Origin of the sequence: Rhizobium sp. 25PS6 (genome assembly GCF_032464655.1) — a bacterium.
GTDB classification, from domain to species: domain Bacteria; phylum Pseudomonadota; class Alphaproteobacteria; order Rhizobiales; family Rhizobiaceae; genus Rhizobium; species Rhizobium laguerreae.
The window spans coordinates 114,827-229,306 of sequence record NZ_JAWDIV010000011.1 but is presented as its reverse complement, the minus strand read 5'-3'; the positions used below and the strand labels follow the sequence as shown (position 1 = coordinate 229,306).

The following is a 114,480-nucleotide window of genomic DNA, read 5'->3' as shown; positions in this document are numbered from 1 at the left end:
CGACCCGCGAACGCCTGACGTCAGGCGGCTGGAAGGAGCTGGAATTCGGCCCTTTCCGCGATGCTGTCACCATTCACTGGATCCGCCCCTTCGAAGGCGATCAGCCAGGCGTGGCGCTGTTGAAATATGAGCCCGGCGCCTCTGTTCCCCGCCATCGCCACGAGGGGCTCGAGACCATCCTGGTGCTCGATGGCGTTCAATCCGACGAGACGGGCGATTATGCCAGCGGCAGTTACATCGTCAACGCGCCGGGCAGCGAACACTCGGTCTGGAGCGAGACCGGCTGTATCGTGCTCATCCAGTGGGACCGGCCCGTGAAAATACTCGAAGAGGAGATTGCCTGAACCCGGCACCCGCCTTGGAGATCGGCCCGACGATCCATAAGGACATGAACGTCACAGCAGCATCGAGGCTCCGCGATCGATATAGGTATCCAGGAATTGCTCGAGCCGGGGGTTTCTCGGTCGCTTGAAGACGTCCTGCGGCGGACCGGTGAACAGCACCTTGCCGTGATCGAGAAAGACGATCTGCTGGCCGACCGTTGCGGCAAATCCGATCTCGTGGGAGACGACGACCATCGTCATGCCCTCGGCGGCGAGATCGCGCATGACGTTCAGCACTTCGCCGGTCAGCTCTGGATCGAGTGACGAGGTCGGCTCGTCAAAGAGCATGATCTTTGGGTTGAGGGCAAGCGCCCGGGCGATGGCAACGCGCTGCTGTTGCCCTCCCGAAAGCTGCGACGGATAGTGCCCTGCCCTGCCCTCAAGGCCGACCTTGACGAGCTGGGCCATTGCCCGCTCTTCCGCATCCTTGCGGCTCATCTTGTGAACCGTCTTCAGCGCCTCGCTGACATTGCCGAGCGCCGTCATATGCGGCCAGAGATTGAACTGCTGAAAAACCATGCCGATCTGTGATCGGATCCGCCGGTTCACCGCCGCCGGCACCCGCTCACGGACGCCCTTGGCGTTTTCCGCAAAGCCAAGCACCTCGCCATTGACTGTAATCGTCCCCTTGGTCGATTCCCCGAGAAAGGCCATACAGCGCAGCAGCGTACTCTTGCCGGAACCCGACGGGCCAATGACGCAGGAAACCTGCCCCTGAACGATATCGAGGTCGATGCCGTGCAGCACGGTGGAGCCGCCGAACGTCTTGACGAGATTTTTGACTGCGATCGCAGGAACGCTCATATGTTGAAAAACCTGAATCTGGTGAGTTTCGTTTCGGCGAGATGACCGAGCCAACCGGTGATTTCGACCAAGGCCCAATAGAACAGCGCGAGCACAAAGAGCGCCTCGACGAAAGCATATTGCTGCGAGCCGATGGCGCTCAGTGTCGCCGTCAACTCCGGCACGGTAATGATGGACAGCACGGCCGTCTCCTTCATCAGGATGATCGTCATGTTGATCGACGGCGGCAACACCAGCATGGTCATCTCCGGCAGCAATATGCGTCGGATGATCTGTCCTTGTGTCAGGCCAACGCATATCCCGGCTTCGATATGTCCCTTCGGGACCGCAGCAAAGCCCGAGCGGAATATCTCACTGAAATAAGCCGCGCCGTAGATGGAAAGGCCGATGACGCCTGCCGGGATCGGATCGAGCGATAATCCGACGAATGGCCCGCCGTAGTAGACGAGGAATATCTGAATCAGGAACGGCGTGCCGCGGAGCACCGCGATGACAATGCCGAACGCCTTGTCCAGGATCACCCCGCCAAAACGTCTGGCAACGGCGACAAGGAAGCCGAGCACGGCAGCGGCCGGGGTGGTGATGATCCAGATGACGATGGTGACCCATGCACCGCTGAGGATTTCCGGCAAGTTGCTGAAGATCACATTGATGTCGAAGGTCATCGCGGCACTCCTGGCAGGGAGCGTTCGATCAGGCCGCCCGCAAGGGCAACGATCCAATTGATGACGAGATAGATCAGCCCGGCGGAAGCGAAAATCTCGAGCGGCAGGAAGGTGCTGCCGGCAAGGTCCTGGGCCATGCGCGTCAACTCGATGACCCCGACGACCGAGACCAGCGAAGACGCCTTCAGGATAAGGATCGCTTCGTTGACGAGCGCCGGAAAGGTCAGGCGCAGGGCGATCGGCGCCTTGATGCGGCGGAAGATCTGAACGGGTGTCATGCCGACCATTTCGGCAGATTCGACAAGGCCCGTCGGAACACTGGAAAATCCGCCGCGCAGATTTTCAGCCTGATAGGCCGCAGTACACAGCGAAAGACCAATGATGGCCGCAACGATGCTCGGCACGTTGATGCCGATCGCCGGCAGCAGGTTATAGATCAGCAGCAGTTGCACCAGCAGCGGCACGCCACGAAAGAAACTGATGAAAATCCGCGCCTGCAGCGCGAAGAGCCGTTGCCGCGAAAGCAGCATGGCGGAAACAATGATGGCGATCGCAAAGCCGATCAGGATAGAAACCACGCTGATCGTCACCGTGTAGATCGCGGCTTGCAGAAGCAGTTCGAAAAGCTTGATGGGCATGGGCGGTGTTTGCCTGGGCGCTGCGGCCGTGAACTCTGATGCCACGGCAGATTGCGCCCCGACCACTGGCGGGGCGCGTTCGTTTCACCGGCAGCTAATCAGAATGCCGGGTCCTTGACAGCATCAGGCGTATCAAAAGATGCACCGAACCACTTCTTCTGCAGCTCAGCCATGCGTCCATCTGCCTTGATCTTGAGCATTGCGGCATCAATCGCATCCATCAGTGGGGCGTGATCGGCATTCTTGAGACCGATGAAGCCGAAATAGGACTTCTTGCCGAATGGCGGCTGGACGACTTCGAATGTGCCCTTTCGCTGGCTGGCGACGAAGGCGATATTCGGCAGCGAGTTGGCAACGCCGGCAATGCGCCCGGCTGCGAGATCGGCATAGGATTCGGTAAAGGCCGGATATTCGCGCACATCGACCTTGGTCGGCAGCGTGTCGGAGAATTCCTTCAACTGGTCGAGCTGAGCAGTTGCCTTGCCGACGCCGATCTTCTTGCCGGCAATATCTTCCGGCTTGCTGATGGTCGTATCGCCGGCCTTCTTCAGAATGGCAATCGTCGCTTCGGCGATCGGCGGCGTGAAGCGATAGCGCTCCAAGCGCTTCTTGGTGATCGTCGCAGGGCCTGCGACGACATCGAACTTGCCGGCCTCGAGCGCCGGGAAGACACCGTCCCAGGGAAGCGCCACCCACTCGATCTTGACGCCGAGTTCCTTGCCGATCTCGGCAAAGAGGTCGACGTTCAGGCCTGTGTGTTCACCGGCGTCGATATAGTCGAACGGTGCGAAAGCCGTTTCGGTGCCAACCTTGAGGGTGCCGGCTGCCTTGACGGCTGCCAGCGTGTCGGCTGCATGGGCGGAAACGGCTGCTCCGAGCAGGAACGCAGCGCCGACCAGACCCTTCAGCAGTGAATGTGCCTTCATGATCATCTCTCCAATTTTTATTCCCCCGGCGGGGGAGTTTTGTTCCCGACTTCGATTTTCCTCGGCACGGATTTCTATGCTCCGCTTTTGACTATACAAATAGATATAGGCTGGCCTAGAGTGTCAATGTAAAAGACGAGGAACGCAAAATTTGTGCCGGATGGCGTCGATCTCGCTGGCGTGCTGTTCCGCATTTGTGATCGCTGACGCCGGATGAGGTGCGGACTTGGTGTCGATTTACCAGCGTATTTTCACGGATATCGAGACGAAGATCATCAGCGGTGATTGGCGGCCCGGCGACCGCATTCCCGTCGAGCACGAGCTGGTGGCCGAATATCGGTGTTCGCGCATGACGGTCAGCAAGGCGCTGTCGGCGCTGGCCGAACGCGGCATGATCGTGAGGCGGCGCAAGACCGGTTCGTTTGTCGCATCGCCCCAGATCGACCGCACCGTGATGGATATTCAGGATATCAGCACCGAAGCAGAACTGGCCGGGCACGAACACCGCTTCGAAATCCTCGCCCGCACGGTCGAGCGCCTTGGAGAGGCGGAGGCGCAGCAGCTGTCGGAGCCTGCCGATGCAGAAGTCCTTAGACTTCAATGCCTGCATATCGTCGACGGCAGACCGAATGCCATCGAGCGGCGAATCATCATGCTCGATGCCGTGCCACGGGCGAGAGAAGAGAGCTTCGCCTCGATCCCGCCCGGCAAATGGCTGCTTGAGCAGGTGCCCTGGTCCAAGGCCAAACATGTCATTCGTGCCGTCTCGGCCGATACCGTGACGGCCCGGATCCTGCAGACGGAGAGGGGCGAGGCTTGCCTTAGCCTGATCCGCCAGACCTGGCAGAACGGGCGCACGGTGACATATGTCGAGATTACCCATCCAGGCGATCGCTTCCAGTTCGCAGGGACGTTTCACCCGACGGCAAATTGAGTTGGCGCAAATCACGAGAGGCTCCGCAAGTGACCCATGAGCGCTTCAAGACGATCCCGCTGAAGGGCTTGCAGGCCTTCGAGGCGGTGGGGCGCTGCGGCGGCGTGACGGCCGCGGCACTGGAACTCAACGTATCGCCGGGAGCAATCAGCCAGCAGGTTCACAAAATCGAAAGCTTCCTTGGCGTTTCGCTTCTGGAACGTAGCGGACGAACCGTCGAGCTGACTGCCTGGGGCCGGCTCTACCACCAGGAGATATCGAAGGGATTTGAGCAATTCGCCCTCGCCGGGCAACTGCTGGAAAAGGCCCGCAATGAGACAGCATTGGTTCTCAGTGCGCTTTCCTCCGTCGTCAACAAATGGATCGGCAGGCGCATCTTCGACTGGCAAGCGCTTCATCCCGACGTGCAGGTGAGGATCATCGGACGCGACAGAGAGCCCCGCATCGGCTTCGACGATATCGATTTCCGCGTGAGCTACGGGTCGGACGTGCTGCAGCACGAACATTATACCGAACTGTTTCGCGATTGGGTGGTGCCTGCCTGTTCGCCGGCGCTGATGCAGGATCGCGCGCATGCGGCTTGCGATCTCTTCAAACAGCCCCTCCTCCATGTCGAGTGGGAACGGCACTTCACGCCTTACCCGAGCTGGGCGGAGTTTGCCGCCAAGGCCGGTGTCTCCTTCGACGCGTCAACGCCAGGCCTTTCCTTCACCCTGTCGAGCAGCGCTATTGACGCGGCTGTCAACAAGCGCGGCGTCGTTCTCGCGCAGATGTCGATGATATCAGATGAGCTCGATGCGCAAACGCTCGTCATTCCCGTCGACCTGCGCATCGCACTGCGCGAAAGCTATTTTCTCGCCTGGGATCGGGCGGCCTTGCAGAAGCCCCACGGGCGCGAATTCCGCGATTGGCTCATTGCTGTTTCCCGTCAGCAGGCCCTGGCGTCCGCGCCGATACTTTAGAAAAACTAAAACGGAACCCAGCTGAGCGATATTGATGAAAATTTGCGCCTGGCGATAATTTGCGCAGTCGCCCTCCACCGTTGGCGGCGTGGCCGACATAGCAGGAGAGCTCGATGGCGCGAACTGACAAGATGAAACTCGGGACTTTCGTCTATACGTTCGGCTTTCATCCTGCGTCCTGGCTGCATCCGGCAAGCGACGTCAATGGCGCCAACGACTTCGCTCATCTGCTCGATGTCGCCAAACGATCCGAAGCGGCCAAGTTCGATTTCATGTTCATGGCGGATTCTCCTGCCGCCGCCGTCGGCGATCCGAAGGCGCTTGCCCGCATTCCGACCAAGATGAACCGTTTCGAACCGCTCTCGCTGCTTTCGGCTCTGGCAGTCACCACCAACGATGTCGGCCTCGTGGCGACGGTGTCGACGAGTTACTACGAGCCATACAATGTCGCGCGCCTGTTCGCTTCGATCGACCATTTGAGCAAGGGGCGCGTCTGCTGGAACGTCGTCACCTCCGATCACGACGAAACCGGCTACAACTTCAATCGCGAGGGGCTCGACCCGCATGCACTGCGTTACGAGCGCGGCAACGAATTCGTCGATGTCGTGTTCGGCCTCTGGGACAGCTTCGAGGAAGGCGCACTGCTTCTCGACCGTGAAAACGGTGTCTACTATGACAAGGACAAGCACCACACGCTCAATCACAAGGGCAAGCACTTCCAGGTTCGCGGGCCGCTCAACATCGCGCGGACGCCCCAGGGCCGCCCGGTCATTGCCCAGGCGGGCGGTTCGGAACCCGGAATGGACATGGCGGCGCGCACGGCCGAGATCGTCTTCAGCCTCGCATCGAATATCGACCGGAACCGGGCCTTTTACGAAAACGTCAAACGCCGGATGCCCGCCCATGGGCGCGATCCCGACGACCTGAAAATCATGCCGGGCATCGTCATCAACGTCGGTGAAACCGAAGCCGAGGCAAAGGCGAAGGTGGACTATCTGATCGACAAGATGCATCCGGATGTCGGCCGGCTGATGCTCTCCGAATTTCTGGAAGCGGACCTGCGCGATGTCGCTCTCGACAAGCCCTTCCCCATGGATCGGCTGCCGGCGGCGCCGAAGGGATCACGCGCCTTGTTCGACGAGCTGGTCGATTTCGTCAGAAGCGGCCGCACCGTCGGCGAACTTATCCGGCACTATGCCGAGAAGCATACCGGAAATGGCATGACGGGGACGCCGGCCCAGATTGCCGACTTCATGGAGGAATGGTTCGAGACACGCGCCGCCGACGGCTTCATCCTGATGTTCCCGACCTTGCCCTCCAGCCTCGACGACTTCGTGCGGCTGGTCCTGCCCGAGCTTCGACGTCGCGGGCTGTTCCGCGAGGAATATGAGGGCAAGACCTTGCGCGAAAACCTGGGTCTTTCAATGCCGGCAAACCCTTTTGCCAAAACGAAAGAGTCAGCCCGATGAGTGCCGAGGCTTTGATCAGCGAAGCGGACTTCAAGCTTTCGATGCGTCATCTGGCGGGTGCCGTCAGCGTGATCACGGTCGGCGACGGGCAACACCGCACCGGCTTCACGGCAACGTCGGTCTCCTCGCTTTCGGCGGAGTTGCCGTCCGTCATCGTCAGCGTCAACCGAGCATCTTCCTCATGGCCGGCGTTGCAGCGGTACGGCTGCTTCTGCGTTAACGTGCTCGCCGCCGACCAGCAGCAGGTGGCGCAATCCTTTGCCGGCCTTGATGGGCGAAAGGGCGCCGAACGCTACGGCAATGCGGGATGGTATCGCCTCAAGACCGGCGCGGCCGCCCTTGAAAACGCCCTGACGGTGCTGGACTGCAAACTCGAAACCGCATTCCACTATCATTCCCACGCCATTTTGGTCGGACATGTCTGCGCGATCGAAATCCGGCAGGACATAGGGCCGCTGCTTTACTGGCGCGGCGGCTTTCATGAAATTCCGGCGGAGGTTGATCGCAGCGACCTAACGAAGGCGCTCGGACAATAGCCCTATCGAGGCGACATCCGCATTGGCAAAGGCAAGTCTGAGGTAACGCTCCTGGCCTTCGCCGAAATAAGCGCCGGGCAAACAGACGACGCCGGATTCCTTGGCGAGTTTTTCGGCAACCTCTGAAGCCGATCGATCGGCGTAGGGATGGCGGACAAACGCAAAATAGGCGCCGATCGCTCCGATCTCCCAATCCGGCAGCCCGGAAAAGACCAACTTCAACGCATCCGCCCGGCGGGCGATCTCGAGCCGGTTGCCAGCCCGCCAATCGGCGAGCGCCGGGATCGCCGATGCAACGGCGATCTGAGGCGAACGCGGTGCGCAGATCTGCATATTGTCCATCACCTTGGCGATCTCGGCGACGAGTTTGGGCCCTGCCGTGATTGCACCCAGTCGATGACCGGGAATGCAGAAGGATTTCGAGAAGCTGTAGAGAAGGACGAGCGTCTCCTCCCAATCCGCCTCGGACAGAAGAGAGTGCGGCCGCCCATATCCTTCGCCAAGGAAATCGCGATAGGTTTCATCGATAACCAGCCAGGCGCCATATTTCCTGCAGAGAACAAAAAACTCATGAAGCAGGCTCGGCGGATACACGGCTCCGGTGGGATTATTGGGTGTCACGACGGCAAGCATCTTCGCGCCCGCTGCAAGGGCTGCCTCGGCCGAAGCCGGACCGGGAAGAAATCCTGCGGCCGGGTCACAATCGACCAATCGGCGCCCGATCCCAAGCATCGACAGCGTCGTGTCGTAATTGAAATAGAAGGGATTGGTCAGCGCCACCGTATCGCCCGCGCCCGCAAGCGCGATCGCCGTACACATGAACGCCTGATTGCAGCCGGCGGTAATGTGGATATTGCCGGCGGAAAGGTCGGCGCCGTAAAGCTCGGCAAGATGAGCCGCGTAGGCCTTGCGCAAGAAAGATTCGCCCTCGATCGGCCCGTATCCCGTCATGGCCTGCTGCCCGGCCGCCTCGGCAAGAAGCCGCAGCATCTCCGGATGCGCGGGATAACCAGGCACAGCTTGCGACAGATCGATGAGCGGCCCTTTTTCTCCTTTGTATTCGCGGCTCCAGGCGACGACGGAAGGAATGGGCGGGGCGGAAAGGCGGGCAACAAGCGAATTGGGTTTTGCAGCGATCATATCGATTTCTCTTTGACACCGATTGCTACAACGATACCAATTGCTTTCTCAACCTCTTTGTCGAGTGATATAGAGCTGAAGCGGAGACGCATGCGCATGGTGTGGGACAAAACGCGGCTCGAACAGCTGCGCACAGAATTTGCAGACGCCAATGGCGGCGAGATATTCGACGAAAAGTTTCGCAAAGTGGCGGAGAAGATTATCTCCAAGAACGGTACGAGACTGGCGCCCTATGCCGGAATACCGACCTTCCTCAGCGCCCCTTACATGCAGGTCGCTGCCGATGATCCTGACTTCGGCAATCTCCAGGTTGCAATCACCGGGGTCCCCATGGATCTTGGCGTCACCAATCGTCCGGGCTCGCGTTTCGGACCGAGAGCGCTTCGCGCCATCGAAAGGATCGGCCCTTATAATCACGTCCTCGCCACGGCGCCGGTCTTCGATCTTCGGGTCGCCGATATCGGTGACGTAGCGTTCCAAAGCCGTTACCGGCTGGAGCTCAGCCACGACGACATCGAAAAACGCATCGGCCAGATCGTCGATGCCGGCGTTGCCCCGCTTTCCGTCGGCGGCGATCATTCCATCAGCCATCCGATTTTGAAGGCCATCGGTCGGCAGCAGCCGGTCGGCCTCATTCATATCGATGCCCATTGCGATACAAGCGGCGCCTTCGATCAGACGAAGTTTCATCATGGCGGGCCGTTCCGCAATGCGGTGCTGGACGGCGTGCTCGATCCGACAAGGACGATCCAGATTGGCATCCGTGGTTCGGCGGAATATTTGTGGGAATTCTCCTATGCGTCGGGAATGACCGTGATCCACGCAGAGGATATCAACGGAATGGGGATTGCGGCCGTCATTGCCAAAGCAAAATCCGTCGTCGGCGACGGCCCGACCTATCTTTCCTTCGACGTCGACAGCCTCGATCCGAGCTTTGCGCCCGGCACGGGCACGCCCGAGGTCGGTGGATTGACTACACGTGAAGTCCTTGAGCTGATACGCGGGCTGAAAGGGATCAACTTAGTGGGCGGTGACGTCGTCGAAGTTGCCCCGCAATATGACGCAACGACCAACACGGCGCACGCCGCAGCACAGGTGCTCTTTGAGATCCTGAGCCTCATGGTGTTCAGTCCGTCGATCGGCAAACGCTGAGACCGACCTCTCGGTCATCTCTGGCAATTGGCCGGATGGGCCAAGACCATGTCGTTCGCGCAAAACCGCCGCACAGTTTTGCGCGACATGCTTTAACCAACGCCCCTCAAAAATTCTTCGGTCTCGATGAGTTCGAGCTGCACGGAAAACCGATCGTGCAGAAGTTCCAGTGACGCGTCATGCGTATCGTCGGCGCCGCTGCAGACGGCATCCTTCAGCACGATGACACGATAGCCGAGATCGATCGCGCCGAGCGTCGTGGCAAGCACGCAAACATCCGTTTCACCGCCTGAGATAACCAGCGTATCGACCCGTTCCGACTGAAGGAGCGTATGAAGGCGACCATCGATCCAAGGGGAGTAGGTGCGTTTGTCGAAATACCTTGCCGGCGGAACCAACGCCGCCAGCGATGAAGCCAGATCGATCAAGTCGCGCGGAAGATGCTCGCCCGTCATCATCCACCATTTCCGGTAATAGTCCCGCCATTTCCCCGGCATGTCGTCCGCACGCTCGGGTGGCAGGAAGCGAGTAAATATCGTTCGCGACGGGTGCCGCCCCGCCAACTCTTCGATCTGGGGGGAGACCCGCGCCATCCAGGGGACGTGCCACGGTGTGTCTTCGGCAAACATCCGCTGCACGTCGACGCAAAGGTGCCGCCACTCGCCGACCTCGCCCATCAGATCCTCCATCCGCTCTTCGGGGCGTCAACTGTCGCACGGGGCGAAAGTTCCCCTGACCAGCGGAAGATCAGAAGTCCCTTACGCGACGGCGCCTGGAGCAATCGTCAACAATCCGGCGGTGCTCCCAGCTTTCCGGAAGCAGTCAAGTTCGTGCAGAGGAACCGGTTTGGAGAAGAAGTAGCCTTGGAGGTCGGTGCAGCCAAGGGCGGCCAGAAAGTCGCGTTGATATTCGGTTTCGACCCCTTCAGCCGTCGTCGAGATACCGAGATTGCGGCTGAGCGCGACGATGGCGCCGATGATTGCCGCCCCGTTTGCTTTCGTGCCGAGCTGCGAGACGAATGAACGATCGATCTTGATGCGGTCGATATCGAAACGCACCAGGTGGCTGAGGCATGAATAGCCGGTTCCGAAATCATCCAGCGAAACCTGAACACCCCGACTGCGCAGTGACTTCAGCACCGTATAAACGTCCGAATTATCCTCGATGAGCGAGGATTCGGTAAGCTCGAGCTCGAGCCGGGACGGCTGCAGGCCGCTCTCCTCAAGAACGGCGAAGACTTCCTCGGCGAAATGTGGCCTTCTCAGCTGGGCAGGAGACACGTTGACCGCAACGAACGTGTCTTCCGGCCATTCGCAGGCGGCTCTGCAGGCTTCGCGCAGGACCCAGAAACCGAGAGCGTCGATGAGCCCGCCCTCCTCGGCGACAGGGATGAAGCTGGCAGGCGTCAACAGTCCGCGCTGACTGTGACGCCAGCGCACGAGTGCCTCCGCGCCCGACGCCGCGTATCCTGCCTCAGCGCGATGGACCGTTTGGTAATAGACCTCGAGCGATCCGAAGCCCGGCCCGTTTACAATCGGATCGGATTGCGGACCGTCAGCGTCTGAGGCGGTGCCTTTGGCCAGAACTTCGCGCAATTCGTTCTTGAGAATGTCGCGCGCATTCCTGCCGCCGTCCATGGACGGTGAATAAAGACGCCACTGGCCTCTGCCGCCCATCTTTGCCTCGTACAGCGCGACGTCGGCGTAGCGCATGATGTCATCGGCATTCCGCCCGGCGTCCGGCACGACGGTCACGCCGATGGAGCCGCCGACGCGCGCGACCGCCTCGCCCCTTAAAAGCGGGAAGGGCTTGCCAAGTTCGGCAACGATCGCTTCGCATATTGCCGGCAACACGTGGTCATGATCTTTGATGTCCCGGAGAAGCAGGGCGAATTCGTCGCCTCCAAGCCGGGCCAGCGTGTCGCCCGGACGAAGCAAGGAGCGGATCCGCTCCGCGGCCATCCTGATGAGTTCATCGCCGGCGGCGTGGCCGAATGTGTCGTTCACGGCTTTGAAGCGGTCGAGGTCGAGAAGTGCCACTGCCGAGCGCTCGGTCGAATTCTGCGTCTCGGCCAGGCACTCGTCGAACCTCATCGCAAACAAAGCGCGGTTGGGAAGATCGGTCAGCACATCATGCAGGGCAAGCTGCCGTGCATGCAGCTCGCTTTTCCTCAACTCGCCGAGACTGCTTCGCAGGCGCACCAGCAAGACCGAGAACAGGATCGCGATCACCAAGGCGGCAACTGAAAGCGCCGGCATCAATCGGCCGATCACCCTCGAACCTGGAAGATCGGGCCGCCATACGATGAAGCCGATCGGTTCGCCGTTTGCCGTGGCGTCGATCTGGAACGCAACCTCGTTTTCGTCTGCATCGGCCGTGCGCGCGAAGCGGGCGCCGTTAAGGCCCTGTTCCCGGCTCAATTCATCCAACGCCGCACCATCGATAAATCGCACGACGATCAGGAATTGCCGCATCGGCTGCTGCTGTCCCCCGGCAACCTCGTTAATGGCGACGGCGCCCACGATCGTCGGCCGGCCCTCCAGCCGCATCAGGTTGGCCAAAGCACGGTTGGAACGGGCGGCGCTTGCAAGGCGGGCTTCCATTGAGGACGGCGTTCGTTCGTTCAAAGCCGTGCTTCGCCTGACCCCAAGACGGGCATCCTTAAGGAGAGGCAAAAAGAGAGGCTTCATCCAGCGGTATCGCTTCTCCGTTTGAGCGTCCGCCAGCATGAGCAGTTGAGCCTTGCCATCGACGACAAAGGCCTGATCGTAGCCGAAGGCAGACATCGCCGTCTGGCTGATCGCACTCCCGGCTGCCGCCGTCAAAACGGCATCGAGGCTGGAGGAGCCTTCGGTCGCCAGGGCGGCAGGATAAACACGTGCGAGGTAACCATTGCCGAACTGCCCGATAACATGTGCGACTTGATCGACCTGTTCCCGCAGGCGGGCATTCACAAGCTGGCGCTGTCGATCAAGGGCGGCAGCGTCGCTCTCGGTTCCTGCCCAGAGCGCCGATAGCACGACGAGTCCGATCGCTCCAAGCCCGCTGACGGCAATCAGAAACAGAATTCTTCCCGAAGCGATCCAGGATTGCTGAAACGTGTTGGAGCTGGAAGGAAGAACGATGTGCAAGCGTAGACCCCTGAACACCACGACATGGGCGCATTCGTCGACGCTAACAAAGAAGCGTTCACGTAGAATTAAAGGCTGCGGCGCACTATGGGCGAGATTGAATACGCCCAAGGAGTTCCCGACGATGTTGCGCATATCCATTCAGACTATACTGCGCGGAGCGCTGATGGCGGGCGGGATGGGTATCCTACTGGCTGCGACCTCGCCGCTCGAGGTGGCCGCGCAAGATCGCACTCCCATGAGAGTTGCCGTCGAAGGTGCGTTTCCACCCTTCAACTATCTCGATGCAAATAACAAGCTTCAGGGATTCGATATCGATATCGCTAACGCCCTCTGCGAGGTCGGCAAGTTCGAATGCCAATTCATCATCGAGAAGTGGGACGACATAATTCCCAATCTCGTTGCGGAAAAATACGACGCGATCATCTCATCCATGTCGATGAGCCTTGAGCGGCGTCAAAAGGTTGCCTTCTCGGAGAAATACTACAACAGCCCTTCCGTGTTCATCGCTCGGAAGGATTCGCCGATCAGCGATGTCAGCCCCGCTGGCCTCAGCGGCAAGATCCTCGGGGTGACGTCGTCGACGGCGCAGGAATCCTACGCCAACCATGTCTATCCGAAGATGAAAAAGAAGGTCTTCCGGTCTTCGCCTGAATTGTACAAGGGCTTATCGGACGGCAGCGTCGATATCATCCTGGAGGACAAACTTGCCATCTACGACTGGATCGCCAACACGAAGGCGGGAACCTGCTGCGAGTTCAAAGGGCCGGATCTGGTCGACGTCATATACTTCGGCGAAGGTGCCGGGATCGCGCTCCGCCTGGATGACAAGGAGCGTCTGACGCGCCTGAACGAAGCGCTGAAGAGCATCAAGGCGGACGGGACCTACGATATGATCAATGCAAAATATTTCCCGTTCAGCATCCAGTAGTTCGCCGGCCAATTTTCGACAACGCGGGATGGCCGGGTTTTCGCCCGGCCATCCCTATCAAGTCCTGTGTTACGCAACCCCGGACGCAAAACCGCTGCGCACTTTTGCTGGAATTGCTCTAGGTCGCATCGCTATGCGGCTTTCGCCACCTCGCCGTGCGGATCGAGGACATATTTCGTCGCCGCTCCCTGGTCGAAGCTCTCATATCCATTGGCGGCATCGTCGAGCGGGATGACCTTGGCGTTGACGATATCGGCAATTGGCAGTCGGTCGTGGAGGATCGCCTGCATGAGCTGACGATTATATTTGATCACCGGAGTCTGGCCGGTGTGGAAGGACTGTGCCTTGGCCCATCCGAGGCCGAAACGAAGCGAAAGATTGCCATGTTTGGCGGCGTTATCGACGGCGCCCGGATCCTCGGTAACGTAGAGGCCGGGAATACCGATCGAACCTGCGGCACGGGTAATCTCCATCATCTGATTGAGCACGATCGCCGGCTGTTCCCCGCCCGAGTGGCCGCGTGCCTCGAAGCCGACCGCATCGATGGCGCTGTCCACTTCGTTGCTGCCGACGACCTGCGCGATCATATCGCCAAGACGGTCGCTCTTCGACAGGTCGATCGGTTCGAAACCAACCTTCGCCGCATGCGCCAGGCGGTCCTTGTTGAAATCACCGATCATCACGACTGCAGCGCCGAGAATGCGAGCTGAAGCCGCAGCCGCAAGGCCGACCGGGCCGGCGCCGGCGACATAGACGGTCGAGCCGACCCCAACGCCTGCACGCACTGCGCCATGGAAGCCGGTGGGCAGAATGTCGGAGAGCATGGTGAGATCGCGGATCTTCGCCATCGCCTTGTCCCGATCAGGGATTTTCAGCAGGTTGAAATCTGCGTAGGGAATGGTGACGTAGCGTGCCTGTCCGCCGATCCAGCCGCCCATGTCGACATAACCGTAAGCGCCGCCGGCGCGGGCCGGGTTTACCGTCAGGCAGACACCGGTATCCTGAGACTTGCAGCAGCGGCAACGGCCGCAGGCGACATTGAAGGGCACCGAGACGATATCGCCGATGTCGAGCATCTCGACGTCGATGCCTTTCTCGATGATCTCGCCAGTGATTTCATGACCGAGGACCAGGCCCGGCATCGCTGTCGTGCGGCCGCGGACCATGTGCTGATCGGAGCCGCAGATATTGGTCGAGATCACCTTCAGGATGACGCCGTGTTCGATGCGGCGGCCGTCGGGCGCTTCCAGCTTCGGATCGTCGATGTCGCGGACTTCGACCTTGCCCGGCCGGAGATAGACGACGCCTCTATTTTTGCTCATGGATTCCTCCCACTTTGTTTGAATGCCTCGATCTGCAACCGATGCAGTCGATGGCAACCTTCCCTCCGGCCTGCCTCCTCTGCAGCCCGGTGTTCACAATACGAGGATACCGCCGCACCGGGCGATATTTGGATTTGGCAAAAGGGACAGATTGAATGGAGAAGAGGAGCAAACGCCATGGCTTTCGCCCTTCGTTCCGCTCGTGATCGTCTGCCTGCAATCCGTCGATTTGTTGTGACAAGAGCTGGTTTCCGGCTCCAGAATCTCCTTTCGATCCATCTCGATATCTTTCCGGATGTCTGTCCGGCGATTTCCTTGAGGATGTCAGTTCTTCTACCGCTGCGGGGAGGCCGGCGCGTCAGGCCGGCTTCCCAATGGTCCATTTCGCCAGTTTGCGAGGTAGCGCCTTGAACACCCCAAACAAACCACGCTTGACGCAAAACAGCGATCAAAAAAACGACATGGGCGCGACCCAAAGACGACAGTCGGCAAAGTCGCAATAGCTCGCTGCGCAGGGGAAATAATTGATCCCGCGAATGCGGCGGTTTTCCAGATCGCCCGGGAAGATTTGATTGCGGCCTGCGTTGAGGATGAGAGGTTTACGCGCGATGCGGCCGGCGGCTGCGGTTGACGTCGATGGCTGTGTGCCAGAGCACGGCGCCAAGGATGATCGCACCGCCGAAAAAGGTCGCAACGGGCGGCTGCTCGGAAAACAACAACCAGACCCAGAAGGGTGTGAGCACGATTTCCATCGTGCCGATCAGCGCCGCCTCCGCCGGCGGCATTCGCTTCGCTCCGGCAAGGAAGAGCACCAGCGCGAGAGAGAAATTGGTCGCGCCGAAAGCAGCAAGGACGATCCAGTTGTGGAGGTCGAGCGAGCCGACCGAACCGAACGGAGCAAAGATAGCCAGCGTCAGGAAGGCGCTGACCACGGTCGGCGGCAGGCTCGGCACATCAGGACTGACGCGCGGAATGATGATGACGAGCGCGAAGGACGCCGTCATGCCGAGCGCCAGCAGGTCGCCCCAACCGGTACCGCCGCCGATCGACGAGGCGACGATGACCGCAACGCCGAGGAGCGAGATGCCGCCTGCAATCAGCGTCCGCCTGGAGACCCTCTCCCGGAGGATGACCCAGCCGAGCAACGCTGCGATGAAAGGCGCGGTCGCATAGATCATCGTCACATTGGCGACGGTGGTCATGTAGAGCGCCCCGATGAAGCATACCTGACTGAAGGTCTGGCATGCGATCATAGCAAGACCGGACGGATGGAAGACGGATCGCCATTGCTGCCGTGACATGCCCCCTTCGAGGAAAAAGCAGGGGATCAGCAGAAACAGGCCGCCGAACAACGACCGCCACGCGATCGCCGTCCATACGTCGGTCGTCAGGAGCCGCGAATAGACGCCGCTCGCGCTCCAGGCAAGCGTCGCGGCAATGATGAGAAGCACACCCTTCTCGTGCTCGCTGCCTGCGAGGCGTCTGGCCGGATTTTCAATGGTCACGCAGATATTCTCAAAGAAGGAAGTCGAACGCGGCTCCTTTTTGCACCAGGAATTGACATCGGACAAACGAATAGTAGAGATGACTACCATCGATTTTTTCTATGGCTATTCCGATGCACGAGCCGATTGAGAGCGACCTGCTGAGAACCTTCCTGGTCGTTGCCGAGACATCCAATTTCTCCGCCGCCGCGCAGCGCATCGGGCGGACGCAGTCGGCCGTCAGCACCCAGATTAAGAGGCTCGAGCAGACGATCGGCGAAACGCTTTTCGATCGCGGCGCCCGCGGCGTGCTGCTCACGCGCCCGGGCATCCAACTCGTGCCCTACGCCCGCAGGATCATCGACCTCTTGAACGAGGCGGCTGCGACGATTCGCAGCAAGCCGCTGGATGGACCGGTACGCATCGGAATTCCCGAGGAATACAGCCAGACGGTGCTGCCGGCGGCCCTTGCGGCTTTCGCCGTCCGCCACCCGGCCGTCGAGGTCACTGTGTCCTGCGACTACACGGTCCGCAACCTGGCCGCCCTCGAGCGGGACGAGCTCGATCTGGCCGTCGTTTTTGACTGGAGCGACGAGACCAAAGGCGAGGTCATCTGCATTGATCCCACGGTCTGGGTCACATCGATGGTCCATCGGCTGCACGATATCGATCCCCTGCCGATTGCGATCTATCGCAATTCCACCTGGTGCCGCGATTTTGCGCTCCGGTCGCTGGAGCAGACCGGCCGCAACTACCGGATCGCCTTTATCGCCGATACGGGCTCGGGGTTGAAGAATGCCGTCATCGCCGGTCTTGCCGTCACCACGCTTTCCCGCAGCAACATCCCGCCCGGCTGCCGGGAACTCACCGCCGAAGATGGTTTCCCGCCGGTCGATTCCTCCAAGGTCGTGCTGCGCCGAAGCACCTATCGTTCCAGCGAAGCCGTCCGGGAACTAGCTGAAATGATACGGGACGCGTTCCAGCCTATCCCAGCACCTGCGATGACGTGATGCGGCGGCGCAAGCGGCGGCGGGTCTCGGACGGGCTCTCCGAAAAATTCGCCCTATAGCTTCTCGCAAAGGCTGAGGCCGAGTTGAAGCCGGTCGCCGCCGCGATGTCGGCGAAGGAGGCCGTCGTCTCGATCACCTTGCGGCGGGCCGCATTCAAGCGCAGCGCGAGATAATGCACATGCGGCGGCGCGCCGATACTCTGCTGGAAGAGATCCTGCAGATGCCGGGCGCTGATGCCCACCCTGCGGGCGAGCCGCGTGAGAATCAGAGGCTGCTCGATATGCTCCTCCATTAGTCGCACCGCTTGCGCAACACGGGGATCGTGCATGCGCAGTCCGGCCGAGGCTGCGGAAAGAGGCTCATCGGTATGGAAGGACGGCTGCTCGTAACGGAATAGCCGGCTGACCTCGAGCGCCAGCGAATAGCCTTGCCGTTGCCGGATCACCTCCAGCATCAGGTCGACGGTCGGAAGCGAACCCGAGGTCGTCAGGCGCTTGCCGTCGATGACGAAGCGATCCTTGACGGCCTGTACCTCAGGATAGGTCAGCGCAAAATCCTCATAGTCTTCCCAGTGGACGGTGGCCTGCAACCCGTCGAGCAGGCTGGCTTCGGCCAGCAGCCATGTGCCGGACTCGATGCCGGCAATCACCGTGCGATAGCGGGCAGCCTGGGAGAGCTGCATCTTCAGCGCCGGGGTCGCGCTGCGCCGCCAGTTGTAACTGGCCAGCACAAACAGCGGCGCATCCTCGGTCGTCGCCTTGAAAGCGCCTCGCGCGGGCACGGCGATATTGCTGGTGGTCAGGACCGGCGCTCCGTCCGGCGTCAGCAGCCGCCAGCGATAGAGCTCGCTGCCGGAAATGCGGTTGGCGCCGCGCAACGGCTCGATGACCGAGGCGATCAGGATCAGGTTCGCATCCGGCAGGACGAGAAGGTCGATATCGAGCCGTTCCGTCGATCGCTGCAGCAAGATCACCTCCCTTGAGTTCCGATAATGTATCAATTACTTCCGAGATTGCAACGCATCGCCGTCCATCCTGTCGCGTAATGCGGACAAGACGAGGGAGAACAAAAACATGCCTCTTGCGATGAACCGCGATGTTTTCATCACCTGTGCCGTCACCGGCGCCGGGGATACGGTTTCCAGATCCACCCACGTGCCGATCACTCCCAAGCAGATCGCCGATTCCGCCATTGACGCGGCAAAGGCCGGTGCTGCGGTCGTTCACTGCCATGTCCGCGACCCGGAAACGGGTGCTGCCAGCCGCCGCAACGATCTCTACAGGGAGGTCACCGACCGTATCCGCTCGGCCGATGTCGACGTCGTCCTCAATCTCACCGCCGGCATGGGCGGGGACCTGATCTTCGGGGATGTCGAAACCCCTCTTCCCCTCAATCCCAAGGGCACGGATATGGCGGGCGCCACCGAGCGCGTCAGCCATGTCGCCGAATGCCTGCCTGAGATCTGCACGCTCGACTGCGGCACGATGAACTTCAACCTCGGCGACTATGTCATGACCAACACGCCGGCCATGCTGCGGGCCATGGCGAAGAAGATGACCGATCTTGGCGTGCGCCCGGAGATCGAGGCCTTCGATACCGGCCACCTCTGGTTTGCCAAGCAGCTTGCCGAGGAAGGCCTGATCGAAGACCCGGTGCTGATCCAGCTCTGCATGGGCATTCCATGGGGTGCGCCCGACGATCTCAACACTTTCATGGCGATGGTCAACAACGTGCCCGCGAGTTGGACCTTCTCGGCCTTTTCGATCGGCCGCAACGCCATGGCCTATCCGGCGGCAGCCGTTCTCGCCGGCGGCAACGTGCGCGTCGGCCTGGAGGACAATCTCTTTGTCGGCAAGGGCCAGCTCGCCACCAATGCTGAGCTCGTCGAAAAGGCCGTGCAGGTGGTCGAGGGCATGGGTGCCCGGATCATCGGTCCGGAAGACGTTCGCAAGAAACTCAAACTGACGAAGCGCTGAGGACGGCATGACTGGGATCAACAAGGCGGCTTGTATCGGCGGCGGCGTCATTGGCGGCGGATGGATCGCGCGTTTTCTGCTGGCCGGCATCGACGTCAACGTATTCGATCCGCATCCGGAAGCGAGCCGCATTGTCGGCGAAGTGCTCGCCAACGCCGAAAAAGCCTATGCCATGCTGACCGGAACACCCCTGCCGCCGCGCGGTAGGCTGACCTTCTGCACGACGCTCGAGGAAGCCGTCGCCGGCGCCGACTGGATTCAGGAAAGCGTGCCGGAAAGGCTCGACCTCAAGCGCGGCGTCCTGACTGAGATCGATGCTGTGGCGCGCCCGGACGCCCTGATCGGCTCTTCCACGTCAGGCCTGCTGCCGACCGATCTGCAGCGCGACATGAAGCATCCCCAGCGCCTCTTCGTCGCTCACCCCTATAATCCCGTCTATCTGCTGCCGCTCGTCGAAATCGTCGGTGGCGAAAAAACCTCGGCGGCGACCATCCAGGCGGCGATGGAAAGACTGGCGCCGATCGGCATGAAGGGCGTCCACATCGCCAAGGAGATCGAGGCCTTCGTCGGCGACCGGCTGCTCGAAGCGCTCTGGCGCGAGGCCTTGTGGCTCATCCACGACGATATCTGCACCGTCGAGACGCTTGATGACGTCATCCGCTACTCTTTCGGTCTGCGCTGGGCGCAGATGGGCCTGTTCCAGACCTACCGCATTGCCGGCGGCGAGGCCGGCATGCGCCACTTCCTCGCCCAGTTCGGTCCATGCCTCGCCTGGCCCTGGACCAAGCTCACCGATGTCGTCGATCTCGATGATGCGCTGATCGAAAAGATCGGCCGGCAATCCGATGAACAGGCGGCCGGCCTGTCAATCCGCGAGCTCGAACGTATCCGCGACGAAAACCTCGTCGGCATCCTGCAGGCCCTCAAGGGCGGCGATGGCGGCAAGGGCTGGGGCGCCGGCAAGCTGTTGAAGGACTTCGAGCAATCGCTCTGGGCGCAAGGCGGCGGCGCGACCACATCTTTCGACCCGTCGAAGCCGCTGAGGCTCGTCGAGACGAAGGTCGGTCCCGCCTGGGTCGACTATAACGGCCATATGACCGAGCACCGCTACCTGCAGGTTTTCGGGGATACCTCAGATGCATTGCTGCGCCTCATCGGCGTTGATCTTGCGTATGTCGAGACAGGGCGGAGCTATTACACAGTGGAAACCCACATCCGCCATCTCGGCGAGGCGAAGCTTGGCCAGACTATCCATTCGACCTGCCAGATCCTTGGTGTCGACGAGAAGCGGCTGCATGTCTTCCACACCCTGTATGACACGGGGGCGGGCGAGGTTCTCGCAACCGCCGAGCACATGTTGCTGCATGTCGACAGCAAGGCCGGCAAGGCCACGCCGGCGCCGGCCGTCATTCTCGACAAGGTCAAGGCGATTGTCGAAGCGCATGCGAATTTGGTCGCGCCTGAAGGCGTCGGTCGTCACGTCGGCCAGAAGCGGTAGGAGGATCGGCATGGATTTCGGACTGAGCGAAGAACAGGAAATGATCGTCGAGACGGTCCGCGCCTTCGTGGAAACCGAGATCTATCCACATGAGAACGAGGTCGAGCGCAGCGGTATCGTCCCGCCGGAGCTTGGAGACGAGATCCGGCGCAAATGCATCGATCTCGGCTTCTATGCCTGCAATTTTCCGGAAGAGGTCGGCGGCGCCGGCCTCGACCATGTCACCTTCACGCTGGTCGAGCGGGAGCTCGGACGCGGCTCCCTGGGACTGACCGTTTTCTTCGGTCGGCCCTCCGGCATCCTCATGGCATGCGAGGGTGAGCAGCGCGAGCGCTATCTCCTGCCTGCGGTGCGGGGTGAGAAGATCGATGCGCTTGCGATTACCGAGCCGGACGCCGGTTCGGATATGCGCGGCATGAAATGCGCCGCCCGCCGCGACGGCAGCGCCGGCAGCGACTTCGTGCTGAACGGCACGAAACATTTCATTTCGCATGCCGATGTCGCCGATTTCGTCATCGTCTTTGCCGCGACGGGCGAGGAGGAGACACCGAAGGGCATCAAGAAGAAGATCACCGCCTTCTTCGTGGATCGCGGCACGCCGGGCTTCGAAATCCTCAAAGGCTACGATTCCGTTTCGCATCGCGGCTACCATAACTGCACCCTCAGCTTCGAAGATTGCCGCATTCCCGCAAGCCAGGTGCTGGGCGAAGTGCACCGCGGCTTCGATATCGCCAACCAATGGCTCTACGGCACGCGGTTGACAGTTGCCGCTACCTGCGTCGGCCGGGCGCGGCGCGTCTTCGACCTGGCTCTGCCCTATGCCGCCGAGCGCAAGCAGTTCGGCAAGCCGATCGGCGCCAATCAGGGCGTGTCGTTCAAGCTCGCCGACATGATCACCGAGATCGACGCGGCCGACTGGCTGACCCTTGCCGCCGCCTGGCAGGTCGATGCCGGCCGCCCCGCAGACCGGCAGATCGCCTCGGCTAAGCTCTACGCGTCGGAAATGCTGGCCCGCGTGACTGACGAAGCGATCCAGATCTTTGGCGGCATGGGACTGATGGACGACCTGCCGCTCGCCCGCTTCTGGCGCGACGCGCGCGTCGAGCGCATCTGGGACGGCACCTCTGAAATCCAGCGGCATATCATCAGCCGCGACCTGCTTAGACCCTTGGGAGCATGAGCCGATGACGCCTCGCTCGCTCGACCGCCTGCTCAGACCGCAAACGATCGCCGTCTTCGGCGGCCGCGAGGCGCGTAGGGTGATTGAGCAGTGCGACCGTATGGGTTTTGCCGGCGAGATCTGGCCAGTCCATCCGAAGCTTGACGAGGTTCTCGGGCGGCCTTGCTATCGCTCCGTCTCCGACCTGCCTTCGGCGCCGGACGCCGCCTTCGTCGGCGTCAACAGGACGCTGACCGTCGAAATCATCCGCAGCCTCGCTGAGGCCGGTGCCAGCGGGGCGGTCTGTTATGCATCGGGCTTCAGCGAGGCGACGAGTGAACTCGGCGACGGCGCCGAACTGCAGCAGGCCCTTTTGGCGGCTGCCGGCGACATGCCGATCCTCGGGCCGAATTGCTACGGCTTCATCAACGGTCTCGACGGCGCGCTGCTGTGGCCTGATCAGCATGGGATGCAGCGTATCGAACGTGGCGTCGCGATCCTCACGCAGTCCTCCAATATCGCCATCAACCTGACCATGCAGACCCGCGGCCTGCCGATCGCCTATGTGGTCACCGCAGGCAATCAGGCGCAGACATCGCTTGCCGATGTCGCCTGCGCATTGATCGACGATCCGCGCGTCACGGCGCTCGGCCTTCATGTCGAGGGCTTCGGGGATCTCTCGGCGCTCGAACGCCTGGCCGCCCTTGCCCGGCGGTCGAGGAAGCCAGTGGTCGTGCTGAAGGTCGGCAGGTCCGAACAGGCAAAACGCGCGGCGGTGTCGCATACCGCCTCGCTTGCCGGCAGCGATGCCGTCGCCGATGCCGTGCTCACCCGCCTCGGCATCGGCCGTGTCCAGAACTTGCCGGGGCTCTTGGAAACCCTGAAGCTGCTGCATGTCGCCGGACCGCTCGCCAGCCATGCGATCTCGTCGATGAGCTGTTCCGGGGGCGAGGCATCGCTGATGGCGGATGCCGCCGTCGGTCGCAATGTGGAATTCCCGGCGCTGCAGCCGCAACAATTGCCCCAGCTGCGGCGGCTCCTCGGCGAGATGGTGACGCTTTCCAATCCGCTCGATTACCACACCTTCGTCTGGGGTGATCTCGCACGCCAGACCGAAGCCTTCAGCGCCATGTTCGACGGCGGCTATGCCCTCAATCTCGTTGTCCTCGACTTCCCCCGCAGTGACCGCTGCGATGCGTCCGAATGGGCGATGACGGCAGACGCGGTGATTGCGGCTGCTGTCGCAACCGGTGCGCTGGCCGGCCTTCTGGCAACCCTTCCGGAAAACATGCCGGAGCCGATCGCCGATCGGCTGATGGCAAATGGCATCATTGCCTTCTGCGGCATCGACGAAACCATCACGGCTGCGGAAGTCGCCGCCGGTATCGGCCAGGCGTGGGATCGCCCGCCTCCCCTGCCGCTGCTCGATGTGTCCTCTATCGATGGCGAGATCGAGACGCTGACGGAGGCCGATGCCAAGGCTGAGCTTGCCGCCTTCGGCCTTCCGGTTCCAAAGGGGCTGTTGGCCTCCTCTCCCGGGCAAGCGGCTGAGCAGGCCGAGCGGCTCGGTTTTCCCGTCGTGCTGAAAGCGCTCGGCATTGCCCACAAGACCGAGGCCGGGGCCGTCGCGCTCAACCTGGAGGATGTTGAAGCTGTGTCTAATGCGGCGGCGGCCATGCCGCCGAATGCCGGTTTTCTGGTCGAGAGGATGATCGATCCGCCGGTCGCCGAGCTCATTGTCGGCGCCATCCGCGACCCTGTCTTCGGATTGTCGCTCACGCTTGGAGCGGGCGGAATCTTCGTTGAATTGCTTGACGATTCCATCATCTTGCCCCTTCCGGCGACGAAAACCGACATCCACGCAGCGATTTCACGTCTCAAGCTGGCGAAATTGATCTATGGCTATCGTGGTCGGCCGAGAGGCGATCTCGAGGCCGCTGTCGGCGCTGTCTCAGCAGCGGCAGATTATGTCGTAAAGAACGCGGCATGCCTGGAGGAACTGGACATTAATCCATTGATGGTTCTTCCCGAAGGGCATGGCGTTATTGCAGTCGATGCTCTGATACGGCGGAGGAGGTAGCATAGGTTGAGCGATCCCATTCGCACACGACTTGACGACGGAGTGCTCGAAGTCGTCATCGACCGGCCGAAGGCGAATGCCATCGACCTTGCGACCAGCCGTGCCCTGGGCTTGATCTTCCAAGATTTCCGCGACGATCCGGCGCTGCGCGTCGCCATCGTTACAGGCGCCGGCGAGAAGTTTTTCTGTGCCGGATGGGATCTCAAGGCGGCGGCATCAGGCGATGCGGTCGACGGAGATTACGGTGTGGGCGGCTTCGGCGGGCTGCAGGAACTGCGCGACCTCAACAAGCCGGTCATTTGTGCGGTGAACGGTATCTGTTGCGGCGGTGGACTGGAGATCGCGCTGTCGACCGACCTGATCATCGCCGCCGAGCATGCGAGTTTCGCCCTGCCGGAAATCCGCTCGGGCACGGTTGCCGATGCGGCCTCGATCAAGCTGCCGAAACGCATACCCTATCACATCGCCATGGACATGCTTTTGACGGGACGCTGGCTCGACGTTCAGGAGGCGCATCGCTGGGGTTTCGTCAACGAGATCCTATCGGCCGATCGGCTGATGGAAAGAGCCTGGGAGCTTGCCCGGCTGCTCGCGAGCGGTCCGACGCTCGTTTATGCGGCCATCAAGGAAATCGTCCGCGAGGCGGAGGGTTCGACGTTCCAGACTGCCATGAACAAGATCACCAAGCGGCAGTTTGCGACGGTCGACAGGCTCTATTCGAGCGAGGACCAATTGGAAGGCGCACGGGCTTTCGCCGAGAAGCGAAGCCCTATTTGGAAAGGAAAATAACCAGGCGGCAGCAACCGCACTGTTTTCCCGCATGATGCGGGCACCGGAGGGGGAGAGGAAACCGCCTGCGGACCAGCCCGGAAGTTCTGTCAACGCACCATAAAGAAGGAACTGGGGAATGAACGACTACACCAAATATCTCGCAAGCCGTGTCACCGCCGGCGGGCTCAGCCGCCGCGAATTCATGGGACGCGCCATGGCGGCCGGCATCACACTTGCCGTCGCCGACAAGCTCTTCACCGAAAGTGCCGAAGCCGCCGAACCGAAGCGCGGCGGCCACCTGAAGCTCGGCCTTGAAGGCGGTGCAGCCACCGATTCGAAGGACCCGGCGAAGTTCTTGTCGCAGGTCATGTTCTGCATCGGCCGCTGCTGGGGCGACATGCTGGTCGAATCCGATCCGCTGACGGGTGCCGCCGTGCCCTCACTCGCCGAATCCTGGGAGCCCTCGAAGGATGCTGTCACCTGGACCTTCAAGATCCGCAAGGGGGTCAAGTTCCACGATGGCAAGGAACTGACGATCGACGACGTCGTTGCGACGCTGAAACGTCACACCGATGCGAAGTCGGAATCCGGCGCGCTCGGTGTTCTCGGCTCGATCAAGGAGATCAAGGCCGACGGCGGCAATCTCGTGCTGACGCTCAGCGAAGGCAATGCCGACATGCCGCTGCTGCTGTCCGACTACCATCTGGTCATCCAGCCGAACGGCGGCGCCGACGATCCTCTCGCCTCGATCGGCACCGGCCCCTATAAGATGACGAGCTTCGAGCCCGGCGTCCGCGCCACCTTCGAAAAGAACAAGGACGACTGGCGCACCGACCGCGGTTATGTCGATTCGATCGAGATCATCGGCATGAATGATGCCACCGCCCGCATCGCGGCCCTGTCGTCCGGCCAGGTGCACTACATCAACCGCGTCGACCCGAAGACCGTCAATCTGCTGAAGCGCGCCCCGAACGTCGAGATTCTCTCGACCGCCGGCCGCGGCCACTACGTCTTCATCATGCATTGCGACAAGGCGCCGTTCGACAACAACGACCTGCGCCTCGCCCTCAAATACGCCATGGACCGCGAGACCATGGTGGAGAAGATCCTCGGCGGTTACGGCAAGGTCGGCAACGACTTCCCGATCAATAGCACCTATGCACTGTTTCCGGAGGGCATCGAGCAGCGCGTTTACGATCCTGACAAGGCTGCCTTCCACTACAAGAAATCGGGCCATAGCGGCTCGGTGCTCCTGCGTACCTCCGAAGTCGCCTTCCCCGGTGGTGTCGATGCGGCCGTCCTCTATCAGGAAAGCTGCAAGAAGGCCGGCATCGAGATCGAGGTCAAGCGCGAACCGGGCGACGGCTACTGGACCAATGTCTGGAACGTCCAGCCCTTCTCGACCTCCTACTGGGGTGGCCGTCCGACCCAGGACCAGATGTATTCCACCGCCTATCTCTCGACGGCGGACTGGAACGACACCAAGTTCAAGCGTCCTGACTTCGACAAGCTGCTGCTGGAGGCCCGCTCCGAACTTGATGAAGCCAAGCGCAAGGACATGTATCGCACCATGGCGATGACGGTGCGCGACGAGGGCGGGGTGATCCTGCCGATGTTCAACGACTTCGTGAACGCCTCCACCAAGCAGGTGAAGGGTTATGTCCACGACATCGGCAACGACATGTCGAACGGCTACGTCGCGACCCGCGTCTGGCTGGACGCCTGAGGGCATGGGGGCGTTTGCCCCTCCGATCTCCAACGAAGCCTGGACCGTGGGACGAAAACCCGCGGTCCTCCCGACGTTTTAGCGCGAGGTCCTCGCCATGACCAATCCTGCCCCAAGCATCTTGCCCGGCCTCGGGTTCCGGCAGCGTTTTCCGCTGCTTGCCCTTATCCTCGAGCGCTTCGTGCTCAGCATCGTCCTGCTCTTTGCCGTTTCCATCGTGATCTTCGGCGGTCTGGAAGCCCTTCCCGGCGATTTTGCCACCACCTATCTCGGCCAGTCGGCGACACCGCAGGCTGTTGCCAATATTCGCCAGGATCTCGGGCTGAACCGCCCGATAACCACGCGCTACGTCGAGTGGCTCGGCAACGCCGTCCAGGGTGACTTCGGCACCTCCTGGGCCAGCAAGAATTCGGTGAGCGAACAGATCGGCAAGCGCCTTGGCAATTCGCTCTTCCTGGCGGGTTTCGCAGCCGTGATATCGGTGCCGCTCGCCGTTGGCCTCGGCATGCTGTCGGTGCATTTCCGCAACCGCCTGCCGGATAAGATCATCAACGTCATCTCACTTGCGGCGATCTCGCTGCCGGAATTCTTTGTCGGCTACCTGCTGATCCTGTTCTTCGCGGTGAAATTCGGCGTGGCCACCTTTCCAGCGACGGTCTATGACAGCATGGGTTTCGTCGAGCGGTTGAAGGCAATCGCGCTGCCGACGGCGACCCTCGTGCTCGTCGTGCTCGCGCATATGATGCGGATGACGCGGGCCGCAATCCTTTCCGTCATGTCGTCGGCCTATATGGAGACCGCGGAGCTGAAAGGCCTTAGCGCCTTCCGCTCGATCGTCAAGCATGCCGCCCCCAATGCGCTCGCGCCGATCATCAACGTCATCGCATTGACGCTTGCCTATCTCGTGGTCGGCGTCGTCGTCGTCGAAGTGGTCTTCGTCTATCCCGGCATGGGGCAGTACATGGTCGATGCGGTCACCGTGCGCGACATGCCGGTCGTGCAGGCCTGCGGCCTGATCTTCGCGGCCGTCTATATCTTCCTGAACATGACGGCCGATATTCTCGCGATTATCGCCAATCCTAGGCTGAGGCATCCGCGATGAGATTAAGAGATATTCCCATCACCGCCTGGGTCGGCATGGCCGGTATCGTCATCGCCTTCATCTTCGCAATCTTCGCACCATGGATCGCTCCTTATGGCGAGACCCAGGTCGTCGGCGACGTCTGGCAGATGCCGGATGATCAATATATCTTCGGCCTCGACAATCTCGGCCGCGACATCTTCTCGCGGCTGATCTACGGCGCACGCACGACGCTGGTGGTCGCGTCCGCCGCCACCGTCATCTCCTTCTCGCTCGGCATCATCCTGAGCTTCACCGCCGCCGTCTCGCGCGGCGTGGTCGACACCGTCCTCTCACGCTTCAACGATTTGATGATGTCGATCCCGACGCTGATCTTCGCACTGGTGGTACTGGCGGTGCTGCCGCAAAACATGGTCGTGCTGATCCTTGTCATGGCGATCCTCGATTCCACCCGCGTCTATCGTCTCGGTCGTGCCGTGGCGCTTGATGTCGCGGTGATGGAGTTCGTCGAGGCTGCGACGCTGCGCGGCGAAGGCAAGCTCTGGATCATCTTCCGCGAAATCCTGCCGAACACGCTGTCGCCGCTGCTTGCCGAATTCGGCCTGCGCTTCGCCTTCTCGATCCTGTTCCTCTCGACGCTTTCCTTCCTCGGCCTTGGCATTCAGCCGCCCGCGGCCGATTGGGGGGGCATGGTCAAGGACAACAAGGACGGCATCATCTTCGGTATCTCGGCAGCGCTGGTGCCGGGTACCGCGATCGCGACACTTGCCGTCTGCGTCAACCTCGTCGTCGACTGGCTCCTGAAACGCACATCCAGCCTCAAGGGAGGGCGCGGCGATGCCTGAGCTTCTTTCCGTTCGCAATCTGAAGATCGAAGCAACCAGCTATCCGCCGGGTGAACCGCCGAAGCGAGTGACGATCGTCGACGGCGTTTCCTTCGACCTGCAGAAGGGCAAGGTTCTCGGCTTGATCGGGGAATCGGGCGCCGGCAAGTCGACGATCGGCCTTTCCGCGCTGGCCTATGGCCGGGGCGGCGCCGAAATCACCGGCGGCGAGGTGCGGCTCGACGGCACCGATATCCTGGCGCTCGGCAAGAACGGCATCCGTAAAATTCGCGGCGCCCGGGTCTGCTATGTCGCGCAGTCGGCGGCGGCCGCCTTCAATCCGGCGCACAGGCTCGGCGATCAAGTGATCGAAGCGTCGGTCAAGCATGGCTTGATGAGCAAGGAGGAGGCGCGCAAACGGGCGCTTTATCTGTTCGGGGTTCTCGGCCTGCCCAATCCCGAAACCTTCGGCGAGCGCTTTCCCCACCAGGTCTCCGGCGGCCAGCTGCAGCGGGCGATGACCGCGATGGCGCTCTGCTCCAATCCCGAACTCATCGTCTTCGACGAGCCGACGACGGCGCTCGACGTCACCACGCAGATCGACGTGCTGGCGGCGATCAAGCATGCCATTGAGGAAACGCACACCGCCGCTCTCTACATCACTCATGACCTGGCCGTCGTCGCCCAGATTTCGGACGACATCATGGTCCTGCGTTATGGTAAGCAGGTAGAATATGGCAGTGTCCAGCAGATCATCGAGGCGCCGCGGGAGGATTATACCCGCGCTCTCGTCAATGTCAGGCAGGCCTATCGCGAGGAAGCGGCCGACCAGTCTGCAGCACTTCTCAGTGTGGAAAATATCAGTGCCGAATATTCCAACGGTTTCAGAGTGCTGCATGATATCACGCTGCACGTGCCGAAGGGGCAGACGCTCGCGGTCGTCGGCGAATCCGGTTCCGGAAAATCCACCTTGGCACGCGTCATCACCGGCATGTTGCCGCCGAGCAGCGGGCGTATCGTCTTTGATGGCAAGCCGCTGATGCCGGATCTCAAGAGCCGGCCGAACGACGACCTGAGGCGCATCCAGTTGATTTACCAGATGGCCGATACGGCGATGAACCCGCGCCAGACGGTCCGCGACATCATCGGCCGCCCGCTGACCTTCTATTATGGCCTGAGAGGTGCTGAGAAGACCGCCCGGGTGAAGGAACTGCTCGATCAGATCGAGATGGGTAAGGGCTTCGTCGATCGCTACCCGGCCGAACTATCCGGCGGCCAGAAGCAACGCGTGGCGATCGCGAGAGCGCTTGCTGCCAAGCCCGAGCTCATCCTCTGCGACGAGCCGACCTCGGCGCTCGATCCACTGGTGGCGGAAGGTATCCTCAAACTGCTGCTGCGCCTGCAAGAAGAAGAGCAGCTGTCCTACGTCTTCATTACCCACGACATCGCAATCGTCCGGGCAATCGCCGACAGCGTGGCGGTGATGCATCGCGGCAAGTTGGTGCGGTTCGGTCCGAAATCGACGGCGCTGTCGCCGCCCTTTGACGATTACACCGATCTGCTGTTGAAATCCGTGCCGGAAATGGAAATCGGCTGGCTGGAACGGGTGCTTGCCACGCGTCGCATGGAGAGCGCCGGTAACTGACCTGACGAGGCAGACCCCTCGTCTCATGCAATGTGCATCAAGGAATGAGCATGACCTCGCGCGGCTTCATCACCATCGAGAATGAATGGATTACGCTGAAGGATGGGACGCGGCTTGCCGCGCGCATCTGGATGCCGGATGGCGCGAGCGAAGATCCCGTTCCCGCCGTTTTCGAATTCCTGCCCTATCGCAAGCGGGACGGAACCAGTCTCCGGGACGAGTCGACCTATCCGGTATTCGCGGCATCAGGCATTGCCGGCGTGCGTGTCGATATCCGCGGATCCGGAGAATCCGACGGGGTCATCGACGGCGAATATACCGAAAGCGAGCTTGCCAATGCCTGCGAGTTGATCGCCTGGATTGCCGCGCAGCCATGGTCGAATGGCGCGGTCGGCATGATGGGCATCTCCTGGGGCGGCTTCAACAGCCTGCAGGTCGCAGCATTGCGCCCGCCGGCGCTGAAGGCGGTCATCTCGATCGCCTCGACCGTCGACCGCTACAATGACGACATCCACTACAAGAACGGCTGCCATCTCTCCGCCCAGCTCTCATGGGCGGCGACGATGCTCGGCTACCAGTCGCGGCCGCCCGACCCTTCACTCGTTGGCGAACGCTGGAAGGAAATGTGGCTGGAACGCCTGGCAGGCGAACCCTTCTTCATGGAGGAGTGGCTGGCCCACCAGCGGCGCGACGATTTCTGGCGTCACGGATCGATCTCAGAGGATTTTTCGAGCGTGGAAATCCCGACGCTGGTCATCGCCGGCTGGGCTGACGGCTACCGCAATACTCCTCTGATGGCGGTCGAAGGACTGGGCGACAAGGCGAAGGCGCTGATCGGCCCCTGGGTCCACAAATATCCGCATTTCGCCTGGCCGAAGCCGCGCACCGATTTTCATGGCGAGGCAATTGCCTGGTGGAACAGATGGCTGCGGGGCGAGGACAATGGGATCGACAAGCTGCCGCAGGTCCGCGCCTATATTCTCGATGCCATCCGCCCTGCCCCGCGACGCGACAGCGATCCGGGTTTCTGGGTCGCCAAGGACGTCTGGTCGCCGCCGCGGATGCAGTGCTTCTATGTCGAGCAGTTCGGCAAGCTGACGGAAGGCATGCCGATTCCGCACGCGCCCGAACATCCCGTCTATCTCCGCTCTCCGCTCGACACCGGGACCGCATCGGGTGAATATTTCACGCTGAAACCCGATGCGGAAATGGCGATCGATCAACGCTCGGACGATGCCGGCTCGCTGGTCTTCGATACGATGCCGCTTGCGAGGGATCACGACTATCTCGGCCGGCCGGTGCTCACGCTTGCGCTGCGGTCTCGGGCGGCGGGCGGAAATCTCTGCGCCCGGCTCGTCGATGTCCATCCCGATGGCACGGCAACGCGTGTCGCCTTCGGCGTTATCAATCTTACCCACCGCGACGGCAATGCCGATCCCAAGCCGCTGACACCGGGCGAGACGGTGCCGATCCGGCTCGTGCTCGATGCCTGCGGTTATCGCTTCCGCAAGGGCCATCGCATCCGCCTTTCGTTGTCCACCGCATATTGGCCGATGATCCTGCCGCCGCCTGATGACGACGGCATCGACATCGATATCGCCGCACTCGGCCTGGGGCTGCCGATGCTCGGCGAGCACCGGCGGATCGAAATCAAGGAGCCGGCCAATCCCGATCCCTTGCCGAAATACATCGAGCATGCGGGCGCCGTAACGAAGCGGCAGGTCGCCCGCGATCTCTCAGCCGCCCGAACGGACTATCACATCCACGAGGATACCGGGCTCACCGAACACCCTGAGACAGGTCTCTCGACCCGGCAATTGCGCGAAGAAGTCTGGTCGATTTCACCCGATAATCCCCAGTCGATGACCGGGACCTCGACCTGGACCTGCGACATGCGCCGCCCCGGCTGGTTCGTGCGGACTGTCGCGACCGCGCGTATTGCCTGCACCGGCACCGATTGGGTCATCAGCGCTGTCGTCACCGCCTTCGAGGATGACGTGCAGATCTTCGAAAAGGTCTTTGCGGAAAAGCGGATTGCGCGCGACCTGATGTGACCATCAGGCCGCAGCAAAACGCCTTATGGCCTCGCAGACGGCGCGGAAGCCGTCGCGGGCGCCTTCGCTCATGTGGCGAGCGCGCAGCCAGGCATGCACCATCTGCGGCTCCTCCCTGAACCAGACTTCGACGCCCTCCGCGGTGAGCCGGGCGGCATATTGCCGGCCGTCGTCCCGGAGCGGATCGAAATGCGCGACCGTGATGAAGGCCGGCGGCAGCCCGGCAAGCGAAGCTGCCTGCAGCGGCTCGGCGATCTCATTGCCTGCCGGCGCCTGCAGGATTTCGCGATAATAGGCGACATCCGCCGTCGTCAGGCCCGGCGCCGCGGCCATTTCGACGTAAGAGCCTGCGGCAAGGTCACCGCCAAGCGCCGGATAGATCAGAACTTGGCCGACGACTCCGGACAGGCCCTCGTCGCGCGCGCGCAATGCAAGGCCCGCCGCCAGATTGGCCCCGGCGCTGTCGCCGATCAGCACGACCTTGCTGTTGGCGGAAAGCAGATGTTTCGACACGGTAAAGCCGTCATCCGTCTGGGCCGGCCAGCGATATTCAGGGGCCAGCCGGTAATCGACCGAAACAAGTTCCGCGCCGGCAAAATCGGCGATCTCGGCGCAGATGGCATGATGGCTCTCGAGCGAACCGACAACAAAGCCGCCGCCATGAAGATAGAGCAGAATGGTGCGTGTGCTGATTTTCCGTGGACGGTAGCGGCGGATCGGTATGCGCTGGAGCATGCCGTCCGCAAAGATCATCTCCGGGGGCAGCGGGCGGTCGAAACGCGCGCAGAGAGCGTCGTACCAATGTCGCTGCTGTTCGATCGATGCTTGAACGGCGTCTGGCGGATAGAAGGAATCGCAAATCGCCAGAAACTGCAGGATGCCCCTTTCGGTGGGGACAGGCGGTTGAGCGGACATGGAGGTCCTTTCGCGATTTGGGACATGACAGATCATGTCCCTGGCCGACTCTGTCCTCATCATGCGCCTCTGTGACGCGGACGATCTGTCTGGCCGCGACCCATGGATGTCGCGGCTTTCAAAATTCGCAATAATTTTTTCATCGACGACCCAAGGAAAGTCATCCGAGAAACGTCTCAATCTCGAAATAGCATCTTGCTGGATAGCATGGGGTAGGTGCGGAATTGGACGCAGAGCTCATAGAACGAGCGCAGGGCGGCGACCGGGAGGCCTTCGGGCAACTGGTCTCGCGCCATTATGAATTCGTCCATGCAACGGCGTGGCGGTGGTCGGGCAGTTCCACCGACGCCGACGACATCGCCCAGGAGGTCTGCGTCAAGCTCGGCGCGGCGATCCGCAGCTTTCGCGGCGCCAGCCGCTTCAGGACATGGCTCTATACACTGACGCTGAACGCTGCCCGCGACCATAGACGCAAGCTTGCACGAGAGGAGCAGACATTCCGCGCTTACGCCGCCGAACCGCAGCAGGATGCGCCTGATGGAAATGACGACGAGCTATCGAGCGAATTATGGGCCGCCGTGCGCGCCTTGCCGGAAAGACAATGCGACGCCGTGTTGCTCGTTTACGGCGAAGGTCTCAGCCATTCGGGTGCTGCCGATGTCATGGGCTGCTCGGAAGCGACTGTGTCCTGGCAGGTTCATGAGGCGCGCAAGAGGCTGAAGGCCGTGCTCGGCAAGGAAGAGGTATGACCGTGGACAAGGAACTCGAAAAGCTCTCCCGCCTGACACCGCCGGCCGCGACGCCGGAGGCGCGCGCGCGTGCGCTTGCTGCCGCGATGCAGGCCTTCGACACCGCAGAAAATAATGCGCCGGCTGCCCAAGGAAATGCGAAAGGCTGGCGTCAAAGCTCCATCATCAACTGGATATGGAGCCCTGCCATGAACAAGAAATTCCTCGCCGGTTCAGCCCTTGCGACACTGCTCGTCATCCCCGCCGCCGGTTATCTCGCGATCGAACTGACCCGCAACGGATTGCCGATCACCGACCAGACCGAGATCGCCGGCAACCTTTCGAAGAATAATGCGCCGAAACCGATCGGCGAAGCGGCGCGCCAGTCTGCGAAACCCATTACGGTTGTGCCTCAGCTTCGGCCGGCACCCCCCGAAACGAGCGGACTTGCCGAACAACCCGCTGCTGACAGCGCGCCAGCTTTGCGGGACAAGGAACAGCAAGCCGCCGCGAAATCGGCTGCGTCGCAGCTCCCTGATTTCAGCGCCGACGAGATATCCACTCTCCTGAATAAATCGGAAGGTTCTGCCGCTGCACTCGGAGGGGCCAAACGCTCCGTGCCTGCCGCTCCCGGCATCGTTCCCCAGCAGCAGTTGGCCGAACCGATGGCCGCCGTTGCTCCCTCGCCTGTGCCGCCTGCGGATGGGCGTGTGCAGATTCAGCTCGATCCCAACCGCGAGCGGTTTGCCAATGCTGCGGCCAATCCGATCAAGAGCGTCGCGACGGATCCGGTCTCGACCTTCGCCGCCGATGTCGACAGCGCGTCCTATGCCTTCGTCCGCCGGTCATTGACGGGCGGGGCGATGCCCGATCCGCAATCGGTTCGGGTCGAGGAGATGATCAATTATTTCCCCTATGACTGGCCAGGCCCTGACAATGCCGACCAGGCGTTCAAGGCGACGGTGACTGTCATGCCGACCCCGTGGAACCACGACACGGAATTGATGCATGTGGCGATCAAGGGCTATGACATCGCGCCGGCGACCACGCCGCACGCCAATCTGATCTTCCTGATCGACGTGTCGGGCTCGATGGACGAGCCGGACAAGCTGCCGCTGCTGAAGAGCGCCTTCCGGCTGCTGGTCAACAGGCTAAAACCCGACGATACCGTCTCGATCGTCACCTATGCCGGCAATGCCGGCACGGTGCTCCAGCCGACACGCGTGGCGGAGAAATCGAAGATCCTGTCGGCGATCGACAGGCTGGAGCCCGGAGGTTCGACCGGCGGCGCAGAAGGCATCGAGGCGGCCTATGACCTTGCCAAACAGGCCTTTGTCAAGGACGGCGTCAACCGGGTGATGCTGGCGACCGATGGCGACTTCAATGTCGGCCCGTCGAGCGATGAGGATTTGAAGCGCATCATCGAGGAAAGACGCAAGGACGGCATCTTCCTCACTGTTCTCGGTTTCGGGCGGGGCAATCTCAACGATTCTCTGATGCAGACGCTGGCGCAGAACGGCAACGGCAGCGCCGCCTATATCGACACCTTGGCCGAGGCGCAAAAGACGCTGGTCGAAGAGGCCGGATCGACGCTGTTTCCGATCGCCAGCGACGTCAAGTTCCAGGTTGAGTTCAACCCGGAACGGATCGCCGAGTACCGCTTGATCGGCTACGAGACCAGGGCGCTGAACCGCGAGGATTTCAACAATGACCGCGTCGATGCCGGCGATATCGGCTCCGGCCACAGCGTCACGGCGATTTACGAGATTACGCCCAAGGGAAGCCCCGCGGTGATGAATGACGACCTGCGTTATGGCGCCGCCGATCAGGTGCCGCCCAAGACCTCCGACAGCGCCCATCAAGGCGAGCTTGCCTTCGTCAAGATGCGCTACAAGCGGCCGGGCGAGGACAAAAGCGCCCTCATCACCACGCCTGTCAACGATGGCAACGCGGTCGCCACCGTCGATGCCGCGCCGCAGGATGTCCGCTTCTCGGTGGCCGTCGCTGCCTTTGGTCAGAAACTCAGCCATGTCGCGGCCGTCGACACCTATTCCTACCAGGCGATTGCCGATCTCGCCGCGGCATCGCGAGGCACTGACGCCTTCGGCTACAGGTCGGATTTTCTTGGCCTCGTTCGGCTGGCGGACGGCCTCAGTCAACGATGAGACAAGAGGCACAAAACTGACCAAACAAGAGGCCGTCCCAAAAGGGCGGCCTCTTGTTTGGTGATCATCCCGGTCTCGCCCCGTTGGCGGTGAGATAAACAGCGTAGAGAGACGTGCTCGCGGTGATGAAGAGACGGTTTAATTTCTCGCCGCCGAAAGTGACGTTGGAGACGCCCTCGGGAATATGGATCTTGCCGATCAAAGTGCCATCCGGATCATAGGCGTGCACACCATCGCCGGCGCTCGTCCATATCTGGCCTTTCCGATCGACGCGAAAACCATCGAACAGGCCTGAGGCACATTCTGCGAAAACGCCGAGATCGCTCAACCTTCCCTCATTCGAGACCGCGAGCTTTCTGATATGACGCGGACCGCCGGGCAGGTGCGTTGCCCCGGTATCGGCAACATAGAGCACCGTCTCGTCCGGGGAAAAGGCCAGTCCGTTTGGCTTGACGAAATCGGAGGTCACCTGATCGGTTGTGCCTGTTGCCGGATCATGCCGGTATACATGGCATCCGCCGATTTCCGCGTCGCCATAATCGCCCTCGTAGTCATGGAGGATGCCGTAGCTCGGGTCGGTGAACCAGATGGTCCCATCGGACTTGACGGTGACGTCGTTTGGGGAATTGAGCCGTTTGCCTGCAATTCGATCGGCCAGAACGGTGATCCTGCCGTCGAATTCCGTGCGCGTTACACGGCGCGTCAGATGCTCGCAGGTGATCAGCCGGCCCTGATTGTCGACAGTGTTGCCATTCGAGTTGTTGCTGGGCGAGCGGAATACCGATGTGTGCCCGCTGGTATCGTCATAACGCATCATGCGGTCGTTGGGGATATCCGAGAAAACCAGATACCGCCCGGCGGCAAACCAGGCCGGCCCCTCCAGCCAGCGCCCGCCCGTCCAAAGACGCTCGACGCGAGCGTGACCGACGAAGCAGCTTTCAAAGCGAGGGTCGAGAACCTCAAACCCCGTCCCGTCAATTTGCCCGAACAAGATGCTCCTCCACTTCACAAAAATTGTTATCGATATCATATTGCCGCGTTTTAACGACTTCGTACAGATGCCGATCTGCCAGCCTCTGCGAAAATTCCCAGGTAATCGTGGTTTCTCGACGTTGGAATGGTGTATTCTTGTAATAATATCGATTGTAGGATGATAGCGATAACTTTATCGTGTCTTGAATTATCCAATCAGGAAGCCTTGTGAAAGCGGAGACCAGTGAAAAACGAGGATGAGCCGAAAGACAAACGTCTCAAGCCGGGAGATGCTCAAAAGCTGACGATGGCGGAGGTCGCCAAATATGTCGGCGTTTCCGCCATGACCGTTTCGCGTGCCTTTCGCCAGGATGCGAGCGTTTCCGAGGAGACTCGGAAGCGCATCATGGAGGCCGTCGACGCACTCGGCTATGTGCTCGACCTGTCTGCCGGCAGTCTTTCGTCAAGGCGAAGCGGCTTCATCGCCGCCCTGGTGCCCTCGATCAACAATTCGAATTTTTCCGACACTGCGCGGGGCATGACTGATGCACTTGAAAAGACCGGGCTTCAGCTCCTCCTCGGCTATACCGACTATTCGACGGAGAAAGAAGAAGAACTGATCGAGGCGATGCTGCGCCGCCGCCCGGAAGGCATCATCCTGACCGGTGGTTCGCACACGCCGCGCGCACGGCGCATGCTCGCGCAAGCCGACATTCCTGTTGTCGAGACGTGGGAGCTTCCGGAGGATCCGATCAATCAGGTTGTCGGTTTTTCCAACAGCGAGGCGATGGCCCTGCTGGTGCGGACACTTGCCAGTCAGGGATATCGGAAGTTCGGCTATATCGGCGGAACGACGGCGCGCGATACGCGCGGCAGCCAGCGGCGAAGCGGTTTCCAGAGAACAGTCGAAGAACTGGGCCTCGGACCAGGACGGATGATTTCCTTCGGCGTGCCGCCCATCACCATGGAACAGGGCGGCCAGGCGATCGTCAGCCTGCTGGAGCGCTGGCCGGACACGGAAGTGGTTCTTTGCGTCTCCGATCTTTCCGCCTTTGGCGCCATCATGGAATGCACGCGCCGGGGAATGAAGGTTCCAAGGGACATCGCCATTGCCGGTTTCGGCGATTATGAGATCTCGTCCATCTGTCATCCGCGCATCACCACCATCAACGTGGACTGTTATGGCATCGGCCGCCAGGCGGCCGCCCGCCTGCTGGATGCCCTCCATACCGGCGAGGCGACCGGCGATGAGATCACATTAACAGGCTACAAGGTTGTCTTGCGCGAAAGCACGGATCGCAACGGCGCGCCGACCGCTTAAGTACTGCAGCGCCGCGCGTCTTTTTCATATGCGCGGCGCTTTAACATTTGAATTGTTGTATAATTTTATCCCTAAGCCAATTCCGATTTAAGGGATTATGCAGGAGATCAAAAGGCGATCTGGACTTTCATCGACTTGCTGCGATCACCCGCCAGTTCGAAGGCGGCGACGGCCTCTTCAATCCCAAACACACCCGTCAGCAGTGGCTTCAGATCGACGCGACGCGCGTTGATCAGTTCGACCGCGAGCGCAAATTCCTCGTGAAAACGGAATGTCCCGCGCATCTCGATTTCCTTCGCAACGATCATGTTCTGCGGAATGGAAACATCGCCGCCGAGGCCGAGCTGCACGAGAACGGCGCGCGGCTTAAGCGTCTCCAGGCCGGCGCGTACCGCCCGCTCATTGCCCGACGCTTCGAACATGACGTCGAAATATCCCTTGTCGGCGCTGTAAGCTGCAAGGTCGGAAGCATGCATGGCAACATTGATCGTTCGGTCGGCGCCGCTGGTGCGGGCAATGGCCAGGACGCTGTCGGTTACGTCGGTCGCGACGATCTCACGGGCGCCGAGAACGCGCGCCGCAACGATCGCCAACATCCCAATGGGGCCGCAGCCGGTGACCAGCACCCGTTTGCCCAGCAGCGACCCGGCGCGGTTTGCCGCATGCAGCGTCACCGCAAAGGGTTCGGCAAAGGCTGCCTCATGGATGGAAATGCCGTCTGTAACCTTGTGGCACTGCCAACGCTCCGCCACCAGCCGCTGGCGAAAACCGCCCTGAATATGCGGCATCGGCATGGCGCTGCCGTAAAACCGCATGTTGAGGCAGTGGTTTTGCTGTCCTTTCAGGCAATATTGGCAATGGTTGCACGGCCGGCTCGGGGAAACCGCAACCCGGTCTCCGACGGCAAGATCGGCGACGCCGGAGCCCAGCGCCTTGACCGTGCCGGCGATCTCATGGCCGAGGATCATCGGCTCGCGCAGGCGAACGGTGCCGAAACCGCCATGATTGTAATAATGCAAGTCTGAACCGCAGATGCCGCCGGCTTCGATGGCAATCTCCACCTGCCCGGCGCCCGCAACCTCCGGCTCGCGCTCTTCGATCCTGAGATCCTTGGCGGCATGAATGACGATGGCTTTCATATCGGGACCCTCACACGACGGGAGTTGGAAGCGGGCTACCTGCAAAATGTGCAGCGAGATTGTCTCTGACCAGTTGGCCCATGGCCTTGCGGGTCTCGACAGTGCCAGAGCCGTGATGGGGCTGCAACACGACGTTTTGGAGGGTCAGGAAACGTGCATCGATCTTGGGTTCGTTCAGGAAGACATCAAGGCCGGCCGCCTGGATGGTGCGGTCTCGAAGGGCTGCGATCAGCGCCTCTTCGTCGACGGTCGTCCCGCGCGACACGTTGATCAAGATGCCGTTCGGACCGAGCGCTTCAAGCACCTCCGCATTGATGATCTTTATGGTCGCCTCCCCGCCGGGGACGATGACGATCAGAAAATCGGCCCAAGCGGCAAGCGCGACCAGATCGGGCTCGTAGGTGTAGGCAACATCCTGGTGATCATGGCGGGCGAAATAGGAGATGTCGCAGCCGAATGCGGCCGCCCTTCTGCCGATTGCCTTGCCGATCCGCCCCATGCCGGCGATCCCCACCTTCTTGCCCGAGACGCGCGTCACCAGCGGCATGGCGGCATTGCCCCACTGGCCGGAGCGGACGAAAACATCGGCTTGAGGGACCTGCCTCGCCGTGGCAAGCAGCAGTCCAATGGCGATATCGGCGACATCTTCGGTCAGCACATCGGGGGTATTCGTGACGCGAATGTCGTTGGCGCGCGCATAGGACAAGTCGATGGCGTCGGTGCCGACGCCATAACAGGAGACGATTTCCAGATTCGGCAATTGCGCCATCAACTCTGCGGACGCTCCGAGTTCGCCGCGGGTGGCTATGGCGCGGATATCCTTGCCGATCCTGGAAATCAGCTCCTGCCGGTCTGCCGCTTCCCAGAGGCGATGGACGCGGTAGGTCGCCTCCAAATCCACCATGTCCCATTCCGGATAAGCTCCGGCCATCAAGATTTCTACCTCAGGCATTCCGTTTCCATCCCGCATTTTGACAGTTGATTATGTTATCGATAACATATAATTCGGAAAAGGGATGTCAAGCGAGTTTCACCGTCAGCGGCAGTTGAAGCCGTCACCCGCGGCGAAACCGGAGGAGCTATTTGCATGAAGAACTTGTTCGATCTTACCGGACGGCGTGCCCTGATCACCGGCTCGAGCCAGGGGATCGGCTATGCGCTGGCCGAAGGCCTGGCGAAGTATGGCGCCGAAGTCATCATCAACGGCCGCACGCCCGAAAGCGTCAACCGCGCGGTCGAGAGCCTCAAGGACCAAGGCCTGTCTGCCCATGCGGCGATCTTCGACGTGACCAGCAAGGACGCTGCCAAAGCGGGTATCGACGCAATCGAAGCCGATATCGGGCCGCTCGACATCCTGATCAACAATGCCGGCATGCAGTTTCGCACGCCGCTGGAAGATTTCCCGGCGGACAAGTGGGAGCTGCTGCTGACCACCAATATTTCGAGCGTGTTCTACGTCGGCCAGGCAGCGGCCAAACCCATGATCGCCCGGGGACAGGGCAAGATCATCAACATCGCCTCCGTGCAAAGCGAACTGGCGCGCCCCGGCATTGCTCCCTACACCGCGACCAAGGGCGCGGTGCGCAATCTGACCCGCGGCATGTGCGCCGACTGGGCCAAGTACGGCCTGCAGATCAACGCGATTGCGCCGGGCTATTTCAAGACGCCGCTCAACCAGGCGCTCGTCGACAATCCCGAGTTCTCGTCCTGGCTCGAGAAGCGGACGCCGGCCGGGCGCTGGGGCAATATCGACGAACTGGTGGGGGCCGCCGTTTTCCTGTCAGGTCGCGGCTCATCCTTCATCAACGGGCATACACTTTATGTCGACGGCGGCATCACGACCTGCCTCTGATAGAGACGAAGCGATGGAATTCGGGAGAAAGGCACCGCCTCTAACGGTCGTCGTCATGGGGGTCAGCGGCTGCGGAAAATCTTCGGTTGGAGAGCATCTCGCCGCTCGAAACGGAGTGCCGTTTATGGAAGGTGACCAACTCCATCCTGCCGGAAATGTTGAGAAGATGGCGCAGGGCATACCGCTTGCTGACGACGACCGCCTGCCCTGGCTCGACCGGATCGGCGAGGAAATAAGGACCGCGCAACAAGTATCGCAAGGGCTGGTGATTTCCTGTTCGGCGCTGAAGAGAAGCTATCGGGACAGGTTGAGGCAAGCGGCCGACGGGCATCTCGCCTTTGTTTTCCTGGAAGGATCCCGCGACCTGTTGCTGTCGCGGATGCAGGCCCGTCAGGGCCATTTCATGCCCGCGACTTTGCTCGACAGCCAGTTGCAGGCGCTGGAGCCGCCGATCGGTGAAGCTAATGTCGTGACGGTGGCGATCGATAATGCGTTGGATGATATCGTGGCACTGGCTTGCAAGGGACTGAGCGGCATGGCCGTCAAGGGAGGAGATTATCATGCAGGATGACTACAGAGCAGATGTTGCCGTCATCGGTGCCGGCATCATGGGAACGGCGATCGTCACCCGATTGATCGAAACCGGGCATAAGGTATCGGTCTTCGACCTGGATACCGAAAAAGTTGCGGCTTTGCAGGCTAAGGGCGCGCGCGCGGCCGCCTCCGTGGAGGAAGCGGTCTCATGGTCGGCGTTTTGCGTGCTCAGCCTCAATCACGCAAACATCGTCCGCGCTGTCGTCTTCGGCGAAAAGGGCGTTGCGGCGGCGGCGAATGCCGACAAGGTGCTGATCGATATGTCCTCGATCGACCCGGCCGACACGGCCGACATGGCGACGCGGCTGCGTCGAGAAACCGGCATGGCATGGGTGGATTGCCCGCTTTCCGGCGGCGTGCCAGGTGCGCTGAGCGGACGCCTGACGATTATGGCCGGCGGCAGCCCTGAGGATTTCGAACGGGCACGCGTGGTGATGCGGCATCTTGCCGCCAATTACACGCTGATGGGTGTATCCGGCGCGGGGCAGACCACGAAGCTGATCAATCAATTGTTTTGCGCCGTGCTGTTTCAGGCCGTCGCGGAGGCGGTCAAGCTCGCTGAAGCCGGCGGCGTCGATCCGGCCGCCATTCCGGCCGCCCTTGCCGGCGGCAGGGCGGACAGCCGCATATTGCAGGAATTCATGGCGAAATTCGCCGCCCGGGATTTCTCGCCGACAGGCAGAATCGACAACATGTTGAAGGACCTGGATTCGCTTCAGGCCTTTGCGCTGAAGACGAAGACGCCATTGCCGATGACTGGCTCGGTGGTCGAGATTCACCGCCTGCTCTGCGCTGCCGGGCTTGGGCCAAAAGACTCGGCCGAGATGATGCGCCTTCTCGATGGGTTTCAGGCCGATTGACGTCAATCTCTCCGAGAAATTCGAGATCGTCATCTTTCCGCTTGACCATCCATAAATGTTATCGATAACATACATCCATGAAAACCGCAGCTTTGGGAGGAGCCACAGTGGAAGCCAAGAGACTGCTGGAATTCCAGTCGATCACCAAGAGCTTCGGCGGCACGCAGGCGCTACGCGACGTCTCGATCGACCTGCGCGAAGGAGAAATCCTCGCGCTGCTGGGAGAAAACGGCGCCGGCAAATCGACGCTCATCAAGACGCTTGCGGGCATCTACAAGCCCGATAGCGGCGACATCCTGTTTCGCGGCCAGAGCTACCACCATCGTCCCCCGAAGCCGAACGAGCGGCAACCGGTTGCCTTCATCCACCAGGATCTCGGTTTGATCGAGTGGATGACGGTCGGCGAGAACATGGGCCTGTCGCAGGGCTTCTCGATGCGTCGCGGCCTGATCGATTGGAACAGGACGCAGGCGCGTGCCAAGGAAGCCTTGAAATTGGTCGGTTGCGACTTTGATCCCACCACGCGGGTCTCGGCGCTGTCGCGTACCGAGAAATCGCTTGTCGCCATTGCCCGTGCGCTTGCCGTCGAAGCCGACGTTCTGGTGCTAGACGAGCCGACGGCGAGCCTTCCCGCCGATGAAGTCGACCGGCTGTTCAATGCGATCCGCCCCTTAAAGGATCGCGGCGTCGGGATGATCTACGTCTCCCACAGGCTGGACGAGATTTTCCGGATTGCCGATCGGGTCGCCGTTCTGCGCGACGGATGCATGGTGGGACAGAAACCCGTCAGCGAGACCACCCCCGACGAGCTGGTGACAATGATCATCGGCCGCAGCGGCGACAGCCTCTTTTCCAAGACGGCGATTACGCCCGGCAAGGCGATCGTCAAAGTTCGCGATCTCGTTTGCGCCGGCACAGGCGCAATATCGTTCGATATCCGCGAGGGCGAGCTTCTGGGCCTGGCTGGATTGCGTGGCGCCGGTCAGGAACGGATCGGCCGCGCCCTGTTCGGTTGCGAGCCCTTCCACGGCTCGGTTCTGCTGCATGACGAGGCCCCCGACCTTTCCAGCCCACGAGGGGCAATGGCGTCGGGCATCGGCTTGATTGCCCGTGACCGGACGGAGGAGTCCGTGGCGCTCTCACTTTCCATTCGGGAAAATACCTACCTCAATCCGGGCGCCGTCGGACGTGGGCTCTTGTCCTTCCTGTCGCCGCGCGGCGAAGCTGATCTTGCCCATAAGATCGGTCATTCCGTCGGCCTGCGGCCGAACGACCCGGATCTGCCGGTGGAGGCCTTGTCGGGCGGCAATCAGCAAAAAGTCGTCGTCGGCCGTTGGCTGGCGACCGGCCGCAAGCTGCTGGTCGCAGAAGATCCGACCGCCGGCGTCGATATCGGAGCGCGTGCGGAGATCTACCGTCTGATCACCCAGGCGCTCGAGGCCGGCCTCGCGGTTGTCGTGGTGTCGACCGACTTCGAGGAAATCGCCCATATCTGCCACCGCGCGCTGGTTTTCTCGCGCGGGAAAATCGTCAGCGAACTGACTGGAAGCGCTCTGACGACGGAGGCGGTCATCACGGCCGCCTCCGCATCGGAAGCCGCTTAAGCCATCGGGAGAACAGCCATGCAATCCATTGAATCCACGGCGCTGGAGCCGACCAAGAGCGAAATGGCCGGCCTGTCCACGGGACAGAAGATCGGACGTCTGATCCCGGTTTATGGACTGGTGATCCTGACCGTCGGCCTGATCGTGATCTTCTCGATCCTTCTGCCCGATACTTTCCCGACCGTGTTGAACGTCCGCTCGATCGTGTCCGACAAGGCTATCATCGCGCTTCTATCGCTGGCTGCGATGATCCCGATGGCATCGGGTCGCATCGATCTGACCGTCGGCTATGGCATCGTGCTCTGGCACATTCTCGCCATCAGCCTGCAGACGGCCTACGGCCTGCCCTGGCCGGTCGCGGTCGTCATCGTGCTCGCGCTCGGCATCCTCACGGGCTTCATCAACGGCCTGCTGGTCGAGGTCGCGAAGATCGACAGCTTCATCGCAACGCTCGGCACCGGAACGGTCCTATACGCGCTCGCCCTCTGGCACACCGGCGGCCGGCAGGTGGTCGGCGTCCTGCCTGATGGTTTCTATGCGCTGAACGGCACGATGCTGTTCGGCCTGCCGATCACCGGCTTCTACGTGCTCCTGATCGCCATCTGCATGTGGATCGTGCTCGAATACCTGCCGATCGGCCGCTATCTCTACGCCATCGGCGCCAATCCGAAGGCGGCGGCACTCAATGGCATTCCGGTCCGCAAATTCGTGATCGGCGCATTCGTCACCTCGGGGCTGCTTGCGGCTCTGACCGGGGTCCTTCTCGCCTCGAAGCTGCGCATCGGCCAGGCGAGCGTCGGCCTCGAATATCTCCTGCCGGCGCTTGTCGGCGCGTTCCTCGGATCGACGACGATCAAGCCGGGCCGGGTGAACGTCTGGGGTACCTTGATCGGCGTCATCATCCTGGCGGTCGGAATTTCAGGAATTCAGCAATTCGGCGGGTCGTTCTTCGTCGAACCGCTGTTCAACGGCGTGACGCTGCTGATTGCCATCGGCATAGCAGGCTACGCCCAGCGCAAGCGCGGAGCTGTGAGGAGGATCACACCCGCATCCAAATGAGGATGCCGGCTCATCCCGGCATTTCACAACAAACAAAATGGAGGAGTGAACATGAAGCGCAGAACGTTATTGCAGGCAACGGTCGCAACCGTCGCCGTTATGCTCAGCATGCCGGCATTGGCCGATTCGATGGCCGACGCCAAAGCCATAGTCGAAAAGTATGCTTCCAAGGTGAGCGCCTGGGATGGCCCGACGAGCGGCCCCAAGGGCGCTGCCGGAAAGAACATCGTCATTCTTGCCGGTGATATGAAAAACGGCGGCATCCTCGGCGTGGTCAATGGCGTTCAGGAAGCGGCAGGCGCGCTCGGCTGGACGGTGAAGGCACTTGACGGCGCCGGTTCGATCGGCGGCCGGACCGCGGCGTTCGGCCAGGCCATGGCGCTGAAGCCGGATGGCATCATCATCAACGGCTTTGACGCAGTCGAACAAAAGCCGGCGATGGAAGCGGCCAAGGCTGCCGGCATTCCGATGGTTTCCTGGCACGCTGCCTCGGCGGTCGGTCCGGTTCCCGAAGTCGGCGTCTTCGCAAACGTGACCACGGACGCGATGGAAGTGTCGAAGTCTGCGGCGGATTGGGCCTTCGCCGATGCCGCCGGCAAGCCGGGCGTCATCATCTTCACCGACTCCACCTATGCGATCGCGATTGCCAAGGCCGATCGCATGAAGAAGGAGATCGAGGATCTCGGCGGTACGGTGCTCGAATATGTCGACACGCCGATCGCCGAAACCTCCCAGCGCATGCCGCAGCTCACCACATCGCTTCTGCAGAAGTATGGCGCGAAGTGGACGCATTCGCTGGCGATCAACGACCTCTATTACGACTTCATGGGACCTTCGCTCGCCTCGGCCGGCATTGCAGGCGATGGAAAACCGGTGAACGTCGCAGCCGGCGACGGTTCGGAGAGCGCCTATCAGCGTATCCGCGCCAAACAGTTCCAGGCCGTCACGGTCGCCGAGCCGCTCAACCTCCAGGGCTGGCAGCTCGTCGATGAACTGAACCGCGCCTTTGCGGGTGCTCCGTGGTCGGGCTATGTGTCGCCGCTCCATGTGGTGACCAGTGAGAACGTCGAGTTTGACGGTGGGCCGAAGAACAGCTTCGATCCGGACAACGGCTATCGCGATCAATACAACAAAATCTGGGGCAAATAGCCCTCCCAATCGGGGCGTATCGACCGATACGCCCTGATCCTACGACAGCCCGCCACCATCGATCCAGCTCCGGCGAGTTTTGGAAAAGAGAACCTATGATCATTCGTTATGCTTTGTTTGAAGGCGAAATCCATCCGGGTAAAGAAGCGGAATTCCGCGAATTCGTGCGGCAACGGCTCGTCCCTCTCTGGACGAAATTTCCGGGCGCCGAGGAAATCCGGGTGCTGGACGGGATGGAGCGCGACGAAGGCGCCCCTGTTTATGCCATGGCGCTCGCCATTCGTTATCCCGATATGGACGCGGTGAAGGCAGCACTTCTCTCCGATGTGCGGTCGCAGAGCCGCGAGGTCACCGGCGAACTCCTGCAGCTCTTTACCGGTAAGGTGCATCATCACGTATTCGCGGCCAACCAATACGCGCCGCATAGCGCCTGACATCAGTCGATCCCGACGTCCGCGACGGCTTGGGCGACTGCTCCGGTCCGCTGCCCGACTTAAACAAAAGTAAGGGTTTGAACAAAGACCCGGAAAGCGCCCGCGGACGAGCCTCCCGGGCGCTTTTTCACGTCTGGTGCGCCGAGCATCCTCGGACGCAACGGATGCGATCGTTTCGGTTGCCCGACTTTTGAGGACAATTTTCCCTCAGCGCCACTTTCATTAAATTAAATAGTCTATCGATTTAGTGGATTATATTCCATCTTACCGTGCATCGCTCCTGCAATCAGCAATCCGAAACGGGAAGATCGACGATGACATTGGCAAAGACATTCAAAATTGCGTTGTTCAGTCTGCTTGGTCTCAGTGCCATTCACGGTCCGGCGGCAGCCCAGGCAGACGCTCCCCTCCTTCCCAAAGTGCCGCCGGGCACGGTGCTGACGATCGGCGATCCGGTCACCCAGAAAGCGCTCGAAGTGTCCGGCCTCGGCAAGGAGCTCAGTTTCGAGGTCAAATGGGCCAATATCAGCGGCGGGCCGCAGACGTCGGAAGCTTTCCGCGCCCATGCACTCGATGTCGGATCGGTGGCCGAGATACCCTCCATCTTCGCCAACTGGAACAATCTGCCCGTCCGCAACATCGCCTATCGCGAACGCCGTGACCCGATCGCCAATCCCATCTACCGCTTCGGCATCGCGCCAGGCGCGGCTGTCAAGACGCTCGCGGACTTCCGCGGCAAGCGCATCGCCTTCAGCCCGGGTCAGGCACAGGGCACGCTCGTTCTGCGTGCCCTCCATGCCGCAGGGTTGAAGAGCGGCGACGTCACTCTGGTGGAGCTGCCGAGCACCAGTGACGTCTACCCGAAGGCATTGGCGAGCAAGCAGGTCGACATCGCGCCGCTCGGCGGCGTCTACATCAGGCGCTATATCACCCAATACGGGCCTGATGGGGCGACCCTCGTGGAACATGGCCTGCGCGACGATCCGAGCCATCTTTACGCGCCGCAATGGGTTCTGGACGATCCCGCCAAGGCGGCAGCTCTCGCCGAATATGTCGGCCTGTGGGCACGCGCCACTGAATGGGTGAACCGGAACCCGGACCTCTGGATCAAGGAATATTACGTCGGTCAGCAGGGGTTGAGCCAGGAGGACGGGGAATATCTCGTCAAGTTGACCGGCGAACAGGTCGTTCCCAGCGATTGGAGCGAAGTGAAGAAGCGCCACCAGGAAACCATCGACCTGCTGGCAGACGAGATCGGCTACAAGCCGCTCAATGTGGAGCAGATTTTCGACAATCGCTTCGAGAAGCTCGGCGCCGCGGCTTTGGCCAAGAGCCAGTAACGCTCGACACCCCTTCGGAGAGGAGATTTGAAGCATGGCAACCACTTGGGATGCAGATGAGGCGAAACTGTCGCGGTCGTCCGGCGGTAGAATTGTGCGGGCAGGTTCTCGCCTCGTAAAACCGGCTGGCTCCACTGGCCCCCGCGCCCGGCGCAGGCTGGGTCCCGGACCTGCGATCCCTTTCGGGTTGCAGATCGGGCCGGTATTGCTCGTCTTGACCTGGGTCGTCGGCTCGGCGCTCGGATGGATCGACCCGCGGATCCTGTCGGCGCCGTGGACGGTGGTCGAGGCCTTCGTAAGGCTGATAGAGCAGGGTCGCCTGCAGGACAATTTCGTGACGTCGGCGACACGCGCCCTGCTCGGCCTTAGCATCGGATTGCTGATCGGCACGATCCTGGCGGTGATCGCCGGCCTTTCCCGGATCGGCGAAGCCCTGATCGACGGGCCGGTCCAGATCAAGCGCGCGATACCGACGCTGGCCCTGATCCCCTTGCTGATCCTGTGGTTCGGCATCGGCGAGAGCATGAAGGTTACGACCATCGCGCTTGCCGTCATCGTGCCGATTTACATCCACACCCACAATGCGCTCCGCAGCATCGACAGCCGTTATGTCGAACTGGCCGAAACCCTGCGGATGAGCCAGAAGGACTTCATCCTTCAGGTCGTGCTGCCTGGTGCTTTGCCGGGCTTTCTTCTGGGTCTGCGGTTTGCCGTCACCCTCTGCTGGGTTTCTCTCGTCGTGGTCGAGCAGATCAACGCCACCAGCGGGCTCGGTTACATGATCGATCTTGCCCGCAATTACGGGCAGACCGACGTTATTCTCGTCGGCCTGGTGGTCTATGTGCTGCTCGGTCTCGTTTCGGACGGTCTCGTCCGCCTGCTTGAACGGAGGACCCTCTCATGGCGCCGCACCCTGGCAAACTGAAGCCCGCAAACAAAGCCGTCCACGTGCGAGACCTCGCACGCCGGTTTGCGACGAAGACGATTCTCGACGGCGTCGATCTCGATATCGAGGAAGGCGAGTTCGTTGCCCTGCTCGGCCGCAGCGGCTCCGGCAAAAGCACGTTCCTCAGGGCGCTTGCCGGTCTCGATCATGGTGTCGAGGGAACCGGCACCCTGGAGACGCCGGAGAGCCTTTCGGTGGTTTTCCAGGACGCCCGCCTGCTGCCCTGGCGCACAGTCATCCAGAACGTCACGCTCGGCTTGACCGGCGCCTCCGGCCAGGAAGCCGGACGGAAGGCTTTGGCGGAGGTAGGACTTGCAGGCCGGGAAACGGCGTGGCCGAACCAGCTTTCGGGTGGCGAGCAGCAGAGGGTCGCTCTTGCCCGTTCGCTGGTGCGCGAGCCCGCCCTGCTTCTCGCCGATGAGCCGTTCGGCGCGCTCGACGCGCTGACCCGGCTGAAAATGCACGATCTGCTGCGGGAGTTGTGTGCAAGACACCGTCCTGCCGTGCTGCTCGTCACCCACGACGTCGACGAGGCGATTTCGCTGGCCGACCGGATACTGGTTCTCGACGAAGGGCGTCTCATCGAGGATCTCAAGATCGATCTGCCGACGCCGCGCGATCACGGCGATCCGCGCTTTGCGCAATTCCGAATCCATCTTCTCAGCCGGCTCGGGGTCGAGCTTCCGGGCCGCAAGGCCGCCTGACATCAGCAACAGCTCAATTTGATCTGGAGATAAGCCAATGAGCACATCGAAAAGGCAAATGCGGCTTGGCGCATTCATCATGGCGACCGGCCATCATATCGCCGCCTGGCGCCATCCGGAGGCGCAGGCCGATGCCGGCCTCAATATCGATCACTACCGCGAGCTCGCGCAGACCGCCGAACGCGGAAAATTCGATCTCGTCTTCGTCGCCGACAGTCCGGCGGGATGGGACCGCGCCAAGGACCCGGAAGCGCTTCGCCGCACCGCCCAGGGCGCACATTTCGAGCCGCTGACCCTCTGGGCTGCCCTCTCGCAGGTGACCAAACATATAGGCTTCGTCGCCACGGCATCGACGACCTACGAGGACCCCTACCTGCTGGCCCGCAGGTTCGCCTCGCTGGACTATATCTCCAAGGGCCGCGCCGCATGGAACGTCGTCACGACGGGCGCGGATGTTTCGAAGAACTTTTCCATATCGGGCCATCCCGCCCATGCCGATCGTTATGAGCGGGCCGAGGAATTCGTCGACCTGGTGAAGGGTTTGTGGGATTCCTATGAGGACGACGCCTTCATCCGCGACAAGGAAAGCGGCGTCTATCTCGATCCCGACAAGGTGCATCTTGTCGATCACAAGGGCAAGTTCTTCTCGGTGGCCGGTCCGCTCAACGTTGGCCGTCCGGTTCAGGGCTATCCTGTCATCGTGCAGGCGGGCGCATCGGAACCGGGGCGCGAACTTGCCGCCCGCACGGCCGAGATGATCTTTACCGCCAACCAGACCTTCGAGGATGCGCAGGAATTCTATTCCGACGTCAAAGGACGGCTCGACCGCTACGGACGCCGGCCGGATCAACTGCTGATCAGTCCCGGCATATTCCCGGTTCTCGGCGGGACGGAAGCGGAAGCCCAGGCGAATTATGACCATATCCAATCGCTGGTTCATCCCTCCATCGCCTGGAATATCCTTGCCCGCCACTACAAGGGCATCGACCTTTCCGGCTACTCGCTGGATGATCCCGCCCCTCCCCTGCCTGAAAATACCGAACTCAACAAGAGCCGCCTCAAGCTGGTTTCGGATCTGGTATCGCGCAACAATCTGACGCTGCGCCAGTTCTATCTGGCGGTCGCCACCGCTCGTGGCCACCGGACGGTGGTCGGAACACCCGAGCAGATCGCCGATGCGATGCAGAGCTGGTTCGAGAACGGTGCTGCCGACGCCTTCAACATCATGCCGCCGATCCTGCCCACCGCCTTGACCGATTTCGTCGATCAGGTCGTCCCGATCCTGCGCAAGCGCGGCCTGTTCCGGCACGAATACGAAGGCACGACGCTGCGCGAGAACCTTGGCCTCCAACGCCCGCCGAATGGCTTTGTGGTTCCGGCGGAGCAGCAGCAGGTGCAGGCGGCCGTATGATTTCCCGGGGGCTTCCCCTGGTTTTCTTGTTCCAATCACAGACAGAACCGCAGCATCGCATGAGCAACAATTCCGAATTTCTCTGGTATATTCCCAACGACGTCAAAGCCGGTCATCGCGGCGATTCCGCCGTCGAGAACCACAACAGCCTGGATACGCTGACCAGCCACGCAAGGGCGCTGGAGGAACATGGCTGGAAGGGCGCGCTTATCGGTACCGGTTGGGGCCGCCCCGACACGTTTACCGTCGCGGCCTCGCTCGCCGCCCGAACCACCACCTTCGAACCGCTCATTGCGATCCGTCCAGGCTATTGGCGACCGGCGAATTTCGCTTCCGCGGCGGCGACACTGGACCATCTGACGGGCGGCCGCGTGCGGATCAACATCGTGTCGGGCAAGGATAACCTGCCCGCCTACGGCGACAGTGAGGGCGATCAAGCGCATCGCTACGCCAGGACCAAGGAGTTCATGCGGCTGGTCCGCAGATTATGGACCGAAGAAAACGTCACCTCGGCAGGCGAGAACTTCCGCGTAGCTGAATCCACCGTGGTGCCGCGCATCCAGGTCCGCGGCGACCGTCGGCACCCCAAATTCTATTTTGGCGGCGCCTCGGAGGCGGCCGAGCGGGTGGCCGCCACCGAGGCCGATGTCCAGCTCTTCTGGGGCGAGCCGCTCGACGGTGTCCGCGAACGGATCGGGCGGCTCAAGGCGCTGAGCCGGGAACTGGACCGCGACCTCCCGCCGCTGGAATTCGGACTGCGGATAACGACGCTGGTCCGCGATACCACCGAACAGGCCTGGGCCGATGCCGAGGCGAAGGTCGCCGAGATGGCGAGAAGCAAGGGCGTCGGCTGGCACGATCACCAGCGGGCGCTCGCCGTCGGCCAGCAGCGGTTGCTCGATCTGTATGAGCGCGGCGACGTCCTCGACGACAACCTCTATACCGCGCCGGGCAAGTTCGGCGGCGGCGGCGCCGGCACCACCTGGCTGGTCGGGTCGGCGGAAGACGTCGCCCGCTCGCTGCGCAAATACCAGGATCTCGGCATCACCCACTTCGTGCTGTCCGACACGCCCTATCTCTCCGAAATCAAACGGCAGGGCGATCAGCTTCTTCCGCTGCTGCGCGGCTGAAACCGGAGCAGCGGCGCTCCGGTACCGCCGCTGCAATTCATGCCTATTGGCGAGGCCGTTCAGAGCGGCGCGCAGTTCGCGGGCAAGCCGCCGAACCTTGTTGTTTGGGCGAGATGGGAGATTTCGCAACCACGGGGAGAGCGCTCGTCCAATCGCCCATCCGAAAAGCGCAAATGCTATCCAGATAGAGCGCCATAGCTTGCTCCGTCGGCTCCGTTTACACTCTCTAAAATATATTACTCTAATTTTTTAGGTATCGGGCCGACGTTCTTGAGAACTGTCACCTCCGCCATGATGGCGGGCCAGGCACCCGAATTTCGCATGAAATCGGCTTTTATTGCTTTGACGGATGTCCCGTATCTCAAGCGCGATTCCGGGCACAGGGTGCCCGTCGGCTGCCGAGACATTCTTCCAACAAAGCTCACCGCGGGGGAGAGTGCATATGAAGAATATCATGAGTTTCGGGGTTGTGGCGCGCTTGGCGCTTGGCTTCGGCGTTCTCCTCTTGCTGATGGTCGGCTTGACCATCTATTCGACGGAAGAAGTTGCGCAGATCAACGATAAACTTGGAGCGATCAACGACGTCAATAGCGTGAAGCAGCGGTTTGCCATCAACTATCGCGGCAGCGTCCATGATCGGGCGATTGCCATCCGTGACGTCACTCTGGTGACCTCTCCCGATGAACGGAAGACGGCCGAGGCATTGATCGAAAAGCTGGCAGCCTCTTACGCCGAGAATGAAAAGCGCATGGCGGATATGGTTGCATCTCCGGCCGGTGCGACGGAACAGGAAAAGACCATCCTCGGCGAGATCGCAGACATCCAGGCGAAGACCAATCCATTGGTCGCCCAGATCATTGCGCTGCAGGAGAAGGGCGACGGCGAGGCCGCCCGCAAGATCCTGCTCGAACAGGCGCGGCCGGCCTTCGTTGCCTGGCTCGGCGCCATTAACAAATTCATCGACTATCAGGAAGCGCTGAACAAATCGATCGGCGGCGAGGTTCGCAGCATGGCAAGCGGCTTCAAGCCATTCGCCCTGACCGCGCTTGGCATTGCGGCCGTTCTTTCACTGGTTGCCGCCGCCGTGACGGCACGTACGATTGTCGGTCCGCTGGCAAAACTTCAGCTTTCGCTGAAAGCGATGGCCGACGGTAATCTTGATGGCGATCGTCGCCTCGAAGCGCGCGGCGATGAGATCGGCAAGCTCGCACGGGCAGTGGCCGGGCTGCGCGATGCGATTTCGGCAAAGGCGGAGCGGGAAGCTGACGCGGAAGCGAAGAGAGCCGTATCGGAGCGGCATCGGCTCGAGCAGGATGCCGATGAGCGCCGCACCCTTGCCGAGCAGACGGACAAGGCTGTCGGCCAGCTTGGCGATGCGCTGCAGGCACTGGCTGATGGCGACCTTACACAGCAGATTGGCACTCCGTTCATTCCGTCTCTGGAAAAGCTCAGAGCCGACTTCAATTCTGCGGTCGAAAAGCTCCGCGCCGCCATGCAGAAGGTTGCTCAGAACGCCAGTGCCATCGCCGCCGGTGCACAGGAAATCCGCTCTGCCTCGGACGATCTCGCCAAGCGGACCGAACAGCAGGCAGCCTCGGTCGAGGAAACCGCCGCTGCCCTGGAAGAGATTACGACCACCGTTGCCGACTCGAGCAACAAGGCTCAGGAAGCCGGCCAGCTCGTTCGCAAGACGAAGGATAGTGCCGAGCGCTCGGGCAGCGTCGTTCGGGATGCGGTCGATGCCATGGGCAAGATCGAATCCTCCGCCACCGAAATCGGCAGCATCATCGGCGTCATCGATGAAATCGCGTTCCAGACTAATCTGCTGGCGCTCAATGCCGGCGTCGAAGCCGCCCGTGCCGGTGAGGCAGGCAAGGGCTTTGCTGTTGTGGCTCAGGAAGTGCGTGAATTGGCGCAACGTTCCGCCAAGGCGGCAAAAGAGATCAAGGAACTCATCAACGCTTCGAACGGCCACGTCAAAAGCGGTGTGGCCCTGGTTGGCGAGACCGGAAAGGCGCTGAAGGAGATTGCCGAGCAGGTGCACCAGGTCGACGGCAATGTGGGGGCCATCGTCGGCGCTTCGAAAGAGCAGGCGACGGGGCTAAAAGAAATCAATACCGCCGTCAACAGGATGGATCAGGGCACACAACAGAACGCCGCCATGGTGGAAGAAGCCACAGCGGCCGCCCACAACCTCGCCAAGGAAGCCGACGCGCTGTTCCAGCTTCTGGGCCAGTTCAACATTGGCGGAGCGGTGGCTCCGAAGCGTGTAGCGCAGCCCGCTGTCGCGGCGCCCCGTGCTCAACCGGCGCCCTCGCCTGCGCGCCAGATGATTGCCAAGGTGGGTAAGTCGTTCCAGACGAACGGGAATGCAGCATTGGCCGGCGATTGGGAAGAGTTTTAAGTCGCCCTGATTTCCCGCCAGCCTATGCTGGAACGCCAAAGCGGCATAATTTTGCGAAGGGCAGCGTTTGCTGCCCTTCGCATTTTCGGATCAAAGAGGGTGAGCATGATGTTGTCCGAAAACCGCTCACACTTTTCGGCATCATGCTCTAGTCCAGGGGCACGAACAGGCCGAGCTTGACGTCCCGCAGCACGACATTCGTGTGCATGCGACGGATCTGCGGATTGTCAGCCATGATCAGGGCCGCGATATCGTCATAATGCTCGACGTCGCGGGCGGTGACGATCGCGATCAGATCGACCGCACCTGTGACGTAATAGACCTGCTGTATGTGATCCTGCTTCTCCGCCCAGAGGCGAAACTTCGCCAGCGCGTCGTAATTGTCCCGCTCGATCTCCATTCCGACGATGAACACCATCGCTGTGCCCGTCGCCTTGCGGTCGACGACGGCTACCTCCGCCTTGATAATCCCTTCCTCGCGCAGCCGCTTCAACCGCCTCTGCACGGCCGATACCGACAGTCCGATCCGTTCGGCAATGGTTTCGGCTTTCAGTTGGCAGTCGCGCTGAACGATATCGAGAATGTCACGGTCAAAACGATCGAGCTGTTCCATTGTCCAATCCTAGTTCTCGCCGCAGCAATTCGCGCATTCTGCCGTACTTGCCGCATGAGAACGATTATTTTGCATAATATATGCAGAATAGATGAAAACTGCGCGAAAAAACCGCGTTATTTTATCATTATCCTTCGCAAAATCAGTTCAACCGGAACCATGCATGTCGGATCAACCCTTTCCTGCTCTTCGCGTCGAAGATCTCCATAAAAGCTTCGGCTCGCAAGAGGTTCTCAAGGGTATCTCGGCGCAGGCCGAGAAGTCCGATGTGATTTCGATCATCGGCTCGTCGGGCTCCGGCAAGAGCACTTTTCTCAGATGCATCAATTTCCTGGAAACGCCGGATCGTGGCCGGATTGCCGTGAACGGCGAGGAGATCGCGCTGAAGATGGGGCGGGGCGGCCGGCTGCAGCCGCGCAGCTGGCGGCAGATCGAACGGATACGGACCGGACTGGGGATGGTCTTCCAGAGTTTCAATCTCTGGGCTCATCGGACCGTGCTGGAAAACGTTATCGAGGCGCCGGTGCATGTCATGGGCATTTCGCGGCGCGAGGCCATCGAAAAGGCCGAGGCCCTGCTCCACAAGGTCGGGCTTTTCGACAAGCGCCATGCCTATCCCGCCTTCCTCTCCGGCGGTCAACAACAGCGCGCGGCGATTGCCAGGGCGCTGTGCGTCGACCCTGCTGTCATGCTGTTCGACGAGCCGACATCGGCGCTTGATCCGGAGCTGGTCGGCGAGGTCCTGAAGGTCATCCGCGATCTCGCGGAAGAAGGCCGGACCATGCTGATCGTCACGCACGAAATGCGCTTCGCCCGCGATGTCTCGAGCCGTGTTCTTTTCCTGCATCAGGGACGGATCGAGGAGGAAGGCCCGCCGGACCAGATATTCGGCGCGCCCGTCAGCGCCCGCTGCCGGGAGTTCACCGGTCTCAGCGCCCATTGATGCGCACCCTATCCTCGACAATACAAACCAGGAGAATCCTGCGAATGAAACTGCTCCCCACGCTTTTCGCCGGCGCGGCACTCGTGCTTTCCGCCGTCACCGCACAGGCCGAAGTCCGCTTCGGCGTCATGAACGAATCCTATCCGCCCTTCTTCGCCAAGGACGCCTCCGGCCAATGGCAGGGATGGGAGATCGACCTGATGAACGCTGTGTGCGAGCAGATGAAGGAGAAATGCTCGATCGTCGAGATTTCCTGGGATGGTCTCATTCCGGCCCTCCAGAGCAAGAAGTTCGACGTAATCTGGTCGTCGATGTCGAACACCGCGGAACGCTCGAAGGTGATCGATTTCACCGACAAATATTACAACACGCCGAGCACCTTGATCGGTCCCAAGGACCAGAAACCCGGTGCTACCGCCGAGGACGTGAAAGGCAAGACCATCGGCATCCAGGTGTCGACGATCCAGTCGGAATATTACAAGAAGTATTTCGCTGAAGCCGCGGAGGAAAAGACCTACCAGACGCTCGACGAGGCGTTCCAGGATCTCGCCTCCGGCCGTATCGACTATGTTTTCGGCGATTCACTGGCGCTTGACGCTTTCCTGAAAAGCGATGGTGGTAAGGATTGCTGCGCCAAGATGGGCGACGTCGCCGACGACAAGGAGATTCTCGGCGCCGGCGTTTCGGGCGGCCTGCGCAAGGAAGACTCGGAGCTGAAGGCCAAGCTGAACACGGCGATCGCTGCCGTCCGTGCCAGTGGCCAGTATGACGCCATCAACAAGAAATACTTCGATTTCGACATCTACGGCGCAAAGTAAGCAGCCGGAACGATGGCGACCACGCAACAAGGTATTCTGGACCTGCTGTCTCCCTATCCTCCGGGATGGGGCGGCGTCCTTCTGGCAGGTGCGGTCTCCACGGTCGCCATCTCCGCTTGCGCCTTTGCGATCGGCTTGCTGCTCGGCACGGGCGGCGCGCTTGGGAAGCTCTCGGGCAACCGCATGCTGCGCCTGCTGCTCGATCTCTATACCACGCTGATCCGCGCCGTTCCCGAGCTGATCCTGATCGTCGGGCTCTATTATGCCGGCACCGATGGCCTCAACCGGCTGCTCGCCGCGTTGGAGCTGCCGCCGGTCAATGTGAACGGCTTCGTCGCGGCCGTCGCCGTGCTGGGTTTCGTGCAAGGCGCCTACATGACAGAGGTACTGCGCGGCGCGATCCTTGCCATTCCCGTCGGCCAGATCGAGGCCGCCAAGGCCTTCGGCATGGGGCCGGTGCTGAGGTTCCGCCGCGTCCTGCTGCCGGTGCTTTTGCCGAACGCGCTGCCGGGTCTTGCCAATCTGTGGATGTCGGTCACTAAGGACAGCGCGCTGGTCGCGGTCGTCGGCTACCAGGAACTGGCGCTCGCCACCCGTCTTGCCGGGGCAAGCACCAAGCATTACTTCGTCTTTTTCCTTGCTTCGGCCCTTCTCTATCTCGCCATCACGCTCGTTTCCAACGTCGTCTTCAAACTGATCGAGGGACGGGTACGGCGGGGGCAGCCGCGCCTTTGCCTGAAGAAAGTGCCCTATGAATTTCACCTGGATCTCTTCTTATTGGCCGCTGCTTCTGACCGGCGCCTGGCAGACCGTTTGCCTGCTGGTAATCTCGGTGGTGTTCGGCTTCGTCATCGCCATTGGCCTGGCCTTCGCGCAGGTCAGCGGCGGCAGACTGACGCGGCTGCTCGCGCGGAGCTACTGCACCTTCTTTCGCGGCACGCCGCTGCTGATACAGCTATGGCTTCTCTACTACGGGGTGGGCTCACTGCTGCCCATGGTCCCCGGCATCCGCCAGAGCCTGTTCTGGCCGGTCCTGCGCGAGGGCTTCTTCTTCGCCGCCGTCAGTTTTACCCTGAACTACGCAGCCTATGAGGCAGAGGTGTTGCGCGGCGCGCTGCTTGCCGTTCCCAAGGGCGAACTCGAAGCGGGCCGGGCCTTCGGCCTCTCACCCTGGATGCTGACCCGCCGCATCTGGCTGCCGCGCGCCATTCGCATCGCCCTGCCGACGATTGCAGGAGAGATCGTCATGCAGCTCAAGGCGACGCCGCTCGCCTTTACGGTGACGGTGATGGATCTCTACGCCGTGGCAAACAAGGTTCGGCAGGACACGCTGCTCGTCTATGAACCGCTGCTGGTCGTCACCTTCTTCTATCTCGCCCTGACCGCGGTGATCGCCCATGTCTTTCGAGGTCTCGAAGCGCAGGTGCCAATTCGCCGCTAGGTCGATGAATCCCGCTACTTTGTTTTGAAAGCCCGCAGCCGAGGACGGCGCGACAGCCTGAATGGAGATTACCTCATGAGCACCACGCGAATTCTCGACGGCGGCATGAGCCGCGAACTTCTGCGGCTGGGCGCCGAACTGAAGCAGCCCGAATGGTCGGCGCTGGCGCTGATGAATTCGCCTGACATCGTGCGAGAGGTACACCAGGAATTCATCGCCGCCGGCGCCCAGATCATTACGACGAACAGCTATGCGCTCGTGCCTTTTCACATCGGCGAAGAATGCTTTTGGACGGAGGGGCCGGCGCTGATCCGTCTTGCCGGTCGCCTGGCGCGCGACGCCGCCGATGCCGCTACCGACAGGAAGGCGCTGGTAGCTGGTTCGCTGCCGCCGATCTTCGGCTCCTACGAGCCGCAGAATTTCGAACCTTTGCGGGTGCAGGACTATCTCGCAGTGCTTGTCGAAAACCTCGCGCCCTTTGTCGATATATGGCTCGGCGAGACGCTGAGCCTGATCGCCGAAGGCGAGGCTGTCCGCAAGGCGGTAGCGGCGTCGGGCAAGCCGCTTTGGATTTCCTTCACCTTGGCGGATGACGAAGCCGCGATCAAGGGCGGCGAGCCGAAGCTTCGTTCCGGCGAAAGCGTGGAGGACGCGGCATCCTGGGCGGTATCATCGGGCGCGGAAGCCTTCCTGTTCAACTGCAGCAAGCCCGAGGTGATGCAGACAGCGGTGGAAACCGCGGCGCAAGTCTTCCGAAAGATGGATGCTCCTATCGAAGTCGGGGTCTATGCCAATGCCTTCGAAGGGGAAACGGGCGAGGCAGCTGCCAATGAAGGCCTGCACGACACACGTGATGATTTGAATGGCGATGCCTATTCGCGTTATGCCTGTTCCTGGGTTGAAGCCGGCGCAACGATCATCGGCGGCTGCTGCGGCATCGGCACTTCCCATATCCATCGCCTGAGGAAGACGCTATTGCGCTGAATAGCCGAGAGTGAGGCTGCTGCCGAGAATTGCGGCTTTCGGGCTTATTGATCCTCTTGGTGAAGTGACCGCGCCAGCGCTTCATCCGCCCTCGGCGCCGTCTTCTGGAGCTCAAGAAGAAACTCGATCTGCTTCGGCGCTATCAATCCGATTTCTGAGAGATGCAGGGGTGCTCAGCCCCGTTTCGGTCGGGCCGGGGCATGCTCCAGGCCGGCGGCGGCCTTCTTCAGGCAATCGAGGTAGCGGTCCCGGTTGGCGATGCCATCGTCGCGCGGCGTGACGAGGCAGAGCGTTGCGGCTGCATGGCCTTCCTCGCCCCGCACAGGTACGGCAAAACAGTGGGTGAAGCTGTCGACGATGCTGTTGAAGGTGAAGAGACCTTCACGCTCGGCCTGGCGGACCTCGGCGATGAAGGTTTGTGGCTCGAGCCATTCGCCGTTCGGCAGGCGGAAATCCTGCGGCGGAATGAAGTTCAGGATTTCCTGATCCGACAGATGCGCGACGAGCAGGCGGCCCGACGCCGTCCACGGGATCGGCACCGACTGCCCGACATCCGTCGAAATGCGGAAGGGGCGCGCGCCTTCGCGCATGCGGACAACCGTGTATCTGTTTCCATCCAGCATGCAGAACTGCGCCGTCTCCCGCGTCTCGTCGGCAAGCTGTTCCAGCGTCGCCTCGCATTCGCGGGTGAAGTCGAAATGGTTCTCATAGGCTGCGCCGAGGAAATACAGCTTGCGGCCGAGATAGACACGCCCCTCGCCGCCGGTGAATTCCAGGATGCCGTTCTGCAGCAGCAGGTTGACGAGCTCGTAAACCGATGAGCGCGGCGCGCCGATCTGCGCGGCGATTTCATTCGGCTTCAGGGCCTGCCGTTTCTGGCGCAGGAAATCGAGGATTTCGAAGGCACGGTCGAGCCCTCGGGCGCGTTTGCCGGCTGCTTCGTCCTGCACTGCATCCATTGCTATCGATCCTTCTTTGTCCGGCCAAGCTTTTCAAGCCGGCTGCCGCATCTGTCAATCGGTCCGTCATTCGTTGCGAATGAAATTTTCCGACCCCTCTTGCGAGGTGGAAAAATCGGCATAAGATCACTTCGTCCAATATATAGATCATATGTACGCTATATTGGACATTGATGGCAAGCGGCCAACGCTGCCGCACACAAAAAAGGGGATCGACATGAGGAATCTTGAAAACGGCATTTCTGCTTCGCTGCGCCGCCGGCTTCTTGCGGGTGCTGCCGCCGCTGCGGCACTGCTCGTCTTTTCGGCAGGTACGGCCTCGGCCGCCGCCAATTGCATCAAGGGTGACAGGAAGGCGCCCTATACGATCGGCTGGGCAAACATCTATTCGGTGCCGACCTGGATGAAGCAGACCGAAGGCACCATCACGGCTGAAGTGGAGGAGCTGAAGAAGGCAGGCCTTGTGAAGGACCTGATGATCACGGACGCACAGGGCAACGCCCAGACGCAGATCCAGCATATCCAGTCGATGATCGACGCCAATGTCGACGCCATCGTCGTGATCGCCGGTTCCTCCAATGCGCTCGACCGCGTCATATCAGATGCCTGCGACAAGGGCATCGCCGTCGTGAATTTCGACAGTCTGGTCAATACCGACAAGGTGACGGCGAAGATCAACACCGATTCCAACGAATGGGGCGCGACCGCTGCCAAGTGGATGGTCAGCCAGCTCGGCGGCAAGGGCAAGATCATCATCATGAACGGTCCGGCCGGCATTTCGGTGAGCGATGACCGCCGCAAGGGCGCCCAGCCGGTCCTTGACGCCAATCCCGGTCTCCAGGTGATCACCGAGACGAACACGGAATATAACGTCGCGCCAGCACAGGAAGCGATGACCAGCCTGCTCTTTGCCAATCCCGAAATCGACGGCGTGCTGTCGCTCGGCGGCGCGCTATCGGCCGGCTCCGTCCTTGCCTTCGAGCGCCAGGGCCGCGACCAGGTGCCGACAACAGGCGAAAACGCAAGGCAGTTCCTGGAGCTCTGGAAGGAGAAGGGACTGAAGGGCTGGGCGACCATGCAGCCCAACTGGCTCGGCGCGCTTTCCGTTTACACCGCCGTGCAGGCGCTGGAAGGCAAGGACGTTCCGGCCTTCGTCAAGGTGCCGCTGCCCGTCATCGACGACAGCACGATCGGCAGCTACCTCGCACGGGCCGACAAGTTCCCGGCTGACGGCTATATCTACTCGGACTACGACAAGGCGCTCTTCGACAAGCTGCTTGCCAAGTAATCCGCCCAAGTAATCCGGGGTTGAGGAAAACCGTCATGACGGAAGAAAGACCCTTGCTGGAAGCCCGGCAGGTGTTCAGAGGATTTTTCGGCAATCCCGTGTTGAAGGGCGTCGATATCGCCCTTCTGCCGGGCAGGGTTCACGCCCTGCTCGGCGAAAACGGCGCCGGCAAGTCCACGCTTATCAACCTCCTGTCCGGCGCTCTGCAGCCGGACGGCGGTTCCATCCTCGTCGACGGCAAGCCGGTCGAACGCTTCAGCCCGGCGGCTGCGCGCGCGGCGGGTATTGCCGTCGTTCAGCAGGAGCTGAGCCTGACGGCCAGTCTCTCGATTGCCGAAAACATCGGGCTCGGCGCATTTCCGCGCCGGTTCGGCCTCATCGATTACAGAGCGCTCCATCGCGGCGTGTTAGACGTCTGCGATATGGTGGGACTCACCGAGCCGCTCGACATGCCGGTCGCCGACTTCGCGCTCGGCCGACGCCAGATGGTGGAGATCGCCAAGGCGCTGTTCCGCAAGCCGCGTGTGCTGATCCTGGACGAGCCGACCTCATCGCTCTCCGCGCACGAAGCCGGCATCCTTGCCCGCCTGATCGGGACGCTCAGGGATCGCGGCACGGCACTTCTCTATATTTCCCACCGCCTCAACGAGGTGCAGGCGCTGTGTTCGCATGTCACGGTGCTGAAGGATGGCCTGGTCACCGCCGACCAATCGCTATCCGGCATCGACGGCGAGGGCCTGGTGCGCCTGATGGTCGGCCGCGAGACCGGCGACCTGTTCCCGCCGCGCCCGGCCGCAGCACCCGGCCCGATGCGCGTCAGCGTCGAAGGTTTTTCCGCCGGCATGGTGCGTGACGTCAGCTTCTCCGCCCGCGCCGGCGAGATTGTCGGTATCGGCGGGCTGGTGGGACAAGGGCAGGAAGACTTGCTGCTCGGTCTCTACGGCGCGATTCCGGCCTCGGCCGATCGGGCGGAGGTATCCGGCAAGCCCGCCCTGCCCGCTGATGTCAGCGAGGCGAATGCCGCCGGCATCGTCTATGTCCCGGCCGACCGCAAGCATGAGGGACTGGTGCTGCCGCATTCCATCGCCTCCAACCTCATCCTGCCCTCGCTTGGACGGGTCGCGCGCCAGGGGCTGCGCGACCGGCCGGCGGAAAACGGGCTGGTCGCCGATCTCGCGCGCCGGCTGACGATCAAGGGCGACACGGCCCGCCCGGTGCAGGCGCTTTCCGGCGGTAATCAGCAGAAGGTGGCGCTCGCCAAATGGCTGCCGCTCGATCCCTCCGTTCTGCTCCTCAACGATCCGACGCGCGGCGTCGACATCGAGACCAAGCGGGAAATCTATCTCATGCTCCGCGCCTTCGCCGACGAGGGGCGGCTCGTCATTCTGGCCAGTTCCGATACGCCGGAGCTCGTGCATCTCTGCGATCGCGTCGTGGTTCTGCGCGGGGGGCGTGTCGCGGCGGTACTGTCGCAAGATGAAATCAGCGAAGGAGCGATCGTCGGCGCAGCGATGGGCATCACCACCACGACGCAGGGGGAGGCAGCATGAGTACAAGTTCGTCATCCCGGCTCTACGGCGCAATCCAGCTCCGTCGCAACCGCGGCCTTGCCGGCCTCTACCTGGTTGTCGCCGCCTTTCTCATCCTCTATGCACTGCTCTTTCCCGGCATCCTTTCGATCGGCGGCTTCTCCAAATTCACGCAGAACTGGTTCCCGCTCGCGCTCGTCACCATGGCGCAGGCGCTGCTCATGCTGAACGGCGGCATCACGTTGGCGATCGGCCCGCTCGTCAGTCTTGGAGCGGTGATCGCCGCGACGACGATGGGTGGGGCGCTCGGCGTACCGGGCGGCATTCTTGCTGTCTCGATTACTGGTCTTTCGATCGGCGCCGCCATGGGCGCCATCGTCACATATCTGAGGCTTACCGCAATCATCGTTACGCTCGCCGGCTCCTTCATCATCGGCGGGGTCGCGCTCATCCTGCTGCCGCGGCCGGGCGGGTTCATTCCCGATTGGCTGTCGACGGTGCTGGCCGGCCACACGCCCGTCGCCTTCCTGCTGCTCGTCGTGATCCTGGCGCTCTGGAAAGCCTTTCTTGCAACGCCGCTCGGCCTCGGCATCTACGCAGCCGGCGACAATCCGGTCGGCGCGTTCCGCTCCGGTGTCCCAGTCGAACGGGTGAAGGTTGTCGCCTTCGCCCTGTCCGGCCTTCTCGCCGCCCTGACCGGTCTCTTCGTCGCTGCGCAGACCGGCTCGGGTGATCCTGTTATCGGCACGCCCTTCACGCTGAACTCGATCGCCGCCGCCGTGCTCGGCGGCGTGGGCTTCCTCGGCGGCAAGGGCACGATGCGCGGGGCGATCTGCGGCAGCCTGCTGCTCTCGGTGATGATCAACGTCATGTTCTTCCTGGGCTTCCCGCCGGTCGCGCAATATGTCGCGCAAGGGTTGATCATCGTCGGCGCGGTCGCCGTGCCGGAACTTCTTGGGGCTTGGAGGGCAAGGCGATGAACATCATCAGGTCCGCGTTCCGCAATCCACCGCTGCTGACCTTCCTTCTGGTCGCGCTCGTCTGGGTCGTCGCAAGCCTCACACTGCGCGGTTTCGGCGCCTATGGCCACCTGCGCTACCTGCTCGAACTCGCCGCGGTGATCGGCATTGCCGCCGCCGGCCAGACGCTCGTCATCCTGATGGGCGGCATCGATCTTTCCGTCGGCGCAGTCATAACAGTGACGGCGATCCTGCTGCCGCTGATCTCGCCGGCCTGGGATCCGACCGGCCTCGCCGGCATCGCGGCGGCCCTTGCCATCGCTACCACTATCGGTCTGATGAACGGCGCCGGTGCTGCCTATCTTCGCGTGCCGCCGATCATCATGACGCTGGCCATGGCGACCTTCCTGCAGGGGCTGCTCGTCATCGTCGCCGGCGGCAGCGCGGTCACCGTCAGCAACCCGGCCGTCATTCTGCTCGGACAGGCGCGGCCGCTCGGCATTCCCTCAGGCATCATTCTGTGGCTCGTCGTCTCGATCATCGTCCTGCTGCTCGTCCACCGCATGCCGATCGGTGCCCGTTTCCTGGCGCTTGGGGCGAACCCGCTGGCGGCCCGGCTTTCCGGCGTCAGCGTCACCCGCAACACGCTGATCGTCCACTCTCTGTCGGGCTTTTTCGCAGGGCTTGCGGGCATTCTCGTGCTCGGCATGAACCGGCAAGGTTATGTCGGCATCGGCGACCCCTATCTGCTGACCTCGATCGCCGCCGTCGTGCTCGGCGGCACCTCCATCCTCGGCGGGCGCGGTACCTATGCCGGGACCATTCCGGGGGCAATCCTGCTCGTCACGACGACGGCGCTGATCACTGTCGTCAACGCCTCGCCCGGCTGGCGGTCGATCATGTTCGGCACGCTGATCCTTGCCCTTTTGCTGGTTTCCGGTCGCGAGGCACGCCGATGACGGAACTCTATGACGGGCCGGTGATCGACCCGCATCACCACCTCTGGGACCTCAGCCTAGAACGCCATCCCTGGCTGCAGAAGGCGCGGGGGTTCGGCGAAGAGATGGTTTTCGGGAGCCTCGCACCGATCCTGCGCAACTATGGCATTGACGATTATCGCGCCGATGCTGCCCGCCAGAACGTGATTGCAACCGTGCATGTGGAGGCGGGCTGGTCCGTTACCTACCCGCTGGAAGAGAGCCGCTGGCTGGATGGCCTCGACCGCAGCTCCGGCGTGGCGCACCGTTATATCGCGTGTGTTCCGCTCGACGGGCCGGACGCCATGCGGCTGCTCGAGGCGGAAGCGGCAGACCCGAATGTCGTCGGCATCCGTGATATTTTGAGCTGGCATCCGGACGTGGCCAAGAGTTTTGCGCCCCGTTCAGATCGCATGGGCGATCCCGCCTGGCGGGCGGGGCTTGCCCATGCCACGCGGCTCGGGCTGGTCTTCGATCTGATGCTCTATCCTTGGCAGATGGATGAGGCGCTCGAACTGGCGCGCGCTTTTCCGCAAACGCTTTTTGTGCTCAACCATGGCGGCAGCCCGGCCGACCGGACGGAGGACGGCATGACGCTCTGGCGCCGTGGTCTGCGGGCGCTCGGCAGCGAGCCGAATCTGCGCCTGAAGATTTCCGACCTCGTCGCCTATGACAATAAGTGGACGCTCGAAAGCCTGCGGCCGGTGATCGAGCATTGCCTCGAGTGTTTCGGTCCGGCGCGCGCCATGTTCGCGAGCGACTTTCCGGTTGCGGGCCTGCATGCTTCTTTCGACGAGGTTTACCAGGTTTTCCGCACGGTCGCCTCGCAGCTGTCTCTCGACGAGCAGCGCGCCCTGTTCTTTGCCAGCGCCAACGACACCTATCGCCTCGGTATCGCCGATCCGGCCGAGATCAGGAGTGGCTGCCATGTCTGACCTTCATACCGCGACGGAAAACGTGCTGATCGACGAGCGGGTGCGCGGCTTTCCGCCGGGCAATCCGCCGCTTCCGCTTGATGCAATCGGCAAGCAGGGATGGAAGCCCTATGACGGCAGGATGGCCCTGCCGCTGATCTCGCTCGACCAGCAGGCTTTCACCGGCAATGTCGAACTGATGACGGCCTATGTGAAGAGCCACGGCGCCGAAATCGCCCCACATGCTAAGACACCGATGTCGACGGCGCTGGCGGAGGCACTTCTGGCGGCAGGCGCCTGGGGTACGACGGTCGCCGATATCCGCCAGGCCGCCGTCCTGCTCAAGGCGGGACAGCGCCGGCTGATCCTCGCCAACGAGATCGGCGGGGCCGCCGCCGCCCGCCGGCTTGCGGCCCTGCTTCGCCGCTATCCCGATGCGGAACTACATGTCTTCGTGGATTCGACAGCGCTGGTCGAGGCTCTGCGTTCCGCCTGGCAGCAGCGTGCAGATCTGCCACCCCTCGGCCTGCTGGTGGAGTTCGGCGCCGGCCGCGCCGGTGCCCGCGGCGTCGACGCCGCCGAGGCCATTCTCGAGGCGATCCTTGCCGTGGAGACGCCGTCCCTTAGGCTGACCGGCATCGCCGCCTATGAGGGTGCAGCCGCGACCGCCGATGGGGAAGAGACGATGCTTCGCATCGACGCGCTGATGGCGGTGACATCAGATTTCCTGCCGAAGGTGCGCGCCCGCATCGGCAAGGAGCGGCCGCTCCTCGTGACGGCCGGCGGTTCGGTCTTTTTCGACCTTGTCATTGTCAGGCTTTCAGCCGCCGTCGCGGCCGATCCCGCCTGCCGGCTGGTGCTGCGCAGCGGCGCGATCTTCTTCCACGATCACGGCATCTACGAGCGCGGCCTTGCCGGCCTCGATGCACGCGGCGGTTTCCGCATCGGCGGCGAGACGATCTCGGCGGCCGCAGGTTTCCGTCCGGCGCTGCGGGTTTGGGCCGAGGTCCTCTCCCGGCCGGAGGCACGGCTGGCGATCTGCGGCATGGGCATGCGCGACGTTGCGATGGACCAGGGCCTGCCGCGGCCGCTGGCGCTCTATCGCAATGGGGCGCGTCTTGCCGATCTCGAAAGTGCTGAAGTGTTTCGCCTCAACGATCAGCACGCCTTCGTGGCCCTTGCCGACGGCAGCGACGTCGCGGTCGGCGACGTCATCGAGTGCGGCATCTCGCATCCCTGCACCTGCCTTGACCGGCATGCCATCCTCTACGGCCTCGACCCGGACCATTCGGTGACCGCGGCCTATCTGACCAGCTTCGGCTGAACTCTCCCTCCAAAAGCAAGAAAAGGAAAACCCGCAAATGATCCAGCGTTTTCAAAAAGGTCCGCGTATGAGCCAAGCCGTCAGCTACGGCGGTCTCGTCTATATTGCCGGCCAGGTCGCGGAGAATCGCAAGGCGGGCATAGAGGAGCAGACCCAGGACGTGCTCGGCAAGATCGACGCCCTTTTGAAAGAGGCCGGTATCGATCGCTCGCGCCTCATCGCCGTCAATGTCTTCCTGCCGGCGATCGTCGATTTCGAGGCGATGAACAGCGTCTATGATGACTGGATCGACGTCGAAAACCCGCCGGCTCGCGCCTGTGTCGAGGCACGCCTGGCAGATCCTGACCTGCGCGTAGAAATGACCGCGGTCGCCGCCCTTTGACGGCATCGTAACCGTCCGCATTGGAGACATCATGCATAGTGGCCTCGTCAATCCGATCGACTTTTCGCGCGAGGGCCGGCAGGCCGGCCATCTCGCCATTCCCTATTCGATCGACCGTTCGCCCTATTATCAGATCCACATTCCGGTCCTTCGCCTCAGGAATGGCGAGGGGCCGTCCTTGCTGCTGATGGCCGGCAACCATGGCGACGAGTATGAGGGCGAACTCCAGTTCGGCCGGCTGATGCGCCTTTTGGATGTCGCGGGAATCCGCGGCGCCGTCACCATCCTGCCGATGGCGAACCTGCCGGCGGTAATGGCGGCCAAGCGCTGCTCACCCTTCGACGGCGGCAATCTCAATCGGGCGTTTCCCGGCGATCCCAGCGGATCGCCAACGGCGCGGATGGCGCATTTCCTCGAACATGAACTTTTTCCGCGCCATGACGTCGTGCTCGACCTGCATTCGGGCGGCACGTCCATGGCGCACCTGCCCTGCACGCTGATCGAGCGGCAGGCCGATACCGCCCGTTTCGAGCGGTCCGTTTCACTGATGCGCGCCATGGGTGCGGCGCATGCCTTCATCGCCGACAACGGGCCGACCGCACCGACATCGATGGGTGCGGCCGCGCGGGCGGGGACCATCGGGCTTTCCGGCGAATTCGGCGGCGGCGGCACCGTGACGCCTGAGACAATGGCCTTCACCGCGGCGGCGATCGACCGGTTGCTCGTGACACTCGGCATTGTCGAGCGTCCGGTCCTGTCGCGCGCGCCGCTCGCCGAGCCGGGACCGTTGCAGCTGCTTGCACTATCTAGGCACAGCCAGGGCATCTATGCGAACCGCAGAGGCTGGTTCGAGCCGGCCGTTGCCCTCGGCACCATTGTTGCCGGCGGCGACCTGGCCGGATGGTATCATGACCTCGAACGCCTGGAGCAGCCGGAGGAAGAGCTGCATTTTGCCGAGAGCGGCACCGTCATTTCCCACAGGCTGCATTGCGACAGCCAGGCCGGCGACTGCCTGATCCAGGTCGCCGAACCCATCGCACCCTGAGGAGCGCTGATTTGCTCAAGCGATTGCGTCGACCGCTGCCTTGACCCAGTCGAGGCGCTTTGCCGGTATCAGGCCGTAATTGTAGAAGTTCACGCCGTCAGCGCCGGCGTCGACGGCAGCCTTGGCGCGTGCGGCGAGCACCGCCGGCCCGCTGACTTCGGGATAGAAAACGCGCAGACCAATGCCCAGAAACTTTCCCGGTCCGATTGCCGCCCGGCCGGTCCGGATGACATCGCCGACGGCATCCGGTTCCATGTCGTAACAGCAGAGGATCGCGCCGTCGCAGAGCTTGCCGACCGCTGTCAGATCGACGCCGCCGAGCCAGCCGTCCTTCAAGTCGATGAGCACGATGCGTGTTGCCGGATCGGCGGCCGCCTTGATCTCGCCGATCAGGCTGGTCACTGGTTCGCTGCGCCAGGTGAGATAGGCATGAAGATCGGGATGGCCTCGAAAGGCATCGGTGCCGGCTGCCGGGAAGTCCGGGAATTGTCGTTCCGGGACAGCGCGTTCGCAGAGTTCGGCGATGAAGCGCGCGACCGACCGGCGTGCACCTTCGACCGGCACGCCGGCCTTTTCGGCGCGTGCCGTGCAATGGTCGCAGAAGCAGAGCGACAGCAGGAAATCGTCTTCGGCGTTCAGGCCGACGCCGTCCTTCTCGTGATGGTATTCATGCGCGAATCCCATGAAGTTCGGGCTCTCGAGCTCCACCATATCGGGCCGGTAGTTCGTCGTGATGTCGCGAACAAGGGTAACGGCGTAGTCCCGCGCCGCCGGGCTGGAGGGGCAAAGATTGTAATAGTTGGGATTGCCGAAGGCGTTCCGCGTCACGTGATCGGGATGCAGCATGCCGAGACGGGTATTGTGCAGGCAGACCGTCCAGCAGGAGACTTTGAGACCCGTCGCCTCGCGTCCCTTGACGAGCGCTTCCAGCATGTCGCCGCGCTCAGTGACATTCCCAGCCATCAGCGGCCGGATCACTTTGTCCTGCCACAAGCTTGCGTCCGGCCGGAAGTAGACGGTCCCGTCTTCGGGGAAATAGGCCTTCTGTCGCGGGCTGCGCGGCTGCAGGAACCGGCCGGCGTGATAGGAGGTCGCCAGACTGACCGTCGTCAGGCCCGCACGGCCGCGAAGCTCGACGGCAAAGGGGTCGAGCCCCTGGTCCTGGATATCCCAGGGGTAAGTCCACATGGAAAGATGCATGGCGTGCTCCCGCTGAATCTGTCCATTTTATAGAACATGTGTCCATAATAGTGTCCAGACTGATCTTTCGGCGCGGGCGGCCATCTCAGATGTCGGCGACGAGGCCCTTGGCTTTCAGCACCGGTTCGAGATTGCTGACCTCGATGACCGATTTGCCCTGCTTATATGCCGCGATATAACCGGCCTCGGCATCTTCGCGGGTCTGTGACAGCCTGGCGACTTCCTGCGCTTCCTGGCGACGCACGACCACCAGGCCGTCGGCATCACCGGCGATGATGTCGCCGGGATGGATGATTTCGCCGCCGACGATGATCGTGTCGTTCACCGCCGCAATGGTTTCCTTCACCGTCCCCTTGATGCAGACGCTGAGCGAGAAGACCGGGAAGCCAAGCTCCCTCAGTTGCAGCGTGTCGCGCACGCCGGTGTCGGTCACGAGACCGCCGATGCCCTTTGCCAGGCAGGCATTGGCAAGTACATCGCCGAAGGATCCGGCCTCTTCGTATTCGCCCGCCGATACGACGATGATATCGCCCGGCTTTGCGTAGTTGATGGCAAGCTGCAGCATGATGTTGTCACGCGGCGCGCACTTCACCGTAAAGGCCGGACCGCACAGTTTCATGCGGTAGTCGACGGGCTTGAGGCGGGAGGAAAGGGCTCCGCGGCGCCCTTGAGCCTCGTGGATCGTCGCTGGCGAAAATTTGGAAACGGCGTCGATATCGGCTTTGCTTGGCCGTTCGGCAATATCTTTAATATGGATCATGGATGCCTCCCATTTTTGGCTGACGGCGGGCATGTCCCGCCGTCTGATTTCGTTTGGATATCGTCATCGGACGACGCCGAGGTCTTAAGGGATCGGGTCGAACTTCAGCTCCGAGAGCGATACGACCTTGTCGGTGCGCGTCATCTTGTATTCGGTATCCGGGCCGAGCCACTTGTCCCAGATCTTGTTGATCTCGCCCGATGTGTCGAGCTTGCGAAGGATCTCGTTGATCTTGGCGGTCAGCGCCGGCTGATCCTTGGCCATGCCGATGCCGATCGGCTGATACAGCATCGGCTCCTCGATCATCCGCATTGCCTTGCCCTTGCTCTTCGATTCATTGACGAACTTGGTCGTCGTCATGGTGTTGGCCACCATGCCGCGCGCCTTGCCCTGCTGGACGGCGAGATAGGCCGAGGCGGTATCCTGGAAGGTCAGTGGGTCGGACTTGTTGAGCTTGATCGACATCTCGGAGGTCGAACCCTTGGTCGAAGCGATGCGCTGGCCTGCGTAATCGGCCTTCGTCTTGCCGGCATCGTCGGCCGGCACGATCAGCATTTCCTTGGCGAGATAGTAGGGATCGCTGAACTGGATCTGCTCGGCGCGGCTCAGAGTATAGGCGAGGTTGGCAACGGTGATGTCGACGCGGCCGAGCTTGACCTCGGGCACGCGCGCCTCGACCGAAACCGGCTTGATCTCAGCCTTGACGCCCAGTTCCTTGGCGATGGCGCCGCAGAGATCGACGTCGAAACCGGCCATTTCGCGGGTCTTCAGATCGGGTGAAGCGAAGGGAGGAACGTCGGCGAAAGTCGCGCAGCGCAGGGTTTTCGCCGACATGATGTTGTCGAGCTGATCGGCTTGTGCGGGCAAGGCGGCCGCCATGCCGGCAAATGCGGCGGTGAGAGTTAGGCATTTCCAGTTCATTGCTGTTCTCCTTTGTTTTTGGTGGTTGGTATCAATGCCTGAGATCAGCGAGGAAACGCTGCGCCCGGGGATGGCTTGGATTGTTGAAGAATTCCTCGGGGGTCGCCATTTCGAGGATCTGGCCGGCATCGATGAACCAGATCCGATCGGCGACGTCGCGCGCGAAACCCATTTCGTGGGTGACGCAGAGCATGGTCATGCCTTCCGACGCCAGGCTCTTCATGACGGCCAGCACTTCACCGACCATTTCGGGATCGAGCGCGCTGGTCGGTTCGTCGAACAGCATCACCGGCGGTTCCATGGCAAGGGCGCGGGCGATTGCCACCCGCTGCTGCTGGCCGCCCGAGAGTTGACCGGGATAGGCCCGCGCCTTGTCGGCAAGACCGACCCGATCGAGAAGCTTGAGGGCCTTGTCCTCGGCAACATCAGGCGCCACGCCTTTCACCCGGATCGGCGACATCGAGACGTTTTCGACCACCGAAAGATGCGGAAACAGGTTGAAGTTCTGAAATACGAAGCCGATCCTGCTGCGCAGCGCATTGAGTTCCTTTGCCCGCATGGCGGCGTGAATGTTTTGCCCGTCGAGCGTGATCGATCCGCTGTTGATCTCCTCGAGGCGATTGATCGTGCGGATCAGCGTCGATTTTCCCGAACCGGACGGCCCGCAGATGACCACGACTTCGCCGCGTGTCACCTGCGCATCGATGTCCTTCAGGACCGGATAGTCGCCGTAGCTCTTGCAGACTTGCGAAAGCCGGATCGTCTGCAATTCCTGTGCTGAAACTGACATGGTCATAGCTGCTCCGATATGATTTTCGATGGCGCGACCAAGGCGGCGGCAGGAAGGTTGGAAAGTCCCGCACGCCGCCGCGTGATGCTCCGCTCGAGGCGATTTGCGAAGTAGGTGAGCGTCCAGCAGATGGCGAAGTAGACGATCGCCAGGATGAGGAAGACCTGGAAAGGCTGCGTCAGGAGCTGGTTGTTGACCTGGCTTGCGGCAAAGGTCAGGTCCGGCACGTTGATCACGTAGCCGAGCGTCGTGTCCTTGATCGTCGAGACGAAGGTGGAGATGATGCTCGGGATCATGTTGTAGAGTGCCTGCGGCAGGATGATGAAGCGCATCGCACCTAAATAACCGTGACCAAGCGCACGCCCCGCGTCCATCTGACCCGGTCCAAGCGCGACGATGCCGGCACGCACGACTTCGCTCAGGAACGCGCTCTGATAGACCACGAGTGTCGTCAGCATCGTGACGAAGCTAGGCACATCGGCGCCGGTCAGCAGCGGAACGAGGAAATAGCTCCACAGGATGAGCATCAAGAGCGGCACGCCCCTGGTGAAATAGACGAGTGCCGTGACCGGCCAGCGCAGCAGCGGCGACCTGGAGAGCCGCGCCAACGCGAAGAGGATGCTGACCGGAAAGGCGAGAGCGATGCTGAGTGCAGAAAGGATCAGCGTGTTGGCGAGCCCGCCAAGCGGCCCGTTCGGATATTGGCCGATCAGCAGCAGCAGCCAGTAGTCTCGGACGATGGCGATCATATCGTGGATCATGCGCGCGCACTCCTGGCAGGATCGGCGCGCATCGACAGATAGGCGCCGATGCTCATGATCACGAGCGAGAAGAAGAGGTAGAGAACCGTGCCGATCAGGTAGATCTCGAAGGTCCGGAAGCTGAGGTTTTCGATCTCCTTGACGGCATGCGTCAATTCCGAGGCTCCGATGACGACGGCGAGACTGCTGTTCTTGAACAGGGAAACGCTGTGATTGATGAGCGGCGGCAGCGCGTTGCGCACGCCTTGCGGCATGATGACGAAACGCATCGCCGAGACATAGCCGTGGCCAAGCGCGCGGGCTGCCTGCATTTGGCCGGGGCTGACCGAGCGCACGCCCGACCGAAGGTCTTCGCTGAAATAGGCCGCCTGGCAAAGCCCGAGCCCGATCACCGCGAAGATGGCTTCGGCATTGTGGACTGCCAGCCATTCGGCTACTCCGCTCGGCATCAGGGTGAAAATCCCAAAGTACCACAGCATCAGCTGAACCAGGGTGGGGACGTTCCGGTGGTAGGAGACGTAAGCGGCAACTAACGGATCGCCGAAGCGAAAGGGCGACAAACGCAAAGCCAGCAGCAGAAGTGCCAGCGCCATCGCCATAGACCACGAGCCGGCATAGATGATGAATGTCATCTCGATGCCATGCAGCAGCATGGCGGTATATTCCGGATTTCCGAGGATTGCCGAAAGGTCGAAACCGCTCACGGCTTTGGCTCCCCGGATTGATCCGTCTTCGCCGCAGGCTGGGGCTTTGCCGTCTGCAGGCCGCCCATGACCTGCAGCGTCGGCGTAATCTCCATATGTCCGATGTTGACGGCGACGGGGGCTGCTATGGCGAAGGCAATCGCGTCGGCGATATCGGCTGCCTGTGGCAGTTCGAAGCCGTCGATGAACCGTTCCCTAATGCTGGGGTCATCGCCATGGACGTGATTGAAAATGTCAGTGGCGACCCGACCGGGGCAGATTTCCGTGACCCGTACCCGCTTGCCGAAAGCGTCGATGCGCAGCTGGTTGGACAGCATGCTCACCCCGGCCTTGGTGGCGTGATAGGATGAGTTGCCGCCGAAATTGTAGGCGCCGGCGATCGACGAGATGTTGATGACATGCCCGCGGTCCCGCGCCACCATGCCGGGCACGACCATGCGGCAGATATGCAGGACCGCCCGGAGATTGACGTCGACGATGAGATCGATATCGCCCTCGTCGGCTTCCAGGAATTTCTTCGGCCGGTCGACGCCGGCATTGTTGACGAGAATATCGAACTCCACACGACGGGTGAGCTCGGCCATGGCCTGACGGTCGGTCACATCGATGACGTGGGCGACGCAGCCCGTCCGCGCGGCCAGCTGCTGCAACGCTTCGGCGCTGCGGGCAACGGCATGGACCTCGATGTTCTCCCGGCGGAACCGCTCCACCACGGCCGCGCCGATACCGGAGGATGCGCCGGTCACCAGTGCGGTCTTGTAGTCGGAGAATGGCATTGTCGTTCCCTTGTTGTTGATCGAGACAGTAGCGAAGCTTAAACCCCTTGCCTAAGACCGATTATCTCTGGAGCAATAAGCAACGGTTATGGAGCCGGCGCAGGCTGCTGAAGAAGAGAAAGAGCTGATGCCGGGCATCAGCTTGCGGCGTCCGGGCCTGAGGAAAGCAGTGACGGCGTCGCGTTGCAAAAGCACTGCGTGTCTGCAAACATGTAAGCCGCGCACATCAGAACGGTACCCCGATCCTCATGGACATCAGACGCCTCAAATCTTTCATCGTGATCGTCGACAGCGGCAGCATCACGCGAGCGGCGGACCTTTTGCATATCGCCCAGCCGGCGCTCAGCCAGCAGCTTGCCGCACTGGAGGAGCATTTCGGCCACAAGCTGCTGATCCGCAGCCAGCAGGGCGTCAGCATGACCGATGCGGGACACGCAGTGTACCGCCATGCGCAGATTATTCTTCGGCAGATGGAGCAGGCGCAAGCGGATGCCTCCGCAGCCGGCAATTCGCTTGCCGGGCGTGTGTCCGTCGGTCTCGTGCCCTTCAGCAGTGCGGCCACGCTGTCGGTCGACCTCCTGGCGGAGACCCGCAAACGGCATCCCGGTATTCTGCTGCACCTGACCGAAAGCGTCGGCCAAACCTATAGCCAGATGATCATGAACGGCCGGCTGGAGATGGCGCTTCTCCATGGAACCGGACCGATCAAAGGCGTCCGGTTCGAGCCGATCCTCAGCGAGGAGTTTTTCCTTGTCGCGCATCGGGACTTTGCGATCGAAGCGGATGCGAAACCAGTTCCGGTCAATACTCTCGACGGGATACCGCTGCTGTTGCCGCCGGCCTATAATTTCGTCCGCCGCGCGGTCGATACCGCCTTCACACGCACCCGCACCAATTTGAAAGTCGTGGCGGAAGTCGAAATCGTTCGCACGCTCGCCCGCGCGGTGGGCAGCGGTCTCGGCGCGACGATCATGCCGAAAGCCATCGCCGACCGTATCGTATCGGAATCGAGCGAGCCGCTGATCTGCAGGCTCGTCTCGCCGCGGATCGAAGAAACCCTGTCGCTGTGCGTTTCCGACCAGAATCCCCTATCGGAACCGGCCCTTGCCGTCCGGGACATCCTTCTCGAGCTGACGGCGCGGTTGAAGGGCTGAAACGCGCTGCCGATCAGCGCATATCCCCGCAGAATTGAGCTATGCGCGCGCAGCCTTCGCCGAGTTTCTCCATGCTCGTGGCGTAGGAAATGCGAAAGAACGGGCTCATTCCGTAAGCCGCTCCTTGCACGGTCGCGACATGATGCTCTTCCACGAGCGCCATGACGAAATCGACGTCGGTCTCGATCTTTCGCCCGCCCTTGCTGGTCTTGCCGATCAGCCCGGAAATGTTGGGATAGATGTAGAAAGCGCCTTCGGGCCTATGGCAGCGCAGTCCTTCCACTTCCGACAACCTGTCGAGGACGAAGTCGCGTCTTTCCTTGTAGATCGCGGCACGCTCCTTCAAGAGATCCTGAGGCCCGTCCAGGGCAGCGGTCGCCGCAGCCTGGGTCAGCGTCGCGATGCCGCCGCCATTCTGGCCGTTGACGTTGCTGACGGCGGAGATCAGCTCTTTCGGCCCGGCGCAAAAGCCGAGCCGCCATCCTGTCATCGCGTAAGCCTTGGAGACACCGTTCATCGTCAGGACGCGCTCATAGAGCCTGGGTTCGACTTCGGCGATCGTGCAGAACTGGAAGTCGTCATAGACCAGGTGTTCGTAGATATCGTCGGTCATGATCCAGACATCGGGATGACGCAGCATGACCTCGGCAATGGCAGCCATCTCCGCCCGGGAGCAGGCGGCTCCGGTCGGATTGTTCGGGAAATTCAGGAAGAGCCATTTGGTGCGCGGCGTGATCGCCGCCTCCAGATCCTCCGGACGCAGCTTGAAGCCGGACTGCTCGTGGCAGGGGACGGCAACCGGGACGCCGCCGGCGAATTTGACGATATCCGCATAGCTGACCCAGGAGGGAGTTGGAATGACGACCTCGTCGCCGGGATTGCAGGTTGCCAGCATGGCATTGAAGATCACCTGCTTACCGCCGCCCGAGACGACGATCTGGCTGGCATCGTAGTCGAGATTATTGTCCCGTTTGAACTTCCTGATGATGGCGGCCTTCAGTGCCGGCGTACCATCCATCGGAGGATATTTTGTATCGCCGGCAAGAGCTGCCGCATGGGCCGCCTCGATCGCGTGGGCCGGAGTGGGGAAATCCGGCTCGCCGGACGAGAGGCTGACGACTTTGATCCCGTTGGCGGCCAGTTCCCTGGCGCGCTGGGTCATGGCGGCGGAGGCGGATATGGAGACGTTTTTCAGGCGGTCTGATATGGCGGACATCGCGATGGTCCTTCAATGAGAGATTGGAACGGGAGACCGCCCGCAGGCGATCAGGATTGTGTCAGTCGGCGAGTTCGGCGGCAGGCGCGATCGTGGCGCCCGCGGCTTCGATCTCGCCGCGCACGATGCCGGCAAGCTCTAAGGCGCCGGGTGTGTCGCTATGGACGAGAATGGAGCGGGCCGGCATTGCGATCACCGCTCCGTCGATTGTCTCGACGGTTCCTTCGAGCAGAAATTTCCGTACGCGTGCACGCACCGAGGCTTCGTCCTTGATGACGGCGCCAGCGAGCCCGCGCGCGACAAGTCTGCCCTCGGCATCATAGGCCCGGTCGGCAAGGAAAAGCGCCAGCGTCTTCAAATGCGCGCGTCTGGCCGCCTGCTGGATCTCGCTGCCTGAAGTGACGAAGACGACGAGGCCGGCATCCACGGTGGCGATCGCATCCATCATCAGGTCGGCCAGCACAGGATCGCGGTTGACCATATTGCCCATGGCTGCGTGGAAGCTGATATGGGACAGCGTGACACCCTCGGCTTTGGCGATCGCCATCAGGGCGCCGAGCTGATAGAGCATCTGCTGGCGAAGCTCATCTGCCGAAAACGCTATTTCGCGGCGGCCGAACCCGAGCCGATCGGGCAAGCCCGGATGCGCGCCGATGCCGACGCCGTTCAGTTTCGCAAGCCGGACCATACGCCCCATCGTATCGGGGTCGCCGCCGTGGAAACCGCAGGCGATATTGGCCGACGAGACGAGTTTCATCATCGCTTCGTCGTCGCACAGCCGGTAGGGGCCAAAACCTTCGCCCATGTCGGAATTCAGATCGATCTTCATCGGTTCTTCCTTTTGACGGCCGGTATCTTTGCTTTCATGCATGCTGCCCGTATCAGGCCATCGCCTTCAGGGCGCCCTTGACCATCCGGGATGTTTGCCTGACGTCGTCAACATAGCGGGCGACGGCCTGTTCCACCCTGCGCGCCTCCGTATGCGTCGAGCGAACGAAGCTCAGACGCGTGCCGATGCGGGCTTGCCCGAGCCGCCACAGGTCGCATTCGATCACGCCGGCGATCTTTGGATAGCCGCCGGCGGTGTTGGCATCGCTCATCTGCACGATCGGCTCGCCGCCGGGGGGGACCTGGATCACGCCGGGCACGACGCCGTGGGAGCGCATCTCAATGGACGCGGTCGGCTTGATCGGCTCGCCTGACAATCGGTAGCCCGTCCGGTCGCTTCGGGAGGAAATCCTCCACGTCTGGTTCCAGAAAGCTTCGCCATCGCCTGCGAAAAGATCGTGCTCGCCGGCCGGCAGGGCACGGATCGGCAGCGTGCCGTCGACAGCAGCCGGAAAGACATCGCGCAGTGCCACGGCCGGTTCGACGACGGCAAGACCCGAGGCCGGCAGCATGGGGATCTCTGCATCCTCGCCGACCGCGATCCGATCGCCCTTCGCCAGAGGCCGGCCGGCATTGCCCCCGAAACCGCCGCGCAGCGACGTACTTCGCGAACCCATGACGATGGGGATATCCAGCCCGCCTCCGACCGAAATATAGGAGCGCGCCAGCCGTGGAGGCTGTTTCAGTTCGAGAACCTGTCCGGGCTCCGCGATGTAAGCGCACCAGGGAAGCAATTCCGATCCGTTAAGATGAGGATTGCCGTCGGCGCCGGTCACGGCAAAGACCACGCGCTGCTCGAAACGCAGGCTGAACGGGAAGGTCTGCACCTCGATCACAGCCGCATTTTCATCATTGCCGACGAGAATGTTGCCGATCCGGACCGCAAGCGGATCCATCGCGCCGCTGGCCGATACGCCGATATCGCGATAGCCGGGGCGGCCAAGATCCTGCGCCGTGTTGAACGGGCCGCTTTCGATGATCTCGATCATAGCTCGATCCTTGCCGGCAGGAACCGCACCGTATCTCCCGGCGCCATCATGGCGGGGCTCGGTAAGGTAGGGTCGAACATCTGCAGTGCCGCGAAGCCGATGGAATTCCAGCCATTCGGACCTGTGAGCATGGCGACGCCGGTCTGCATGCCGCCGATGGTCACGCAGCCCTTCGGCATCTTCAACGAGGGCACGGTCTTTCGCGGCATATAGATGCGCGGATCGAGGCCATGCAGATAGCCGAAACCGGGCGCGCTACCCAAGGCGAAGACACGGTAGGTCGCTTCATGATGGATGCGGACGATCTCGCGATCGCTCAAGCCCGAGAGATCGCAAAGGGCCGGCAGATCCATCGCATATTCGCCGCCATAATGGACGGAAATCTCGATGGTCTTGCCGTTGAGATCGATGCTGCGCGCATTCTCCCATGCCTCCAGCAGCCGGGCGATCACCGCATCAGGATCCTCGGGCGTCTCCTTGAAGATCACCAGCAGGTTGGTCATGCCGGGGATGTTTTCGGCAAGGTCCGGCCAGCCTTTCACGGTCTGGGACAGAGCCCAGATCCGCCGCTGCGCGATGAGATCGAAGTCGCCTGGCGCCTCTAGCAGGAAGGATTTGGCGCCGATCGAGGAAACCCGCGCTTGGCGTTTGGTGGCCGGAACGATTTCGCGTTGCGATGCATGTCTGTTCGTCGTGGCGATCATGATGGGAACTCGATTTCGAACAGAGGATCACCGAAGCCGACCAGTGCGTCGGGCTCGGCGAGCAGCCTGGTCAAAACACCGGAACGGCCGGCGCGAAGGGGGAGCAGGATGTGCCCTACCCCGACAAAGCCGACGATATCCACATTGGACACGGAGCGCGGCAGATTTTGCGGCGTGGTGGAGGTCGGATGCTCGACACAGAAGCGGCCTGCCATTGGCGCCTTCATGACGACCGATGCGAAGCCGAGAGCGCGTGGCGTCGCTCCGGTCGAGCTGATCCGGGCGCCGTCTTTTCCAGCGACGATGATGCGAAGCTGTCCGCCCGGCCGGGAGATTTCGAGACCGTCCACACCGGCGGCCGTCAGCGCCTCGGTGAGCAATGCGATGGTCGCCGGATCGCTGAAATCGATCGCGCTCATGCCGCCCTCCGCAGCTTCAGCCATTGTTCAAGATAATGGATATCCGTCTCGCCGCGCGCGAATGCGCCGTCCTCGAACAGGGCGCGCAGGAAGGGGATATTGGTGGAAATCCCCTCGACCTCAGTGCCGGCAAGCGCTTCGCGCATTCTTGCCATCGCTTCGGCCCGCGTCGGCGCATGGACGATCAGCTTGGCGATCAGAGAATCGTAATAGGGCGAGATCTTGTAGCCGGCATGAATATGCGTATCGACGCGGATGCCTGGTCCCGCAGGCAACGCCAGATGGGTGACGACACCCGCTGACGGCAGGAAACTTTCCGGATCCTCGGCGTTGATGCGGCATTCGAAGGAATGGCCTTCGCAGGTCACATCGCCTTGGATGAGATCCAGGACGTGACCCTGCGCCACCCTTATCTGCGCCTGGACGATATCGACACCACTCGTCATCTCGGTGACGGGATGCTCGACCTGAAGTCGCGTATTCATCTCGATGAAATAGAAAGCGCCATCCTCATAGAGGAATTCGAAGGTTCCGACGCCCCGGTAGCCGATCTGGAGGCAGGCCTTTACGCAAGCCAGGCCGACCGGCTGGATGATGTCGGGCGCAATTCCCGCCGCCGGTGCCTCCTCCACCACTTTCTGATGGCGGCGCTGCATCGAGCAATCCCGATGTCCGAGCCACAGGGCATTGCCGTGATCGTCGCAAATGACCTGTATCTCGATGTGGCGCGGGTGCTCTAAGAATTTCTCCATGTAGAGCGAAGGTGAGCCGAAGGCCTTGCGGGCCTCTTCCCGCGTCAGCGCGATTGCTTCATGCAATAAATCGGCCTTGGGCACGACGCGCATGCCGCGTCCGCCGCCGCCGCCGGCTGCCTTGATGATGACAGGGTATCCGATTTCCAGCGCTATGCGCTCGATCGTGGCGGGGTCATCGGGCAGCGCGGTGTCCGGACCGGGAACGCAGGGGACGCCGGCGGCCATCATCGCGCGTTTTGCCGAGATCTTGTCGCCCATAATGGCAATCGACGACGCGGTCGGACCAATGAAGACCAGGCCGGCCTTTTCGACGGCATCGGCGAAGGCGGCGTTCTCCGACAGAAAACCATAACCCGGATGGATGGCGCCGGCCCCGGCGAGACGCGCCGTCAGAATGATAGCATCCTGATTGAGATAGCTCTTGGCAGCACTCGACGGGCCGATACAGAGAAAGCTGTCGGCGGTGCTGCCATAGGGCGCTTCCCTGTCCGCTTCGGAGCAGATGGCGACCGTCTTCAGGCCGAGCTCGCCGCAGGCACGCTGGATCCGGGCTGCGATCTCGCCGCGGTTGGCGATCAGAACGGTATCGAAGCGGTGCCCGGCGGCAGCGGAATGTTCAAGCGTTTCCGGCATCAGCCAATCTCCGCCAGCAGATCGCCAGTCTCGACCTCGCCGTCGTCGATTTCGGTGAGGTGTGTAATGCGCCCTGCCCGCGGCGCGGCGATCGTGTTGAAGACCTTCATTGCCTCGATGATGAAAAGGGTCTGCCCCTCTTCCACCTCGTCACCGATCGCGACGAATGGCGGCTCCCCGGGCGCCGGGGTCCGATGCAGAACGCCGAAGACCGGCGCCTTCACCGCATAGGTTTTCTCGGGCCTCGAAGGCATATCGGCGCCGGCATCCTGGGCAGGGTTTGTCGTCGATCCCGCCTCTTGCTCGGCAGCAGCCTCCCGACCCGGCGACGTGCGGAAAATCCGAACCGTCACGTCTTTTTCCGTCACGGTCAGCTCGGTAATGTTCGATCGTCCGACAAAGTCGATCAGCGTCTTGATCTTCGAGAGGTCCATATGCGTGCTCGGAATTTCAAACTTCCACCGCGCTGACCCGAAGTTTCAAGTCGCTCGGTGTTGTGATTTTTCGTAGCACGACGCGTCGACTGATGGGGTCAGACGAAGTTTTGATGGAGTGCAATTGGCGCCTTATAGGACATATCGCCGAACGTCAGCGACCGGCAGCCGGAAGCGGCAGAACCCCGCAATAGATTCAATGAAGGAACAATGCTTGTTCTGACGGCTAACAGTGCTATATGTAGGTAAATACCTACATGAGGCAGCCATGACCATTACGACACTTTCCAGCCGTGAACTCAATCACGACGTCAGCAATGCGAAGAAAGCTGCCAGAAAAGGACCAGTCATCATCACTGACCGCGGCAAACCTTCCCACGTCCTTCTGACATATGAGGAATTTCAGCGTCTTTCCGGCAGGCGCCAAAGCCTGGTCGATGGGCTTTCCATGCCGGGCCTGTCGGAAATCGATTTCATGCCACCGCGGGTCGAGATCAAAACCCGCGAAGTTGACCTGTCTTGAGCTATCTGCTGGATACGAATGTCATTTCCGAACTGCGCAAGGTCGGTGACGGGAAGGCTGATCCGGAAGTCGTGGCATGGATTCAGATGGCAAACGCTTCTGACTTCTATCTCTCTGCAATTACCATTCTTGAATTGGAACGGGGCGTGCTTGCGGTCCAACGACGCGATGCCCGGCAAGGTTCACGCCTGCGTACATGGCTTGATGATCACGTGCGTCCGCAGTTCGCCGGCCGGATACTGCCGATCGATGATGCTATCGCAACGCGTTGCGCGCATCTGCATATTCCCGACCGGCGCAACGAGGCGGATGCGTTGATTGCTGCCACTGCACTGGTGCACAATCTTACAGTGGTCACCCGAAACGTGAGAGATTTCGACGGCACCGGTGTCGTCATTGTCGATCCTTGGAAGGGTCAAGCAATGTAGCCGCCTTAGACGGATGCAAGTTGCGCGTCAAAATTGACAACGTTAGCGTTTCTGCATGGGATGCGCAGCCGGTTGTTCCCTCATCGTCAGTTCTTCGTGGGGCCGATGCTCTCCCGCAGAATAAGCTCGCTGTGGATGACGGTGCGAACCGCCGCCGTAGTCTCTCTCTGGTCAATGGCGCCGAGCAACAGATCCACCGCCGCGCGCCCCATCTCTTCCACCGGCTGCTTGATCGTCGAGAGCGGTGGAGAGCAGAATTCGCAGACGGGGGAACCGTCGAAGGAGACGACGGATAGATCACCGGGGATGCTCAGGCCCGTGCGCTGGATACGGCTGACAAATGAAATGGCCATGTCGTCGCTGGTCGCGATGACGGCCGTTGGCTTTTCGGTCAGTTTCACGAAATCGTCTGCCGCCTGGACGCCGATGTCGAAGCCGTGCTGATAATCGAGATGACCGCCCGAGCGGCGCACCGAACCCTCTGACAGTCCTGCCGCCTCGAGCGCCTCGAGCACGCCGCCATAACGCTCGACATCGTGGTAATTGCCTTCAGGCCCCGCAAGATAGAAGAACCGTCGATGACCCAATCGGATCAATTCGGCCGTGACGTCGCGCACGGCCTCGCGGTCGTTGGTAATCACGCTCTGCAGGCCGGCATCACTCATGTCGAGCAGCATCGACACGATCGGCAGGCCGGAATTGGCCAGCGAGCGCCCGTCGACCTCCGGAAGCTTCGACGACAGGATGATGGCTCCGCGCACGCTGCCGCCGAAGGCGAGGTCGAGAATATGCCGTTCTGAAATTTCGTCGCGATCGAGGTTGGCGATCATCAGGTTGTAACCGCCCTGGATCAGCGATTTGTTGATGCTCTGCAGCACCTGCGGGATGATCTGGGAAGCGCCGTAATAGAGCGATCCCGGCAGGATGATCATGATGATGTTGGACTTGCCGACCCTGAGGCCGCGCGCCATGGCGTTCGGCGTGTAGCCCAGTTGCCTGGCCGCGGCATTGATCTTGGCGCGTGTCTTCTCGTTGACCCGTCCGGGATTGGCGAGTGCCCGGCTGACCGTCGATATTGCAACGCCGGCGAGCCGCGCGACATCGGCCATCAATGCACCCGATGGCTCCTCTCCGGCCACATCTTTGTTTTTATTCACGTTTATTTCGGTCTCCCAGGTGCTTCGATTTGCAACTCTAAGGCAGGGGGCGATTTATTGCAAACGTTTGCCAAAAACTGCTTGCTTAAAAAACCGGCTTGGCTATTATCTAGCCATGGCAAACGATTGCCATTTATTAATGCGTTGAAAATCCATGGCTTATTGGACGCGGAATGGCTGTTCCGCACGCGGGTAGGTCATGCCTCGAGAAACGGACAGGTTATGGCAACTGGCGACAGGCTGCGCTTCGGCGTCGATCTCGTGACATTCTTTCATCCCGGCTTCTGGGGCGTCGACAGCCACGATGCGATCGTCGGTTATGCCCGCGCCGAGCCACGCGCCTTCTGGGACAAGATTCTCGACGGCGTCCAGGCTTCCGGCGTTACCGGCGTCGAGCTGACCTTCTCTCCTTTCAACTGGCAGGACGCGATCAAGACCTATGGTTCCGTCGACGCCTTCGCGGCCGAGTTGGCAAGACGTGGCCTGACGCTGTGCAGCGGCTTCTTCGCGGAACTGGAGGCGGCCGGCGACTTTGCTGAGCCCGAGGCCCAGCGCGCGCTGATCGACAAGGCGGAACGATATGCCGACTTCCTGAAAGCCTGCGGCAGCGACATCATGGTGATCGGCGCTCCCTTGCGCCAGACGCTCGGCGCCCAGCCGGTGCAGTTCTACGATTTCGACCGCGCCAAGGTGATCGCCGATTTCCTGAACCGGCTCGGCGCGACCCTCTATGCCAGGGGCGTGCGGCTTGCTCTGCACACCGAGGCGCACTCGATCTTTGCCGCCGCGCGCGACGTCGATCTGATGATGCTGCTCACCGATCCGGCCTATGTGCACATGTGCCCGGACACAGCCCATATCATCGTTGCCGGCTCCGATCCCGTCCAGCTCGTCGATCGTCATCACGAGCGCATGATCATCGCCCATTGGAAGGATGCGATCGGTCCTATGCCCGCCGACACACCGATCGACAAACATATCCATGAACGCCACCAGCCCTATTTCTGCAGCTTCGGCCTCGGACGGGTCGATTGGCCGGCCTGGATACGGCTGCTGCGCGACCGGGCCTTTGAAGGCTGGGCGATCCTCGAACTCGATGCCGCGCCCGATCCCGTCCGCGACATCGCCAACGGGCTCACGCTCGTCCGGCAGGCGCTCCTGCCGATCTATCGCTGACAATCATCCCTAAGACAACAAACGCCCCGCAAAGAGGGCATTTTCAAGAGGTGGAACAATGAAGAACATGATGAAGCTTTTTCTAGCCGGCGCAGCAATCGTCGGCCTATCCGGCTCGGCCCATGCCGAGGACAAGCCGACGATCGAGATCATGTCGTCCTGGACGTCGGGCGGCGAAGCAGCAGCGCTTAACGTTATCAAGACCGAGTTCGAAAAGCGTGGCGGCGTCTGGAAGGATTCCTCGATCGCCGGCTTCGGCGCGGCCGATGCCGCCTTCCAAAACCGGATCGTTGCCGGTGACGCGCCCGGCGCCAAGCAGGGCGTCATCGGTCTCGCTGCCGCAGATTTCATCAACCAGGGACTGTTCAATCCGATCGACGACGTGGCCGCCACCGGCAAATGGGCCGACGCCTTGCCGAAATCGATCCATGATCTCATCACCTATGACGGCAAGGTCTATCTTGCGCCTACCGGCGCCCATGGTGAAAGCTGGATCTTCTATTCGAAGGAAGCCTTCGAGAAGGCCGGCATTTCGCAAGAGCCCAAGACCTGGGACGAGCTCTTTGCCGATTTCGACAAGCTGAAGGCTGCCGGCATCGTTCCGGTCGCCTGGGGTGGCCAGCCCTGGCAGCAGACCAAGGTCTTCAACATGATCCTGCTCTCGCAGGTGGGGATCGACGGCTTCCTGAAGATCTATGTCGATAAGGACAAGAGCCCGGCATCCGTCGAAGGCGTGAAGAAGACCCTTGAGATCCTCGGCAAGCTGCGCGGTTATGTCGATGCTGGTGCTGCCGGCCGCAACTGGAACGACGCGACCGCCATGCTGATTACCGCCAAGGCCGGCGTGCAGTTCATGGGCGACTGGGCCAAGGGCGAATTCACCGTTGCCGGCAAGGAGCCGGGCAAGGATTATGGCTGCATGATCGTGCCGGAGTCGAAGGGCATGGTCTATATCGCCGATGCCCTCTGGTTCCCCAAGACCGGCAAGGCTGAGACCGACAAGGCGCAGAAACTTCTCGCCGAAGTCGTCATGGACCCGGCTATCCAGGTCGAATTCGCCCTCAAGAAGGGTTCGGTTCCGATGCGCTCCGACGTCGACAAATCGAAACTGGACGTCTGTGCCCAGAAGGGTGTCGAACTGATGGCCGCGGGTGCGATCGTGCCGGACCAGGCGATCGTGCTGACGCCCCAGCAGGTCGGCGCACTCGACGACTTCGTCGACGAATACTGGAGCGGCGGCTCGAACGATACGGCCTCCGCGGCCGAGAATTTCTTCGCCATCTTCGAGTAGGATAGCGCCTGTGGCGTCGCCTGATGTCGACGCCACAGCTGCCGGCCGCCGCCTCGCGCGGTGGTGCGAGTCCTGCTTTCCACCCGTCAACGAGCTGGCCGATGTCCATCAAACGCAAGCCCAATCTTTCCGCGACCATCGCCCTTTTGCCGACATGGTTCGTCGCGGTCGTGGTCTTCATCGGCACCATGGCCTGGTCGATCCGCCTGTCCTTCACCAATTCCACACTTTTTCCGTCTTCGACCTATGTCGGCTTGGCGCAGTATTCGAAGCTCTTCTCGTCCGCCAAGTGGCTGGCATCGCTGCAAAACGTGTTGATCTTCGGCGTCCTTTACGTCGCAGGCTGTTTGCTGCTCGGCTTCCTGCTGGCTGCGGCGCTGGATCGTAAGATCCGCTTCGAAAGCGCCTTCAGGACCATATTCCTTTATCCCTACGCCATGTCCTTCGTGGTGACCGGGCTGATCTGGCAATGGATGCTCAATCCGACGCTCGGCATCCAGGCAAGCGTGCGCTCGCTCGGTTGGGAAAGCTTCGTCCTCGACTGGGTGGTCAATCGCGACATGGCGATCTATGCGCTGGTGCTTGCCGGCGTATGGCAGGGCGCGGGGCTCGTCATGGTCATTGCGCTCGCCGGCATGCGTGGCATCGAAGGCGAGCAATGGAAGGCGGCGCGGATCGACGGCATTCCGGTCTGGCGCATCTATGTCTCGATCATCCTGCCCCAGCTCGGACCGGCGCTGGCCGCGGCCGGCATGCTGCTCGCCATGGGCGTGATCAAGACCTACGACATCGTCGTTGCCATGACCAATGGCGGCCCCGGCAATGCGACGGAGGTGCCGGCGAAATTCATCATGGACAATCTGTTCGGGCGCCAGAACCTCGGCCTCGCCACAGCTGGCGCGACGGTGCTTGTCTTCGGCGTGATCATCGCAGTCGCCCCGTTCCGCTATGCGATGCACATGCGTGACAAAGCAAAGGGGGCTGCGTGATGGCCCGCACTCATCCAAATGGTCCGAAGCCGGCACAGATCACCGCCGGGCGCATCGGCCTCTATGCCTTCCTTGTCGTCGCCGCGCTTTTCTTCCTTCTGCCGCTCTACACCATGGTCGTCACCTCGCTGAAGTCCATGGACGAAATCCGGCTTGGGCAGATCTTTGCCCTGCCAGCCACGCTCGATTTCTCCGCCTGGGTGACCGCCTGGTCGGGCGCCTGCATGGGAACCGTCTGCGTCGGCATTCGCAGCGGCTTCTGGAATTCGGTGGCGATCACCCTCCCCTCGGTCGCGCTCTCCGTCTTCATCGGCGCCGTCAACGGCTATGCGCTGTCGCTCTGGCGGCCGCGCGGGGCAAACCTGCTCTTCGGCCTGCTGATGGCCGGCGGCCTAATCCCCTACCAGATCTTCCTCTATCCGATGGTCCGGGCGATGGCGAATATCAATCTCTACAATTCGCTCGCCGGTATCATTCTCGTGCATGTCATCTTCGGCCTGCCGCTGGTGACGCTGCTCTTCCGCAATTATTTCGTCAGCGTGCCGGAGGAGCTCTGCAAGGCGGCGCGCGTCGACGGCGCAGGCTTCTGGCGCATCTTTTTCGAGATCATGCTGCCGATTGCCGTGCCGATGGTCGTCGTGGTCTCGATGCTGCAATTCACCGGCATCTGGAACGACTTCCTGCTCGGTCTCGTCTTTGCCGGGCGCGACAACCTGCCAATGACCGTGCAGCTCAACAATATCGTCAACACCACGATGGGCGAGCGAACCTACAATGTGAACATGGCGGCGACGATCCTCACCGCCATCGTTCCGCTTGCCATCTATTTCCTGTCCGGCCGCTGGTTCGTGCGCGGCATCGCGGCCGGCGCAGTCAAGGGGTAACGCTTCCATGCAATCTGCCGTCTCCGTCAAGGATCTGAAGATCGCCTATGGTGACCATACGGTGATCGAGAAGATGTCGATCGATATCGCGCCGCGGGAGTTCCTGGTGCTGCTCGGCCCTTCCGGCTGCGGCAAGTCCACGCTTTTGAACGCCATTGCCGGTCTCCAGGACATTACATCAGGCGAGGTATGGATCTCGGGCAAGAATGTCAGCTGGGAGGAGCCGAAGGACCGCGGCATCGGCATGGTCTTCCAGTCCTACGCGCTCTATCCGCGTATGTCGGTCCGCAAGAACCTCTCCTTCGGACTTCGCGTCGCCGGTCTGCCGAAGGCCGAGATCGAGGCCCGTGTCGCCCGCACCGCCGCGCTCCTCCAGCTCGACAAGCTGCTCGACCGGCGTCCTGCCGAGCTTTCCGGCGGTCAGCGCCAGCGTGTCGCCATCGGCCGGGCGCTGGTGCGTGAAGTGGATGTCTTCCTGTTCGACGAACCACTGTCGAACCTCGATGCCAAGCTGCGCAACGAATTGCGCGTCGAGATCAAGAAACTGCACCAGCGCCTCGGCAACACCATGATCTACGTCACCCACGACCAGGTCGAGGCCCTGACGCTGGCCGACCGCATCGCCATCATGCGGGACGGCGTCATCCAGCAGCTCGCCGCGCCAGCCGAGATCTACCGCCGCCCGATCAATCTCTTCGTCGCCGGCTTCATCGGCGCTCCTGCGATGAATTTCGTCGAGGGCCGGATCGAGCGCGGCAACGGCGCTCCGGTCTTCCGGAGCAAGGAGCTCACTGTCGATCTCTCCGGTTATTCCTTCCGGGCGGACGCAGCGGAAGGACCGGCTACACTCGGCTTTCGCCCGGAACACCTTGTGCTCGATGGCGCCACGAGCGGCCTGCCCACCATTCCGGGTCGCATTTCCGTCGTCGAGCCGATGGGCTCGGATGCTGTCGTCTGGTTCGACTGGGCGGACCAGAGCCTCTCGCTCCGGCTCATGGGCGATGTCACCCTGCAGCCCGGCGATGCCGTGGCTCCCGGGCTCGATATCGCCAAGGCGTCCCTCTTCGGCGCTGACGGATCGCGGCTGTGACGCGCCATCCCTTTGTTTTCCCGCAATTCCGGACGCGCTTCGCGCCGTTTTGAGGATTGCTCCAGGACAGGATTTGGAAATACATGTCTGAGATCGTCTATGATGCGCTGGTGATTGGCTCCGGCGCGGCGGGTTCCTTTGCGGTAAAGGAACTGACGGCACAGGGATTATCGGTGCTGCTGCTCGAGGCCGGCCCCGCCGTCGGACCGAAGGATTTCGATCCCGCGCGCAAGAAGGCGCCGGCAAGCAGCATCAATATCTGGGAGCGTGCGCGGGCGACCCTCAAGGGCCAGCCGATCCAGGCGCGCGCGGCCTTTTTCACCGAGCGCTTCAGCCACTTCTTCGTCAACGACCGCAAAAACCCCTATACGACGCCGAAGCGCGAACCCTTTCTGTGGATCCGCGGCCGCCAGGGCGGCGGACGCCTCCACAGTTTCGGCCGGGTGCTGCTGCGCTGGACCGACGACGATTTCAAGATCCGCTCACGCTCCGGAAAGGGCGTGGACTGGCCAGTCTCCTATCAAGAACTGGTGCCTTTCTACGACGAGGTCGAGGCCTATCTCGGGCTCTACGGCAACAAGGACAACGTGGCCACCCTGCCGGACGGCATCTATGCGAAGCCGGCAAGCCTGACTCCTGCCGAACAGATCTTCAAGCAGGCGGTCGAAAGCCGCTGGCCGGAAAGGCACGTCGTCTCCTGGCGCTACATCGCGCCTGACGCCGACCGGATGCCGCGACCGCTGCGAGAAGCAAAGGCGACCAGTGAGCTGACCATCCGCTACGACGCCGTCGTTCGCCGCATCACCACGGATGAGAAGACCGGCCGCGCCACTGGCGCGGAGTTCATCGATCGTAATACGGGGAAGGTATCGACAGCGCGAGCCGCGACGGTGGTGCTTTCGGCCTCGCCGATAGAGAGCGTGCGGCTGCTCTTGAATTCGGCGTCGGCGAAACATCCGGATGGGCTCGGCAACAGCTCGGGCGCCCTCGGCCGCTATTTCATGGACCAGCTGCCGTGCCTCGCCTTCGGCTCCTTTTCGAAGGCGAAGGGCTGGGCGGTCGACGAATCCGCGCCGAGCGACCCATTCTACAATCCGTCAGGCGGGATCTTCATTCCCCGCTTCGGCGAGGGCGACGCCGCCCGCGGCGATTTTGACTACCAGGGAAGCGTCGGCCGGGCGCCGGTCTCAGGCGACAGAGATGCACGTCTCGCCTTCTTCGGCTTCGGCCGTATGCTGCCCTATGCCGACAACCGCATCACGCTCGATGTCAGGCGCAGGGATGCCTGGAGCATTCCCGTGCCGCATATCCGCTGCGTCATGCAAGAGGAGGAGCAGGCACTGCTCAAAAGGCAGGAGGAGACGTTGATCGCCATGATCAAGGAGATTGGCGGCGACCTCGAATTCATCGGCTCGCCCACCGGCCTCAAGGAAATGGGCAAGGGCGCCTTTCCCGAAGCCGATGCCTTCAGCCGCTTCATGTTCCGCAAATGGTTCCGCAAGACCATGTGCATGGGCGCCGCAATCCATGAGACGGGCGGGGCGCGCATGGGCGAAACCCCTGAGGCTTCGGTGCTCAACCCCTACAACCAGGTTTGGGATGCCCCGAACCTCATCGTCACCGACGCCAGCGCCTTCCCCGGCAGCGGCATCGCCGGCACGACGCTCACCGTCATGGCTCTGACGATCCGCGCCTGCCGGAATCTTGTCGACCAGTACCGGACGGGACAGTTATAGCCGCGCCTGGAACGAGGAACCCGGGTAAACCGTTTCAGCCTTCGATCAGTGGTCGTCATATAAACTTCGCACTGACATGCTCCTGTCAACAAAAGCAGGAAGGGAAACCCATGTCGCGAACACATCAGGACCAGCTCAGCCGGATAAAGGCCGAAATCGCTGACAGCTTCGATGAAGAGCTGGAAATGCAGATGGAGGAAGACCGGCTCGACGATCTGGTCGCCGAAGGAATGTCGGAACCGGCGGAGCAGACGCTCGAGCGAAAGATCTACTTCCGGGAGCTTTTCCGATTGCAGCACGAACTGGTACGGCTGCAGGATTGGGTTCAGCATAAGAAGCTGAAGGTGGTGGTGCTTTTCGAAGGCCGGGATTCGGCAGGCAAGGGAGGCGCGATCAAGCGCGTGACCCAGCGTCTCAATCCGCGCGTTTGTCGAACAGTCGCGCTGCCCGCCCCTACCGAGCGGGAACGCCATCAATGGTATTTTCAGCGTTATGTCCCGCATCTTCCGACCGGTGGCGAGATCGTGCTCTTCGACCGAAGCTGGTATAATCGCGCCGGTGTCGAGCGCGTGATGGGGTTCTGCACCCCCGATGAACTCGAGGAGTTCTTCCGCTCGGTGCCCGAATTCGAACGGATGCTGGTCCGCTCCGGAATCGTGCTGATCAAATACTGGTTTTCGATCACCGACGAGGAGCAGGAGTTCCGCTTCAATATGCGTATCCACGATCCGCTGAAGCAATGGAAGCTCTCACCGATGGATATGGAAAGCCGTGTCCATTGGGAGGAGTACACCAAAGCCAAGGAAGAAATGCTGGCGCGTACCCACACGGAGGATGCACCCTGGTGGGTGGTGCAGGCCGTGGACAAGAAACGGGCGCGTTTGAACTGCATTGCCCATCTTCTCGATCAGATCCCTTACGAGGATGTTCCGAAACCGGAGATCCAATTGCCGGACCGCATCCGTAACGCCGATTACAACAGGGCGCCGGTTCCGCCTGAAATGTATGTGCCGGAGCGCTATTGAAATTATAGCTTACGCCGCCCCCAGAATTGTCTTCAGGGGGCGGCCCTCGCGGCGTGCTGCCTCTGGACCATTCCCCGCCCGACACTAGGTTCCGCTTCAAGAGTGAGGTTCCGTCGACGTGCCTCAGAGTGGACGAGTGAGGGAATTGCTTGCTTTCCAGTAGCCGATTTTACGCCGATACGCGTGCCACATGGGGATACGAACCAAGTTTCGACGGCGCTCTCATCGCATGGTGGGGTTCCAAACGCGGCGCTCGCGCCGTCTTCGTCGGGGAATTTTCCAGCGGAAAACTCAACATCATCGCCACGTTCAAAGGCGACCTCTTCCATTTTGGCTGGCGGCGATACGCTAACCTTTTGGTTCTCACCGAGAAAGACCGTCTGTGGGAGGTGGATCCCAAGCGACCCGGGACTCGGACCGACGTCACTCCACGAGATTTCCAGACGTGGCAGGTCATCGTTGAACCTCGACACGCCGGAGACAGCCAATTCCTGGTTTCCTACGATCGCAGCCCCGCTGTCGCCGATCTCTATGCAACCGATGCGGATGGACGCGACAAGCGGCTCGTGGAACAAAACAACGGCTCGACCGAAAGCTGGTTGTTGAATGAGGCGCAGGTGCCATGCATTCGCGTCGAGCTGACCGCCTCCGGAATGAGGCGATACCTTCACCGCAGCGATGCCGACAAGCCGTGGCAAGAGATGGCGGCAGTCGAGCCGGATGACACGCTGGTCATCTGGCGTACGGACAGGTCAGGCAATGCCTTCGAGGCGCTTTCCAGCCGCCAGCGGGACAAGATCGCGTTGGTTTCGCTGGACCCGGTTACCGGCAGTGAGACCGTGCTGGTCGAGGACGGCGATGTCGATGTTTCAGACGCGCTGCGCTTCACGCCCGCCGAACCGGCTGACGTCGCCGTCATTCGCGACGGCTATCCGCGATATATCGCCCTTTCGGAAAGGGGTACGATCTTCACCGGGCTCGTTCTGGATCGCGGCGGCCATGCCGATATTGAAATCTCGGGCTCTTCGAAGAATGGTTCGCTGCTCACAGTCGCGATCTCCTACGATGAACGACCCTACCAGCACTATCTTCTAAACTTGGCGGACAAGAGCAAGACGCTCCTTTCCGCGCCGGCAGAAAAGCTCAGATTCTTTTTGGCAACCACGAAACCTGTTTATTTCACTGCGAGAGACGGCGAGCAGATCCCGGCATTGTTGACGCTTCCGAGCGTCGCACCCGCTCCTGTGCCGACCATCGTCATGGCTCACGGCGGCCCCGCCCGCCACGACAGCTGGGGTTACAGCATCGGGAAGAGCTTTCTCGCAAGCCGCGGATACGGAATCTTGTCGGTCAACTATCGCGGCTCGACCGGCTTCGGGAAGAGATACCAAACTCTGGGCTATCGGCAGTTCGGGCGAAAGATGCAGGACGATATCGCCGATGCCGGGCGATGGCTGCTCGCCCAGGGCATCGCGGCTGAAGGCAAGCTTGCGGTCGCCGGCGAAAGCTACGGAGGTTTCATGGCCGCGTTGGCGATGGCCGGCGATGACGGCCTATTTTCCGCGGCAATCATCGACTGTGCGATTTTAGACCTGCCTTATCAGATGCAGAACAATCCCGCCGGTTGGGGTTTGTTCCTGGGCCAGGTCATGCGCTACTTCGGCAATCCGGATGATCCCGGCGATCTCACGCAGATGCGGGAATTCTCGCCGCTCCACAATGTGGAGAAATTGCGTGGATCGTTCCTGCTCACGGCTGGAATGGAAGATCCGGTTGTCGGTTTCGAGCAGACAAAAGCCTTCGAGAAGGCGTTGCGCAAGGCGGGTCTCGATGTCACGGCACTATACTTCGATCGGGAGGGCCATGGCTATGTTGACTGGCAAACAAAACTGGTGCGCGCCCGCGAAGTGGAGCTATTTCTCAGCCGCAAGCTCGGCGGCAAGGCAAAAAAAATCGATCCGCTGGCCTTGTTGTCAAAGCACTGGATTCAGGGCCGTTTTGCCAATGGTCGGCGAAATATTCGCGCTCGCCGAGTATAAACCGCGAGAATAAAGCCTTGATACGCTCCCTGATTGCCCTAACCTTCCCCCTCGCACGCCCGATATGGCGGGTTTTGGCTTTACCTCGGAGGCACCTATGGTTGACGTTCAGAGTGTTAATGCAAATACCAGCGGATATTACATCCATCCCCTTGAAGATTTTGAAATCGACGCCGTGAATGGCGCAGGCTCGTGGGTCGGCCATGTCGATCGTGGGCTGATAGGCGGCACGTTTGCGGCCGGCGGCGCTCTTGCGAGTACCGGAAGCCTCGGCACAGCCGGTATTGCCGGCGGTGCCGGATTCGCAGCAGGGGCGTCGGGCAGCATATATAATGGCGGCCTCTCTGGCGGTGGCAACAGCAGCGGCCGTGTCATCTGCACGCATTTCTTCAGGCGCGGCATGCTTGACCGCGATCTTTGGCGGGCGGATCTGGAGTTCACCTTTCAGTCCCTGTCCCAGACGACGGTTCGCGGATATCAATACTGGGCGATCCCCTATGTCCGCCTGATGCGTCGCAGTCCGCTGGCCGAAAAAATCATGTATCCTCTCGCCAGAGCGCGGGCTCTGGAGATTGCCTACCAGGCCGGGCGCCGTCCGAAGGGCTCGCTCAGTGGCAAGGTGGTGCGCCTTATCGGCGAGCCGCTATGCTTCCTGATCGGCAGCGTGGTGAAGCAGAAGGACTGGGCTCCGCTTTGGGTGGAGAAGACCGAGGCGACAGGAGGTCAATCATGACGGCTCTTTCGAAATTGATCATGCAGGAAGTTGCGTTATCGGCAGTCTTGGCGGCAGGCGCGGTCATCGGCATTCCCAAGCTGACCGACCCCAATGCCGCCGCCAATTATCCGTTGGCGATCGGGGTTTTCCTGGCAATGGCCGCGACCTTCGTCGCCTACGAGCTTTTCGTCACGAAATCATCCTGACGTTACTGTCTGGTTTTGAAAAGCCTGTGACTTTTCACCGGCCGGGAGGCGTAAATCTCCCGGCCGTTATGATTCAATCCTATACTTAATCCTGTCCCGGCATTCAAAAGTCATCGTCTGCAGGTTGACGCTTTCCCGCAGCTGCCTAATTTTCCCGTGCACGTAGTGTTTTCGACTACTTCCCGAAACAAACAAAGGGTGAGTTAAAGTGCAGGGTATCAAAGAACTTTCGAGTACGGAGATTGAAAACGTATCCGGTGGTGGTGTCAGCTCCGGTGTTCGGGGCGCAATCGACGGCGCAGCCGCACTCGCAGGCGGTGGCGCTCTGGGCTACGCCGCAGCGATTGGCGCGGGCGTGGGCATTTCCGCCTTCGGCGTCGGAGCGCTTGCCGTCGGTGGCGCTGCGCTTGGCGTCTACGGTGTCTACAGACTGGCGAGAGCTTTTGCCTGAGCTTTAAAACATGGGGGCTCCGCCCGAATGGCGGGGGCTCCCTTCCTCCCCTTAACGACCATATCTGATCACAATGAGCCTGTTTCGCCGAGAAGCCCTCGAACGGCAGTCCCAGCGTTTAACGGGAACGGTATCGATGGCGGTGCCCATGGGGTGGCACGTCACTGGCTATCTGATGGCCGGTATTCTCATCGCCGTGCTGATCTTTCTTTCCATCGCAAGCTATTCCCGCGTTGTCACCGCAACCGGCATTATCCAGCCGGACAAGGGTGTTGCAGTCGTCATGCCCTCGCGCTCAGGCGTCATCATGAAGATGATGGTCGCAGACGGCGATCAAGTCGAAGAAGGCCAGGAACTGGTCGCCGTGCGCTCCGAGGACTACCTGGTCAGCGGTGAATCGGCCTCCGAAAAAGTCGCCGAGATGCTCGACCGGCAGAATGCGAGCATCAGCGAGCAACTGGCGGAGGTCAAAAACGATGAAATTGCCCAAACGGCGCAATTCGACGCGCAGATTGCCGGTTACCAGACGCAGATCGACAAGCTTCAGAGCCAGATCGTTCTGCAAAGGGAGCTGATCACCTCGATCGAGAAAGATGTCGAGCGCATTCGCGGCCTGGTCGACAAGGGTATCGTTCCACGACGAGACGTGACGTTGAGAGAAGATTCGCTCACCGAACGGCGCCAGCAAATGGCGGTGCTGGAAAGCACGTTGACGGAACGGCGCTCGGATCTCTCCGATGCCGAACGAATGCTCGATCAGGTCAAGGCGCGCTCAAACGAAAAGGTCGCAGCACTCCAGTCGCAGCGTGAGGATATCAATCGCGGCCTCGCCACCAACGAACAGTCCCGCGCCTATGTGATCAGATCGCCGATCGGAGGCACGGTTTCTGCCCTCACGGCCAAGATCGGCGAGCCGCTGAACACGCAGCAGGCGCTCATGAGCGTCGTGCCGCTGAATGCAACATTGCATGCGCAACTGGACGTGCCCAACGCCGCCGTCGGTTTTGTCGAGGTCGGGCAGGAGGTACGGTTGGCGATCGATACCTTCCCTTACCAGAGCTTCGGGACGATCGCAGGTCGCGTCAAGAGCCTGTCGAAAAGCCCGATCAACCGTGGCAGCGGCGCGAGCACCAACCTGAACTATCTCGTGACGGTCGACCTCGAGCGGCAGAGCATCACGGCCTTCGGGAAGCAGCAAGCGCTGTTTCCCGGCATGACCTTGTCGGCCCGGATTGCGACCGCGCGCCAATCTCTACTCGAATGGCTGTTCGAGCCGTTGTTCGCCCTTCAACGACGATAGGACCCGCGATTGTCTGCTAGAGCACTTCAGGCCGGGTTCTTTTCAACCTCACGGATTCGTCTCATTCGTCAGAATGAGGTCAGCGAATGCGGTCTGGCCTGTCTGGCAATGATGGCGAGCTTTTACGGGCACGACGTTGATCTGGCGACGATGCGCCGACGTTTCACCCCATCATTTCGAGGAGCCCCGCTGTCGAGCCTGATCAAGATCGCAGACCAGGTCGGCCTCCTGCCTCGCGCCGTCAAGCTGCCGCTGGAGGAGCTGCCCAATCTCGCATTGCCGGCGATCCTCCACTGGAACATGAACCATTACGTCGTCATCGAGCGGGTTTCCGGCGACAAGGCGCTGATCCACGACCCTGCTGGCGGCAGTGAATGGCTTCAAATGTCTGAGGTTTCGGACCACTTTACCGGCGTTGCGCTGGAGTTGCGGCCAAACGAAGCATTCGAGAAGAAAACGGAGCGTACGGTGTTGCGCTGGTCGCAGCTCTGGACGCGGATCAACGGGCTTGGAAGTTCATTCCTCCAGGTCATCGTCCTCAGTGTCGTGCTGCAGATCTATGTGCTTGCCCTGCCCTACTACTTGCAGATCGGCATAGACAACGCGCTGCCGGCGCTCGACCACGATCTGCTTGCCGTGCTTGCGCTTGGTTTTGGGCTGTTCACCGCGTTCAATGCGAGCGCGAGTTTCCTTCGCTCCTTCGTGATCCTGGCGGCAGGCTCGGCATTGGGCTTCGGCATCGCCTCGAACATCGCCAGGAAACTGTTCCGCTTGCCGCTCGACTGGTTCCAGAAGCGGGAGGTCGGCGACATTCTCTCCCGCTTCCAGTCGGTGACGCCGATCCAGAAGATGCTGACGGAAGGTGTTGCTGGAACGTTGGTCGACGGGTTGCTCGCGCTGACGACGCTGGCGATCATGTTCTTCTACAGCGCCAAGCTTGCAATGATCGCGCTGACCGCCTTCTTCCTCTATTTCGTCGTTCGCCTGATATCCTTCTCGTTCGAGCGCCGCGCCCAGGAAGGCAGTATCATCGCGCACGGCAAGGAACAGACGGCGCTCATCGAGACGATACGCGGTATCCAGACCTTTCGTCTCTACAATGGTGAAACGATGCGGCATGCCATGTGGCAGACATTGTTGACGGATGCCGTCAATGCCAACATCCGCTCCTCGCGCATCGGCATTTGGCAAACGACCGGCAATGCCTTGTTGTTCGGCCTGGAGAATGTCGTCACCATCTATCTCGCAATCGGCTTCGTCATGAATGGCGGCTTCAGCGTCGGCATGGTTTTCGCCTACCTCGCCTATAAAGGTCAGTTCCTCGAAAAGGCCGGCAATCTCGTCGATCAGGGCATGGCGTTCTTGATGCTACGGCTGCATCTGGAACGCTTGGCCGATATCGCCTTGGACGAGGATGACAGAAGCTTTGCCCCCAGTTCCATGGCCGTCACGGAATTAAAAGGACGGATGGAGCTCAAAAGCGTTTCCTACCGCTATTCTCCAACCGATCCCCTCGTTCTCCAGGAGATCGACTTTTCCGTTGAAGCCGGCGAACATGTGGCCATCACCGGGCCGTCGGGCATGGGTAAATCGACGCTCCTCAAGGTGATGCTCGGGCTGCTGTTGCCTCAATCCGGTGAGGTGGCCGTCGACGGTCTTCCCCTCCAGCAGTTCGGTCACAAGAGCTTTCGCGACCAGATCGCAGCCGTCCTGCAGGACGACAATCTCTTCGCCGGATCCATAGCGGACAATATCACGCTGTTTGCCGAGCAGGCCGATCTTGAAGCCATTGCCGATGCCGCACGCGCTTCGGCAATTCACGACGAGATCATGAAAATGCCGATGCAATATGAAACGCTCGTCGGCGACATGGGATCGAGCCTCTCCGGCGGCCAGAAGCAGCGCGTGTTGCTGGCGCGCGCGCTTTATAGAAAGCCGAAAATGCTTTTCCTGGATGAAGGCACATCTCACATGGACGCCGCCAACGAAGCGCGCGTCAATCATTCCATACGCTCACTCGGCATTACCCGCATCGTCGTCGCTCACCGGCAGGAAACCATCGCCGCCGCCGACAGGGTTCTTTACATGGACGGCGAAGGCCTGCGACCTCTCGGTCCGCCAAAGGAAGTCATCAGCCTGCAACTGGGCGAAAGCCTGAGCACGCGTTGAGAGCGTGACGTCGCGCCTGGTTTCGGATTGCATCAAGCGGCGCTGCCAGCCACGCCGTCCAACTGCTTGAGAGCCTCATCCGGCAGCGCGAGCCAGGCGGCGGCGAGGTTCTCCCTGAGATGGCCGACGGACGAAGTGCCGGGGATCAGCAGGATATTTTCCGCGCGATGCAGCAGCCAGGCGAGCGCCACCTGCATGGGCGTGGCTTCAAGGCGTGCGGCGACATCGGACAGGGTGGACGACTGCAGCGGGCTGAACCCGCCGAGCGGGAAGAACGGCACATAAGCGATGCCGTCGCGCGCGAGGTCGTCGATCAGCCTGTCGTCGCTCCGATGCGCCAGATTGTACTGGTTCTGCACGCAGACGATCTCAGTGATCCCACGCCCTTCGGCGATTTGTTTGGATGTGACGTTGCTCAGCCCGACGTGACGCACCAGGCCTTGCCGCTGGAGATCGGCGAGCGCCGTCAGGGGCGCTTCGATCGACCCTTCGGCCGGACCGTGCACGTCGAACATGATCCTGAGATTGACGACATCAAGCACATCGAGGCCGAGATTACGGAGGTTGTCGTGTACTGCCTCCGTCAGCTCTTCGCGCGAGCAGGCCGGAATCCAGGATCCATCCGCGCCGCGCCGGGCGCCAATCTTGGTGACGATGACGAGATCGTCGCGATAGGGATGCAGCGCTTCGCGGATGATCTGGTTGGTGACGTGCGGGCCATAGAAGTCGCTGGTATCGATGTGGTTTACGCCGCTCGCGACCGCCTCTCGCAGCACAGCCAAGGCCGCGCCATGATCCTTGGGCGGGCCAAATACGCCAGGCCCGGCAAGCTGCATGGCGCCATAGCCGAGCCGCTTCACGCTGCGGTCGCCGAGGTTGAACGCGCCGCACTGATCGATAGTGGACATGACCTAATTCCTTTCAAGAGGTGACGCCAAGATAGGCCCAAGATAAGCCCAAGATAGGCATTGTCGGTACGCGTGAAAATTGGCTATAATCCGCATGGGCTGTGCAGAATGGCGAACAGTGAAAGCAGATCTAAGTGACCTCAATGCCTTCGTTGCCGTGGCCCGTGCCGGCGGTTTTCGCGAAGGCGCGCGCGTTAGCGGCAGCAGCGCCTCCTTCCTCAGCGAAGCGGTGCGCCGCCTGGAGGCGCAGCTCGGCGTCAGGCTGCTCAACCGGACGACACGCAGCGTTGTCCCGACCGAAGCAGGCAAGGGCTTGCTGGAGCGGCTCGGCCCTGCTTTGAGCGAGGTGGAGTCTGCCCTCGACGTCGTCAACGGTTTTCGCGACAGGCCGGCCGGTGCGCTACGCCTCAATGTGCCGGTCAGCGCGGCGCGGCTGGTGCTGCCCACCATCGTTCCGCCGTTCCTTGCCGCCTATCCCGATATTCGGCTGGAAGTGGTCACCGACGAGAGCTTTGTCGACGTGATCGCGGCCGGCTGCGACGCCGGCATCCGCTATGACGAGCGGTTGGAGCAGGATATGATCGCGATACCGATCGGGCCACGCGTCCAGCGCTTTGCCATCGCAGCCTCCCCGGACTACCTCGATCGCCGTGGCCGGCCGCAACATCCGAGCGAGCTGCTCGGCCATGCCTGTCTATTGGGTCGCTTTGCCAGCGGCGCGATGACGGCGCCGTGGGAGTTCGAGCGCGATGGCGAGATAGTGCGAGTGGACCCGACGGGGCCGCTGATCGTGCGGGTCGGCGGGGCGACCGATTTGGCCGTCGATGCAGCGATATCAGGAACAGGGATAGTCTGCCTCTTCGAGGACTGGCTGCGCCCGCATATCGACAGTGGCGCGCTCGAGCCCATCCTCGAACCGTGGTGGCAGCGTTTCTCCGGGCCATTCCTCTACTATCCCGGGCGTCGGCTGGTACCGGCGCCGCTCCGGGCATTCATCGACTTTGTCAAGGCATCGGCTCCGGCATAATTCTTTAGCCGGAATCGATCTAGGGATAAAATGGTGTCGCAATTCAAGGTGTTACAGCATCCTTTGCGCGTCTAAAAGATGCGGCGCTGTAAGCGGCCTTAATGGCCGACGATGCGCTAAAGCATCTCTCGCAAAAGTGTGCAGCGGTTTTGCGGCAAAGACATGCGGAAAACAAAGACCTAAAGCGCGGCACGCGAATCTGAAAGATCGCGACGCGCTTTAGAGCTTGACCTCGGCATTGTCGCCCATATCAGGTTTGCTGTTCGAGACTGCTGCGGCCGCCATCTTGATATAGCTGATGATCGTGCCCGGGCTGTCCCAATATTCCGCCGAAGCCGGCGTCATCTTGAGGATACGGATGGAAGGATCGTCGGGATTGTCCCACCAGGCCTTTGCCGGCGTCGCCCATAATTCCCTGATTCTCTCCCGGTCGTTTTGCACCTCGGCCGTCCCCGATACGGAAACATATTTCTGTCCCTTGGTGTCGGCAAAGGCGAGGCACACGTTTGGCCAGCGAGTGATTTCATCGTCCTTGTGACTGCCGACATCCGTCAGAAAATAGATCGCATTCTCGAGCTGCGCGGTATAGGCGGACATCGGGCGGGCTCGCAGATCGTCGCCGCTGCGGGTCGTCAGCATGCAAAACCCGATCTTGTCGATCAATTCCCATACCCGTATCGCATCGTCTTGATTGGCCATCGTCATCTCCGTCTGTGCAAGAGACGAAGTAACCATCAGCCGCGGCCGATGTTCCCAGTCGGCGGGCCTCATGAGCCGATTCCCAAGGCGATCGAGGCACGCAGTCGATCAATGGACGCTTGGGGTTTTCATGACAATTGCGAAATCTTCGGCGACCAGTTCGCTGACGGCGATGAGAACTTCCTCCCGGGAAAAGCCCGATGTCAGAGCGCGTTGAATCAGATCCTGCAGATCCGGCTCCACGACATCGCGGCAATCCTCAAGGCGTTCTTCCGAAACGGTGAGGCTATTGAGTTCGTCCATTGTCTGTCCTTTCAGGGGGATGTAACCGCCAAGGCCCGGGAAGGCTGGCGAGGATAAAGCCGTTAACGGGCGGCCACCGCCCGCTTCGGACCGGGCAGCAGGCCTTCACGCTGCATCTGCTTGCGTGCAGCCTTGCGATGTCGGCTGATCGCCTGTGCCTTTTCCCTGACGCGCCGTTCGGACGGCTTCTCATAGGCGCGCCGTTCCTTCATTTCGCGGAACAGCCCTTCGCGCTGCATTTTCTTTTTCAAGACTCTGAGCGCTTGATCGACATTATTGTCTCTGACGAGTACCTGCATTTCGAGTTCTCCTTGTTTGGGATGGTGCGCCGGTCGCCGCTCAGCCGAGCTGCTCGGCGATCAGAGCCTGCAATTCGCGGCGGGTGAGAAGGCAGGGAAACGGCTTCCAGCTCCTGGGAGCATTGCGGACAGCCTCGTCATCCTCACGCGGATTCGCCGCCGCAACCGCGGTGGCTGTATGTGTGTTGTTCAAAAAGAAATCCTTTGCCGGCCTTGGCCGGCGTTATCGATTGTTTGTGGGATTGCCCATCACGCAGCCTTAAGGCGCGCGCCGATGCATAAGCGTCTCAATCAGCAGCCGGCACCGGCTTGGATTTCCGCTTGGATCGGGTACATCAGCAACATAGGGCTCAGCGAGCAGAATTGCAACGGATAGCCCGGATGGTTGGCTCGGGGCATCGCCGATCGCCTTCAGATATACTCGCTGCCATTTTATTCAAGTTAGCCGGGTATAGTTTTTGCCGAATTTTCTTCAATTTTGCGCGAGAGTGACATTATTCCGCCGGAATGGAAGCAACGCGAAGACCGCCGTCGAAATTAACCTTCTGTTAAATAGACCATTGACTTGTAGTATTAATAGGTTGTTAAAGGAGCCGCTCGCTGAGGTCGAAATTGACCCGCCAATAAACATTTTAGGAGAGAGCCATGGCTTCGCTGATACATGCAACTGATGATAGTGCAACATTTCAAGAAACTGATGTTATTTCCGGAAACCTGCTTTCCAACGATTCTTCCGACAACGGCCACCTGTTCCTGCGCGCATTCGATGGCGCAAGTGTTGGCGCCAAGAGCGGCAACAGCCAGGTTACTGAAATCCAGGGCGATTACGGCACCTTCTTCGTCAAGCCGGACGGCAGCTACACCTATGTCCTGAGCGACGCTGCCAAGATCGGTTTCGCCAACGGCGAATCGTTCCAAGAGAAGGTTTCCTACAAGATCTCCGACGGCAGCGGTCACACCGACGTCGGCCTGTTCACTTTGAACATCCAGGGCGTAACCAAGCCGATCGCAGTCGACGATACCTTCAGCTTCACCGAAGGCAACGCCATCGGCGGCAACGTTCTGGATAACGACATTGCCGGCGACAACGGCAAGATGTTCCTGCGTCAGTTCCTGACCGAGCAGGTAGACGGCAAGGATGGCGCCGTTACCGACGTTGCCGGCACCTACGGCATGTTCCACGTCAAGGCGGACGGCACATTCACCTATGAACTGACCTCCGATCTGGATGCAGGTCAGACGTACACGGAAGTTCTCCGTTACTACAAGATCTCCGATGGAGAAGGCCACACGGACACTGCCAAGGTGACGCTCAACATCACCGGCACGGATGCTCATCCCGACGGCGTCGGTGTTTGATCCGCAGCGATAGATCAGTGAGACACGACGCCCGCCGCGCAATCGGCGGGCGTCCGCATTTTCGCCACTTGATACAAGGCCCGGCGGGAGCCGGTATATAATCCTTTTTAGCTAGTTCTTATAGACGCAGGGGAGGCGTAGTCTCGAAGTTCGGAGGACACGCCCTTGACCGAACACATCGAACCCAAGCAAATCGCGACAGACGATCTGACGAAAGTCTGGTCCGTAACAGAGTTCTGCGCTCGCCATCGGATAGATGACGAGGAGCAGGCGCTGTTGCTCAAACTTTTCGGCCCGTTCGCGACCGCCTCCGAATTGCTTCACAATGCCAAGCGCGCGCCAAGGTTCAGATGAGCCCCTCTTCAACCTCACAAATCCCGGCAAGTCATTCGGTGAACGAGACGGCGCGAGATATCGCCTGATCGGGTGACGCTCGCTATCTTGCCTCTCCTTAGACTTTTGGGCAGTAATCGAAATGGTGCGATCGTTGCATTTGGCGGAACCATCATCGTGAAAACGAGCGGCGCTGATATGGATCATGTCGATATCGTTGATGCTGTCTATCAGGCGGCGGTCCGTTCAGAACTATGGCCGGATACGCTGTGCGCGATCGTTGATTACGTCGGTGCTGTCGCCGGAAATATTGTCTATCAGGCGCCTGATGGCCGCGGCAGCTTTCTGATCCCCGGCCGCATGCGTGAAGATTTGAATGCGCTCTATCTTCAGCATTACACGGGCAATCCCTATGCCCGTGCGTTCGAGAAGGTAAGGCCGGGCGAGATCGCGGTCGGCAACAAGCTGATCGATGCCGAGGCCGTCCGGCATTCGGCCTTTTATGCCGATATCTGCGAGCCTCAAAACATCTTCAATCAGCTCTTCCTGCCGCATGCCAGCCTGCACGAGCGGGGAGGTATTGGCGGTGTCGCTCTGTTCCTGTCTCGTCAACAAGACGAGCACGCTGTCGAAGCGGCAGCGCGGTTAGAGCGGCTGAGCCCGCATATGGCGCGGGCGATCGATCTTTCCTTTCAGGTAAACCGGATCGCCCGCGCACCCGAATTGCCGCAACGGCTGATCGATGCAATCGCGGATGCGGCCGTGCTGATCGATAGTCGGGGTGCCGTCCTTCTCTTGAATGCGGCAGCCGAAGCACTGCTCAAGCAGGCTGACGGCATTTTTCTCAGCCGATCCGAGAGACCCTCGCTTGCCGCCCATATTTCGAAGACATCCACCCGCCTAGTGAACGCCATTCGTCAGGCTTTGCTGATAGCCGATGGCGAAGACACGCCTTTCGACGGGGCATTGTCGATCTCCCGGCCATCGGGTTTGCCGCCCTATCTGGTGATGATCACGCCGCTTGCACCGACAGCGGTTTCGATATGGGATGCGGTTGATAGCGGAGCGCGCGTCCTCATTCATATCGTCGATCCGGAAGCGAAGACGCGTCGGCAAGCGCAACAACTGCAACACATCTTCGGCCTGACCGAAGCCGAAACCCGTGTCGCCGCACTGGTCGGCAGCGGAATGAATCTGCCCGAGATTGCCCGGGTTCTTGGAATTTCGTCCAACACGGTAAAAACCCACACCGGCCGATGCTTTGGCAAAACGGGGGTACGATCCCAGGCGGCGCTCGCCAGGCTGATTGCCTCGATCCCGATCGCCGGAAACAGGCCGGCGACGCCGTCCCGCACGAATGGAAAGAGCCGTCCGCGGCAATCGTAAATTCTACGTCTTTTGCGAGAGCCGCAAAGAACGCTGTAGCACTCTGAATTATGCAGTAGCCATCTTCACGCGGGAGATATGGTCTGGAGAGACCGCTGCGTGACCTCATAGGTCCGGGCGATTTTCCTGAATTGCTGCTCACTCTCTGCACAAAATCTGCAATTCGGCGCGGCATTCTTCCGCCATGAGCAAGAACGACATCCCGCCCCGCGTCACACCGCCCGTTTTGCCGGATCGCCTCCGCAATGATGGATGGTGGCTGACGGAGGCGAGCTGGCCTCGAGGGACCGCCTCCGAGGAGACCCCAGCAACCATGCTCATCGTGATCGAAAAGCGGCATCTACGAGAGGAGCACCAATGGACACAACCGACACGCTGACAGAAGCAAAGCCCATCAGGCGTGGCAGTAGCCGGATTGCCACGCTGTCTGCGCTGGTGGCGCTGGCTGATTTTATGATCTTTGGTCAGATGTCCGGGATAAACCTTTTCCTGTTTGCGCTCGCCGTCTGCGTCGGCATTCTACTTTCGGCCGGGAAGATCCGAGCGCCGTCAATGGCTGCTCTCCTGTTTGGTTTCTCGGTTCTGGCGTCGGCACCTCTGCTGGAAGCGCCCTCATTAACCGGCATCGCCCTTTGCTTCAGCGCGCTGATAGCGGTTGCTCTCATCGTCGCCAGGCTTATGCCTCGCAGTCTGACCGGTCTGCCGCTGGTGTTTCTCCGTTTCACTCTTGTCATTCCCTTGCGGCTTGCCGACGATATTAGGAAATATCTTAAGACGCCGGCCAGACGTTTCTCCTTCACCGTCGTTTGGCAGGGCGTCGGCCTCTGGATCATGCCGCTCGCTCTCGCCGCAGTCTTCGTGTTCCTCTTTGCGGCTGCAAACCCGCTGATCGAGATCGCGCTGCGCAGCATCCGCTTTGCCGTTCTGTTGCAGTTTCTCGACCTTTGGCGGATCGGCTTCTGGATGATGATCGCTACTGTGGTCTGGGCGATGTTGCGGCCGCGCCTGAAGCGGCGCGCTGCGAGGTCGCAAGCCAGCAGGGCGTTCGTCATCGTGCCGACCAGAAATGCACCGTTCGGCCAGGCCTCCCTGCTGCGGTCGCTGTTCCTCTTCAACGCGCTCTTTGCCGTGCAGACACTTCTCGATCTCGTCTATCTCTGGGGCGGCGCAGACCTGCCCGATCACATGAGTCACGCAGAATATGCTCATCGCGGCGCCTATCCGCTGATTGCGACGGCGCTTCTGGCCGCCGGTTTCGTTCTCCTCGCCATGCGTCGCGGCGGGCCTGGCGATCAAAGTTCGCTGATCCGCGGCCTCGTCCATGCCTGGATAGGCCAGAACGTCCTTCTCTGCCTGTCCTCGATTCTGCGGCTTGGACTTTACGTCGAGGCCTATTCGCTGACGGAGCTGCGCGTCGCCGCCGGCCTCTGGATGGGCATCGTCGCTGTCGGCCTCGTCTTGATCCTGCTGCGCATTCTGCTCGACCGATCCAACGAGTGGCTGATCGCCACGAACCTCGCTTCGCTGATTGCGGTGCTCTATATCAGCGCCTTCATCGACTTCCCTGATGTCATCGCCCGCTTCAATGTCGTCCACAGTCAGGAAATCAGCCAGGAAGGCCCGCCGCTCGACCTTGATTATCTCTCCTCGCTCGGTCCTTCCGTCATTCCGGCGCTCGATCTCTACCTCCTCAAGCTGCCGGATCACCTGATCGAGCAGAGGAGCCAAGCTGCGACAGTTCGGCACTACCTCGCCAGGAATTTTGAGATGCGCCGGCGGGACTGGCGGAACTGGACCTTCCGGGCGGCGCGGTTGGAGAGTTATCTTCTGGCTCCCATTGCAAGACAGAACGAGAACGATAACAACAGGCACGACAAACCAATGCAGGACTAGTGATGGCGCCCCGCATTCTCGTCGTCGATGACGAACCTCATATCCGCGACGTGATTTGCTTCGCCCTTGAGCGCGCCGGCCTGGCATCGACGGCCGCCCGCAACGGCACCGAGGCGATGACGGCCTTCCGCCGCGGCAACATCGATCTCATCATCCTCGATATCGGCATGGCCGACATGGACGGCCTGGAGGTCTGTCGCCATATCCGCAAGACGTCGGCATTGCCGATCCTGTTTCTTTCGGCGCGCGACGAGGAGATCGACAGGGTGCTCGGGCTCGAAATCGGCGGGGACGATTATGTCACCAAGCCGTTCAGTCCGCGCGAACTCGTGGCTAGGGTCAAGGCGATTTTGAAGCGCAGCAGCAATGAAGTGGGGGCTGACAGACGCCACGCCACCCTTGTCGCCGGTGAACTCAGCCTGGATCGGCGTGGCAGGACGGTCATGTTTGGAGAGAGCACCATCGCAATGACAGCGCTCGAATTCGCAATCCTGGATGCATTATTGTCACGCCCCGATATGGTCTTCAGCCGCGAACAGTTGATGGAGGCGGCCTATGGCGCCGGAACCTATGTCGCTGACCGGACGATCGACAGCCATATCCGCAACATCAGGGCCAAGTTCCTGGCGGTCGGCGGTTCCGCGATCATTGCAACCGTTCACGGCATCGGTTTCAAGCTCGCCGCCGACATCGGGAGGAAGGCCTGATGTCGGCACCGAAAGTCAGGACGAAGTGGCGGCCGACGCTGGCGCTGATCGTCTATGTCGTGCTTCTCGCGGTCATGGCGCTGCCGATCCTGATCGTCATCTGGTTTCGTGCCGTGGAGGCGAGTTCGAACCGGATGGCACCAGCGGAGATCGGCGCCCTCGTCGTTGCATTCATCCTGACGCTCGGTGTTGCCTATGTGCTGACGCGCACCATCACCGGGCCTATCGACGCTTTGATCGCCCGGACGGAAGAGATCGCCCGCGGCGGCAAGGGAGCAATCCAGCCGCTGGAAAGCTATGGAACGCGCGAGATCGCCGTCCTGTCGCAAAGCTTCCTCGATCTCGCCGGAAAACTGGTCGATCGCACCGAATATGTTCACTCCTTTGCTGCCCATGTCTCCCACGAACTGAAATCGCCGCTGACGGCCATCCGCGGTGCGGCAGAGCTTTTGCGCGATGACGATGCCGAAAGGCCGATGACGAAGGCGCAGCGGTTGCACTTTCTCGACAACATCGTCGCCGATGCCGTCCGGCTCGATGCATTGTTGCAGCGGCTGAGGGAACTTGCGCAGGCGGAAACGCCCGTGGCCGAGGGCAGAAGCAGCGTCACGGACATCATATCCTCACTGCGCGGGCGATTTCCCGCTCTCAATATTTCCGGCACAGGCGATACGGAAATATCGGTTGCTCTTCCCCAGGAAGCAGCCGGCATCGTCTTTGCCAACCTCGCCGAAAACGCTCTTCAGCACGGCGCCACGCTGTTGGAACTCAGAGTATCGGCCGACGGCCGAACAGCCGTCATTCTTATCCGCGACGACGGCAGCGGTATCTGCGAGGCCAATCGCCAACGCATCTTTCAGCCGTTCTTCTCAACCCGCCGCGAACAGGGCGGTACCGGCATGGGCCTCGGTATCGTCCACGCCATGCTGAGCTCCCATGGCGGCACGATCCGCCTGCTGCAGACAACCGGCGGCACCGAGTTCGAAATCACCATCCCCCTGTAAATCTGATCCGATTGACATCGCGTCGATGCGATGTGCGGCCCGCAATTTGTCTTTGATGCCCCACTCCACGATTATCAGGCCCACAGGATGGCGGGGAGAAACTCGCTACCGACAACCGGCCGAGCCACCCTCCCCCAATCTCGTATTCGCGTCTCACCGTGTCGTATAACCGCCGTCGATAACCAGCACTTCGCCGGTGACATAACTTGCCGCCGCCGAGCAGAGGAACAATGCGGCACCCGCCACCTCTTCCGGCTGCCCGACGCGTCCCATCGGGGTCATGCTGCGCCAGGTCGGGAACCAGTCGGGATTGTCGATGCCGCCGCGCGACAGATCGGTCTCGATGTAGCCGGGGGCGATGGCGTTGACGCGGATATTCTCGGCGGCAACTTCGCTGGCGAGGCTTTTCGTCATCATGTGGACCGCCGCCTTGGAGGTATTATAGGCGACCTGGTTTTGGGGAATGTTGGACACGATGCCCGATATCGAGCCGATATTGAGGATGGCGCCGCCGCCTTGGCGCCGCATCGGTGCTAATGCGGCGCGGCAGGCGCGAAAGACGGCGTCGACATTGACCGTCATGATCTCGCGCCAGATGGTATCGGGAAATTCGCCGCTGTCGCCGTGAATGGCGATGCCGGCATTGTTGACGAGGATGTCGAGCCGCCCCGCCCGCGAAAGAGTCTCAGCGACGAGTTCGTCGGCAGCGCTTTCCTTCGTCAGGTTGACGGCGATGAAATCGCAATCGACGCCGGCCTTGGAGAGCTGGTCTTCCGCGGCCGGATTGCGGGTTCTGCCGGTGATGATGACTTTGGCACCCGCCTCGCCGAGCGCCTCGGCGATGGCAAGCCCGATGCCGCGCGTGCCGCCGGTCACCAGCGCCACCTGTCCGTTCAGGCGAAATCTGTCGAAGATCATGGCCGTTTCCTCTTGAGTGGGTTCGCGAGTGTAGAAGGCGGATGCACTTTCGTCAGATGTCGGCGCTCTGCGGCAGGATGACGAGATCGCGGATGGTGATGTTGCGTGGGCGTGTCAGCATGAAGAGCACGGCTTCGGCCACTTCGTTCGCCTCCATCAGGCCCCCTGCTGCGAGCGCCTCGTCCAGCTTTTCCTGCGGCCAATCGCTGAGAAGGGCCGTGACCACGGGGCCTGGAGCGACGGCGCCGACACGCAAGCCATGCTTGGCCACCTGCCGCCGCAGCGTATGGACGAATGCCTGGACCGCGTGTTTCGAGGCCGTGTAAATCGGCTCCCAGACGACGGGGATCATGCCGGCGACGGAACTCGTCAGGATGATATCCCCGGTCTTGCGCTCGACCATATGCGGCAAAACGGCATGCACCGAGCGGAAGGCGGCATTGATGTTCAGGTTGAGCATCCGGTCCCAGGCATCCGGGTCGCCGCCCAGCACCTCGCCGCCGATATAGGAGCCGGCATTGGCATGGAAGATGTCCAACTGACCGGCTTTCTCCAGAATCTCAGGCACCATTCGTTCGACGCTTTTCGGATCGGTGAGATCGATGACCAAGGGAATGGCGTTGGCGTCGAGTTTCGAGCAGATTTCCTTCAAGGCGTCTTCATTTCGGTCGACCAGCACGACCCGAGCGCCCGCGGCAAGCATGGTCTTGGCGCATTCAAGGCCGATACCCGACGCCGCTCCGGTGACAGCCGCGACTTTTCCAGACAGATCCTGTCCCATTTTCTTCCTCTGCTTTCTGGTTGCTTTAGGCTCGGCCGTGCGAAATTCGCGATCGGCGTGCCAGCGAGTCGACGATGACGGCGACGGCAAGGACAGCGCCGGTGATCATGTATCGAAGCGACGACGACAGATCGAGAAGCGTCAGCCCGCTGGCGATCGACTGGATGACGATGATGCCGAGAAGGGCTGAATAGGCACTGCCGCGCCCGCCGAACAGGCTCGTGCCGCCGATGACTGCCGCAGCGATGGCATTGAGATTGACATCGCCCGTGCCGGCCTGCTGACTTGCCGTCGCCAGTCGTGCGGCGGAGAGAACGCCGCCGGTGGCAGCAAGCAGAGCACACATGACGAAGGCGCTCATATAGATGCGCGAGACGTTGATGCCCGAGCGGCGCGCTGCTTCGCTGTTGCCGCCGACGGCATGCATGGAGCGTCCCCATTTGGTGCGCGTCAGCGCATAATTCATGGCGGCGGTGAGCCCGACGAAAAGGCCGAACATCCACGGAATGCCGCGCGACTGGTTGAGATAGAATGCGACTGCTTCCAGGGCGAGTGTGATGATGACGGCGCGCAGAAGCAGCCCACGGGCCGATTTTGCAGACAGGCCAGCCGCCCGCCGGCGCGCCGAGGTGCGGTAGCTGGAGAAGAAGAAGGCAATGCCGGCAAGCGCCACCAGCAGATAGGCGACCGGGTCCGGCATGACCATGATCTGGCCGAAACTCACGAGCCAGGAACCATAGGGAAGATTGATCGAACCGGTCGCTCCGAGGATATAGAGCTGCAGGCCGAGAACCGCGAGCAGCCCCGACAGCGTCGACACGAAGCTCGGCATCCCGAAGCGGTTGAAGAGAAACGCGTAGAGTGAGCCGATCAGGGCGCCGATAATCATGGCGGCGAGGATCGCCAGGACCACCGGCCAGCCCTGGTTGACCCAGAAGACGCCGACCAGTGCCGAGGCGAAGCCGCTGACGGAGCCGACGGACAGATCGATCTCACCCACCATCAGGATGCAGACGATACCCAGCGAGATGACGCCGACGGTCGAGCAGTCGAACAGCATGTTGACGAGGTTGCTGCTCGAGAGAAACACCGGATTGAGCGCCTGGAACACCGTCCAGATGATCGCCAGGCCGACAATGACCGGCAGCGAACCGAGATCGCCGGAGCGGATGCGATCCCCAAAGGCGCGGATCGAGCCGGCAAGGCTATCGTCGTGATGCACTCTTTCGTCACGTCGGTCGAGGAGCGCAGGTGCTGCGGGTTCATTCTGGATGGTCTTCATCATGGCCTGCCCTCCTCTGTCTGCTGGCTTTGCGCCTGGCGGCGCATCGCGCGGCGGGAGACGGAATTGTTGGATGCGCCGGTGATGGCACTGACGAGCTGTTCGTTGGATGCGTCGGGCAGCATGGTGCCGTTATTGCGGCCGAGCCGAAGAACGACGATACGGTCGGCAACGGCGCGCACATCCTCCATATTGTGGCTGATCATGATGACGGCGAGGCCGCGTTCCCGCACGCGCTCGATGAGGTCAAGCACTTCGGCCGTCTGGGCAACGCCGAGCGCTGCGGTCGGCTCGTCGAGCATGATCAGTTTCGGCTCGAGCAGCAGCGATCGGGCGATCGCTACCGTCTGGCGCTGTCCGCCGGAGAGCGAGGCGACGGGTTCGCGCACGCTCGGAAGGCGGGCCGAAAGCTCGTTCAAGAGCTTCCAGGCGGCGATCTCCATCGTGACTTCATCGAGCTGATAGGGGCTGAGCTCCTTGCCGAGAAAGATATTGGCGACGACGTCCAGATTTTCGCAAAGCGCCAAATCCTGGAAGACGGTTGCGATGCCGAGGTCGAGAGCGGCGCTTGGGCTCGACAGGTTGACCGGTTTGTCTTCGAAGAAGATCGTGCCCGAGCTTGGCTGGTGCACGCCGGCCAGGATCTTGACCAGCGTCGACTTGCCGGCGCCGTTGTCGCCCACCAGCGCCACGACCTCACCGGCATACACATCGAGTTCGATATCGGTGAGCGCCGACACTGCTCCGAAGTTCTTCGATATTCCACGCAGACTGAGGACAGGCTGACGGGAAGGGTCAGGAGTATGAGAGGTTTCAGACATCGCCTGGCCTTTCGAAAAGCGAAAATCAGAAGCGCGACCGGTGGCCGGCCGCGCTTTCCCTTGGCTGGATTACTTGGTGATGCCGAGTTTCTTGCAGCCGTCGGCATAGCGGCCGGTGCACAGCTCCTCGGCGGTGTTGATCTTCTTGTCGATGATCTCGGCCTTGAGGTTTTCGGCGGTAACGACAGCCGGTACGAAGAGCTGTGCGGGCGTGTCGTAGAGCGTCATTTCGGCCTTGATCGTTTCTCCGGCCAAGAGCTTCACGGCGACGTTGGCAGCGGCAGCGGCGACGATTTCACTCGGCTTGGAAATCGTATTGTACTGATCCCCTGCTATGATCAGCTGCAGCGCAGCGATCGTCGCATCATTGCCGGTGACCGGCGGCACCGGATCGACACCCGCCGCCTTGAAAGCTGCGATGGCGCCGCCGCCGGTGCCGTCATTGGCAGCGACCACGCCGACGATCTGCTTGCCGAAGCGGGTGATCTGCCCGCCTGCCCATTGCTGGGCGTTCGCGGGCTGCCAGTTGGGCGTGTCGAATTCGGCAAGCGTCTTGTATCCGCCGCTCGCCAGACCCTCGTGAATGCCGTCCTTGATCAGCCCGGCAGCCGCATCGGTCGGTGAACCGTTGATCTGCAGAATGCCGCCGCCTTCGGTCGGCACCTTCTGTGCCTTCAGATGCTGGACGAGCGATTCCGCGATCGCCTTGCCGATCGCCTTGTTGTCGAAGGAGACGTAGAAATCGGCCTTCCCCTTCGGGATCGGACGGTCATAGGCAATGACCTTGACGCCCTGGCTCTGTGCGAGCTGGACGAGCGATGCGGCGGCCGCCGAATCCACCGGGTCCAGCACGATGACCTTGGCGCCTTGCGTGATCGCCGAATTGAACTGTTGCTGCTGTTTTGCGATATCGGCATCGGCGTTCTGATAGAGAACCTTGCACGACGCGCAAAGTTTCTTCATTTCCGCGACAAAGCCCGGGTGGTCGTGCTCCTCGTAGCGGGTCGAGCCCTGGTCGGGCATGAGGAATGCCACTGTCGCATCCGAAACGGCCGTTTGCGCAAAGGCGGAAGTACCGCCCAGCAAGGACAGGACAAATACCGCGGCGCCTGCCGCCTGTGTTGAGAATTTCATCATTTCCATCTCCTCCCATTGAAAAAATTGTGTAGTGATCGCACTGTTCTGTTGTGGCCGTTCGGCTGAAGGAACGGTCGCGCCTGTCCCGGCGGTTTGACGTTTTTGAGGACAGGCATCTCGGATCACGAGCCGCTCA

At 61.3% G+C, this 114,480-nt stretch carries 110 protein-coding genes and 1 pseudogene (1 of these 111 running past the window's edge); 70 read left to right on the top strand and 41 right to left on the bottom strand.

Features of this window, described 5'->3' with window-relative positions:
- A protein-coding gene (locus tag RWK44_RS17970; RefSeq protein ID WP_131664809.1) for a cupin domain-containing protein crosses the window boundary here: on the top strand, positions 1–344 show its 3' portion. 10 nt of this gene lie to the left of the window's left edge; 344 of the gene's 354 nt are visible here — the last part of the coding sequence; the start codon falls outside the window, past its left edge; it ends in the stop codon at positions 342–344.
- 51 nt (positions 345–395) lie between these two features.
- Here RWK44_RS17970 and RWK44_RS17965 read toward each other — a convergent pair whose 3' ends face one another.
- The 4 genes from RWK44_RS17965 to RWK44_RS17950 form a co-directional block, all read right to left on the bottom strand.
- Positions 396–1,187, bottom strand: coding sequence for an amino acid ABC transporter ATP-binding protein (locus tag RWK44_RS17965; RefSeq protein ID WP_316029199.1), 792 nt, complete (start codon positions 1,185–1,187; stop codon positions 396–398).
- A complete protein-coding gene (locus RWK44_RS17960; RefSeq protein ID WP_065284647.1) occupies positions 1,184–1,852 on the bottom strand; it encodes an amino acid ABC transporter permease in 669 nt (222 codons plus the stop codon). The genes RWK44_RS17965 and RWK44_RS17960 overlap by 4 nt, the downstream gene beginning before the upstream one ends.
- Complete coding sequence (locus RWK44_RS17955) at positions 1,849–2,490, bottom strand: amino acid ABC transporter permease (protein WP_131664811.1); 642 nt, start codon at positions 2,488–2,490, stop codon at positions 1,849–1,851. The genes RWK44_RS17960 and RWK44_RS17955 overlap by 4 nt, the downstream gene beginning before the upstream one ends.
- 98 nt (positions 2,491–2,588) lie before the next feature.
- Positions 2,589–3,416, bottom strand: a complete 828-nt coding sequence (locus RWK44_RS17950; RefSeq protein WP_131664812.1) for a transporter substrate-binding domain-containing protein — start codon at positions 3,414–3,416, stop codon at positions 2,589–2,591.
- A 226-nt stretch (positions 3,417–3,642) separates the two neighbouring features.
- On the opposite strand from RWK44_RS17950, the gene hutC reads away from it, so the two are divergent.
- From hutC to RWK44_RS17930, 4 genes are all read left to right on the top strand, one after another.
- Positions 3,643–4,350 (top strand): histidine utilization repressor, encoded by a 708-nt coding sequence (gene hutC / locus RWK44_RS17945; RefSeq protein ID WP_017958167.1) that lies wholly within the window; start codon positions 3,643–3,645, stop codon positions 4,348–4,350.
- 29 nt (positions 4,351–4,379) lie between these two features.
- Positions 4,380–5,312, top strand: coding sequence for a LysR family transcriptional regulator (locus tag RWK44_RS17940; RefSeq protein ID WP_131664813.1), 933 nt, complete (start codon positions 4,380–4,382; stop codon positions 5,310–5,312).
- 113 nt (positions 5,313–5,425) lie between these two features.
- Complete coding sequence (locus tag RWK44_RS17935) at positions 5,426–6,781, top strand: LLM class flavin-dependent oxidoreductase (protein ID WP_131664814.1); 1,356 nt, start codon at positions 5,426–5,428, stop codon at positions 6,779–6,781.
- Complete coding sequence (locus RWK44_RS17930; protein ID WP_131664815.1) at positions 6,778–7,317, top strand: flavin reductase family protein; 540 nt, start codon at positions 6,778–6,780, stop codon at positions 7,315–7,317. The genes RWK44_RS17935 and RWK44_RS17930 overlap by 4 nt, the downstream gene beginning before the upstream one ends.
- On the opposite strand, the gene RWK44_RS17925 is transcribed toward RWK44_RS17930, so the two are convergent.
- On the bottom strand, positions 7,294–8,457 hold the full coding sequence (locus RWK44_RS17925) for an aminotransferase (RefSeq protein ID WP_316029198.1): 1,164 nt from the start codon (positions 8,455–8,457) through the stop codon (positions 7,294–7,296). The genes RWK44_RS17930 and RWK44_RS17925 overlap by 24 nt on opposite strands.
- 96 nt (positions 8,458–8,553) lie before the next feature.
- Here RWK44_RS17925 and speB point away from each other — a divergent pair, with 96 nt between their 5' ends.
- On the top strand, positions 8,554–9,609 hold the full coding sequence (speB, locus tag RWK44_RS17920; RefSeq protein WP_131664817.1) for an agmatinase: 1,056 nt from the start codon (positions 8,554–8,556) through the stop codon (positions 9,607–9,609).
- A gap of 92 nt (positions 9,610–9,701) precedes the next feature.
- Here speB and RWK44_RS17915 read toward each other — a convergent pair whose 3' ends face one another.
- Positions 9,702–10,286 (bottom strand): cysteine hydrolase family protein, encoded by a 585-nt coding sequence (locus tag RWK44_RS17915; RefSeq protein ID WP_094088906.1) that lies wholly within the window; start codon positions 10,284–10,286, stop codon positions 9,702–9,704.
- Positions 10,287–10,367: 81 nt separating this feature from the next.
- Positions 10,368–12,761, bottom strand: coding sequence for a putative bifunctional diguanylate cyclase/phosphodiesterase (locus RWK44_RS17910; RefSeq protein WP_131664916.1), 2,394 nt, complete (start codon positions 12,759–12,761; stop codon positions 10,368–10,370).
- A 103-nt stretch (positions 12,762–12,864) separates the two neighbouring features.
- On the opposite strand from RWK44_RS17910, the gene RWK44_RS17905 reads away from it, so the two are divergent.
- Positions 12,865–13,671, top strand: a complete 807-nt coding sequence (locus tag RWK44_RS17905) for a transporter substrate-binding domain-containing protein (protein WP_017958175.1) — start codon at positions 12,865–12,867, stop codon at positions 13,669–13,671.
- A gap of 131 nt (positions 13,672–13,802) precedes the next feature.
- On the opposite strand, the gene fdhA is transcribed toward RWK44_RS17905, so the two are convergent.
- Both fdhA and RWK44_RS17895 read right to left on the bottom strand, forming a co-directional pair.
- Complete coding sequence (gene fdhA, locus RWK44_RS17900; RefSeq protein WP_072642246.1) at positions 13,803–14,993, bottom strand: formaldehyde dehydrogenase, glutathione-independent; 1,191 nt, start codon at positions 14,991–14,993, stop codon at positions 13,803–13,805.
- A 599-nt stretch (positions 14,994–15,592) separates the two neighbouring features.
- Entirely contained in the window at positions 15,593–16,498 is a 906-nt protein-coding gene (locus RWK44_RS17895) for a DMT family transporter (RefSeq protein WP_316029197.1), read from the bottom strand.
- 113 nt (positions 16,499–16,611) lie between these two features.
- Here RWK44_RS17895 and RWK44_RS17890 point away from each other — a divergent pair, with 113 nt between their 5' ends.
- Positions 16,612–17,487, top strand: coding sequence for a LysR substrate-binding domain-containing protein (locus RWK44_RS17890; protein ID WP_025398309.1), 876 nt, complete (start codon positions 16,612–16,614; stop codon positions 17,485–17,487).
- On the opposite strand, the gene RWK44_RS17885 is transcribed toward RWK44_RS17890, so the two are convergent.
- Complete coding sequence (locus RWK44_RS17885; RefSeq protein ID WP_131664818.1) at positions 17,462–18,460, bottom strand: GlxA family transcriptional regulator; 999 nt, start codon at positions 18,458–18,460, stop codon at positions 17,462–17,464. The two genes, RWK44_RS17890 and RWK44_RS17885, sit on opposite strands and share 26 nt — an antisense overlap.
- A gap of 100 nt (positions 18,461–18,560) precedes the next feature.
- Here RWK44_RS17885 and RWK44_RS17880 point away from each other — a divergent pair, with 100 nt between their 5' ends.
- The 10 genes from RWK44_RS17880 (at position 18,561) to RWK44_RS17835 (ending at position 32,301) form a co-directional block, all read left to right on the top strand.
- A complete protein-coding gene (locus RWK44_RS17880) occupies positions 18,561–19,463 on the top strand; it encodes a 3-keto-5-aminohexanoate cleavage protein (RefSeq protein ID WP_025398307.1) in 903 nt (300 codons plus the stop codon).
- A 7-nt stretch (positions 19,464–19,470) separates the two neighbouring features.
- Complete coding sequence (locus RWK44_RS17875; RefSeq protein WP_168256888.1) at positions 19,471–20,961, top strand: carnitine 3-dehydrogenase; 1,491 nt, start codon at positions 19,471–19,473, stop codon at positions 20,959–20,961.
- A 10-nt stretch (positions 20,962–20,971) separates the two neighbouring features.
- Positions 20,972–22,141: an acyl-CoA dehydrogenase family protein gene (locus RWK44_RS17870; protein ID WP_025398305.1), complete on the top strand. Its 1,170-nt coding sequence runs from the start codon at positions 20,972–20,974 to the stop codon at positions 22,139–22,141.
- Between the two features lie 4 nt (positions 22,142–22,145).
- Positions 22,146–24,200: an acetate--CoA ligase family protein gene (locus RWK44_RS17865; RefSeq protein WP_025398304.1), complete on the top strand. Its 2,055-nt coding sequence runs from the start codon at positions 22,146–22,148 to the stop codon at positions 24,198–24,200.
- Positions 24,201–24,206: 6 nt separating this feature from the next.
- Positions 24,207–24,989, top strand: coding sequence for a carnitinyl-CoA dehydratase (locus RWK44_RS17860; protein ID WP_131664821.1), 783 nt, complete (start codon positions 24,207–24,209; stop codon positions 24,987–24,989).
- A gap of 118 nt (positions 24,990–25,107) precedes the next feature.
- Complete coding sequence (locus RWK44_RS17855; RefSeq protein ID WP_168282292.1) at positions 25,108–26,697, top strand: ABC transporter substrate-binding protein; 1,590 nt, start codon at positions 25,108–25,110, stop codon at positions 26,695–26,697.
- A 97-nt stretch (positions 26,698–26,794) separates the two neighbouring features.
- On the top strand, positions 26,795–27,799 hold the full coding sequence (locus RWK44_RS17850) for an ABC transporter permease (RefSeq protein WP_029873609.1): 1,005 nt from the start codon (positions 26,795–26,797) through the stop codon (positions 27,797–27,799).
- A complete protein-coding gene (locus tag RWK44_RS17845) occupies positions 27,796–28,623 on the top strand; it encodes an ABC transporter permease (protein ID WP_316029196.1) in 828 nt (275 codons plus the stop codon). The genes RWK44_RS17850 and RWK44_RS17845 overlap by 4 nt, the downstream gene beginning before the upstream one ends.
- Positions 28,616–30,247, top strand: a complete 1,632-nt coding sequence (locus tag RWK44_RS17840) for an ABC transporter ATP-binding protein (protein ID WP_316029195.1) — start codon at positions 28,616–28,618, stop codon at positions 30,245–30,247. The genes RWK44_RS17845 and RWK44_RS17840 overlap by 8 nt, the downstream gene beginning before the upstream one ends.
- A gap of 50 nt (positions 30,248–30,297) precedes the next feature.
- Positions 30,298–32,301, top strand: a complete 2,004-nt coding sequence (locus RWK44_RS17835) for a CocE/NonD family hydrolase (RefSeq protein WP_132612687.1) — start codon at positions 30,298–30,300, stop codon at positions 32,299–32,301.
- Positions 32,302–32,304: 3 nt separating this feature from the next.
- Here the strand turns inward: RWK44_RS17835 and RWK44_RS17830 are convergent, their stop codons facing one another.
- Positions 32,305–33,216 (bottom strand): alpha/beta hydrolase, encoded by a 912-nt coding sequence (locus RWK44_RS17830; protein WP_132612685.1) that lies wholly within the window; start codon positions 33,214–33,216, stop codon positions 32,305–32,307.
- Between the two features lie 224 nt (positions 33,217–33,440).
- Between RWK44_RS17830 and RWK44_RS17825 the strand changes: the two genes are divergently transcribed.
- On the top strand, positions 33,441–33,965 hold the full coding sequence (locus tag RWK44_RS17825) for an RNA polymerase sigma factor (RefSeq protein WP_132612683.1): 525 nt from the start codon (positions 33,441–33,443) through the stop codon (positions 33,963–33,965).
- Positions 33,962–36,109 carry a vWA domain-containing protein gene (locus tag RWK44_RS17820; RefSeq protein WP_316029194.1) on the top strand — a complete coding sequence of 716 codons (2,148 nt, stop codon included), beginning with the start codon at positions 33,962–33,964 and terminating at the stop codon, positions 36,107–36,109. The genes RWK44_RS17825 and RWK44_RS17820 overlap by 4 nt, the downstream gene beginning before the upstream one ends.
- Positions 36,110–36,173: 64 nt before the next feature.
- Here the strand turns inward: RWK44_RS17820 and RWK44_RS17815 are convergent, their stop codons facing one another.
- A complete protein-coding gene (locus RWK44_RS17815) occupies positions 36,174–37,100 on the bottom strand; it encodes an SMP-30/gluconolactonase/LRE family protein (protein ID WP_168256881.1) in 927 nt (308 codons plus the stop codon).
- A gap of 225 nt (positions 37,101–37,325) precedes the next feature.
- Here RWK44_RS17815 and RWK44_RS17810 point away from each other — a divergent pair, with 225 nt between their 5' ends.
- On the top strand, positions 37,326–38,402 hold the full coding sequence (locus RWK44_RS17810; protein ID WP_077980837.1) for a LacI family DNA-binding transcriptional regulator: 1,077 nt from the start codon (positions 37,326–37,328) through the stop codon (positions 38,400–38,402).
- Positions 38,403–38,509: 107 nt separating this feature from the next.
- Here the strand turns inward: RWK44_RS17810 and RWK44_RS17805 are convergent, their stop codons facing one another.
- Positions 38,510–39,541, bottom strand: coding sequence for an L-idonate 5-dehydrogenase (locus RWK44_RS17805; RefSeq protein WP_221999812.1), 1,032 nt, complete (start codon positions 39,539–39,541; stop codon positions 38,510–38,512).
- A 10-nt stretch (positions 39,542–39,551) separates the two neighbouring features.
- The gene (locus RWK44_RS17800) at positions 39,552–40,493 is read right to left on the bottom strand and encodes a 2-hydroxyacid dehydrogenase (protein WP_316029193.1); all 942 of its coding nucleotides are present in this window, start codon (positions 40,491–40,493) and stop codon (positions 39,552–39,554) included.
- Between the two features lie 135 nt (positions 40,494–40,628).
- Here RWK44_RS17800 and RWK44_RS17795 point away from each other — a divergent pair, with 135 nt between their 5' ends.
- From RWK44_RS17795 to RWK44_RS17735, 13 genes are all read left to right on the top strand, one after another.
- Positions 40,629–41,393: an SDR family oxidoreductase gene (locus tag RWK44_RS17795; protein WP_221999814.1), complete on the top strand. Its 765-nt coding sequence runs from the start codon at positions 40,629–40,631 to the stop codon at positions 41,391–41,393.
- Between the two features lie 13 nt (positions 41,394–41,406).
- Positions 41,407–41,964, top strand: coding sequence for a gluconokinase (locus RWK44_RS17790; protein WP_221962901.1), 558 nt, complete (start codon positions 41,407–41,409; stop codon positions 41,962–41,964).
- Positions 41,954–42,847, top strand: a complete 894-nt coding sequence (locus RWK44_RS17785; RefSeq protein ID WP_221998850.1) for an NAD(P)-dependent oxidoreductase — start codon at positions 41,954–41,956, stop codon at positions 42,845–42,847. The genes RWK44_RS17790 and RWK44_RS17785 overlap by 11 nt, the downstream gene beginning before the upstream one ends.
- 107 nt (positions 42,848–42,954) lie before the next feature.
- A complete protein-coding gene (locus RWK44_RS17780) occupies positions 42,955–44,451 on the top strand; it encodes a sugar ABC transporter ATP-binding protein (RefSeq protein ID WP_316029192.1) in 1,497 nt (498 codons plus the stop codon).
- An 18-nt stretch (positions 44,452–44,469) separates the two neighbouring features.
- Positions 44,470–45,510, top strand: coding sequence for an ABC transporter permease (locus RWK44_RS17775; protein ID WP_003538468.1), 1,041 nt, complete (start codon positions 44,470–44,472; stop codon positions 45,508–45,510).
- A gap of 51 nt (positions 45,511–45,561) precedes the next feature.
- The gene (locus RWK44_RS17770) at positions 45,562–46,659 is read left to right on the top strand and encodes an ABC transporter substrate-binding protein (RefSeq protein WP_168282321.1); all 1,098 of its coding nucleotides are present in this window, start codon (positions 45,562–45,564) and stop codon (positions 46,657–46,659) included.
- Between the two features lie 95 nt (positions 46,660–46,754).
- Positions 46,755–47,093: a hypothetical protein gene (locus RWK44_RS17765; RefSeq protein WP_221946558.1), complete on the top strand. Its 339-nt coding sequence runs from the start codon at positions 46,755–46,757 to the stop codon at positions 47,091–47,093.
- Positions 47,094–47,407: 314 nt separating this feature from the next.
- Positions 47,408–48,433 (top strand): ABC transporter substrate-binding protein, encoded by a 1,026-nt coding sequence (locus RWK44_RS17760; RefSeq protein ID WP_025398284.1) that lies wholly within the window; start codon positions 47,408–47,410, stop codon positions 48,431–48,433.
- 34 nt (positions 48,434–48,467) lie between these two features.
- Positions 48,468–49,358: an ABC transporter permease gene (locus tag RWK44_RS17755; protein ID WP_041936838.1), complete on the top strand. Its 891-nt coding sequence runs from the start codon at positions 48,468–48,470 to the stop codon at positions 49,356–49,358.
- On the top strand, positions 49,334–50,083 hold the full coding sequence (locus tag RWK44_RS17750) for an ABC transporter ATP-binding protein (protein ID WP_130671266.1): 750 nt from the start codon (positions 49,334–49,336) through the stop codon (positions 50,081–50,083). The genes RWK44_RS17755 and RWK44_RS17750 overlap by 25 nt, the downstream gene beginning before the upstream one ends.
- Positions 50,084–50,120: 37 nt before the next feature.
- The gene (locus RWK44_RS17745; RefSeq protein WP_221972888.1) at positions 50,121–51,494 is read left to right on the top strand and encodes an LLM class flavin-dependent oxidoreductase; all 1,374 of its coding nucleotides are present in this window, start codon (positions 50,121–50,123) and stop codon (positions 51,492–51,494) included.
- 59 nt (positions 51,495–51,553) lie between these two features.
- Positions 51,554–52,624, top strand: coding sequence for an LLM class flavin-dependent oxidoreductase (locus tag RWK44_RS17740; protein WP_316029191.1), 1,071 nt, complete (start codon positions 51,554–51,556; stop codon positions 52,622–52,624).
- A gap of 442 nt (positions 52,625–53,066) precedes the next feature.
- Positions 53,067–55,028 (top strand): methyl-accepting chemotaxis protein, encoded by a 1,962-nt coding sequence (locus tag RWK44_RS17735; RefSeq protein WP_316029190.1) that lies wholly within the window; start codon positions 53,067–53,069, stop codon positions 55,026–55,028.
- 148 nt (positions 55,029–55,176) lie between these two features.
- Here the strand turns inward: RWK44_RS17735 and RWK44_RS17730 are convergent, their stop codons facing one another.
- On the bottom strand, positions 55,177–55,641 hold the full coding sequence (locus RWK44_RS17730) for an Lrp/AsnC family transcriptional regulator (RefSeq protein ID WP_003555489.1): 465 nt from the start codon (positions 55,639–55,641) through the stop codon (positions 55,177–55,179).
- 163 nt (positions 55,642–55,804) lie between these two features.
- Between RWK44_RS17730 and RWK44_RS17725 the strand changes: the two genes are divergently transcribed.
- The 5 genes and pseudogenes from RWK44_RS17725 to RWK44_RS17705 all read left to right on the top strand — a co-directional run bounded on the left by RWK44_RS17725 (position 55,805) and on the right by RWK44_RS17705 (position 59,827).
- Complete coding sequence (locus RWK44_RS17725; protein ID WP_316029189.1) at positions 55,805–56,584, top strand: ABC transporter ATP-binding protein; 780 nt, start codon at positions 55,805–55,807, stop codon at positions 56,582–56,584.
- Positions 56,585–56,628: 44 nt separating this feature from the next.
- Positions 56,629–57,402 (top strand): transporter substrate-binding domain-containing protein, encoded by a 774-nt coding sequence (locus RWK44_RS17720; RefSeq protein ID WP_132612664.1) that lies wholly within the window; start codon positions 56,629–56,631, stop codon positions 57,400–57,402.
- Between the two features lie 12 nt (positions 57,403–57,414).
- Positions 57,415–58,134 (top strand): annotated as a pseudogene (locus RWK44_RS17715) (ABC transporter permease); the annotation flags it as partial.
- Between the two features lie 19 nt (positions 58,135–58,153).
- Positions 58,154–58,843: an ABC transporter permease gene (locus RWK44_RS17710; protein ID WP_132612660.1), complete on the top strand. Its 690-nt coding sequence runs from the start codon at positions 58,154–58,156 to the stop codon at positions 58,841–58,843.
- Positions 58,844–58,918: 75 nt separating this feature from the next.
- Positions 58,919–59,827, top strand: a complete 909-nt coding sequence (locus RWK44_RS17705) for a homocysteine S-methyltransferase family protein (RefSeq protein WP_131641943.1) — start codon at positions 58,919–58,921, stop codon at positions 59,825–59,827.
- A gap of 173 nt (positions 59,828–60,000) precedes the next feature.
- On the opposite strand, the gene RWK44_RS17700 is transcribed toward RWK44_RS17705, so the two are convergent.
- Positions 60,001–60,786 carry an IclR family transcriptional regulator gene (locus RWK44_RS17700; protein WP_131641944.1) on the bottom strand — a complete coding sequence of 262 codons (786 nt, stop codon included), beginning with the start codon at positions 60,784–60,786 and terminating at the stop codon, positions 60,001–60,003.
- A 217-nt stretch (positions 60,787–61,003) separates the two neighbouring features.
- On the opposite strand from RWK44_RS17700, the gene RWK44_RS17695 reads away from it, so the two are divergent.
- Genes RWK44_RS17695 through RWK44_RS17660 form a run of 8 tightly spaced genes read left to right on the top strand, consistent with a single transcriptional unit; the run spans position 61,004 to position 69,204 of the window.
- Positions 61,004–62,074 (top strand): ABC transporter substrate-binding protein, encoded by a 1,071-nt coding sequence (locus RWK44_RS17695; RefSeq protein WP_131641945.1) that lies wholly within the window; start codon positions 61,004–61,006, stop codon positions 62,072–62,074.
- 35 nt (positions 62,075–62,109) lie between these two features.
- Positions 62,110–63,624 carry a sugar ABC transporter ATP-binding protein gene (locus tag RWK44_RS17690; RefSeq protein ID WP_316029188.1) on the top strand — a complete coding sequence of 505 codons (1,515 nt, stop codon included), beginning with the start codon at positions 62,110–62,112 and terminating at the stop codon, positions 63,622–63,624.
- Positions 63,621–64,583, top strand: a complete 963-nt coding sequence (locus tag RWK44_RS17685; protein WP_316029187.1) for an ABC transporter permease — start codon at positions 63,621–63,623, stop codon at positions 64,581–64,583. Before RWK44_RS17690 ends, RWK44_RS17685 begins: the two co-directional genes overlap by 4 nt.
- Complete coding sequence (locus tag RWK44_RS17680; protein ID WP_168256869.1) at positions 64,580–65,521, top strand: ABC transporter permease; 942 nt, start codon at positions 64,580–64,582, stop codon at positions 65,519–65,521. Before RWK44_RS17685 ends, RWK44_RS17680 begins: the two co-directional genes overlap by 4 nt.
- A complete protein-coding gene (locus RWK44_RS17675; protein ID WP_316029186.1) occupies positions 65,518–66,474 on the top strand; it encodes an amidohydrolase family protein in 957 nt (318 codons plus the stop codon). Before RWK44_RS17680 ends, RWK44_RS17675 begins: the two co-directional genes overlap by 4 nt.
- Positions 66,467–67,777: an alanine racemase gene (locus RWK44_RS17670; RefSeq protein WP_316029185.1), complete on the top strand. Its 1,311-nt coding sequence runs from the start codon at positions 66,467–66,469 to the stop codon at positions 67,775–67,777. The genes RWK44_RS17675 and RWK44_RS17670 overlap by 8 nt, the downstream gene beginning before the upstream one ends.
- 37 nt (positions 67,778–67,814) lie before the next feature.
- Entirely contained in the window at positions 67,815–68,159 is a 345-nt protein-coding gene (locus tag RWK44_RS17665) for a RidA family protein (protein ID WP_316029184.1), read from the top strand.
- Between the two features lie 31 nt (positions 68,160–68,190).
- On the top strand, positions 68,191–69,204 hold the full coding sequence (locus RWK44_RS17660; RefSeq protein ID WP_316029183.1) for a succinylglutamate desuccinylase/aspartoacylase family protein: 1,014 nt from the start codon (positions 68,191–68,193) through the stop codon (positions 69,202–69,204).
- 15 nt (positions 69,205–69,219) lie between these two features.
- Here the strand turns inward: RWK44_RS17660 and RWK44_RS17655 are convergent, their stop codons facing one another.
- The 7 genes from RWK44_RS17655 to RWK44_RS17625 form a co-directional block, all read right to left on the bottom strand.
- A complete protein-coding gene (locus tag RWK44_RS17655) occupies positions 69,220–70,404 on the bottom strand; it encodes a hypothetical protein (protein ID WP_316029182.1) in 1,185 nt (394 codons plus the stop codon).
- 85 nt (positions 70,405–70,489) lie between these two features.
- Positions 70,490–71,164, bottom strand: a complete 675-nt coding sequence (locus tag RWK44_RS17650; protein ID WP_131664852.1) for a 4-carboxy-4-hydroxy-2-oxoadipate aldolase/oxaloacetate decarboxylase — start codon at positions 71,162–71,164, stop codon at positions 70,490–70,492.
- Between the two features lie 84 nt (positions 71,165–71,248).
- A complete protein-coding gene (locus tag RWK44_RS17645) occupies positions 71,249–72,085 on the bottom strand; it encodes an ABC transporter substrate-binding protein (protein ID WP_020047826.1) in 837 nt (278 codons plus the stop codon).
- Positions 72,086–72,116: 31 nt separating this feature from the next.
- A complete protein-coding gene (locus RWK44_RS17640) occupies positions 72,117–72,881 on the bottom strand; it encodes an amino acid ABC transporter ATP-binding protein (RefSeq protein ID WP_131664854.1) in 765 nt (254 codons plus the stop codon).
- Positions 72,878–73,636 (bottom strand): amino acid ABC transporter permease, encoded by a 759-nt coding sequence (locus RWK44_RS17635; protein ID WP_020047824.1) that lies wholly within the window; start codon positions 73,634–73,636, stop codon positions 72,878–72,880. Before RWK44_RS17635 ends, RWK44_RS17640 begins: the two co-directional genes overlap by 4 nt.
- Positions 73,633–74,340, bottom strand: a complete 708-nt coding sequence (locus RWK44_RS17630; RefSeq protein WP_003538411.1) for an amino acid ABC transporter permease — start codon at positions 74,338–74,340, stop codon at positions 73,633–73,635. The genes RWK44_RS17635 and RWK44_RS17630 overlap by 4 nt, the downstream gene beginning before the upstream one ends.
- Positions 74,337–75,116 (bottom strand): SDR family oxidoreductase, encoded by a 780-nt coding sequence (locus RWK44_RS17625; RefSeq protein WP_221999830.1) that lies wholly within the window; start codon positions 75,114–75,116, stop codon positions 74,337–74,339. The genes RWK44_RS17630 and RWK44_RS17625 overlap by 4 nt, the downstream gene beginning before the upstream one ends.
- Positions 75,117–75,364: 248 nt before the next feature.
- Between RWK44_RS17625 and nac the strand changes: the two genes are divergently transcribed.
- Complete coding sequence (gene nac / locus RWK44_RS17620) at positions 75,365–76,270, top strand: nitrogen assimilation transcriptional regulator NAC (protein ID WP_041472690.1); 906 nt, start codon at positions 75,365–75,367, stop codon at positions 76,268–76,270.
- A gap of 13 nt (positions 76,271–76,283) precedes the next feature.
- Here nac and RWK44_RS17615 read toward each other — a convergent pair whose 3' ends face one another.
- The 7 genes from RWK44_RS17615 to RWK44_RS17585 form a co-directional block, all read right to left on the bottom strand.
- Positions 76,284–77,486, bottom strand: a complete 1,203-nt coding sequence (locus RWK44_RS17615) for a pyridoxal phosphate-dependent aminotransferase (RefSeq protein ID WP_168341266.1) — start codon at positions 77,484–77,486, stop codon at positions 76,284–76,286.
- 61 nt (positions 77,487–77,547) lie between these two features.
- On the bottom strand, positions 77,548–78,315 hold the full coding sequence (locus tag RWK44_RS17610) for a 5-oxoprolinase subunit PxpA (RefSeq protein WP_025398259.1): 768 nt from the start codon (positions 78,313–78,315) through the stop codon (positions 77,548–77,550).
- A gap of 52 nt (positions 78,316–78,367) precedes the next feature.
- Positions 78,368–79,363 (bottom strand): biotin-dependent carboxyltransferase family protein, encoded by a 996-nt coding sequence (locus tag RWK44_RS17605; protein ID WP_222062144.1) that lies wholly within the window; start codon positions 79,361–79,363, stop codon positions 78,368–78,370.
- Positions 79,360–80,067 (bottom strand): 5-oxoprolinase subunit PxpB, encoded by a 708-nt coding sequence (gene pxpB, locus RWK44_RS17600; RefSeq protein ID WP_222062142.1) that lies wholly within the window; start codon positions 80,065–80,067, stop codon positions 79,360–79,362. The genes RWK44_RS17605 and pxpB overlap by 4 nt, the downstream gene beginning before the upstream one ends.
- Positions 80,064–80,486: an acetyl-CoA carboxylase gene (locus tag RWK44_RS17595; protein ID WP_222062140.1), complete on the bottom strand. Its 423-nt coding sequence runs from the start codon at positions 80,484–80,486 to the stop codon at positions 80,064–80,066. Before RWK44_RS17595 ends, pxpB begins: the two co-directional genes overlap by 4 nt.
- On the bottom strand, positions 80,483–81,874 hold the full coding sequence (locus RWK44_RS17590; RefSeq protein ID WP_316029181.1) for an acetyl-CoA carboxylase biotin carboxylase subunit: 1,392 nt from the start codon (positions 81,872–81,874) through the stop codon (positions 80,483–80,485). The genes RWK44_RS17595 and RWK44_RS17590 overlap by 4 nt, the downstream gene beginning before the upstream one ends.
- Positions 81,874–82,308 (bottom strand): acetyl-CoA carboxylase biotin carboxyl carrier protein, encoded by a 435-nt coding sequence (locus tag RWK44_RS17585; protein ID WP_168282365.1) that lies wholly within the window; start codon positions 82,306–82,308, stop codon positions 81,874–81,876. The genes RWK44_RS17590 and RWK44_RS17585 overlap by 1 nt, the downstream gene beginning before the upstream one ends.
- 268 nt (positions 82,309–82,576) lie before the next feature.
- Here RWK44_RS17585 and RWK44_RS17580 point away from each other — a divergent pair, with 268 nt between their 5' ends.
- Entirely contained in the window at positions 82,577–82,831 is a 255-nt protein-coding gene (locus RWK44_RS17580) for a type II toxin-antitoxin system Phd/YefM family antitoxin (protein ID WP_025398253.1), read from the top strand.
- On the top strand, positions 82,828–83,259 hold the full coding sequence (locus tag RWK44_RS17575; protein WP_025398252.1) for a type II toxin-antitoxin system VapC family toxin: 432 nt from the start codon (positions 82,828–82,830) through the stop codon (positions 83,257–83,259). The genes RWK44_RS17580 and RWK44_RS17575 overlap by 4 nt, the downstream gene beginning before the upstream one ends.
- Before the next feature lie 86 nt (positions 83,260–83,345).
- On the opposite strand, the gene RWK44_RS17570 is transcribed toward RWK44_RS17575, so the two are convergent.
- The gene (locus RWK44_RS17570; protein WP_168282366.1) at positions 83,346–84,416 is read right to left on the bottom strand and encodes a LacI family DNA-binding transcriptional regulator; all 1,071 of its coding nucleotides are present in this window, start codon (positions 84,414–84,416) and stop codon (positions 83,346–83,348) included.
- A gap of 222 nt (positions 84,417–84,638) precedes the next feature.
- Here RWK44_RS17570 and RWK44_RS17565 point away from each other — a divergent pair, with 222 nt between their 5' ends.
- The 13 genes from RWK44_RS17565 to RWK44_RS17505 all read left to right on the top strand — a co-directional run bounded on the left by RWK44_RS17565 (position 84,639) and on the right by RWK44_RS17505 (position 99,487).
- Positions 84,639–85,592: a sugar phosphate isomerase/epimerase family protein gene (locus tag RWK44_RS17565; protein WP_168282368.1), complete on the top strand. Its 954-nt coding sequence runs from the start codon at positions 84,639–84,641 to the stop codon at positions 85,590–85,592.
- A 58-nt stretch (positions 85,593–85,650) separates the two neighbouring features.
- The gene (locus tag RWK44_RS17560) at positions 85,651–86,883 is read left to right on the top strand and encodes an ABC transporter substrate-binding protein (RefSeq protein ID WP_316029180.1); all 1,233 of its coding nucleotides are present in this window, start codon (positions 85,651–85,653) and stop codon (positions 86,881–86,883) included.
- 101 nt (positions 86,884–86,984) lie between these two features.
- A complete protein-coding gene (locus RWK44_RS17555; protein WP_163883331.1) occupies positions 86,985–87,872 on the top strand; it encodes a carbohydrate ABC transporter permease in 888 nt (295 codons plus the stop codon).
- Positions 87,872–88,756, top strand: a complete 885-nt coding sequence (locus RWK44_RS17550; protein WP_316029179.1) for a carbohydrate ABC transporter permease — start codon at positions 87,872–87,874, stop codon at positions 88,754–88,756. The genes RWK44_RS17555 and RWK44_RS17550 overlap by 1 nt, the downstream gene beginning before the upstream one ends.
- 7 nt (positions 88,757–88,763) lie before the next feature.
- Positions 88,764–89,846, top strand: a complete 1,083-nt coding sequence (locus tag RWK44_RS17545; protein ID WP_316029178.1) for an ABC transporter ATP-binding protein — start codon at positions 88,764–88,766, stop codon at positions 89,844–89,846.
- 83 nt (positions 89,847–89,929) lie between these two features.
- Positions 89,930–91,582, top strand: coding sequence for a GMC family oxidoreductase (locus tag RWK44_RS17540; protein WP_316029177.1), 1,653 nt, complete (start codon positions 89,930–89,932; stop codon positions 91,580–91,582).
- Between the two features lie 110 nt (positions 91,583–91,692).
- On the top strand, positions 91,693–92,607 hold the full coding sequence (ppk2, locus tag RWK44_RS17535; protein WP_077980886.1) for a polyphosphate kinase 2: 915 nt from the start codon (positions 91,693–91,695) through the stop codon (positions 92,605–92,607).
- Between the two features lie 149 nt (positions 92,608–92,756).
- Positions 92,757–94,646 carry an alpha/beta hydrolase family protein gene (locus tag RWK44_RS17530; protein WP_316029176.1) on the top strand — a complete coding sequence of 630 codons (1,890 nt, stop codon included), beginning with the start codon at positions 92,757–92,759 and terminating at the stop codon, positions 94,644–94,646.
- 64 nt (positions 94,647–94,710) lie between these two features.
- The gene (locus RWK44_RS17525; RefSeq protein WP_316029175.1) at positions 94,711–95,379 is read left to right on the top strand and encodes a hypothetical protein; all 669 of its coding nucleotides are present in this window, start codon (positions 94,711–94,713) and stop codon (positions 95,377–95,379) included.
- Positions 95,376–95,567 (top strand): hypothetical protein, encoded by a 192-nt coding sequence (locus tag RWK44_RS17520; RefSeq protein WP_020047803.1) that lies wholly within the window; start codon positions 95,376–95,378, stop codon positions 95,565–95,567. The genes RWK44_RS17525 and RWK44_RS17520 overlap by 4 nt, the downstream gene beginning before the upstream one ends.
- 208 nt (positions 95,568–95,775) lie before the next feature.
- Positions 95,776–96,018: a hypothetical protein gene (locus RWK44_RS17515; RefSeq protein WP_020047802.1), complete on the top strand. Its 243-nt coding sequence runs from the start codon at positions 95,776–95,778 to the stop codon at positions 96,016–96,018.
- Positions 96,019–96,154: 136 nt separating this feature from the next.
- Positions 96,155–97,318, top strand: a complete 1,164-nt coding sequence (locus RWK44_RS17510; RefSeq protein ID WP_206105902.1) for an HlyD family efflux transporter periplasmic adaptor subunit — start codon at positions 96,155–96,157, stop codon at positions 97,316–97,318.
- A 9-nt stretch (positions 97,319–97,327) separates the two neighbouring features.
- Complete coding sequence (locus RWK44_RS17505) at positions 97,328–99,487, top strand: peptidase domain-containing ABC transporter (protein WP_131664870.1); 2,160 nt, start codon at positions 97,328–97,330, stop codon at positions 99,485–99,487.
- 32 nt (positions 99,488–99,519) lie between these two features.
- Here the strand turns inward: RWK44_RS17505 and RWK44_RS17500 are convergent, their stop codons facing one another.
- Complete coding sequence (locus RWK44_RS17500) at positions 99,520–100,395, bottom strand: aldo/keto reductase family oxidoreductase (RefSeq protein ID WP_316029174.1); 876 nt, start codon at positions 100,393–100,395, stop codon at positions 99,520–99,522.
- A gap of 118 nt (positions 100,396–100,513) precedes the next feature.
- Here RWK44_RS17500 and RWK44_RS17495 point away from each other — a divergent pair, with 118 nt between their 5' ends.
- Positions 100,514–101,422 carry a LysR family transcriptional regulator gene (locus RWK44_RS17495; protein WP_316029173.1) on the top strand — a complete coding sequence of 303 codons (909 nt, stop codon included), beginning with the start codon at positions 100,514–100,516 and terminating at the stop codon, positions 101,420–101,422.
- A 219-nt stretch (positions 101,423–101,641) separates the two neighbouring features.
- Here the strand turns inward: RWK44_RS17495 and RWK44_RS17490 are convergent, their stop codons facing one another.
- From RWK44_RS17490 to RWK44_RS17475, 4 genes are all read right to left on the bottom strand, one after another.
- Positions 101,642–102,121 (bottom strand): pyridoxamine 5'-phosphate oxidase family protein, encoded by a 480-nt coding sequence (locus RWK44_RS17490; RefSeq protein WP_077980891.1) that lies wholly within the window; start codon positions 102,119–102,121, stop codon positions 101,642–101,644.
- Positions 102,122–102,229: 108 nt separating this feature from the next.
- Positions 102,230–102,424 (bottom strand): hypothetical protein, encoded by a 195-nt coding sequence (locus RWK44_RS17485; protein ID WP_020047796.1) that lies wholly within the window; start codon positions 102,422–102,424, stop codon positions 102,230–102,232.
- 62 nt (positions 102,425–102,486) lie between these two features.
- Positions 102,487–102,723: a 30S ribosomal protein S21 gene (rpsU, locus tag RWK44_RS17480; RefSeq protein ID WP_003538346.1), complete on the bottom strand. Its 237-nt coding sequence runs from the start codon at positions 102,721–102,723 to the stop codon at positions 102,487–102,489.
- Between the two features lie 40 nt (positions 102,724–102,763).
- Positions 102,764–102,916 (bottom strand): hypothetical protein, encoded by a 153-nt coding sequence (locus RWK44_RS17475; protein WP_165503840.1) that lies wholly within the window; start codon positions 102,914–102,916, stop codon positions 102,764–102,766.
- 452 nt (positions 102,917–103,368) lie between these two features.
- Between RWK44_RS17475 and RWK44_RS17470 the strand changes: the two genes are divergently transcribed.
- The 6 genes from RWK44_RS17470 (at position 103,369) to RWK44_RS17445 (ending at position 109,405) form a co-directional block, all read left to right on the top strand.
- Positions 103,369–104,082 (top strand): Ig-like domain-containing protein, encoded by a 714-nt coding sequence (locus tag RWK44_RS17470; RefSeq protein WP_025398239.1) that lies wholly within the window; start codon positions 103,369–103,371, stop codon positions 104,080–104,082.
- A 165-nt stretch (positions 104,083–104,247) separates the two neighbouring features.
- Positions 104,248–104,436, top strand: a complete 189-nt coding sequence (locus tag RWK44_RS17465) for a hypothetical protein (protein ID WP_131664873.1) — start codon at positions 104,248–104,250, stop codon at positions 104,434–104,436.
- A gap of 72 nt (positions 104,437–104,508) precedes the next feature.
- Entirely contained in the window at positions 104,509–105,801 is a 1,293-nt protein-coding gene (locus RWK44_RS17460; RefSeq protein ID WP_168282393.1) for a helix-turn-helix transcriptional regulator, read from the top strand.
- 357 nt (positions 105,802–106,158) lie between these two features.
- Complete coding sequence (locus tag RWK44_RS17455; RefSeq protein ID WP_316029172.1) at positions 106,159–107,694, top strand: DUF4153 domain-containing protein; 1,536 nt, start codon at positions 106,159–106,161, stop codon at positions 107,692–107,694.
- A 2-nt stretch (positions 107,695–107,696) separates the two neighbouring features.
- Positions 107,697–108,401, top strand: coding sequence for a response regulator (locus tag RWK44_RS17450; protein ID WP_077980896.1), 705 nt, complete (start codon positions 107,697–107,699; stop codon positions 108,399–108,401).
- Complete coding sequence (locus tag RWK44_RS17445; RefSeq protein ID WP_077980897.1) at positions 108,401–109,405, top strand: HAMP domain-containing sensor histidine kinase; 1,005 nt, start codon at positions 108,401–108,403, stop codon at positions 109,403–109,405. Before RWK44_RS17450 ends, RWK44_RS17445 begins: the two co-directional genes overlap by 1 nt.
- Positions 109,406–109,558: 153 nt before the next feature.
- Here RWK44_RS17445 and RWK44_RS17440 read toward each other — a convergent pair whose 3' ends face one another.
- From RWK44_RS17440 to RWK44_RS17420, 5 genes are all read right to left on the bottom strand, one after another.
- Positions 109,559–110,323, bottom strand: a complete 765-nt coding sequence (locus RWK44_RS17440) for an SDR family NAD(P)-dependent oxidoreductase (RefSeq protein ID WP_077980898.1) — start codon at positions 110,321–110,323, stop codon at positions 109,559–109,561.
- 52 nt (positions 110,324–110,375) lie between these two features.
- Positions 110,376–111,104, bottom strand: a complete 729-nt coding sequence (locus RWK44_RS17435; protein ID WP_077980899.1) for an SDR family oxidoreductase — start codon at positions 111,102–111,104, stop codon at positions 110,376–110,378.
- A 25-nt stretch (positions 111,105–111,129) separates the two neighbouring features.
- The gene (locus RWK44_RS17430) at positions 111,130–112,389 is read right to left on the bottom strand and encodes a sugar ABC transporter permease (protein WP_077980900.1); all 1,260 of its coding nucleotides are present in this window, start codon (positions 112,387–112,389) and stop codon (positions 111,130–111,132) included.
- On the bottom strand, positions 112,386–113,207 hold the full coding sequence (locus RWK44_RS17425) for an ATP-binding cassette domain-containing protein (RefSeq protein WP_077980901.1): 822 nt from the start codon (positions 113,205–113,207) through the stop codon (positions 112,386–112,388). Before RWK44_RS17425 ends, RWK44_RS17430 begins: the two co-directional genes overlap by 4 nt.
- Before the next feature lie 69 nt (positions 113,208–113,276).
- Positions 113,277–114,350 (bottom strand): ABC transporter substrate-binding protein, encoded by a 1,074-nt coding sequence (locus RWK44_RS17420; protein WP_020047782.1) that lies wholly within the window; start codon positions 114,348–114,350, stop codon positions 113,277–113,279.
- Positions 114,351–114,480: the final 130 nt, after the last annotated feature.

Bases quoted from the DNA above. Each gene is read 5' to 3' on its own strand.
- RWK44_RS17685 (WP_316029187.1), top strand. From the start codon at position 63,621: ATGAGTACAAGTTCGTCATCCCGGCTCTACGGCGCAATCCAGCTCCGT.
- RWK44_RS17830 (WP_132612685.1), bottom strand. From the start codon at position 33,216: ATGTCCGCTCAACCGCCTGTCCCCACCGAAAGGGGCATCCTGCAGTTT.
- RWK44_RS17525 (WP_316029175.1), top strand. From the start codon at position 94,711: ATGGCGGGTTTTGGCTTTACCTCGGAGGCACCTATGGTTGACGTTCAG.
- RWK44_RS17775 (WP_003538468.1), top strand. From the start codon at position 44,470: ATGCAATCCATTGAATCCACGGCGCTGGAGCCGACCAAGAGCGAAATG.
- RWK44_RS17790 (WP_221962901.1), top strand. From the start codon at position 41,407: ATGGAATTCGGGAGAAAGGCACCGCCTCTAACGGTCGTCGTCATGGGG.
- RWK44_RS17805 (WP_221999812.1), bottom strand. From the start codon at position 39,541: ATGAAAGCCATCGTCATTCATGCCGCCAAGGATCTCAGGATCGAAGAG.
- RWK44_RS17450 (WP_077980896.1), top strand. From the start codon at position 107,697: ATGGCGCCCCGCATTCTCGTCGTCGATGACGAACCTCATATCCGCGAC.
- RWK44_RS17735 (WP_316029190.1), top strand. From the start codon at position 53,067: ATGAAGAATATCATGAGTTTCGGGGTTGTGGCGCGCTTGGCGCTTGGC.
- RWK44_RS17950 (WP_131664812.1), bottom strand. From the start codon at position 3,416: ATGAAGGCACATTCACTGCTGAAGGGTCTGGTCGGCGCTGCGTTCCTG.
- RWK44_RS17765 (WP_221946558.1), top strand. From the start codon at position 46,755: ATGATCATTCGTTATGCTTTGTTTGAAGGCGAAATCCATCCGGGTAAA.
- RWK44_RS17425 (WP_077980901.1), bottom strand. From the start codon at position 113,207: ATGTCTGAAACCTCTCATACTCCTGACCCTTCCCGTCAGCCTGTCCTC.
- RWK44_RS17690 (WP_316029188.1), top strand. From the start codon at position 62,110: ATGACGGAAGAAAGACCCTTGCTGGAAGCCCGGCAGGTGTTCAGAGGA.
- RWK44_RS17845 (WP_316029196.1), top strand. From the start codon at position 27,796: ATGAGATTAAGAGATATTCCCATCACCGCCTGGGTCGGCATGGCCGGT.
- RWK44_RS17540 (WP_316029177.1), top strand. From the start codon at position 89,930: ATGTCTGAGATCGTCTATGATGCGCTGGTGATTGGCTCCGGCGCGGCG.
- RWK44_RS17560 (WP_316029180.1), top strand. From the start codon at position 85,651: ATGAAGAACATGATGAAGCTTTTTCTAGCCGGCGCAGCAATCGTCGGC.
- RWK44_RS17915 (WP_094088906.1), bottom strand. From the start codon at position 10,286: ATGGGCGAGGTCGGCGAGTGGCGGCACCTTTGCGTCGACGTGCAGCGG.
- RWK44_RS17740 (WP_316029191.1), top strand. From the start codon at position 51,554: ATGAGCAACAATTCCGAATTTCTCTGGTATATTCCCAACGACGTCAAA.
- RWK44_RS17750 (WP_130671266.1), top strand. From the start codon at position 49,334: ATGGCGCCGCACCCTGGCAAACTGAAGCCCGCAAACAAAGCCGTCCAC.
- RWK44_RS17935 (WP_131664814.1), top strand. From the start codon at position 5,426: ATGGCGCGAACTGACAAGATGAAACTCGGGACTTTCGTCTATACGTTC.
- RWK44_RS17760 (WP_025398284.1), top strand. From the start codon at position 47,408: ATGACATTGGCAAAGACATTCAAAATTGCGTTGTTCAGTCTGCTTGGT.
- RWK44_RS17955 (WP_131664811.1), bottom strand. From the start codon at position 2,490: ATGCCCATCAAGCTTTTCGAACTGCTTCTGCAAGCCGCGATCTACACG.
- RWK44_RS17510 (WP_206105902.1), top strand. From the start codon at position 96,155: ATGGCGGTGCCCATGGGGTGGCACGTCACTGGCTATCTGATGGCCGGT.
- RWK44_RS17695 (WP_131641945.1), top strand. From the start codon at position 61,004: ATGAGGAATCTTGAAAACGGCATTTCTGCTTCGCTGCGCCGCCGGCTT.
- RWK44_RS17820 (WP_316029194.1), top strand. From the start codon at position 33,962: ATGACCGTGGACAAGGAACTCGAAAAGCTCTCCCGCCTGACACCGCCG.
- RWK44_RS17645 (WP_020047826.1), bottom strand. From the start codon at position 72,085: ATGAACTGGAAATGCCTAACTCTCACCGCCGCATTTGCCGGCATGGCG.
- RWK44_RS17865 (WP_025398304.1), top strand. From the start codon at position 22,146: ATGACGCCTCGCTCGCTCGACCGCCTGCTCAGACCGCAAACGATCGCC.
- RWK44_RS17700 (WP_131641944.1), bottom strand. From the start codon at position 60,786: ATGGATGCAGTGCAGGACGAAGCAGCCGGCAAACGCGCCCGAGGGCTC.
- speB (WP_131664817.1), top strand. From the start codon at position 8,554: ATGGTGTGGGACAAAACGCGGCTCGAACAGCTGCGCACAGAATTTGCA.
- RWK44_RS17655 (WP_316029182.1), bottom strand. From the start codon at position 70,404: ATGCATCTTTCCATGTGGACTTACCCCTGGGATATCCAGGACCAGGGG.
- RWK44_RS17870 (WP_025398305.1), top strand. From the start codon at position 20,972: ATGGATTTCGGACTGAGCGAAGAACAGGAAATGATCGTCGAGACGGTC.
- RWK44_RS17930 (WP_131664815.1), top strand. From the start codon at position 6,778: ATGAGTGCCGAGGCTTTGATCAGCGAAGCGGACTTCAAGCTTTCGATG.
- RWK44_RS17835 (WP_132612687.1), top strand. From the start codon at position 30,298: ATGACCTCGCGCGGCTTCATCACCATCGAGAATGAATGGATTACGCTG.
- RWK44_RS17590 (WP_316029181.1), bottom strand. From the start codon at position 81,874: ATGCCGGAAACGCTTGAACATTCCGCTGCCGCCGGGCACCGCTTCGAT.
- RWK44_RS17500 (WP_316029174.1), bottom strand. From the start codon at position 100,395: ATGTCCACTATCGATCAGTGCGGCGCGTTCAACCTCGGCGACCGCAGC.
- RWK44_RS17705 (WP_131641943.1), top strand. From the start codon at position 58,919: ATGAGCACCACGCGAATTCTCGACGGCGGCATGAGCCGCGAACTTCTG.
- RWK44_RS17555 (WP_163883331.1), top strand. From the start codon at position 86,985: ATGTCCATCAAACGCAAGCCCAATCTTTCCGCGACCATCGCCCTTTTG.
- RWK44_RS17710 (WP_132612660.1), top strand. From the start codon at position 58,154: ATGAATTTCACCTGGATCTCTTCTTATTGGCCGCTGCTTCTGACCGGC.
- fdhA (WP_072642246.1), bottom strand. From the start codon at position 14,993: ATGAGCAAAAATAGAGGCGTCGTCTATCTCCGGCCGGGCAAGGTCGAA.
- RWK44_RS17580 (WP_025398253.1), top strand. From the start codon at position 82,577: ATGACCATTACGACACTTTCCAGCCGTGAACTCAATCACGACGTCAGC.
- RWK44_RS17605 (WP_222062144.1), bottom strand. From the start codon at position 79,363: ATGATCGAGATCATCGAAAGCGGCCCGTTCAACACGGCGCAGGATCTT.
- RWK44_RS17770 (WP_168282321.1), top strand. From the start codon at position 45,562: ATGAAGCGCAGAACGTTATTGCAGGCAACGGTCGCAACCGTCGCCGTT.
- RWK44_RS17795 (WP_221999814.1), top strand. From the start codon at position 40,629: ATGAAGAACTTGTTCGATCTTACCGGACGGCGTGCCCTGATCACCGGC.
- RWK44_RS17520 (WP_020047803.1), top strand. From the start codon at position 95,376: ATGACGGCTCTTTCGAAATTGATCATGCAGGAAGTTGCGTTATCGGCA.
- RWK44_RS17730 (WP_003555489.1), bottom strand. From the start codon at position 55,641: ATGGAACAGCTCGATCGTTTTGACCGTGACATTCTCGATATCGTTCAG.
- RWK44_RS17430 (WP_077980900.1), bottom strand. From the start codon at position 112,389: ATGATGAAGACCATCCAGAATGAACCCGCAGCACCTGCGCTCCTCGAC.
- RWK44_RS17925 (WP_316029198.1), bottom strand. From the start codon at position 8,457: ATGATCGCTGCAAAACCCAATTCGCTTGTTGCCCGCCTTTCCGCCCCG.
- RWK44_RS17610 (WP_025398259.1), bottom strand. From the start codon at position 78,315: ATGAAGATCGATCTGAATTCCGACATGGGCGAAGGTTTTGGCCCCTAC.
- RWK44_RS17585 (WP_168282365.1), bottom strand. From the start codon at position 82,308: ATGGACCTCTCGAAGATCAAGACGCTGATCGACTTTGTCGGACGATCG.
- RWK44_RS17455 (WP_316029172.1), top strand. From the start codon at position 106,159: ATGGACACAACCGACACGCTGACAGAAGCAAAGCCCATCAGGCGTGGC.
- RWK44_RS17800 (WP_316029193.1), bottom strand. From the start codon at position 40,493: ATGCCTGAGGTAGAAATCTTGATGGCCGGAGCTTATCCGGAATGGGAC.
- RWK44_RS17665 (WP_316029184.1), top strand. From the start codon at position 67,815: ATGATCCAGCGTTTTCAAAAAGGTCCGCGTATGAGCCAAGCCGTCAGC.
- nac (WP_041472690.1), top strand. From the start codon at position 75,365: ATGGACATCAGACGCCTCAAATCTTTCATCGTGATCGTCGACAGCGGC.
- RWK44_RS17670 (WP_316029185.1), top strand. From the start codon at position 66,467: ATGTCTGACCTTCATACCGCGACGGAAAACGTGCTGATCGACGAGCGG.
- RWK44_RS17435 (WP_077980899.1), bottom strand. From the start codon at position 111,104: ATGGGACAGGATCTGTCTGGAAAAGTCGCGGCTGTCACCGGAGCGGCG.
- RWK44_RS17440 (WP_077980898.1), bottom strand. From the start codon at position 110,323: ATGATCTTCGACAGATTTCGCCTGAACGGACAGGTGGCGCTGGTGACC.
- RWK44_RS17660 (WP_316029183.1), top strand. From the start codon at position 68,191: ATGCATAGTGGCCTCGTCAATCCGATCGACTTTTCGCGCGAGGGCCGG.
- RWK44_RS17720 (WP_132612664.1), top strand. From the start codon at position 56,629: ATGAAACTGCTCCCCACGCTTTTCGCCGGCGCGGCACTCGTGCTTTCC.
- RWK44_RS17960 (WP_065284647.1), bottom strand. From the start codon at position 1,852: ATGACCTTCGACATCAATGTGATCTTCAGCAACTTGCCGGAAATCCTC.
- pxpB (WP_222062142.1), bottom strand. From the start codon at position 80,067: ATGATCGCCACGACGAACAGACATGCATCGCAACGCGAAATCGTTCCG.
- RWK44_RS17855 (WP_168282292.1), top strand. From the start codon at position 25,108: ATGAACGACTACACCAAATATCTCGCAAGCCGTGTCACCGCCGGCGGG.
- RWK44_RS17875 (WP_168256888.1), top strand. From the start codon at position 19,471: ATGACTGGGATCAACAAGGCGGCTTGTATCGGCGGCGGCGTCATTGGC.
- RWK44_RS17785 (WP_221998850.1), top strand. From the start codon at position 41,954: ATGCAGGATGACTACAGAGCAGATGTTGCCGTCATCGGTGCCGGCATC.
- RWK44_RS17755 (WP_041936838.1), top strand. From the start codon at position 48,468: ATGGCAACCACTTGGGATGCAGATGAGGCGAAACTGTCGCGGTCGTCC.
- RWK44_RS17745 (WP_221972888.1), top strand. From the start codon at position 50,121: ATGAGCACATCGAAAAGGCAAATGCGGCTTGGCGCATTCATCATGGCG.
- ppk2 (WP_077980886.1), top strand. From the start codon at position 91,693: ATGTCGCGAACACATCAGGACCAGCTCAGCCGGATAAAGGCCGAAATC.
- RWK44_RS17445 (WP_077980897.1), top strand. From the start codon at position 108,401: ATGTCGGCACCGAAAGTCAGGACGAAGTGGCGGCCGACGCTGGCGCTG.
- RWK44_RS17565 (WP_168282368.1), top strand. From the start codon at position 84,639: ATGGCAACTGGCGACAGGCTGCGCTTCGGCGTCGATCTCGTGACATTC.
- RWK44_RS17615 (WP_168341266.1), bottom strand. From the start codon at position 77,486: ATGTCCGCCATATCAGACCGCCTGAAAAACGTCTCCATATCCGCCTCC.
- RWK44_RS17680 (WP_168256869.1), top strand. From the start codon at position 64,580: ATGAACATCATCAGGTCCGCGTTCCGCAATCCACCGCTGCTGACCTTC.
- RWK44_RS17490 (WP_077980891.1), bottom strand. From the start codon at position 102,121: ATGGCCAATCAAGACGATGCGATACGGGTATGGGAATTGATCGACAAG.
- RWK44_RS17675 (WP_316029186.1), top strand. From the start codon at position 65,518: ATGACGGAACTCTATGACGGGCCGGTGATCGACCCGCATCACCACCTC.
- RWK44_RS17550 (WP_316029179.1), top strand. From the start codon at position 87,872: ATGGCCCGCACTCATCCAAATGGTCCGAAGCCGGCACAGATCACCGCC.
- RWK44_RS17650 (WP_131664852.1), bottom strand. From the start codon at position 71,164: ATGATCCATATTAAAGATATTGCCGAACGGCCAAGCAAAGCCGATATC.
- RWK44_RS17420 (WP_020047782.1), bottom strand. From the start codon at position 114,350: ATGGAAATGATGAAATTCTCAACACAGGCGGCAGGCGCCGCGGTATTT.
- RWK44_RS17635 (WP_020047824.1), bottom strand. From the start codon at position 73,636: ATGATCCACGATATGATCGCCATCGTCCGAGACTACTGGCTGCTGCTG.
- RWK44_RS17595 (WP_222062140.1), bottom strand. From the start codon at position 80,486: ATGAGCGCGATCGATTTCAGCGATCCGGCGACCATCGCATTGCTCACC.
- RWK44_RS17545 (WP_316029178.1), top strand. From the start codon at position 88,764: ATGCAATCTGCCGTCTCCGTCAAGGATCTGAAGATCGCCTATGGTGAC.
- rpsU (WP_003538346.1), bottom strand. From the start codon at position 102,723: ATGCAGGTACTCGTCAGAGACAATAATGTCGATCAAGCGCTCAGAGTC.
- RWK44_RS17470 (WP_025398239.1), top strand. From the start codon at position 103,369: ATGGCTTCGCTGATACATGCAACTGATGATAGTGCAACATTTCAAGAA.
- RWK44_RS17485 (WP_020047796.1), bottom strand. From the start codon at position 102,424: ATGGACGAACTCAATAGCCTCACCGTTTCGGAAGAACGCCTTGAGGAT.
- RWK44_RS17850 (WP_029873609.1), top strand. From the start codon at position 26,795: ATGACCAATCCTGCCCCAAGCATCTTGCCCGGCCTCGGGTTCCGGCAG.
- RWK44_RS17965 (WP_316029199.1), bottom strand. From the start codon at position 1,187: ATGAGCGTTCCTGCGATCGCAGTCAAAAATCTCGTCAAGACGTTCGGC.
- RWK44_RS17640 (WP_131664854.1), bottom strand. From the start codon at position 72,881: ATGACCATGTCAGTTTCAGCACAGGAATTGCAGACGATCCGGCTTTCG.
- RWK44_RS17840 (WP_316029195.1), top strand. From the start codon at position 28,616: ATGCCTGAGCTTCTTTCCGTTCGCAATCTGAAGATCGAAGCAACCAGC.
- RWK44_RS17905 (WP_017958175.1), top strand. From the start codon at position 12,865: ATGTTGCGCATATCCATTCAGACTATACTGCGCGGAGCGCTGATGGCG.
- RWK44_RS17890 (WP_025398309.1), top strand. From the start codon at position 16,612: ATGCACGAGCCGATTGAGAGCGACCTGCTGAGAACCTTCCTGGTCGTT.
- RWK44_RS17880 (WP_025398307.1), top strand. From the start codon at position 18,561: ATGCCTCTTGCGATGAACCGCGATGTTTTCATCACCTGTGCCGTCACC.
- RWK44_RS17725 (WP_316029189.1), top strand. From the start codon at position 55,805: ATGTCGGATCAACCCTTTCCTGCTCTTCGCGTCGAAGATCTCCATAAA.
- RWK44_RS17625 (WP_221999830.1), bottom strand. From the start codon at position 75,116: ATGCCATTCTCCGACTACAAGACCGCACTGGTGACCGGCGCATCCTCC.